The sequence below is a fragment of the Paraglaciecola sp. T6c genome, from assembly GCF_000014225.1.
Classification (GTDB): domain Bacteria; phylum Pseudomonadota; class Gammaproteobacteria; order Enterobacterales; family Alteromonadaceae; genus Paraglaciecola; species Paraglaciecola atlantica_A.
The window spans coordinates 1,614,801-1,730,143 of sequence record NC_008228.1 but is presented as its reverse complement, the minus strand read 5'-3'; the positions used below and the strand labels follow the sequence as shown (position 1 = coordinate 1,730,143).

Below are 115,343 nucleotides of genomic sequence, written 5' to 3'. Positions count from 1 at the left end.
TCACTCCCCAGGTATGCGGTGAAGGCTTTTTGCCCCCAAGGGCAGTTTACTGGGTTACTGATCGGGCTAAAGGCCGACATTGATGTATAACGTTCGGGGTTACGCATGGCGATAGTCAATGCCCCATGACCGCCCATTGAATGGCCGGCAATGGCGCGTTTGTCTGACACGGGAAATGTGGCTTCAATCAGCTGAGGCAGTTCATTCACGACATAGTCATACATATGATAATGCCGATCCCAAGGTGCTTGGGTCGCATTCACGTAAAAGCCCGCGCCCTTGCCCAAATCATAACCTTCATCATCGGCCACATCGTCACCCCTAGGGCTGGTGTCTGGTGCCACTATGGCGATGCCCAGCTGGGCTGCTATACGCTGTGCACCGGCTTTTTGCATAAAGTTTTCATCGGTGCAGGTCAATCCGGATAACCAATACAGAACCGGCACCTTAGTACCGTTTGCGGTTTGCGGCGGTAAATAAATCGCAAAGCGCATGGTGCAATCTAGGGTCTTAGATGGGTGACTATATTGTTTGTGCCAACCACCAAAGCTTTTATTGATGGATAAGTTTTCAATTGTCATAAGCGTGCCTAACACTCCGCTAGGAGCCTCTTGTTGTTTTGTAGAATTTCGTGTTGTTGCAACGTGATGTTGCTACGTGTTGTTGCTAAAAGCGCAAAATGCATGACTGCTCGCTCAAGAGCAAGCAGTCGCTTTCGCTTAGAAGTGAATGACGCTGCGAATACTTTCGCCTTTGTGCATCAAGTCGAAAGATTCATTGATGTCTTCAAGGCCCATTGTATGGGTGATGAAATCGCTCAGTTTGAACTCACCTTGCAAATAACGCTCTACATAATCTGGCAATTCAGAGCGCCCTTTCACGCCACCAAATGCAGAGCCGCGCCATACACGACCTGTCACTAACTGGAATGGGCGGGTTGCAATTTCTTGCCCAGCACCGGCCACACCGATGATCACAGACTCGCCCCAACCTTTGTGGCAGCACTCAAGTGCAGAGCGCATTAAATTGACGTTGCCGATACACTCGAACGAGTAGTCAACGCCCCCATCTGTTAGCTCAACAATCACGTCTTGTATGGGTTTGTCATAATCTTTTGGATTAATAAAATCAGTTGCCCCCAATTTCTTGGCTAATTCAAATTTACTTTCATTTATATCGATAGCAATGATACGACTGGCTTTAGCCATGGTTGCACCAATGACCGCTGACAAGCCAATGCCACCCAAACCGAAGATGGCCACTGTGGCGCCCTCTTCTACTTTTGCGGTGTTCATGACCGCACCCATGCCTGTAGTCACACCGCAGCCTAGCAAACAGACTTCTTCTAAGGGGGCATCTTTGTTCACTTTTGCCAATGAAATTTCAGGCAACACAGTGTACTCAGAAAACGTTGAACACCCCATGTAATGGAAGATAGGCTGGCCATCTTTATAAAAACGCGTGGTGCCGTCAGGCATCAGGCCTTTACCTTGGGTTTCCCGAATTTTTTGACAAAGATTCGTTTTACCAGACAAACAGAATTTACATTCACCGCACTCAGGGGTGTAAAGAGGAATAACATGATCGCCAACCGACACGCTGGTAACGCCCTCACCTACCTGCTCAACAATACCGCCACCTTCGTGGCCCAGAATAACCGGGAAAATTCCTTCTGGATCTTCACCAGACAAAGTGAACGCATCAGTGTGGCACACACCAGAAGCTATCACCTTAATCAGTACTTCGCCTTTGCGCGGAAGCATGACGTCAACTTCCTCAATCGACAATGGCTGCTTAGGGCCCCAAGCAATGGCGGCTTTAGATTTTATAAATTGATCTGACATAGTGATCCTCTCTTTGAGTTAATAAATTGCTTACGGAAATAATTCGCTTTCGTGAATAAAATTGCGTTAGTAAAAATAGTCGCCTTGGGTGCTGCGCTTCGTTCATTTAAACCACACCTTGAAAGCGTGAAAATGGGCTTGTACTTAATGGCTATGGCCTTGAGACAAATTGATCATCGCCACACCAACGGCGACAAATGCCATACCAACCCAAGTGGTTAAATCTAAATGTTGGCGGTAAATCACCGTCGACAACAAGGTCACAGTGACAATCGCTAGGCCAGCCCACAACGCGTGTACAATCCCTATAGGCATGCCTTTCATCGCTTGTCCTAAAAACATAAAAGCCGCGACGTGCCCCAATAACACCAATACGCTGGGTAAAGGTTTAGTAAAACCATCGGTTTCTTTTAACGCAACGTGTGACATTGCTTCTGCAACCACACCTAGCATTAGAAATACCCAACTCATCTTTGCTCCTTACGTAGTGTATTAGCGCCGCGCTGACAGAAATATTTCAGTTATGACCCGAATTAGTTAACGGATCTTGTTCGCTGCACTAGCGCTGAGTTTAAGCTTCTGCCAAAACGCCCATTGTTTTTTTTCACGCTCGTTTGCGAGTATCGGACGCATTATATTTATTTCTTCACAAATGATAATATACTGATTTAGTAAATTACTTTTACTCACAGGTAACAATGATGCAGTGGGAAGGGATCAACGAATTTGTTTATGTGGCCGAAGCCGAGAGTTTTACTCAAGCGTCAAAAAACTTAGCTATCTCTACCGCCCAAGTCAGCCGCCAGATCAGCGCGCTGGAAACGCGATTAAACGTGAAGCTGTTTTATCGCACCACGCGAAAAGTGTCACTAACTGACGAGGGGCGACTCTTCTACCAGCATTGTCGCAGCGTACTTGACGGACTCGATGCCGCTGAGCGCGCCATCACGAATTTACAATCGAAGCCCCAAGGCAAAATTCGCCTCACTGCGCCGGTGACCTATGGTGAGCAGCAAATACTGCCGTTAGTAAATGATTTTATGCTCCAGTACGCAGAGGTAGAAGTCACCGCCTATTTAAGTAATCAAAAAGTCGATTTAGTTGAACAAGGATATGATCTGGCCATTCGCCTCGGAAAATTAAGCGATTCATCCATGATGGCAAGAAAACTCGGGACTCGCACCAACTCTGTGTGCGCCTCCCCTGCCTATTTGGCAAAATTCGGCTTCCCGCACTCTTTATCTGAGCTGAGTAAACACAGCTGCTTGCTAGGCACCCTAGATTATTGGCACTTTCGTGTCGACGACAAAGAGCGAAATATCCGCGTGAAAGGCAGGCTAAGGTATAACAGTGGGTTTAGTTTAGTGGACGCTGCGCTCAAAGGCTTGGGCATAGTGCAACTGCCAGACTACTACGTGCAAGAACATCTTGAAAGTGGCGCCCTGGTCAGTTTATTAGATAATTATCGCGAATCCGAAGAAGGTATTTGGGCGATTTATCCGCGTAACAGGCATTTATCCCCCAAAATTCGCTCCTTAGTGGATTATCTAGCTGAGCATATAGGGTATACCAATTCCGTTAAATAATTGCTAAGTGGCCAATTATTTAATGGCGTTGGTATTAAGCCATCAGACTCGTCAACTCAAGACTGCCCTTTTCATGACTGCCTTTTGCGTGAACTGATCTTGAATGCTAGCGTTAGTGTACATAAAGCATGCTCGTCATTACGCAAATAGGTAGTCGTGCTTGCTAGCGATTGAGAACAAAGGGGAACAACATGGAACTGGGGGCTTTTTCAATTAGCTTAAGCGTTAAGGACATCGCTCTATCCAAAATCTTTTACGAGAAATTGGGCTTTGCGGCAGTAGGAGGTGACCAAAAAAAAGGTTGGTTAATCCTAAGAAATAGCGGTCAAACCATAGGTTTGTTTCAAGGTATGTTCGAAAAAAACACGCTGACGTTCAACCCAGGTTGGGACGTTCACGGCAATCCCACAGAAACCTTCACCGATGTGCGTAACATTCAGCAAGCATTGAAAAGCAAAGACATTGATTTTATGAGCGAAGTCACTGAAAACACGGTCGGCCCAGGCAGCTTTATGATGACTGACCCAGACGGAAATCCCATATTGGTCGATCAACACAGATAATTAATCCTCTGCGTTATTAAGACAATTGATTGAAAAATATGGAAACACAACCCATTGGACTTTACAGGTCTAACTGAACATATTTGAACAACCTAACTGAAATACGTGAACGAATTGAATAAATCTTTGGGTCTGATACGTATCGACTTTCTTAAAAACAAACAATAGTGAGCAACAATGGAAACAAAACTGATAAAAATTGCAATTTGGTCAGCTGTGGTCGTTCTACTCCTGAGCTTGTTGTGGCTCCCCGCGCTTTGGCTGTTCGTACTGCTGATCCCGATCGTGGCATTAGGTTATTACGATTATCACCAAACACGGCACAGCATTTTACGTAATTTTCCCGTTGTGGGTCACGGCCGCTGGATAATGGAGCGCATTCGCCCCTTCGTTCGTCAGTATTTTTTCGAATCAGAAACCGACGGCACACCGATTACCCGTATGTTCCGCTCATTGATTTACCAAAGAGCAAAAGGCAGTTTGGACTCCAACCCCTACGGCACAAAAATCGATACCCAGCGCGTGGGCTACGAATGGATAGGCCACTCAATGGCAGCAAAGCACCATGACAGCAAACGCCCTGCCCCGCGCATTACCGTTGGTGGCCCCGATTGCACCCAGCCTTACGAAGCCAGTTTTTTCAATATCTCCGCCATGAGTTTTGGCGCACTGAGCGATAACGCCATTCGAGCACTTAATAAAGGCGCGGCCATAGGCGGCTTTTACCACAACACGGGTGAAGGCAGCGTCAGTGATTACCACCTAGAAAACGGCGGTGATATTGTATGGCAAATTGGTACCGGTTATTTTGGTTGTCGAGATAAAGAAGGCAATTTTGCTCCTGAAGCATTTCAAAAAATTGCCCACAAAGATGTCATCAAGATGATTGAAATTAAACTCAGCCAAGGGGCAAAACCAGGCCATGGCGGCCTATTACCCGCTGATAAAAATACCAATGAAATTGCTAGAATTCGCCTTGTTGAGCCCGGCACGCAAGTGGACTCGCCGCCATCTCACAGCGCGTTTGAAACACCTATTGAAATGATGCACTTCGTTAAACAACTGCGGGAGTTATCTGGTGGAAAACCAGTGGGGTTTAAACTGTGTATTGGCCGGGCCAGCGAATTTGTTGCTGTGTGTAAAGCCATGGTTGAAACCGGTATCAAACCAGATTTCATCACAGTGGATGGCGGTGAAGGTGGCACTGGCGCCGCTCCACTTGAGTTCTCAAATTCCGTAGGCATGCCATTGCGTGAAGCCCTATCATTCGTATGTGACATTTTGGTTGGCTTCGATTTGAAAAAAGACATTCGCGTTATTGCCAGTGGTAAAACCTTCAGTGGCTTTCATTTGGTCAAAAACCTCGCCCTAGGTGCAGATATGTGCAACAGCGCCAGAGGTATGATGGTGGCGTTAGGCTGTGTACAGTCATTAGAATGCAACACCAACAAGTGTCCAACAGGCATAGCCACGCAAGACCCTAAATTAGCTAGAGGTTTAGTGGTGCCAGATAAAGCCGAGCGCGTGGCGCGTTATCACAAGGCCACGGTGAATTCGGCATTAGAAATTATTGCATCTGCAGGCTTACGTAACACAGAGGATCTCAATCGCTCACATATTTTCAGGCGTGTCAGTCAAACCGAAGTACGCCGCTTCGATGAAATATACCAAAGCCCAACCACAGGCAGTTTTTTTGATGAAGAAAAACCGAGCAAGTTTGCTCAGGCACTTAAAGAAGCCAGCCCAGATAGCTTTTATCCGAAACAATATTTAGCAGAGACGGACGAAGGGTTAAAAGAAGTGAGTTAACCCTGACATCTTTAAACCAACACTAGGCGCTTAGAATAAATAAATTCTACAGCGCCTTTTTTGTGGGCATGACGACGTTAGCGAATATGAGACCTGCAATCAGCGACATAAAAATTAAGAAGGTTTCCTGCCCTATATGCTCTGCTTGCACGAAGTCTTGGCCAGATACAAAGGAATTCAAACCTATGTAGGTTTTCGACCCTGGCACTAAAACAATCAAGCCTTGCATACTCACCAATGACGCTGGTGCGTGGGCAATTCGGGTGAATAAATTAGCGTATATACCAAGAGCAAATGCCCCCACAAAGGTGCTTAAGCCCTGCTCTAAATATGCTGAACTCCACACCGTCGCCCCATACGCAATAAAACCGGAAAGCAAGGTCCACGGAATATGTTTAACCCGTGTTCTGAAGATAACCACTAAGCCCAAGCACAACATTAATATGGCGAACCAGCGTGTCCATTCCGGTAAAGACGTAGCAACTGATGACTCATTTGGCCCAAAGAAACCAAAGCCGATGCTGATCCCCAGAAATGCCCCAAAGTAGAGTTTAAATAGTTGCATCACCGCATCCATGACGCGCGCGGTACCAGAAACTAAATTACGTGATGACAACTCAGCTAGCCCCATGGTTAAGGCTAAGCCCGGCACCAGGATGATCACGGACGAGAGCACCACCAGCGGTATGTTCATCCCGTGATCAAAGTAAAAGCTAATCGCACAAGCAATCAACCCAGCGGTCAAAGATGCCGCTGGCTCTAACATTAGCGTCACTCGGCGAGAAATTTGTGACCATAACACCAGAAAGTAAACCACTAAGCCGATCAATGACGTCCAGAGGATCTCTTGCCAGCTAGCCCCCATCAACATAGCAAATGCGCCCGGTGCAGCACAAAACCCTAGACCGGTTAAGATCTTGCCATAAGGGCTAGGCATCTCATTGATCACGTCAAGTTGGTGATCAGCTTCTTCTAAACCGACTTCACCAGCGAGCAGGCGCGTCGCCAGCTCATCAGTGCGGGATAACGCATTCATATCGTAATCACCAGGCTGTACACGGACAGAGTGGTTGTACTCATCTTCCCGCCTGTCGCTCCAAATCACAAACGTCAACGCCGTGGGCGTGGCAATAAAGGATGCGCGAACCCCCAAATAGGTCGCAAGCTCAGTTAGGTAAGCTTCTAAGCGAAACGCAGGTGTACCGTATTTGTGCAACATAATGCCCAATTTAACGATAAATTTTCGAATTTGAATAAACTCTGCAGTATTCACTTCACGCACCCTTTTTGATACCTAAATCGATTATTTTAAATCGCACATTTTTAACGACTTAACTTAAATTTTCGCGGATTCTAGTGACATTTACAGAGTTACACAACGCACATTTTTTACTCACATTGGATTATAAAAACTAATCCTTTAGAGCGAGAACAGCATCTCTATATTGGTTCCTGGTCGATAGACCAGGGTAGTTCCACTTACACGATTATCTACATCTCATCATTCAGTCACTTCGTCTATCTGGCTTGAATTTGATCAAAACACCATCAGCTCTAGTAGTAACACAAAAAAACATTAAATTTTACATCACTAGGAGAAAGTAACATGGCAAAAGAAAAAGTCGTATTAATTACCGGCGCATCCAGTGGTATCGGCGAGATGACAGCCAAAATATTGGTCCAAAATGGCCACAAAGTAGTGTTGACCGCTAGAAGACAAGAAAAGTTAGATGAATTAGTCGATTACCTCGGCGCTGACCATGCTATTGCAGTCGCCGCAGATGCCACCGATATTCACGAGCTTGAGAAAGTGGTAAAAGAAGGAATCAACAAATTTGGTCGACTGGATGTGGCGTTTGCCAATGCTGGCATGGGTGTGTCTACATCTGGCACAGAGAAAGGCGATCCCGACGAGTGGGATACCATGATCCAAATTAACATCAATGCTTTACTCTACACCGCTAAGCTCACGTTACCTCACCTAAGGGAGTCTGTAGGGCAGTTTATCATTACCAGCTCAGCGGCTGGCAGACGTCCCATTAAAGGTTCGATTTACGGTGCAACTAAATGGTTTGCCTATGGGTTTGGGCAAAATTTAGCAGAAGAAATGGCAGAATGGGGCGGCCGCTGCACAACTATTGCCCCAGGCATGGTTAATACACCATTTTTCGATGAAGAAAAGCCAGACAAACTCGCTCCTGCAGATGTAGCCGATGCCGTGCTATTTGCCGTGGAGGCTGATAAGCGAAATTGCGTTCGCGAGATATTCTTAATGCCAACAAACTAGACTAGGCTAAGCCATAGGCAAATCTATAGCCGCTTCATTGGGGTACGCTCAAGTCGGACTACACGGAATGTGGCGTCGTGGTTACAAGGTGAAGTAATTGCGACACGTTTTGGCTACGCGGCGTTGTGATTTAGTGGCGCCGTGGTTGTGTATTTTTCATTTAGGAGGAATTATGAAGCATCTAGCGAAAGCCATTTTTACCCTAGGATTAACCCCTGTACTGAGCCCAGGGTCTCTGTTTGCACAGTCTTTGCCAGATACATCTGGCAAAGACTTGGTTGAAGCCCATTGCAACGCCTGTCATACCAGCGAGCGTATTGTATCTAGCGCTGGCTACAACCAAACGGGTTGGCAACATTTGATTGCCACCATGGTCAATTTAGACGGCAATCCCAAGCGTGAAAAAATCACTGCCTATTTAGCCGAACACTTTCCTCCAACGTCACATCGCAACCCGCAACTAGTGGAGGGCGATACCTCTGTTACATTTGAAGAATGGGTGGTACCCACATTGGGCCAGCGTTCCCGAGACCCGATTGAAGCGCCAGATGGTTCGATTTGGTGGGCTGGCCAGTGGGGGAACCTCATTGGGAGCATAAATCCACAAACCGGTGAGATGCGTGAATACCCCTTGCCGGCTAACGCCATGCCACACACCGTCACCCACGACAGGAGAGGTAACATTTGGTACACAGGCAACAAGAACGGTACATTGGGTATGCTCAACCCGCAAACAGGTGAGATCACCGAATATAAAATGCCCGACTCGCACGCGAAAGACCCCCACTCAGCTATATTTGATGACAACGGCACACTGTGGTTTACCTTGCAGCACAGCAACATGATTGGCCGCTTGATACCCAGCACGGGGGAAATCAAATTAGTCACCATGCCCACCCAAGACGCTCGCCCTTACGGCATTAAAATTGATAGCAAGGGTACACCTTGGGTGGCGTGCAATGGTAGTAATTGCTTAGTCAAAGTAGACCCTTCAACCATGGCAATCAGTGAGTACCCACTGCCAAATGAAAACACCACCGTCAGACGCCTTGACATCGCAGATGATGGCATGATCTGGTACGTTAATTCAAGGCGTGGTCGCTTAGGTCGACTCAACCCTAACAATGGCGAAGTCAAAGAATGGCCATCCCCCAGCGGGCCAAACTCACACCCCTACGCTATCGCAGTCATTGGTGATGCCATTTGGTACAACGAATCAGGTAAACGCCCTGATGCCTTAGTTCGTTTTGACCGCAAAGCACAGACCTTTCAAAGTTGGCCCATTCCCACTGGAGAGGGAGACGCGCACATCTACGCCGGTATCGTGCGCCACATGCGCCCAACCCGTGACGGTAATCTGCTCATCCACCAAAGCGCGACTAATCGAATTATTCTGGTGAAGGCTGAGACCAAAAAGGACTAATTCCGTTATTTAGCGGTTCGTTCGAGCCGCTTATTCTTACCACATCTGAACCTGATCTATTCATACCTAGCCGCATCAATACGAGCCCCTCAGAATGCGTCCAGCGGCTTTTGAGTAAGGTGTCGCTGGGTAGTAATGCTTGTTCCCTTTCAAATAATGAGAATGCAGAGCAAAAGCCGCCGGGCATTTCTTTGAGCTCAGCTGTAACCAATGAGTAGCCGGTGCAAGCCAACCGGTTAAATCCAACTATTTCGCTCAAATTTTCCGCAGACTTTTGTCTTCATTTGTATAGAAGTGTCAGTGATTGCCAAGAAAGGTAAAGGTTATGTAAAGAGCCTCATAGCCAATGAACTTAACGTTTTATCCTTACGTCACAATGGCAATTAAACAAAGCCTTAGGTGAAATATGACCGCTTCTCACCTAAGAAAATAAACCTGGAGATACAATGAAGTTAAGCAAAACGACGTCGTCGATAATTCGCTCCCCTGCACTATATTTGGGAGTTGCGTTATTGTCTCTTACTGGCTGTGGTTCAAGTGACGATGACAACACTGGATACATCCGCTTTTACAACGCCTCATACAACGCTCCAGCAGTGTATCTCACCGTTGATGAAGATTTAGATGAAGATGACGACGACGAAATTGAAATTACCTATGGTGCAGTGACGTTCGGCAATGTAACTTCGAACAACGCCCTGGACAATGACACTTATTGGGTTGAGCTTGGTTGGCAAGACGAAGAAAGCAGCGATCGCAGCGATCTTGAAGTGATTTATCAAGAGCAGCATAAAATTCAAAACGAAGTGATTACTTTTGTTGCCCTTACTGACGATATTCGTTCGCCTAACGTACTCACATTTGATATCCCTGTGGTAGATGACGATGATGATGACGACGATGATTTGTTTAACGTGCGTTTTCTAAACCTAAACACTGATTATTCAACTGTGGATGTTTACATCTCTCAAGACAACGAAACGTTTAATGAAGCAGAGTTCGTATCAACCGTTGAACTCAACAGCCTTACTGACAATATTAAGATTGAACAAGACCAGTATATTTTCTACATCACTGAGCCAGGTGGCAGCGAGCCAATCTTTACCTCTGAAGATATTTCATATTCTGTTGTCAGCCAATATGTTGTGGTGTTACGTGACAACGTGGGTGTAGGCAGCTCACCCTTTACCATCGACAGTATCGGTGTAAACAGTGTTACTGAGCTAAACGATGTTGACGCTGAAGCCTCATTTGGTTTTTACAACGGCATCGCCACCAACCAATACATTCCTGATTACACAGGTGTAGTCGACTTAAATGTTGATTTAGATGACGAAAGCGAATTGATGGTCGATGATCTAGGCTACGGCCAATTCAGTGAAACGACGACGACCTCGAACGGTGACTATTCATTCGACATTCTAAATGCAGATAATGACGAATTGTTCATCCATGATGCCTTACTGAGCTTGCAAGAAAACGCTGACAATATTGTATTCTTATACTCAAAAACGGACGCGGTTGATGATGACGAAGACGATATTATCGATGAAAACGAAGACGGTATCGTTGATAACTACGAGTCCATCATCAAGTCTTTAACCATCACCAAGAGCAGCAGTTCAAGTATTTATAGCCATGGAATCAAAGTGGTCAACTTAAGTGATTCAGACGACTTCAGCCGTGTGAAATTCTACTTTGTTGAGAACGACGAAGTGATTTCTACCGCTGATAATACCCTGTCTGTTTTACAAGAAAGCAATAGCTCTATCACGCTTATCAATAACACTTACGATGTGTTCGCCATCGCTACTATCGAAGGCAGCGATATCATCATGGACAGCTTCCAACTGACATTAGACGAAGACAGTGTTGAGCAGTTCTTGATTTTTGCCCCAGATGACAGCGCATCAACCGGGTTCAGCATGACATTAGTGGATCAAAACCAAGTTAACTAATTGGTTTACCGCGTTCGCGCCATAGTAAAGGATTGCCTTGCTATGGCGCTGATTCACATATCAAGTGACGACCCAAGACTCACATTAGCCGACATCTGCATCATACGCTTTGAAAGCTTTTTGCTTTATCGCTGTTAGGCCCTTTATTGCCTAAAAATCAGTAAAGCATTGCACAAGCTAGATAAACAACCGCGCTAACAGAGTCGGACATTTCGTTTTGAGCAGAGCGCTTTTATAAAGGCGAGTAGTAAGCCGCAATAATCAAGCGATCACACGAGCAATGAAACAAGCGATGAAAAAAACAATGAAACAAACACGAATAGCAGCCTTTTTATCCAGCGCCTTTCTGTCTAGCGCCTTTTTGTCAGTTCCTGCTGCGTTCGGTGCTCAGTATCAAGTAGTTGAGCTACCCGTTGCAGAATTAGGCGTGGACTCATACCCAACTGCCATCAACAGCATCGGTGAGATCGCCGTTAACCTAGCGTCGCAGTTTAATCCCGTGATTGATGTTTCTTTGCTGGACTTTGATTCAGCGACGCTCATTGCCGGGTTAACCAACTTAGAAAACGCCCGATCAGGCGACTTCAATACTGCTGACTACGAATTTTTATATGCCTATATTACCGCCAATGCTGAAAGCCAGTTTTTCCAGCAAATCGCCAGTTTAAATAGCTATGTCGCCTCAGAAGACACCAGTATTTTGTTGCATGGTTTTGACACTATTGACAGCGACACCGACGAGTACCGTAACAGTGCCACCACAACAGTGCGTGGTATCAACGACTTTGGCTATACCGTTGGGAAAAGTTTCGACGGTTTTTACACACTGGAATATGTGACAGAAGACATTGAAGACGTCACTTATGTGTTAAATGATTTTTACTACCGTGGATTTGCGCAAATAGAAGATGACGTAATCGAGCTTACGCCGCCTGAAAGCACTTTGGGTGGGTACAGCGAAGCCTACGATATAAACGAACTAAACCAAGTGGTGGGCATAGGGAGCACTGAATTGGTGTCGACCACATTGCAAGACAGTATTGATGCGTGTGCCGATGAAGATGAGCGAGGTGATATCCCTGAAGCGTCGTGTTTGCGCAGTTTAAGTATCAGCACCAATGCCAGTCTCGGAAGCGTTTTTCAGCAACGAGGAGTGATTTGGCAATTAGACGATGGCGGTGTCGAAGATACCTACACCCTGCCCATGTTAATTGAGCCGGACGACGATGACACGACGGTTTACAGCAGCACGGCTGTCGCCATCAACGACTTTGGTATTGCCGTGGGTACGTCACCGGCGTTCTATCAAAATACTGACACCTTAACCTCAGCGGCGGTGATTTACGATAACGACAAAGCCTACACGATCAGCGAAGATAGCGACGAAGAGTACGATGTTTTTGCCAGCTACGCGGTTGACATCAATAACAATGATTTGGTGGTAGGTTACGCCACCAAAAGCGTACTGGGCTCAACGCCCAACAAGTTTTTCGTGTATGACTACGACTCAGGTATCATTGAATACCCAGATGATTTCTTCGACAGTGCCTCTACGGTTCCCACCGCAATCAATGATGACAACCTAGTCGTTGGTTTCACCGAGTTTGAAGAAACCAGTTCAGGCATTCGCCGGGTAGAAGGCTTTGTTTATGATTATCGTAACGATATCTTCTCAAGCCTAAACGACTTAATTGAATGCAACAGCCCTTACACCATTGCTCAAGCAAATGGCATTAACGAAAATGGCGAAATCATCGCAACGGCAACTGTGTCTAGCGTTAACAAAGACATCACAGGTGAAATTGAATTAGATGAGTACGATGCCCAATCTTCAAGCACCCACGTTGTCGCCATTAAGCTAGTGCCCATTCCAGGTGGTTCGATTGATAACTGTGACGTATACGAAGAAGAGTATGAGCGTGAAGGCGCCAGTGCTTTCTGGTTGTTGTTTGTCGGATTGTTTGGTTTAGCACGCTTTGTTCCTTCGCGAACGAACCTTGGTAACCGCTAGAACACGCGTAGACACAAGTTAACAAGCATCACTAAAGCATGATGTTCATGATAAAACCTAAACGAGCAGTTGTATTTTATTGAGTCGATACAACAGCTCGGTTTTAATCAAATCACCCTAGCTTTACGCTAACTCGGCTTAGTCAAAAAGCTGCGCTTAGGCACAGCGTTGGTTTTTAGCGCGTTGAGGGCTGGGCTATCAGAGCGATCCTTCAAAGCGACACCAGACAGATTTAAGCGCCGCGCTTCTTTGAGTAAATATAATGCTCGATGCGCGGCGTCATCATAACCCAAGCCTGCGGGTCGAATATTCGAAATACAATTTCGCCGCGCATCGGTCAAGCCTATTTCTGGTGCCCATGTGAAATACAAACCTAAGCTGTCGGGCGAGCTTAACCCCGGGCGCTCCCCAATTAGCATCAATACCGCTTTGGCGTTCAGGTACTCTCCTACTTCGTCCCCAACAGCCACTCGCCCCTGCTCTACCACCGTCAGCGGGGCAAGACGCCACGATTCCGACTCATGCTTTAGCAAAGTGATTAACTGCCTGAGCAAGGGTTGAACATTGTATTGCACCGCGATGGATGAAAGCCCATCCGCCACCACAATGGCCAAGTCATAGTCTGGCTGAGTAGTTCCTGCTTGTTGCGTCATGAATTTCAACAATAGATTGCGCGACACATCATTTAGTTTTCGGCCCAAGTCTGGGCGCTGCAAAAATGTCGTTCTATCAAACGCTTGGCTATGCAGCATCATAGGTGGGCAAGGCAACACTGACGAAAACTCGGTCAGTTTGTGTTGTAGCTCCTCGGTGTCTAACCGCAATTTTACTGCATCTCGGGCCTTGGCATGCGACAACTGGAATCCCAGCATTTCTGAGGTAGGTAAGCTTATCCCTGCTCTGCCTAGCCCGATCCGCGCATTTGTGTAACGACGTAACGTGCGCCATGGGTTATTAACGACTTCGCTGCTTGTCATGCTTGCATGACTATTCACCATATTGCTCACGTGACTGGACTCATCATTGTACTTTTTCATTATGAACGTCCCCTTAGTGCCTTTAACGAACGGGCAAAAACGTCTGGCACATGATCTGATAGTATGTACTGCCCATCATTTTTCATGATATTCATTTTCTCTAACCACATCTCAAACTCCGGTGCTGGTCGCGCGCCTATCACCCGACGCAAATACAAAGCATCGTGAAATGAGGTCGTTTGATAATTCAGCATAATGTCGTCTGAGCCCGGGATCCCCATAATAAATGAACAGCCTGCTACCCCGAGTAATGTCAGCAGGTTGTCCATGTCGTTTTGGTCGGCCTCGGCGTGATTGGTGTAACACACATCACAGCCCATCGGCAGACCAAGCAATTTGCCGCAAAAATGATCTTCGAGCCCAGCTCGGGTGATCTGTTTGCCATCGTATAAATATTCCGGGCCGATAAAACCCACCACCGTATTAACCAGCAAAGGATTAAACTTACGAGCCACAGCATAGGCTCTGGCTTCACATGTTTGTTGGTCTAACCCGTGGTGCCCATTGGCGGATAACGCACTCCCCTGACCCGTCTCAAAATACATCACGTTAGTGCCTGCAGTGCCTCTGCCTAGGCTCAGCGCTGCCGCATGCGCTTCTGCTAATGTCGATAAATCGAATCCAAAACTACTGTTAGTGGCTTGAGTGCCTCCAATAGACTGGAAAACCAGATCCACGGGCGCGTCTGCTTCTATGCACTCTATAGTGTTGGTCACGTGGGTAAGCACACAACTTTGTGTTGGAATTTGATATTGCTGAATGACGTCATCCATTAGATGCAGCAAATGTGTGGCCTGGGTAACATTATCAGTCGCTGGGTTAATCCCTATGACCGCATCACCATTTCCGTACAGCAATCCATCTAGCATACTGGCCGCGATCCCGTTTATGTCGTCTGTGGGATGATTTGGCTGTAATCGCGTTGAGAGCCGATTAGGTAGGCCAATCGTGCTGCGAAACGCTGTGGTAACTTGACACTTTTTGGCCACCAAAATCAGGTCTTGATTGCGCATTATTTTGCACACCGCCGCGGCCATTTCAGGGGTGATGCCGGCGCAAACACTGGCCAGCACTTCACTCGTGGCGAAATCGCTGAGCAGCCAGTTGCGAAAATCACCTATGGTTAAATGCGCTAGCGGTGCAAACGCCTCTTTATTGTGGTTATCCACTATTAACCGAGTGACTTCGTCGCTTTCGTATGGCACCAAAGCTTCATTTAAAAAGTCAGTCAGCGCAACGTCGGCTAAGGTAAATTGTGCAGCCACACGCTCTTGCTCAGTCTCAGCTGCCACCCCAGCAAGTATGTCTCCCGAGCGCAGCGGAGTGGCTTTGGCCATTAGCTGGGCCAAACTCGTGAATTGATATGTAGTACCGCCGACTGTGTGTCGATAACCTTGACTCATTCAACTATCCATAATGAAGTTGGTCAGTGTCAGCCGCATATTCACGTCATTATCCTTAAGATGAAGAGAAGACTTCAATTTAAGATCTACATGCATGAACGACTGACAGCCAGATTAGGGTGTTGCGCACGTTATGTTCTGTTCCTTTATTATTGTTTAAAAATGCAAATTTGCTCAGGGCGTGTTGAGCTTTTCTGTGCATTCTCACAGCGGTCAGTGCGCTGTTTGGGCAAGGTGAATGATTAAAGGTCTAGTGGTCTAAATCAAAACCATTCAACGCGCCCTATCAAAAAGCAAACCTGCCATGACGAGTTTCATTTTTCGCTTGCCTATATCAGAAGTTGCCAGAAACATGCCGCTGGACTAACTTTTTAGCTATTAATCTCAAGTGTTGTTTAATATATATTGATATCAATAACTTACATGTAAATGGTAAAATAAACTCTCAACACCGTCCATTGTCGCCATGCCGCGCCCAACAAAGTGAGCACCATTTTAGTTGCAATGCACCTTTTCAAAGCATCAATTAATGTTGGGTAAGCGCTGCCGGGGCCTTATTGGACGTATTTAGCTACAAGGCCTCTATAAAAAAGCTGTAAATGAAAAACCCAAGCACAGTGCTTGGGTTTCTAGGTAATGTTCGACTTATAGTCGCATTATTGAATTTTCATTATCAAGCCGTCTTATAAACTCTGCATATCAATGACGAAGCGATAACGCACGTCGTTACTTTTCATTCGTTCAAACGCGTCATTAATATCCTGCATATCAATTTTTTCGATTTCGGAGACCACATTATGCTCACCGCAAAAATCGAGCATTTCTTGGGTCTCTTTGATGCCACCAATAAGAGAACCAGCCAGCGCTTTACGACCACCAATCATAAATGCACCGTTAACTGCATCGAGTGGCTCAATGGCACCGACAAAACACATGGTGCTGTTGTATTTAAGCAAAGATAGATACGGGTTCACGTCATGCCCCACCGGAATGGTGTTAAGCAAGAAATCAAATTTACCTCGCCATTTTTTCATGGCGTCTTTGTCTTTAGTGACTAACACATCATCCGCGCCAAGCTTTTTGGCGTCATCGGCTTTATCTTTAGAAGTGGTTACCATTACCACATGGGCGCCCATGGCAGAAGCGAACTTAATGCCCATATGGCCCAAGCCACCCAAACCAATCACACCCACTGTCATGCCTTCTTTCACACCATGTTGATGCAACGGTGAGTAAGTGGTGATCCCCGCACACAGTAGTGGCGCGGCAGCGGCTTTATCTAAGTTCTCGGGCACTTTTAGTACGAATTTATCGTTAACCACAACTCGCTTAGAATAACCGCCCTGCGTGATGTCTTCTTCATCATCAGCAGCGTCTTTTAACTTACTGTTATAGGTCATGGTCGCGCCGTTCAAGCAGTGCTGCTCAAGGTGTTCCTCGCAAGCTGCACAAGTTTGACATGAGTCCACCATGCAACCCACACCCACGGTATCGCCTACTTTGAAGTTGCTTACTTTGCTGCCCACAGCGCTGACTTCACCGATGATTTCGTGGCCAGGCACTAGAGGGTAATTGGAGTTGCCCCAGTCGTTTTTAACCGCGTGCAAATCACTGTGGCACACCCCACAGAACTGAATATCAATTTGTACATCATGCTCGCCAGGCGCTCGGCGTTTAATGTCATGGGGTGCCATTTGGCCGTCTTCTGATTTTGCTGCATATGCTGAAATAGTCGTCATAATTTCTCTCTTGGTTATCGCGAAAAATATTGTGAGTAACCGTTAATTCAATACCCGCTTTCTCGCAGTTGTTAAACCGAGGCGCTAACTACTTTTGCACAAGTAGGCGCCACGTTAAGTGTTAGGTGCAAGCTTTGCGTTGCTTGCCTTACATTAAAACGATGTGAAGGTGAGACCTTACATAGCTGATTTAACGTGACTCAATGAAGGATAATCTACGTAGCCTTCACTGCCACCGCCGTAGAATGTCTCGTCATTTGGCTCGTTGTAAGGGCCATCTTTAGCGATGCGAGCGGGTAAATCTGGGTTAGCTAAAAATGAGCGCCCGAATGCCACTGCATCAGCGTCGTTGTTTTCAATCCACGTATCAGCCTCTTGTGGACTAAATTCACCGTTCGCGATAAACACCCCGCTAAAGGCTGCGCGCATATCTTTAAGCAGTTGGTTACCTTGCTCGATGCCTGAGCCATCGCCTGTGTGGTTATTCGGGCGAACCACATGTAGATAAACGGCACCTTTGCCAGATACTGCCTTAGCCGCGGCAACGTAAGTACCTTCTGGGTCGTCGTCATAACTGCCACCTGGTCCGCCGGTGGGCGATAAGCGCACGCCAATATTATTGCGCGGTATTTCCTGTGCGATAACGTCAATGACTTCTTCGAGTAAACGCAATCGATTTTCGACACTGCCACCATATTGATCGTCTCGTTTGTTCACCGATGAGCGAATGAATTGATCAAGTAAATAGCCGTTGGCAGCATGTAATTCGATACCATCGAACCCAGCTTCCTTGGCGCATTTCGCTGCGTGACGGTAGTCACGTTTAAGGTTGTCAATATCCTCAAGCGTCATCGCTTGCGCTGTAGGGTGCGGCACCGTTGGGCCATCAGGCAATAGATCCCCCACAAAGGCTTCGCCTTCAGGTTGAAATTCGCTTGATGAAAATGGCCGCGCATCATGTGGCTGGAACACTTGATGAGAAATTGCCCCAACATGCCATAGTTGACAGAAAATACGCCCCCCCGCGTTGTGCACTGCATCTGTGACCACTTGCCAGTGCTGAACTTGCTCGTCAGTGAAAATGCCCGGCGTCCACGCATAACCTTGGCCCTGAGGGCTGATTTGGGTGGCTTCAGAGATAACCAGGCCCGCAGAGGCCCGTTGTGCGTAATACAAGGCATGCAAAGGCGTTTGTAAATTTTCCCCTGGGGTTGAGCGCGAGCGTGTTAGCGGGGCCATGAACACACGATTGTTAAACTGTATGTTGCCCATATTGATTGGCGCAGATAAAGAAGGAAAGGCGCTTTTTTCGTTGCTTTTTTCACTGCTTTTCTCGCTGCTTAGCCCGTTATTTGTTTTGGGCTGAGATGACGTTGAATTATGAATATTTGGCAATGGTATTGTCCTCTTGCTGAGTTACGGCTGCGGCTGCACCTGACACCTTGTGCTTTGGTTGTCGCTTTAAAAGTGCATACCTGTTCGTAACGTTAAAATGATGTGACGTAGGCTAAGCAAGGGGTATTCCAATCGCTGGAAATTATATACGTTCGCGTGCTCATGCTAGAAGCGCTCTATTGTGTAGACATGTTTGGCTGTAACGGAATGATATTTTTAGAAGGTAAAAACCGGGGGAGTTAAGCGCTAACACAGTAATAATTGCAAAGTGAGTGGCAGTATTACTTGGTCGGTTGCGCAGTGACGAAGTGCTTTTAACGTTGCAGTCAACCACGTAATGAGCCGCGTTATTGCGTACAAAAATGAGAGTACTATGAAGACCCGTCAGCAATGTCAGCATTAATGAAGCGCGCTCGGCCCTCATTTTTTGCCACATAAAGTGCTTTATCCGCTCGATCGATTAATTGCGTCTTCTGCGTGTCTTTATCTACATGCGTACTTATCAGACCAATGGAACAGCTTACAAAGTCTTGTCCCTGACCTTTACCGTGTTGAATTTTTCTTCTTGCCCACTCTCGCAGCACTTCAGCAGCCAGCGCCTCAGAAGCCAGTGCGTTAATGCCCAGTGATATGACAATAAACTCTTCACCGCCATAGCGCGCAACCGTGTCTGTTTCACGATTAAACACTTGCCTTAATATTTCTGCTTGAATTCTTATCACCTCGTCACCGCGCAAATGCCCATAGCCATCGTTAAAGTCTTTAAAATTATCAAGGTCAATCATAAACACACTGATAGATGTGCCTATACGATTAGAAACCGATAGCATCAGATCAAACTGTTGCTCTAAAGCGCCACGATTATATAGCCCAGTTAATTGATCTATTTGATTTAAGTGCACTAGCTTTTCGTTAAGATGCTGAAAGCGCCCAAAGGCACTTTCAATTTGCTTTACGCCAATCAAGCTGATCAATAAACCAAGGGAGACAAAGCCAAGATTCACCATACCAAAGCCTGCGTAAACAGGGTATGAGCCTACAATTAGAGCAAATCCGAATATAGTAAACGATACAAAAATAATTGAAAATTTGAATGATAATCGCATGATAAACATACAAAAAAGTCCATAAAGCAGAGTCCCCTCATAGGAAAATGAAAACTCTGCTATTTGCCAGCATTGTACAATCAGCCAATAGTTGGCATAGCACACTAGAAGAAGACTGATACACAGCACTAAGTGATAAATTCGATGGTAATTCGGTAGGAAAGTCAGAGCGAAAAAGATACACAATATTGGCAACTGCATGCCTAAACGAGAGACAAGGTAGACCTGTTTAACCGCTTCGGGGATAACGCTTAAATCCGCAATGATAAAACTCATCATCAACACTGTACCTAATGCAATAATTTGCCTCAGTTTGCTCAAGCTAAGTAATACAGTGTTATCTGGTATATGACTCGTAATTGTGGCTATTCCAATAAGTAAACCGGTCTATGAACTTTATAGTGCCCAAACGCGCAGATCAACGAAAAGGATAAATGGTGTTAGTGCATGGCGTTACTATAGTGAGGTCTACTATGAAATACCATGTAGACGTCTTAATTTGTAACCGAGTGCCAATATAACCAACAGCATTAACCAAGACCCTAACACAACACCACCCCAATGGCCGCCTTGCCAGAATAGGTTTAAATAGATGCCTCCAGAACTGGCACCAAGATAATAAAAAGTCAGATACAAAGAAGACGCACTAGCTTTGCCCGTTTTAGCATTTAAGCTTACCCAACTGCTTGCAGTGGAATGCGTTAAAAAGAAACCAAAGGCATTAATCAGTAACCCTAGAATAATCGCATACAAAGACGGAATTAACGTCACGGCTGAACCCAGCATAATTATCACTGTACCCGCCATCATGCATACAGGTTGCGAATAACGCTTGCCCAACTTACCTGAAATAGCCGATGCGTAAGTGCCAGATAAATAAGTTAAAAATAGCAATCCAATATACTGCGCCGATAAAGCATACGGGCTGTCTTTGAGCACAAACGTAACAAAGCTATATTGGTTCACAAAGACAAAAAAGCTTAGCCCGCCAATCAGGTAACTCAACAGTAAGCGTTTGTTGGCAAGATGTGCTCCCAGCTGATTTAGCATGGGTATAGGCCGCAGCGCTTTAGCAGTAAAGCGTTTTGAGGGCGGTAAAAGCCAAGCAAACACCAATGTCAGGCTCAAACTTAATAATGCCATTATTTCAAATGTGCCCGTTAAACCAAAGTTTTCCCCTAAAAATCCCCCGAGTAAGCGCCCACCGATGCCACCGAGTGAATTACCACTGATATAGATACCTACGGCTATCATCAAAGCATCAGCGTTAAATTCATCACTCATGTAGGCCACCGCGATAGCGGGTAAACCTGCTAAAAAGAAACCCTGCGCGGCACGTAAAATCAGCAAATTGTAATAATCACCAGCGAATGCCAAGCAAGTAGTAGTAACCGTAATACCCACCATGGTGAACAACATGATCCCTTTGCGCCCAACGGCATCAGAGAGCGGCCCATAAAATAATAGAGAGATCCCCAGAGTAAAGGTAGTAATAGTAAAACTGACACTTGATTGCAGCGCGGACACCCCAAACTGCTCAGCTATCATAGGCAATAATGGCTGGGTAACATACAAGTTAGCAAACACCATGAAGGAGCCTAAACACAGTGCTAGGGTGGCGCGCCAAAACGCGGCAGTATGGGGGGCGATCATCCTTGCAGCTTATCCTTAATTACGAGCTCAACTTAGATTGAAAAATAGAATTTCGATACGCTGTGAAAGCAACTGATATAAAAAAGCGACCTTAGCAAAGGCTAAGGTCGCTTTCCAATCGCTTATCTAAATGACGCCGATTAAGTCAGCTTAGCCGATACTGGCGATATTCGGCGCCAACCCCGACAAGTGACTTAAGCTGTGCTCGTTAAGCGAGTTAGAAGCTGTCTTTAGGGATACGCACCCAGCCTTCCATCAATACACGCGCACTGCGACTCATGGACGCTTTTATCACTGACCATTGGCCATCCACTTGCTCGGCAGCCGCGCCGACTTTTAGGGTGCCTGACGGATGACCGAAACGCACATCGCTGCGCTCGTTACCGCCCGCGGCTAAATTTACCAGTGTGCCTGGTATGGCTGCAGCTGTACCAATGGCCACGGCTGCCGTGCCCATCATGGCGTGATGCAATTTACCCATCGACATGGCCCGCACCAATACATCGATGTCATCACGTTCAATGGCCTTGCCACTGGATGACACATAAGGCGTTGGCGGCGCTACAAACGCGACTTTCGGCGTATGCTGGCGTGACGCAGCTTCACTAATATCCTTGATTAACCCCATTTGCACAGCACCTTGAGCGCGAATGGTTTCAAACTTGGTCAGTGCAGCGGGATCGCCGTTTATCACCTCTTGCAATTCTGTGCCTGTATAACCAATGTCTTCCGCGTTTACAAAAATCGTTGGAATACCTGCATTGATTAACGTGGCTTTAAGGTTGTTTACCCCAACAGCCGCCAGCTCAGGTGAATCCAAGGTATCCACAATATTACCTGTGGGGAACATGCCACTTGGGCCTTCGGCAGCCGCATCGCCGTCATCCGCTGGGTGCATAAATTCTATCAACACTTCAGCTGCAGGAAATGTCACACCGTCTAACTCAAAATCACCGGTTTCTTGTACTTCGCCATCGGTGATGGGCACATGGGCGATGATGGTTTTCTGGATATTTTGCTGCCAAATACGCACCTCGGCAATGCCGTTTTGCGGAATACGGCTGGCGCTCACCAAACCATTGCTGATGGCAAACGAGCCCACAGCAGCCGTTAAGTTACCGCAGTTACCGCTCCAATCGACAAAGGCTTTATCGATAGCCACTTGGCCGAACAGATAATTCACATCGTGGCAGGCTCGATCGCTTTTCGACAGGATCACCGTTTTGCTGGTACTCGACGTTGCGCCGCCCATACCGTCGGTTTGCTTAGCGTAAGGATCAGGGCTGCCAATCACCCGCAGTAAGAGGTTGTCCCTTGCAGGGCCAGGCTTTTGCGCCACCTCTGGTAAGTCATTCAGAGCGAAGAACACCCCTTTACTGGTGCCTCCGCGCATATATGTCGCAGGGATTTTGATTTGTGGCTGATGTGTTTTAGATTCAGTAGCCATGCCTACTCCTTACCCTACTGTCGCTTCAAGAAAGTCTTGCGCGAAGCGTTGTAGCACACCGCCCGCTTCATAGATGGACGATTCCTCTTGGGTATCAATACGGCACTTGACCGGCACACTCACCTGCTCACCGTTTTTGCGGGTAATGTTCAGGGTCATTTGTGCACCTGGCTTGCGCTCACCTACTACATCATAGGTTTCACTGCCATCTATCTGATACGTGTGACGGTTATCTCCCGGCATAAACTCCAGCGGTAATACGCCCATACCAATCAAGTTAGTACGGTGAATACGCTCAAAACCTTCGGCAACAATCACTTCAACACCCGCTAAACGTACACCTTTGGCTGCCCAGTCACGGGATGAACCCTGACCATAATCCGCACCCGCCACAATAATCAGTGGCTGCTTGCGCTGCATGTAGGTTTCAATCGCTTCCCACATACGCATTTCTGTACCCTGTGGCTCTAAACGCGTTAGCGAGCCTTGTTTGACCTTACTTTTCCCGTCAGCACCGACTTCACGCACCATTTCATTAAACAGTTTAGGATTTGCAAACGTTGCGCGCTGCGCGGTTAAGTGGTCGCCCCTGTGGGTCGCGTAAGAGTTAAAGTCTTCTTCGGGCAACCCCATTTTGTGCAAATAGGCACCTGCCGCGCTGTTTAATTGAATAGCGTTTGAAGGCGATAAGTGATCCGTAGTGATGTTGTCGCCCAACACCGCCAATGGACGTAAGCCCTTCATGGCACGCTCGCCGGCTAAGGCCCCTTCCCAATAAGGAGGACGACGAATATAAGTACTTTGTGGGCGCCAATCGTACTGAGGGTTGATGTGCGCGCCATACTCCACTTTTAAATCAAACATGGGCTCGTACACTTTGCGGAACTGCTCAGGTTTAACGCTAGCTTTGACGACCGCATCAATCTCTTGATCGGTAGGCCAAATATCTTTTAGCGTGACTGGATTACCGTTTTTATCATGGCCTAAAATATCCCTTTCGATATCAAAACGAATAGTACCGGCAATAGCATACGCCACGACTAAAGGGGGGGACGCCAAAAACGCTTGCTGCGCATAAGGGTGAATACGCCCATCAAAGTTACGGTTACCCGACAACACAGCCGTTGTGTATAGGTCGCGATCAGTAATTTCCTGTTGGATCACCGGGTCAAGCGCACCGCTCATGCCGTTACATGATGTACAAGCAAATGCCACCACGCCAAACCCGAGTTGTTCTAGCTCAGGCAATAATTTGGCGTCTTCTAAATACAGCTGCACCGCTTTTGAGCCAGGTGCCAAAGAGCTTTTTACCCAAGGCTTACGCGTTAAGCCAAGCTTGTTGGCATTGCGAGCAATTAAGCCAGCCGCCACCATGTTGCGCGGGTTACTGGTGTTGGTACAACTGGTTATCGCCGCAATAATAACAGCGCCATCGGGCATTTTGCCTTCTTCGTTTTCTATCACCCCACTGATACCACGTTCGGCCAATTCAGAGGTGGGAACGCGACTATGAGGATTCGACGGCCCAGCAATATTGCGCCCAATAGTCGATAAATCAAATGTCAGTACACGCTCGTACTCAGCAGTTTCAAGGCTATCAGCCCACAAACCAGTGTGTTTTGCGTAGGTTTCAACCAATTTCACCTGCTCGTCATCACGGCCGGTGAGAGTCAAATAATCAATGGTTTGACGGTCGATGTAGAACATGGCTGCGGTGGCGCCGTATTCTGGGGTCATGTTTGAAATGGTTGCGCGGTCACCCAAGGTCAGGTGCTTAGTGCCTTCGCCGTAAAACTCTAGATACGACGACACCACTTTTTCTTTACGTAAAAATTCGGTCAATGCCAACACCACATCGGTGGCGGTGATCCCCGCTTGCGGCCGGCCTGTCAATTCCACACCGATAATATCTGGTAGGCGCATATAAGAAGCTCGCCCAAGCATAACGCTTTCTGCTTCAAGGCCACCGACACCAATCGACATCACGCCAAGGGCATCGACCATGGGTGTGTGGCTGTCGGTGCCCACTAACGTATCCGGAAAGGCCACGCCATTTAGCTTTTGCACCACTGGCGACATACGCTCAAGGTTAATTTGATGCAAAATGCCGTTACCTGAGGGAATAACATCGACGTTTTTAAACGAGGTTTTGGTCCATTGAATAAAATGAAAGCGGTCTTCGTTGCGTCTGTCCTCTACCGCGCGATTTTTCTCAAACGCGTCTTTATCAAAACCACCGTATTCAACGGCCAATGAGTGATCCACCACCAACTGGGTGGGCACTACTGGATTCACTTTTGACGGGTCACCGCCTTTTTCAGCGATGGCATCGCGCAATCCCGCTAAGTCAACCAGCGCCGTTTGCCCAAGAATATCGTGGCACACCACGCGTGCTGGAAACCAAGGAAAGTCCAAGTCACGTTTACGATCAATCAACTGCTTAAGCGAGTCGGTGAGTTGTTCAGGGGCACAGCGTCTTACCAAATTTTCAGCGAGCACCCGTGAGGTATAAGGTAATTTGGCATAAGCGCCAGGGGTAATGGCATCCACGGCTGCTTGAGTATCAAAATAGTCAAGCTGGGTGCCTGGAAGAGGTTTACGGTAATCAGTATTCATAGCGGTCCTTAAATACGAGAGTAACAACGCGCCAGTCATAACCTGTTTGATAATGAGAAATGCAAATACTGGCGAAAAAATGTAAGCGATGAGGCACAAGCGAATGCATACACATTCGCCCTGCTCGCCCGCTTAGCGCTGACTAATAGGTGACACTTTACGCGGCTCTGGCCCAACGTAATCCGCGCTTGGGCGAATAATACGATTGTTGCTGCGCTGCTCCATCACGTGTGCAGCCCAACCAGTTAGGCGTGAACACACAAAAATAGGCGTGAACAATTTAGTCGGAATACCCATAAAGTGATACGCAGACGCATGGAAGAAATCCGCATTACAGAACAGTTTTTTGCTGTCCCACATGAACTCTTCACAGGCCACTGAAATGTCATACAAGGATGTATCGCCATTTTCTTGCGCCAGTTTTTCTGACCATCGTTTGATGATCACGTTACGCGGGTCAGACTCGCGGTAAATCGCATGGCCAAAGCCCATGATTTTTTCTTTACGCTCAAGCATGCCAGCCATTTGAACTTTGGCATCCGCAGGGGAGCTGAACTTTTGGATCATGTCCATGGCGGCTTCGTTCGCCCCTCCATGTAATGGACCGCGCAACGAACCAATCGCACCGGTCACACAAGAGAACATGTCAGACAGCGTCGACGCACACACACGCGCAGTAAAGGTAGAAGCATTAAATTCATGTTCTGCGTACAAAATAAGCGATACATCCATCACTTTACGGTGCTGCTCTGATGGTGTTTTACCGTGAAGTAACGCCAAGAAATGTCCGCCTAACGAGTCTTCATCTGTGGTGCAATCAATCTCAACGCCATCATGGGTGAAGCGATACCAGTAACACATGATGGCAGGAAACGCCGCCAACAAACGATTCGCCGCTTTATGTTGCTGGGAAAAATCAGTTTCTGGCTCAATGTTGCCTAGAAATGAGCACCCTGTGCGCATTACATCCATTGGGTGCGCGTCTTTTGGAATAAGTTTCAGCACCTCTTTAAGTGCTTGGGGTAAATCACGCTGGGTCAGCAAAGATGCTTTGTATTCATCGAGTTGGGCTTGATTAGGCAGTTCACCGTTAAACAGTAAATAGGCTACCTCTTCAAACGTCGCGTTGTCCGCTAAATCCGAAACGTCATAACCTGAGTACGTTAAACCAGAACCGGACTTACCCACTGTACATAACGCCGTTTCACCTGCACTTTGACCACGTAAACCCGCACCACTTAATTTTTTGTCAACCATGATTTGCTCCTAAATATGTATTCGTTAACGTTTATTTGACGTGCTCGTTAAAACGTTAATCACTTTGATTTTTTTGCGCCGTGAAACTTCGGTTTACGCGACGCTATTTATGCGCTTACTTGTTTTTGCCTTGGGCAAAAAGACTGTCGAGCTTTTGTTCGTAATCGTGATAATTCAGGTAATCGTAAAGCTCCATGCGTGTTTGCATGGTATCGACCACAGAGGTTTGATCCCCCTGCTCTAAAATCGCGTTGTACACGTTTTCGGCCGCTTTGTTCATGGCGCGAAATGCACTTAATGGGTAAAGCACCATCGCTGCGCCCCATTCACCTAGCACTTTTTTGTTCCATAATTCGGTTTGGCCAAACTCAGTAATATTCGCCAAAATCGGCACATCTAAGGCCTCGGCGAAGGCGCGGTAGTGCTCTTCTGTTTTAATCGCTTCTGCGAATATACCGTCGGCACCGGCAGCAACATATGCTTTAGCGCGGGCAATGGCGGCGTCTAAACCTTCTTGCGCGAACGAGTCAGTGCGGGCCATGATGAAAAAGTCAGGGTCGGTGCGCGCATCAACCGCCGCTTTGATCCGGTCAACCATTTCCTCTAATGGTACAATTTCCTTGTTCGGGCGATGACCACAGCGCTTTTGGGCCACTTGGTCTTCCATATGTACCGCAGCAGCACCCGCCTTTTCCATATCGCGAATGGTTTTGGCAATATTAAATGCACCGCCCCACCCCGTGTCGATATCCACTAACAGCGGTAAGTCACAGGCCGAGGTAATACGCTGCACGTCGACAATCACGTCGTTTAGTGACGTCATGCCTAGATCCGGTAACCCGTAAGAAGCATTCGCCACACCGCCACCTGATAAGTAAATGGCTTTGTGGCCAATTTTCTTGGCCATCATGGCGGAATACGCGTTGATCGCCCCAACGATTTGCAGCGGTTTATTATCGGCTAAGGCTTGGCGGAATTTTTGACCTGGGCTCATATGACTTGCTCCTTAGAGTAGTTATTATGTGATGTGATGAGGTGAACATTCACCCCAATGCAACAATTAAAGGGTTATTTGATGACAACAAAATGACGCCACAGCTAGACCGGCTGTGGCGCTAATTTGCGCTGAATATTATTTTTCGAATATAAAATATGGCGGCGCATCAGCATCTCTGCTAACTCGCCGTCCCGATTCGAGATCGCTTGTACAATATGTTTATGCTCATCAAACGCTGTGCTTACGCGAGGGCCAGACATGCCCAACTGCACGCGATACATGCGCACCAAATGATAAATACCGTTGACTAGCATGGTGATAAGGTGGTTGTTTTTACTGCCTAAAATGATTCGGTAGTGAAAGTCCACGTCCCCTGCCTCTTGATAATAAGAGCCGTGATTTTTTACGTCTTGGGAGTGCACATTAAGTAAAGCATTTAAGTCGGCGATTTCGTCATTGGTCATATTTTGTGCCGCTAAACGCGCGGCCATGCCTTCAAGGGACTCACGTACTTGATACAAGTCCACCAGCCCTTCGGGAGACAAAGACACTACCCGCGCCCCCACATTGGCTTTGCGCTCGACAATATGACACGCCTCTAAGCGGTTTATCGCTTCTCGGATAACGGCGCGGCTCACGCCGTACTTTGTCGACAACTCCGTTTCACTAAGCTTTGAACCCGCCAGCACCACACCTTCAACGATGTCTTTACGCAACTGGAAAAAGGTTTTATCAGCAGCAGTAATAGGTTGTTCGGTTAGGTTTTGCATGAATTTAGCGTGTTCTCTTGAGTGATGGCGCCCGATGAAGACGACAGTTTTTACTGAAAATAAAGTGCGTCAGCGACTTAGATAAAGTGCGTCAGCGATTTAATGTTGTCGACAATATAGCAGAGTAATTGGTTTTTTCAAGAGGGAAATGCGGGGATTGTCGACAATGCGCTCTTTTTTCAATCTGGCGGTTGTTTATGCGCTGTGCTTACCTTATGAGCTTCGCTCACGGAGCACAGCTTCGCTGCCTATGAGCTGCGCTCACTTATGTGCTGCGCACACGTCATCCATGCCATTTTTCAAACGAAATCCATTTCGTTCAACTAACTTTTCTTCAACAGCTAAGAAAAGTAAGCAAAAGAAGCCGATCTCCAACCAATTTTTTGATCCATATTTTTATTCGCCTTCAATGTCAGAGCGGCGAAAGGAAACATCCCTGTAAAGCACTTCGCCTTGTCCAGACGTCCATGTCTGGACACCTGACAAGCCGAAGAAAAATATGGAAAATTGGAGTCGTGAAAAAGCCAAAGCATACGCTTCGCGCACTAAAATTACGCTGCGCTGAACCATAAGAATTAGTGATAAAGAGCACTACTTAAGACTGCTTTTTTGTACAGGTTTCTCGCTATTTCCGGTAAACAGCGAGATCTTGGACGTTTTCCGTGTTTCTACAAAAGCGTGTTTAAAAAACGAAAAAAATTTAACCTGTACAACAAGTTACGGTGTATGCTAAAAACGACATATAGGGAAAGATAGGGAAAGGCGGAAAAATGCCGTGATTGCATCCGCGTATTAAATACGGAACTTTTCCGGCTATTAATATTGTTAAGCACCATGGAAAGGTAGGAGTACCACTTGAATCTATTCATTGACACTAACGTATTTCTTTCATTTTATCACCTTTCAAATGATGACTTAGAGGAGATACATAAGTTAGTTGTTTTACTTGATAAAGGAGACATAAAGCTATGGCTCCCGCATCAAGTGAAAGATGAGTTTCAACGTAATAGGGAAAATAAGATAGCTGACGCTTTAAAAAAGCTAAAAGAACAGCAAAAGAAACCTCAGTTTCCACAAATTTGTAAAGATTACCCTGAGTACGAAGAAATACGAGAACATCAGAAGCAGTATGAAAGGAAGCTATCTTCTCTTATTAAAAAAGTTACTGATGATATAGCGGAAAAAAGCTTAAAGGCTGATGAGAAAATATCTGAATTGTTTGAAAAGGCGTCACTGATAAATCCCAACGCTGAACTTATTATGAAGGCAAAGCTTAGAATGGACGTCGGTAACCCTCCTGGTAAGGATGGTTCTTTAGGTGATGCTATAAATTGGGAAAGCCTTCTGCTTCATATTCCGATGGGCGAAGACTTACATCTAGTCGCTGACGATAAGGATTATTATTCGGTATTAGATGAAAATGCTCTTAAAGACTTCCTTATTGATGAATGGGCTTCTAGCAACAAGTCAGATGTAAAATTCTACAGAAGGCTTTCTCAGTTCTTCAAAGAGCATTATCCGGATATCAAATTGGCTGCGGAACTTGAAAAAGAGCTAGCTATAAAAGAGCTGGTTAATAGCAGTAACTTTGCCTCAACTCACTCTGCAATTTCTAAGCTTCAAAAATATGCAGAATTCAATAAGTCTCAATCAAATGAGCTTGCTCAGGTAGGTCTTTCAAATAGCCAGATAAACTGGATTTTCTGTGATGATGATGTTTTTGCATTTTACAAATCGCTTATAGATAATCACGGTCACGATATTGACGATGAATTAGTAGAGAAACTTCAGGCTGAAATAACCCATTGTGAGGCTAATGGAGAGGATGATGCTTAACAAACGCATTAAATTGCTCGCAAGCTCGCTGGGGCGCTACACATAAGGTACGCATGAGCGACTACCAAAAAATATACACTAGATTTGTCGCTACTTTGGATAAGTGCAAAAGTACTTCGTCGGAAAAGGCCGGTGTTCCTTCACCAACCTCGTCACACTATTATTCTTCTCTCATTTTTACGAAGCTTTGTACAAGTGCTGTATCACTTCTGTCTATATGTCCACCGGCTAAAAAGATAGGGAAAAATGCTCACTGGGATTGTGCTTCTGCTGCAACTCTTACTAGGGCTATCGTTGAAGCCTATTTAGTCTTCTATTACATATGTATTGAAGAGTGTGAAGAGAAGGAATGGCAGGCGCGATGGAGGCTTCTAAATTTACATGATCATATGTCTAGGCTGAAAATGTTCAAAGTAATGCAAGATTCTGATGATCAAGTTAAGGAGTTCGAAGAGTATACGCCTACGGTTCGGTCTGATCTTGAAAAGACAGAGTTTTTTAAAGAGCTTTCTGAAAAGCAGAGAAGCCATTACCTAAAGGGAAATAATGCATTTTTTAAAAGCCAGGATGAGTTAATCGAGTCCGCTGGTGGAAGCGTTGCAGAATTCAGATTCAGGTATCGTTTTTTATCAAACCATGCTCATTCATATCCAATGGGGTTTTATCGTATGGCAGAGAGCGGTCGTGGTTCTGGCGTAGAGTCTAAATCTGAAATTGGATACACTGGTTTGTGTTTAGAATGGGCAACAGAGTGTATGGAAAAGGCTCATTCTGAATTCATATCTAAATGGGGTGGCTGACGTGCAAAGAAGCATGTGTAATAAAGCCAACCACAATCGTGCAATGCATAAAACCGCATTGCACTGGACCTCGCTGTCGCTTGGCCTGTGTTGGCGACGTTAGTTTTCAAGGAGAATTTGGAGAATGGAAAGTCTTATCGCTGAATTAAGAATTAACAAGATAAAGAATTAACAAGACACCCATGTTAATTCATGTCAAATACACACTTAAAACACCGGATTATTAGTGTGCAAAGCACATGCTTTGTCTTTTTCACGACTCCAATTTTCCATCTTTTTAATTGGCTTGTCAGATGTCTAGACAAGGGTGAGCCCGTGGCTTTTAGAAGCAACGCTCCTATCGGGTGAACGATTCGCCATGGATGGTGAAGCTGAGGATAGATACGAAGACACCCATGATAATTCATTTCGAATCGGTGCTATACGAAACTGCTTTTTTTAGCGGTGTAGCCGTTACTTTTTGCGACTTAGTCGCTGCCTTTTCTACCGACTCAAGTCACCCCGAGCATCGAAGGCTAACGCTGGTCAGGTTGCAGGGATGACGTATCAAATCCGTGAAAATAGATACGAAGACACCCATGTTAAAAATGTTCCTTATTAAATTATCGGTGAATCAATCACTGGCGGTTTTTAAAAGAAGGGTAAGACAAGTCGCCGCTTTGAGCGGGAAAGTTTGAGTCACGAAAAGGCAAAAGTAGATACAGAGACACCCATGATAATTCATTTCGAATCGGCGCTTTACGAAACTGTTTTTTTAGCGGTGTAGCCGTTACTTTTGGCGACTTAGTCGCTGCTTTTTCTATCAACTCAAGTCACCCCGATCATCGAAGGCTAACGCTGGTCAGGTTGCAGGGATGACGTATCAAATCCGTGAATTAACAATTAACAAGACACCCATGTTAATTCATGTCAAATACACACTTAAAACACCGGATTATTAGTGTGCAAAGCACATGCTTTGTCTTTGTCACGACTCCAATTTTCCATCTTTTAAATTGGCTTGTCAGATGTCTAGACAAGCGTGAGCCCGTGGCTTTTAGGAGCAACGCTCCTATCGGGTGAACGATTAGCCATGGATGGTGAAGCTGGGTGAGACACCAAGGATGGGTTTAAACACAGTTTTGAATTATAAGTTTTCGAAGAGCTTAGTCAGCGAAGTGTTTTGCAAGGATGTTACCTTTCGCCGTTCTGGCATTGAAGACAATTAAAAAATATGGATCAAAAAATTGGTTGGAGATCGGCTTCTTTTGCTTACTTTTCTTAGCGGTTGAAGAAAAGTAAGTTGGACGAAATGGATTTCGTTTGAAAAAAGGCATGGATGCCGTGTGTGCAGCACATTTCTCGTAAAAATGAATTAACAAGCGCTGTTAGAACTCATTTATATTCCTCCTTGCCTACTATACGCGAACTGCGTACACTTTAATGATGAAGTGTATATTCGTAGAATCAAAAATATTTGAGAAATATCGAGATGACTACCTCAGTGATGAAGAGTTTAGGCTGTTTCAAGCTGAACTAATGTCAAACCCTAAACAGGGTGATGTTATTCAAGGTACAGCTGGTTTGCGCAAGCTTTGAGTTGCAAGTAAAGGTAAAGGTAAAGGTAAGCGTGGTGGTTCACGTGTCATTTATTACTTTTTTGATCAGAAACGACGCTTCTATTTACTCACTATTTATGTGAAAGGTGAAATGTCAGATTTAACCCCAGATCAAAAGAATCAATTAAAGACTTTTATGGAGGTATGGCGCAATGAGCAATCGTGATTTATTTACAGAATTAAGCTCGGCTCTTGGTGAAGCAAAAGAGCATTCAGAGGGGAAGCTTACCCTTAAAACACATCAAGTTAATGACTTAAATGAACTTGATATTTCACCTAGTGAAATTGTACATATTCGAGAAAAATTGAATATGTCTCGCGGTGTATTTGCTAGCTTGCTTCATACATCTTCCCGTACTTTGGAGAACTGGGAGCAAGGACGCAGTGCTCCAAATGGGCAAGCAATTACTCTTTTGAAATTAGTACAACGTCATCCTGAAACTCTCACGCACATAGCAGAGCTATAATCGGATAACCGGAGGCTTCAAACCTCCTGCCTCGCAGTCGTTGGTGATGGGTGACGCTTAATCGCATTTATCATTTGCTCGGTACCTAGCGCGTAGGAAGGTCATTTCAAACTCAATAAACATTGCCGTACATACGTGATTACTCCCCGCCCATCTGCGTTCTTCTCATAAATGTAAGAGCTGTTCGACGCTTACTGGCCACACCTTACGTTTGAGAAAAAAACTCACCTTTACAGTTAATTCCTCGATATGTAACAATCTGATATGTAAGTTAAAGTTGTTACTTTGCAAGTTAGTTAAAAGCACCATTGATCATCTAACGGTTTAATTTTATAGGAGGTTTTTTATATGGAAGGTATTTTAGGTAGTTTCGGGCTCGTAGGGATCATGGTGTATGTAGCATTCATCATATTGTGGCTCTTGGTTCCCATATTTATTTTTGTAATTACGAGGCGAGTCAAAGAAATACGTGACGTGGCCCGGGATTCACAATTAGAAATCATGGAGCTCAATGCGAACATTAAATTTATTAAAGAAAAATACAGTGAGAAAAATGAACAACTAGTGCAGCCAACGGAGTCTGAGTCACAGAATTTATAACAAATCACTAATCACTATGGTGACAGACAAAAAATGGCTTAACCACCTCACCTGATAGGCAGGTATAATCGCTGGCTTTTACGCGATAGTGATATATCTGGCGGTTCAGGAGGATGTGGTGGCTTTATCAACAGACGGGATTTCTCATCAGATCGTTTCGTCTCTAATGACCTATCGTAAAGACAAATTTGGTACCGTTAACGATTGCAAAGTGGTGCTCAATCACCTCATCAGAAAGTTCAGTGAGCCGCTTGCAAAGGAGGGTTTACAGCAATTTTATCGCTCCAAAAATATCACTGAAGCAGAAGACCAAGCGCTGAATGCCCATGGTTATCAGCGCAACATGCCCCAAGAATACTTTGATGCAAACCATTCCCTACATAATGATGCTTGGGCTAGGTATAAGTCCGCCGGTATCTACAGCAACATAGCAAGAAGTAAGTTCCCAGACGTCCCATGATTTTGTAAGTTCCATTTGCCACCTTCTATCTACTTACCCTGGCTGCTGATATTAGCTACCTCACATAAACATACCTAATTTTAGCTTTATCAGTACCTAAATTTAACCACTTGCTAGGCAAGATTAATTGCAATCTACAATAGTCGCTTTGCTTCTATTGGGCTTGTTTTTGCTGACTATTTTAATGCTGATGACGACTCATAATATTGACTATCTCCCTCGATCAGATACACAGTGATCGCTTTGACCTCGCTTCGCCTCTAACGTAATTGACTATACTCATTCTTGCATGGCTCAGCAGAACACTTGAGCGGATTAACCTTACGACTAATTGGGGAAATATATGAAAATACTGTCTGTAGCGCTGCTAGCAACAATATCTTTAGTAACCTTAAACGGGTGTACGGATAAAGCGGTTTCATTACCCTACTTAATTCACTCAGACGATATTGTTATTGCGGCCAATGACAGAACGTCTGCCATTGAAATCGCCAAAATATTGCAACTGACGTCATTAGAGCCCGTTCAGCATGATGAGCTCGATTGCGAAAAAGGGCCTAGTCACATTGCCATCAAAAAGAAAGGATCGTTACAAGACGCCTTTGACGATCTGGTGGATGAAGGCTGGGACTGTGTGCTCATATTGGACTAGTAGATACTCCAATTTGTCAGCCTTGATGGATATTCATTAAGCCGGCAACTATTCATTTTTTTCAAAAGGACAAGGAGAAAATAATGGCTAAAGTACAGGTAACATGGGATTTGATAGTAGAGGGGTTCAGCGAACTCGGTGAAGACGAAGTATCGCTGCAATTTGCAATGGTTTCTGCTTTTGGCCGGGACGTTCGATTAGACCCTTATACCACTGGTAATCTCTTTCCCTCTAGATTTCGTAGAGGGCTAATTTTGTCGCCAGACTCAACTGATGATGACGGTCGACGGATCCGGACGCAAGGCATGTTCGTTGTACCCGCGAATGTGCCTACCATCAGAAACCCCTTTCTCGGCTTTGTTGCACGCGCAGTCGAGCAAGACAGCTCAAGTGATGAAAATCGTGAGCAAGATAATGAGCGCTTCTACAGTGCTGTTGAATCTAGTGCTCAGCAAATTTTTTCTGCTGGAAATGTACCTTCAGCAACGGATCTTTGGTCAGCGGGAAATAGTGCGAATTTAACCGATAGTGGCTGGTTTATATTTGACCCAGATGACGACGATAAAGTAAGTACATCAGCAAGAGTATTTCCCACATTTGGAAGTCGATTGCGCGAAGCTTTGGTTGCTGAGCCTACTATTGGTTTGGGTGGACTTAGATTGCCGGGCCCTAACGAATCATTCAGTATTACGTTTGTTGGCTCTGGAAATGCTTCTGGAGCTTTGTATCAAGTAAATGTTTCGATTCATTTAGTGACTAACGGCGGACCTACATCTTCGCAGTCGTGGTACTAATGACGTCTATGTGCGTTCATGCTTCTTTGCTGACAGTTCGATACTGACTGTTCTTTACTGACTGTTCTTTACGGAGAACCCCTTACTGATAGCAGCCTAACTTTAGGTTTATGAAACGAAAGCATAAACACCAAGGCACTGAGTCAAATTGATTCCAATAACTCAGTGCCTTAGCCCTTTCTTTACTGCTATTTTTGCATTCCTTTATTCTGCAGCACTCATGACACTTGATACACCTTAATCACATACACGCTAACGCTGATTTTCATGAACTATTACAAGAAAGACAGCAAATCTTGATCAAGTTGCATGAGCGTTTTTGGATCTGCCATCATGGTTTTGGCCAGTGATTTTGTTCTGGGCAGTAAACGCTCAAAATAAAATTCAGCGGTTTTAATTTTGGCCCGGTAAAAATCTCGATTTTCCACGTCGGTCGCGAGCTTTTCATAAGCGGTTTGGGCCATCTGCGCCCAGAAATATGCCATCATGATATACCCTGAGTACATGAGGTAATCCACTGAGGCTGAGCCAACAATATCGCGATCTTTTTTCGCTTTTAACGCTAAGCGCATGGTGTATTGCTGCCAGTTCGCCACATTCTTGCTTAGTGCCCAAATAAATTTGTTCATTTGGCGCTTGTGAGGGTTTTTAGAAATCATGCTTTTGTCTTTACAGAAAAGCAGCACTTCTTTACTGAACGCATTTAATGACTTGCCACGGGTAAGCAGTATTTTACGGCCTAATAAATCGAGGGCTTGAATGCCGGTAGTGCCTTCATACAAAGTGGAGATACGCACATCACGGACGATTTGCTCCATGCCCCACTCTTTAATATAGCCATGGCCGCCAAATATTTGCATGCCTTGGCTAGTACTTTCACAGCCCATTTCCGTTAAAAACGCTTTAAGAATAGGAGTGATAAAGCCTAACCTGTCATCCGCTTTTTCTCGCTCAGCGTCAGTCTTAGCCATTTCTATTTCATCGACTATTTTGGCGGTGTAATAGATCATCGCGCGACCACCTTCAGAGATGGCTTTTTGGGTCATCAACATTTTGCGCACATCAGGGTGCACTATGATGGGATCGGCGACTTTATCTGGGCATTTTTTACCGGTTAGCGCTCGCATAGATAAACGGTCTTTGGCATACAATAAGGAATTTTGGTAAGCCAATTCAGACGCGCAAACACCTTGCAGCGCGGTGCCTACGCGAGCCGTATTCATAAAGGTAAACATGCATTCTAAGCCTTTATTTTCTGGCCCGATTAACACACCTTTTGCATTATCAAAATTCAGTACGGCGGTAGACGATGCTTTGATGCCCATTTTGTCTTCAATGGCACCGCACGTGACCTTGTTGCCTTCGCCTAAGTTGCCTTGTTGATCAACTTGTACTTTTGGCACAATAAACAGCGATATGCCGCGCGTGCCTTCAGGTGCACCGGGCAACCTAGCTAACACAATATGAATGATGTTTTCAGTTAGGTCGTGCTCACCTGCAGAAATAAATATCTTGGTGCCCACGATGTCATAGGTTCCGTCATCATTTGGTATGGCTTTGGTTTTAACTTGGCCCAAATCTGTGCCACATTGGGGCTCAGTCAAGCACATAGTGCCAGTCCATGTACCTTCGGTTAGGCGAGTAAGGTAAAGCTCTTTTTGTTCTTGTGTGCCGTGGCTTTGGATCGTATTCATGGCTCCGTGGCTCAGGCCCGGGTACATGGCCCAAGACCAGTTAGCCGTGCCCATCATTTCTTGTTTTGCCATGCCCAGCGAAGGAGGTAAGCCTTGTCCACCATGCTCAACCGGGTGAGATAAACTCTGCCATCCCCCTTCAACGTATTTGTTGTAGGCCGCTTTAAAGCCAGTTGGCGTGGTCACCACACCATTATCGAATTTACAGCCCTCTTTATCACCGCTTTGGTTTAGCGGCAGTAATTCGTTTTCACAGAATTTTGCGCATTCTTGCAGGATTGCATCCACTAAATCAGGGGTTGCTTCAGCGAACTCCGGGTATTTTTCATAATGTTGATAATATTTGAACACGTCTTCAACCAGAAACTTCATGTCCATTACGGGCGCTTTGTACTGCAACATAGTAGAACTCCAAAATTTTTTTTCTTATAGGCTTGAGATGACTATAACAGAAAAAAACAACTGGTCTAACCACTTAACTGAAAATACTTGATTCACTGAGTAATAAGCAATTATAAATAATGACAATAATCTCAAAGACACCATGTTGCGTTTTTTGTGTTATCAATAACTGACTCAGGATGGGTTGTATTAAAGTGCAACGGTTTACGCGCTGTGTTTTAGGTGCGTTCTTTTAAGTGTTTTTTTATAAGTGATGCGCTCAAAAAAATAGCAACCAATGTGACGTTAAGGATGAAGAAAAATGCCCTATAAAGTGAATTTTTTTGCTAGGCCAGTCAATTCCGACCAAAAACTACCTTGGGAAAGTTTACTCATCGAGTTTTCTTTGGGTGTGATATGCCTTGTTATGGCTATCTACGGCTGGGATACAGGAATGGCGTTAATGGCCTACCCTGCTGGTGCAGTTGCCGCAATTTGCTTGGCGCTCGTTGCTTATTCACTATTTGGCTTCTTTCGAGAAAAGTGGCGTGCCGAGAATCAGGCAAAAGATTAGCTGCGAACTCCGCTTTTATCATTAGATGAGTTGCATGGATGTAAGCAGCAAGAATAACCTTTTTATGGATCGCCCTTGGGATTGGTTACCGCCAGACCAAGTACAGAATAACAAAAATAACGAAGCGCCTGATGCTTGGCGCTTTACTAAGATAAGGAACGTAGATGAATAATTTTTTTTCAGTGGCTGGCAAGATTGCGGTCGTAACAGGTGGCTCTAGTGGAATAGGCGCTATGATCGCCCGTGGATTCGTGGAAAACGGCGTGAAAACCTATATCACTTCGCGCAAACTTGAACAGCTTGAACAGACCGCTTCTGAACTATCCTCCTTAGGTGAATGTATTGCCATTCAGTCTGACTTATCGACCATGGCAGGAGTTGAGGCATTCGCCGAGGAAATGCTTAAACGCGAATCAAAAATAGACATCCTCATCAACAATGCAGGTGCCGCCTGGGGAGCGCCGGTAGAAGACTTCCCTGAATCAGGTTGGGATAAAGTCATGGATTTAAACGTGAAGTCTATTTTCTTTTTGAGCCAACGCTTACTGCCCTCGCTTCGTTTAGCGGGCGACGCGAACGAGCCTTCACGGATAGTCAACATTGCCTCTGTTAACGGGCTCACTCACCCTCACATGAACAATTATTCGTATTCTGCGAGTAAGGCAGCGGTTATTCAATTGACGCGCCATATGGCGGCCGATATTCGCCCAACTAACGTCAATATTAATGGGATTGCGCCCGGGTTTTTCCCAAGCAAGATGACAAAACAATTACAGGGGCATGAGCAAGAGATTGCAGATAGCCTTCCTGCGCGCAAAGTGGGCGAGTTGGCTGATGTGGCTGGTACGGCAATTTACCTTTGCTCAAGGGCGAGTAATTACGTATGTGGTCACACGGTTGTGTTAGACGGTGGTCAAGTGGCTAATGCGGGTTAAGCTACTTTAAGGCCAAGCAATAACGCCTCATATTTGAATACATGGGCGTCGAGAAGCCAGCATTCTCTGCTGGCTTTTTTATCTGAAACGTGATTAGCATCCTTCTTTGCAGTATAGACTTGTGCATTTCTCGCCTACTGCCGTTCTTACTTATCAACGGTTGTATTGTGTATTTGGTCTCCCATTCCACGCTTTCATAGAGACAGTTAATAGCGCCTCATCATTTTTTACAATGGCTATTGTGCTTAAGAAAGACCACAAATATGTTCAACTAACCGTTACCTTATTCACACTTGGTTGGCTAGCTTTTGCTTTATGGATCGTTATTTAATTGAAGTTTAATCCAATGAATCAACGTTACATCAACCAAGGATACATTTACCACAGTATGTAGGAGTTCACTATGTCTCAATATGTAAACCGCGCGGTTGTATTAGCGAAAAGACCTGATGGCGAGCCACAAAATGATGATTTTAGAATTGAAGAGCAACCTCTAGCCCCACTTGCACAAGGTGAGATACTGGTTCGCACTGTCTGGTTATCCTTGGACCCCTACATGCGCCCGCGCATGAATGACATGAAATCATATGCAGCGCCTACCCCTATTGGCGGCACAATGACAGGTGAAGTGGTCGGTGAGGTAATGGAGTCGCGCTCAACTAAGTACGCTGTGGGCGATCATATCACCGCTTATGGCGGATGGCAGGAGTACTTCGTCAAACCGGATGACGCGCCCATGATGTACAAAATTCAAGATCTGAATATTCCTTTGCAATCTTACCTTGGTGCGGCGGGTATGACTGGTCGCACGGCGTATTTCGGGTTAACCGAAATCGGTAAACCGCAACCCGGCGACACCTTAGTGGTGTCTGCTGCCTCAGGCGCTGTTGGCGGCATTGTAGGCCAGTTAGGCAAGATGTACGGCTGTAAAGTCATTGGTATCGCAGGTGGCAGCGAAAAATGTCAGTTCGTAGTTGATGAGCTTGGCTTTGATGCCTGCGTAGATTACAAAGCAGGTGATCTTGAAAAAGACTTACAACAAGCCTGCCCCGATGGTATCGATATCTATTTTGAGAACGTAGGCGGTGATGTCACTCGCGCGGTGGCTAAGTTACTCAACCCAGGCGCTAGAGTGCCCATTTGTGGCTATGTCTCAAATTATAACGATACTGATCTAAGCAAGGTACAAACGCCGCAAGATATTTTGGCAACATCCCCTAACCCACCCACCGCTCGCTTTTTTGTGCAAACTGAATGGCAAGATCAACACCAACCAATCACCCAAAAATTGGCGCAGTGGGTCAAAGATGGCAAATTGGTGTATCGAGAGTCTATTGCTGAGGGCATTGAGCAATCGATACCTGCATTCCAAGGGATGCTCAAAGGCAAAAACTTCGGTAAACAGCTGGTCAGTATTAGCCCTGAATAATCACAAGTAACAGGGCTGATAGTGGCTGTCATAGTTGTTGTCATAGTTGTTGTAATAGTTGCTATATGCCTTTTATCGGTAACCATGGAGCGATGCTTTGACCGCGTTTCGCATTGCTCCTTTGTTTTCCCCCCTGCCTTTTGCCTTAGCAACTCACTTGAGCTACTGACTCTATTTGATCTAATTTCTGACTTGTTCGTCTCGTTATTCGTTTCTGAACATCACATCTAAAAATAGTCATCGCAGGTCGTAGCGCTTGCGCATGTTTATTGGGTGTCGAAAAGTCAGTTAGCGCTTTCAGCGGCTAGTAATCACTGCAACGGCAACTAACAATCTTGCCTGTGAGCAAAGCTTAGCGTTTATTGACGATAATACTTTACCAGCCACTTAACCCCAGCCGATGAATATGACTCTTTATAAAAATAAAGAACATGTGAAGCATCGTCTTGCTCTTACTCAATTGCGCGTTTCAAGTTTGCGCAAGGTTAGTCTTTCACTCCCACTTTAGTCTCTCAATAATTGACGAAAATATTATGCCGCTAATATCAAATCTAGTTAATGTTCGTCTCTAATCAACGACAGAACTAAACTCCAACTTCCATAAAGTGAATATTACTCGAGTAAAAACAATTACTTAAAATAATTAAGCAACTTGGAACGAATTTCGCTAACCTTACCCTGAAAGGGTAATTATTTTACCTTTTGTTTGGCGGTATTTTCCCTTGTACCGCTTGATGTATCGATGTGCAAAATGTGTTGAAAGAAACAGAACTTCAGTATTCACATTCTGCGTAAGGGCGATTAATACAACTAGATCAATAATTTATTTCAAGGAATTTTAATGAAACACGTGTTACGTACATCCACCAAAGACCGTTTAAAACGCACAAGCTTGCCTCTGGCTATCATGTTAGGAGTAGCAATTATGAGTGAGGCCGCTGTACCTCCTCTTAATGTCAGTGGGAATCAAATTGTGACAGATGGCGCCCCCGTGAGCTTTGCAGGTAACAGTCTATTTTGGAGTAATACCGGTTGGGGTGGCGAGAAATTCTATACTGCGCAAGCCGTTGCGAATGCAAAATCAGAGTTTGGTGCGAACATAATACGTGCCGCAATAGGCCATGGTGTAAATACGGCCGGTAGCTTAAATTTTGACTGGGACGGTAATATGAGTCGCTTGGACACGGTCGTAAACGCCGCTATTGAGCAAGATATGTATGTCATTATCGACTTTCATAGTCACGAGGCTCATACAGACCAGGCCACTGCAGTGAGGTTTTTCGAAGAAGTCGCCAATAAATATGGTACCTACGACAACGTTATTTATGAAATCTATAATGAGCCATTGCAGATTTCATGGGCCAATGACATTAAGCCTTATGCAGAAACGCTAATCGATAAAATACGTGCGATTGATCCAAATAGCCTGATTGTGGTTGGCACGCCGACCTGGTCTCAAGATGTTGATGTGGCCTCACAAGATCCCATTGATCGGGCGAATATTGCCTATACCCTTCACTTTTACGCTGGCACGCACGGTGCGTCATTGCGCAATAAGGCACAAACGGCTTTAAATAACGGCATCGCACTCTTCGCCACAGAGTGGGGAACTGTCAATGCTGATGGCAATGGCGGCGTAAATGCAAATGAAACCGATGCATGGATGGCTTTTTTCAAAGCAAATAATATTAGCCACGCTAATTGGGCGCTGAACGATAAAGACGAAGGTGCTTCCACTTTTACGCCCGGCGGAAGCTGGAATTCATTGACTGCCTCAGGCACAAAGGTGAAGTCGATTATTAAAGGGTGGAACTCGAGTGTCGTAAATTTAGACAGTGATGGTGATGGAGTAAGTGACAGTGATGATCAATGTGATAACACCCCCACAGGTACAACAGTCGATATTATTGGCTGTGCGATAGCCGATTCCGATGCTGACGGTGTAAGTGATATCACAGACCAGTGCCCCAACACACCACAAGGCACAAATGTAGATGCTACTGGTTGCCCGCAAACAACAGGCAGTGGCATCGATTGCAGTGCAATAAATAGCTACCCTAATTGGGTGCAAGCAGATTATCCCGGTGGCACGAATAACCACAACGACACAGGTGACCAGATGCAATACCAAGGCAATGCTTATGAAGCAAATTGGTACACTAATAGTTTACCAGGTAGCGATTCATCATGGGTATTGCTAGGTAGCTGTGGTTAAACCATGCTATTGCGCTTAACCGCTTCTGAATATCGTCGTTAGATATTGAGATACAAGAAACACGAATAGTGAACGGCAAAAGTACTACCACTATTCGTGTTTCTTTTCTTCGCCCCGTCACTAAATGATTAAAGCGGGCTTTTCCTCTGCATTGACGCGCGCTTTTTACACAAGGTGTTACCCAGAAATAGGATGTTTAATGCGCCACGTTTTGCATCTGTGATTTAGCGACTATTTATTAAGTCACCCACTGTGTTAAAATCTTATCGTCTTTTCGACAATCAAATTTTCACCACCTGTGCGCTGTGCGTGCATAGAGCGGCTTGTGTTAGCTCAAGGTTGTGATATCAACGAAATGAGGACGACCTCATCCCTCGCGCTTTTCTCTGGGACGACCCAGCTCAAAATGGGTAGGTATAAAAATGAACTGGATTATTTTGATCATCGCAGGGTTATTCGAAGTTGTGTGGGCAATTGGCCTAAAATACAGTGACGGTTTCAGCAAGCTGTGGCCTTCTATATTCACTCTTGTTGCCATGGCCATCAGTTTTGGTTTATTAAGCATAGCCATGAAATCACTCCCAGCGGGAACCGCGTATGCCGTTTGGGTTGTTATCGGCCTCATAGGCACGGCGATTGTTGGTATTGTTATGCTCAACGAGCCGCTTAATTTTTGGCGAGTGGTTAGTTTAATCACCATTACGGTTGGCGTCATTGGATTGAAACTAAGCAGTTAATATCTGACTATCCATTTTTTGTTACGCTTTGTCATATTGTTGAGACAGTTAACTAGTTACAATCAACGACTTAGTCGCACCTCAGGATTGTTAAGGACCATTATGCGCTTTTTGCACACCATGTTGCGTGTCGGTAATTTGGACCGCTCTATCACTTTTTACACTGAACTGCTTGGCATGAAACTGCTACGCAGCAGTGAGAACAAAGATTACCGCTATACGTTAGCGTTTATCGGTTATGGCGACGAAGACAACAACACCGTATTGGAATTAACCCATAACTGGGATGAAGATAGCTATGATATAGGCACCGCATATGGGCACATCGCCCTTGGGGTGAATGATATATACCAGGTGTGTGAGCAATTAAAAGCCCAAGGAGCCGATGTATATCGAGACGCTGGCCCAGTAAAAGGCGGCAGCACAGTAATTGCATTTGTGCGCGACCCGGACGGTTACGCCATTGAGCTTATTCAAACAACATAATTATCCGCGAAAGGAAACTGAGACATTGGAGTCAATATGAAGAAAACAATTTTGTCGTTGTCATTGCTTGCGCTGCTGGCGAGCCAAGCCGCTTGGGCTGAACCATTGGTCATTGCTCATCGTGGTGCTTCGGGGTATCTACCAGAACACACCATGGAGTCCACTACTCTCGCCTTCGCCCTTGGGGCAGACTTTATTGAGCAAGACGTAGTGATAAGCAAAGATGGCGTGCCAGTCGTACTGCATGATATTCACTTAGATACAGTGACAAACGTTGCTGATAAATACCCACAGCGAAAACGTGATGACGGGCGTTTCTATGCCCTTGATTTTACCTTAACAGAATTAAAGTCTTTAAAAGTGCATGAGCGCAGCACAACAGATGGCAAACAGATTTTCAAAAACCGCTATCAAGGCAACGCTGAATTTACCATTGCGACCTTTGAAGAACAGATTGAGCTGATTAATCAACTTAACCGGCAATTTGGCAAGAACATTGGTTTTTACCCTGAGATAAAATCCCCTGCTTGGCACCGGGAACAAGGCGTGGATATCAGCAAAATTGTTATGAAAACCCTGCGCAAACATAGCCTTGATGATGCTAGTAAAGCCATTTATGTGCAGTGTTTCGATTATGCTGAGCTGAAACGTTTGCGCCATGAATTGGGCGCAAAAGTAAAATTGATTCAGTTGCTAGGTGAAAATGATTGGGGGGAATCCCCCACTGATTATGATGCTCTGCGCACGTCTGAAAAACTCGAAGAGTTAGCCACAATCGCTCAAGGTATAGGCCCATGGATCCCTCAGTTGGTTGATATGCAGACCCTACAACCCACGGGATTGGTCAAACGCGCACATGATGCAGGGCTTGACGTGCACCCATATACGTTTAGGCAAGACGCGCTGCCAAAAGGCGTAACCAATAAACAAACGCTGGACTTATTGTTTAAACAGCTAAAAGTGGACGGCTTGTTTACTGATTTTACCGACACAGTCGTGACGTATTTAGACCAACAACCCCGCTAAGGATATATTGGTTAGCGCATTGGCGCGCAGCGACGCCATCACTTAGCCAATAGCAAAAAGCCGATTAATTGTATTAATCGGCTTTTTTGATGGCTCTGTCACATCCTGACGTTGTTTGGCAGAAAGCGATCCCGCTAAGGTTTCGCCATGCGGATCACCACACGTCGGTTTTTTGCACGGGACATTTCATTGGTATTCGGGGCAATGTGTCGTCGTTCGCCATGGCCTGTCACTTCGATTCGCTGAGGTGCTACGCCCATGTCGCTAAAGTAATTTTTTATCTCTACCGCACGACTCACCGACAAGGTTTTGTTCATGTCTCGACCGCCGTAGCTATCGCTGTAACCGTCGAGCAAAACTAATTCCATATCGCTATCTTCTTTGAGGTATTGACCAATCATATTCAAACGGCGCTGGGAGTACTTGGTCAATTCGGTGCTGTTTTTCTGGTAGGCGAGAATGGTGTAGGCAATATCATCAAAACTATAGGGCAGTAGGTTCGATACACATTGTGCGAAATTTTCATAAGGGGCAGCAAAATTGCTGGCATTTAAGCCAACTGAAATCCTGTCATTTTGATTGTACCAGTCTTGATAATATATGGTCGGCCAGAAACCCTTTTCTAGTTCCGAGAGCATAGTCCACGCAACTTGCTCTGGCAGATCGCCATTGTATTGCTTACGTATGGTCATATCTGCAATGGCGTGGTGCATTTGCCCCGGCATCCACCGAGGAGGAACAGAATAGACAGACGCCATACCAAACGTTTTAGGCAAACGCAGCATATCAAGCTCAAACTCCATATTCAGTTGCTTAGACGCCATGCTAGTAAACATTGCCTCACCATAGCCTGGTATTTTATGTGCCAAGGTACACTGCAAACGACTTTGCTGGCTTAACTGCCAGTCAGATGTCTCAATTTTTGCCGCGTATTGCCGTAGCCCAGCTGATAGAGAACCGCTTAACGTCAGGGACACTATAAATAAGATAGATTTCATAAGTCTTTTCGTTTGATTAATTCCGCTTCATGAGCAATCACTGCTCCTGTGCATTGGTTATCGACTCCCACGGTAAAAGCTTAACCCTGAATTCACCGCTTGCCCAGTCTACTAAAGATTATAGTTCGCTAGATTATTAAGTATATAGGGTAGCGACGTGTGCAGATAGTTGACATAATCACGCCTTATTTTTATCGCTATAGGTAGCTATGTCAGATCCCCAATTTCTCCTAAAAGACCGATTCAGAGGCTACTTTCCCGTTATCGTAGATGTTGAAACAGCGGGCTTTAATGCGCAAACCGACGCGTTGCTTGAAGTCGCTGCAATTACGACCCAAATGGACGCCGATGGCTTTTTAACCCCAGATAAAACGTTTCATTATCACGTGGTTCCCTTTGAAGGGGCTAACTTAGAAAAAGCGGCGTTAGAGTTCAACGGGATAGATCCTTGGTGCGCCCTGCGGGGAGCATTAGATGAAACAGAAGTCATGAAAGACTTGTGCAAGCAAATTCGCAAAGAGCAAAAGGACGCTGACTGCCAGCGCTCAGTAATGGTGGCGCACAACGCCGCATTCGATTTAGGTTTTATCAATGCCGCTATCGAACGCAGTAAAATTAAGCGTACGCCGTTTCACCCATTCGTATCATTCGATACCACCACGCTATCAGGTTTAGCGTTGGGGCAAACGGTATTAGTCAAAGCATGCCAAGCGGCCAATATTAGTTTCGATCAAAGCGAAGCACATTCAGCCTTATATGACACCCAGAAAACGGCTGAACTCTATTGTTATATTGTTAATAAATGGCAAAGCGCATGTGGTTGGCCTACCCCAGAGCATGACTAAGCCTTATTTCGCAGACACAAAAAAGCCGCTGTTCACATAAGATCACAGCGGCTTTTTTATCACTTCATCTATAACGCATCACGCTACAGAGTATTAAAGCGGATCAGCGTTGAATTAAAGCGAATCAGCGTTCTCTGAAAGATAGCTAGCAACACCTTCAGGGCTGTCTACCATACCTTTTTCACCAGCTTGCCAACCGGCTGGGCATACTTCACCATGTTCTTCATGGAAGTTAAGCGCATCAACCATGCGAAGCATGTCGTCAATGTTACGACCTAAAGGAAGATCGTTGACCACTTGGTGACGCACAACGCCTTCTTCGTCGATCAAGAATGAACCACGAAAAGCAACGCCAGCTTCTGGATGCTCAACATCGTATGCTTGACAAATTTCGTGCTTAACATCAGCAACCATAGCGTATTTCACTTTACCGATACCGCCGTCATTGATAGCAGTGTTACGCCATGCGTTATGGGTAAACTGAGAATCAATAGACACACCAATCACTTCTACGCCACGTTTTTTGAACTCATCGTAACGCTTATCAAAAGCGATCAATTCAGATGGGCAAACAAAAGTGAAATCAAGAGGGTAGAAAAACAATACTGCTTTTTGACCTTTGATTGCTTCGCTTAGGGTGAAGTTTTCAACGATATCGCCATTTCCTAATACGGCTGCGGCGGTAAAATCTGGGGCTGGGCGACTAACTAGTACACTCATTTTTGATCTCCATTCTTTGGGTTTAAAATATGCTGGCGCATAGTGTAACGACTATTAACGGGTTATCACACTCTTTTACGAACCAATAATGTAGGTATGGTTTGGCAAAAACCAAGTGGCGAGTCAGATTTTACGGCCTCTTCACCTCACACTATCAAGTAGAAATCAATCTAGACTATTTAATGTACAAATTGACAAAAGAAATACTTGAAAGTACTGCAAACAACAATTATTATCATTTACATCAATATTCAGTAAGGTTAATTATGTACGTTTGTTTGTGTCACGGCATTACCGACAAAGCTATTAAACAGGCCGTTCGCGAAGACGGTGTGGGCAATATGCGCCAGTTACGTGAAGCGCTTGGCGTGGGTGATCAGTGCGGCAAATGTGTGCGTATGGCGCAAAGCATCGTTGACAACACGATTATTGATGAATCTCTATTTAAAGAAGTGTGTTAACCCAACCTAGCGGAGTCAACACTCGCCAGGAACACCAAAAAATCAGTGCCTTTTTAGCGTTCATTAGTATTACGACGCAGGGAACAGGACACAAATAAAAAAAGAGTCCTACAGGACTCTTTTTTTATGGATGACTAACTGTTCTAAACGCAGCCAATCGACGTCGTTTAGAGCAACAGGCTTTGTTACTTATCAGCGCGTTTTTCAGCGCTTTCTTTAACGATTGTTTGCAATTCGCCCTGCTGAACCATTTCCATGATGATGTCACAACCACCAATAAGCTCACCGTCGATCCACAACTGTGGAAAAGTAGGCCAGTCAGCGTATTTTGGCAATTCTGAACGAATGTCAGGGTTTTGCAGAATATCAACGTAAGCAAACTCTTCGCCACAAGACATCAATGCCTGTGATGCCTGAGCTGAAAAGCCACAGTTAGGCAATTTAGGTGACCCTTTCATATAAAGAAGAATGGGGTTTTCACTGATTTGTTGCTGAATTTTTTCAACTGTTTCCATAAATATTCTCACTCAAAATTTTATTAACGCTAGTAATGCGGTCAAGTTTACCGTTTTCAAGGCAATATACCAATGCTGCCTTGTGATCTTTATTGGTTTCAAATTATTATCAAGCTTACCCCTTGTAATGTACCTTAAGCGCCCTAAGATCGGTGACTGGGTTTCAGGATAACTTTGGACAAACCGTTTTATATTCGTGTATAAAACATTAGCGTTTACACAAGGTTAGACACACGATTTTTGTTAACTTTAAATGGAGAATTATCATGGCTTTCGAACTACCAGCTCTTCCGTATGAAAAAAATGCTTTAGAACCACATATCTCAGCTGAAACGTTGGAATATCACTACGGCAAGCATCACGCGACTTATGTTACTAAGCTAAACGGCTTGGTTGAAGGTACTGATATGGCGAATAAAGATCTTGAAGAGATCGTTAAATCGTCAGAAGGCGGAGTTTTCAATAACGCTGCTCAAATCTGGAACCACACGTTCTACTGGAACAGCCTAAGCCCTAATGGCGGCGGCGAGCCAACTGGCGCTCTTGCTGATGCAATCAATGCTAAATGGGGTTCTTTCGCAGACTTCAAAGCCGCATTAAACGACAAAGCAGTTAACAACTTTGGTTCAAGCTGGACTTGGCTTGTAAAAACTGCTGATGGCAGCCTAGACATCGTTAACACTAGCAACGCAGGTACCCCGTTAACGGATGCAAGTGTTACCCCTCTACTAACAGTAGATTTGTGGGAACATGCTTACTACATCGATTATCGTAATGCTCGTCCTAAGTACCTTGAAGGTTTTTGGGCACTAGCAAACTGGGATTTCGCAGCGAGCAACTTCGCTTAAGCGGTTCTGGTCTGATTAACGTAATCAGAAGATGATTTAAAAGCCTCGATAAATCGAGGCTTTTTTGTATCTGCTGTCTTCCCGCTTGTGCCAATAATAGACGCCTGTTCATACTCCATTCAGTCTTGCCTACTTTGCGCTTCTTTTGCGCCAACTTCGTTAGTGCTTAAAAATCAGTTTTTAGCATTCTCTAGAAAATATTGTTCTAAATCTGAAACATACAAATGCCAATAAGGGTCTAATCTTACCAGTGAAGCCAGAAAATTTTCTATATGTGAGGTCGAGTTATGGGAATTTTAGAGCAATATCAGACACGGTACGAAGCCCGTAAAGAAGAAGAATTAACCATCGACGAATTCTTAGAAATCTGTAAAACAGATGATTCAGCATACGCCAATGCAGCAGAACGTCTTCTTAAAGCAATCGGTGAACCAGAAATGGTCGACACCGCCAAAGATGCCACCTTAAGCCGTATTTTTTCTAACCGAATCATCGCTCGTTACCCAGCGTTTGACGGATTTTATGGCATGGAAGAATCAATAGAACAAATCGTGTCTTACCTTCGGCATGCTTCTCAGGGGCTGGAAGAAAAGAAACAAGTGTTATACCTGCTTGGCCCTGTCGGTGGTGGCAAGTCTTCTTTAGCAGAGAAGCTAAAAGAACTGATGCAGCAACAGCCAATTTACGTACTCAAAGACTCCCCGGTGAACGACCACCCCCTTAGTTTGTTTGATTCGAATGAAGACGGCTCATTGCTGCTTAACGAGTATGGTATTCCACATCGCTACCTAAGAACCGTCATGTCACCATGGGCACGTAAACGCTTACATGAATACAACGGGGACATCCGAAAGTTTAAGGTGGTCAAGTTACACCCTTCAATACTCGATCAGATTGCGGTTGCTAAAACCGAGCCCGGTGATGAGAACAACCAAGACATCTCCGCCTTAGTCGGCAAAGTGGATATCAGGCGTTTAGAGCACTTTGCCCAGAATGACCCTGATGCCTACAGCTATTCAGGAGCATTGTGCCGCGCAAACCAGGGCCTAATGGAGTTTGTGGAGATGTTTAAGGCGCCTATAAAAGTGCTTCACCCCTTGTTAACCGCCACTCAGGAAGGTAATTACAATTCCACCGAAGGATTGTCTGCCCTGCCCTTTGAAGGCGTAATATTGGCCCACTCAAATGAGTCAGAGTGGCAAACCTTTCGCAATAACAAGAACAATGAAGCCTTTCTTGACCGTGTATTTATTGTCAATGTGCCATATTGCTTGCGCGTATCAGAAGAAATGCAGATCTATCGCAAACTCATCGATAACAGTGAACTATCCGGTGCCCCATGTGCCCCAGACACGCTAGAAACCCTAGCCCAGTTCAGTGTGTTATCTCGTTTGAAAGAGCCTGAAAACTCAAGCATTTATTCAAAAATGCGGGTGTACGACGGTGAAAGCTTGAAAGACACGGATCCTAAGGCCAAGTCCTATCAAGAGTACCGAGATTACGCAGGTGTGGACGAGGGCATGCAAGGTCTATCGACCCGCTTTGCATTCAAAATATTGTCTCGCGTCTTTAATTTTGATCCACAGGAATTGGCCGCCAACCCAGTGCATTTATTTTACGTACTCGAGCGCCAGATTGAACGTGAGCAATTCGCCAGCGAAATTGCTGATAAATACAAAGAACATTTAAAAGGTTATCTGATCCCCAAGTACGTGGAATTTATTGGTAAAGAGATCCAAACCGCGTATTTAGAATCCTATTCTGAATACGGTCAAAATCTGTTTGACCGATATGTCATTTATGCGGATTTCTGGATCCAAGATCAGGAATATCGAGATCCTGAAACCGGCCAGCTATTTGACAGAGAAGCGCTGAATACTGAGCTTGAGAAAATTGAGAAAACCGCAGGTATAAGCAACCCTAAAGATTTTCGCAATGAAATAGTCAATTTCGTGCTGCGCGCTAGAGCCAATAATAAAGGCAAGAACCCAAGCTGGACCAGCTACGAAAAATTACGCACTGTGATTGAAAAGAAAATGTTTTCCAACACTGAAGATCTATTACCCGTTATATCGTTTAACAAAAAAGGCTCTGCGGAAGACGAGAAAAAACACGATGATTTTGTCGCCCGTATGGCCGAAAAAGGCTACACCCAAAAGCAAGTCAGATTGTTATGCGAATGGTATTTACGGGTGAGGAAATCTTCTTAATGTGGCACTGGTAAACAACAGCGCTCCAATGGAATCCATTGAGGTAAAGTAGTATGGCCCATTTTATTGATCGACGGCTCAACGGCAAAGGAAAAAGTACAGTCAACCGCCAACGTTTCCTGCGCCGTTACAAGGAGCAAATTAAGAAGGCGGTGTCTGATTCAATCAACAAACGCAGTGTCACCGACGTGACCAGTGGTGAAAAAATCGGCATTTCCAGCCGAGATATATCTGAACCAATTTTTCATACAGGTAAAGGGGGTGCCAGAAGCATCGTGCATCCCGGCAATGATCAATTCACCGCGGGGGATAAGATCAAACGCCCCGATTCGGGTGCAGGACAAGGCGGGGATAGCAACGCCAGTGATAGCGGTGAGGGACAAGACGACTTTGTTTTTCAAATTTCAAAAGACGAATATCTAGATCTTCTTTTTGAAAATCTGATCCTGCCGAATCTCGAGAAAACACAGCAGGATAAACTGGTTGAATATGAAAGCTATCGAGCGGGATTTGTATCAGACGGTGTCCCGAGTAATTTAGATGTAGTGCGATCTTTAAAAGGGTCGGTAGCTCGACGCATCGCCCTCAGTGCCGGTAAAAAAGCGCAATTAAAGTTACTGCAAGCGCAGCTTGCTGAAGCCCTCGAATCTAGTCTGCCTGATCAACATATGCTGGCAAAGCTAAAAGAAGAGATAACGCAGTTGGAAAAGGCGATTGCTCGCGTGCCCTTCATCGATACCTTCGACCTGCGCTTTCGCAATTATCAAAAACGCCCCATACCTTCAAGCAAAGCCGTTATGTTTTGCCTAATGGATGTGTCGGGTTCAATGGACCAAGCCACCAAAGACAAAGCCAAACGATTCTATATCTTGCTGTATTTATTCTTAACACGCACCTACAAGGACGTCGAGGTCGTCTATATACATCACCACACTCAAGCCAAAGAGGTCGACGAACAAGAATTTTTTTATTCAACAGAAACCGGCGGCACGATTGTATCAAGTGCCTTAGTATTGATGAAGCAAATCATAGAGCAGCGTTTCTCTCGTCATGAGTGGAATATATACGCAGCACAGGCATCTGATGGAGATAACTGGACAGACGATTGCGCCAAGTGCACTGAATTACTCGAGAAGAGCTTGCTGCCTGCGGTGCGTTACTTCGCTTATATCGAAATTACTGCACGTCAACATCAAAAGCTCTGGCATGAATATGAAAAGCTCAGCGAAACCCATAATAATTTTGCCATTAAGCATATTGTTGATGTTGATGACATTTACCCAGTTTTCAGGGAGCTGTTCGACCAAGGCATAGAAAAACAATCAGGAGTGGCTTAGCTTATGAAAAATACTCAAGCAGATGTGCAGCACAAGCAAACTTCAGATGTGCTAAGCGATGGCCCCGACTGGACTTTCGAGCTTTTGACCGAATACGAACAAGAGATTGATCGCGTAGCGAAACATTATGGCTTAGACATTTATCCCAACCAGATAGAAATTATTACCGCTGAACACATGATGGATGCCTACGCGAGTATCGGTATGCCGGTTAATTACGCCCATTGGTCTTATGGCAAGAAATTTATTCAATCAGAGCAAAATTATCGCCGCGGCCAAATGGGATTGGCCTACGAAATCGTTATTAATTCAGACCCTTGCATCGCCTATCTAATGGAAGAGAACACCATGCCTATGCAAGCACTGGTAATAGCCCATGCTTGTTACGGCCATAACTCGTTTTTCAAAAACAACTATCTTTTCAAAGCATGGACAGACGCTAGCTCTATCATAAACTACTTATTATTTGCCAAAAATTATGTGGCTAAGTGCGAACAAAAATATGGTGTGAGTGAAGTCGAGAATGTGCTCGACTCTTGTCATGCGTTGATGAATTTCGGCGTTGACCGCTACAAACGGCCGCAGAAAATATCCATGCAGATCGAGCGGGAGCGCCAGCAAAATCGTGAGCAACATATCCAATCTCAAGTGAATGAATTATGGCGTACCTTGCCCAAGTCTGAAGCTAAAAGCAGTGAACCTAATCGAAGGTTCCCTTCTGAGCCACAAGAAAATGTGCTCTATTTTATCGAAAAGAACGCCCCCTTGTTGGAACCTTGGCAACGAGAATTAGTACGTATCGTGCGTAAAGTATCTCAGTATTTTTACCCACAAAAACAGACGCAGGTTATGAACGAGGGGTGGGCCTGCTTTTGGCATTACCATATACTTAACCATCTCTACGATGAGGGTAAACTCACAGATAAGTTTATGCTCGAGTTTTTACACAGCCATACCAATGTGGTGGCACAACCGGCATATAATCAACCGAATTATTCAGGCCTCAATCCATATGCACTCGGCTTCAATATGTTTATGGACATAAAGCGCATTTGCCAATCACCCACTGATGAAGACCGCCAATGGTTTCCTGAAATTGCAGGCAAAGATTGGTTGGAAACAGTCCACTTCGCTATGCAAAACTTTAAGGATGAAAGCTTTATCAGTCAGTTTATGTCACCAAAGCTAATGCGTGATTTTAAGTTTTTCGCCATTGAAGATGATGAACAAAACGCGTTTCTCGATGTTTCCGCCATTCATGACGAAGCCGGTTATCACGCCATCAGAGAGAAGCTATCCGCGCAATATAACTTGAGTAATCTTGAGCCAAATATACAAGTGTATGATGTAGACTCCCGAGGCGACCGCTCTTTAACCTTGTCATATTTACCACAAAACGGTGTTCCACTGGCTGACAGCCAACATAAAGTGTTAAAGCATCTACATCATTTGTGGGGATTTTCTGTTAAATTAGAGCAAATAGACGAACACGGTTCACGGCAAACACTTGCTACCTACCCGGATCAGCCGGTAGAGAATTCACAACCCCTAACAGGCATCATAATTTAGCGTACCTCCTGGTCCTAACGTCGCAGATTATATTGCCCAATATCAAACTATTTCAGATGTGACAGAATGACAGTTCAAAAAAACAATCCCTTGCACGGCTTAACCTTGCAACACATAGTGGAAACACTGGTCGAAAAGCTAGGTTGGGAGCGAATGCACGAGCAAGTAAAAATCAATTGTTTCAAAAGCGATCCAAGCGTTAAATCAAGCTTAAAGTTTTTACGCAAAACGCCTTGGGCTAGAGCCAAAGTCGAAGAGCTTTATTTGTATACCACTAGAAGCAAATCTTCATCCCCTAAGAAAACCGTTCAAGCGCCCGCTTCTACTGGTGAATTTGTTTGGCCTGAGCCTAAAAAGTAGAGTCATTAATATTTATACAATGAAGTACTTAGCTGCATACCCTGGACACCTGCAAGACAAAATAGAGCAGCTCCTTGAGCAAGATAAATTAAAAGACTATTTGCTCAAATGCTATCCCCATGCGCATGACGTGAGCAACGACAATGCATTACGGCAATATGTTATGGGCCTAAAGAACCGTTTTATGCGTAAGTCTGCACCGCTTAGTAAAATCGCATTTGATCCAAAAATACATGTGGTTAACCATGCGTTAGGTTTACACACGTATGTTTCACGGGTGCAGGGCGCGAAACTCAAAAGCAAGAATGAGCTTCGCGTGAGTACGCTATTCAAACGTGTTCCAGAGCCCTTCCTCAATATGATTGTAGTGCACGAATTAGCACACCTAAAAGAGAAAGATCACAACAAAGCATTCTATCAACTATGTTTACATATGCTGCCGGATTACCACCAATTGGAATTTGATCTGCGAGTTTACTTAACTCAGATCGAAGCCCGGGGCGACATTTTTTAACTCAATCTTTTTGGACACCTAATGGATTATCAATTTATTCGCAATGATCGCGCAGAGCCTGCCGCCATTTTTGAAATGGGAGCGGAAACGCTCGGCTTATGGTTCAGTGAAGAGCTCGGTCGAGATCGCCAGAAAATAAAGCACTTGTTGGATGTTATTCAGCAATTAGAACACAAAGACATTGAGCAATATGCGTTGCAAGGGCGTGAATTCAATATGGATTTAACGCGAGATGAGATAGAAGTTTACGCGGCCATAACCCGAGATGAAGGCGAAATTGATATTCCTGAAGACACCGAATTATACGATCAGGAATCTATCTGCGGTTGCGGCTTAGAAGACTTCAAAGAAGTCCTGTTATCATGGCAACAATTTGTAGGCAGAATGTAGCTCACCGGTCGGATTCTTAGCGTCAAAATTGAATTTTCACCACCGCATTTAATCTGTTTGAGCTCACCCATATGATGATATTCGAGACAGACCGGTTTCGAACGACTCTGACAGACGGCTATGAGCGAAAGCGGTCATTGGTTTTAACTTTTCAATAACGGGCGCAGGCACGTAGGGCATTATGGCGAAGCCGCCCTGCGTATATGCGCCCTGCGAACGAAGTGAGAGAGTTGAGTGAGTTGTTATACCGTTTTAAAACGTCCTTAAGTACCCTGCTTGAAATAGCAGTTGCGTATTTGAATAGTCTCCAGAACCAACAGATATACCGGGTTCAATATAAAATCCGCCCCACGAAAATGTTGCCGATGCACCTACGTAGGTCCATTCGTCGACAAAATCATTTGAGTCTTCTAAACGAGAATAGCCTGCGATTACCTGTGCGCTTGAAAAAGCGCCTTCACGCTCAATAAATCTGTAACCGAGTTCGACACCACTGTATGAGTCGCCCCAATATCCACCTGCCACTTGTATGGGAATGTCAGCTACTTCACCTTTGTAAACGAAGTTGACCAACTACTGAGGTAGATAGAAGTGAGATTGATAAAGCAAGTAAGCATTTTTTCATGATAATTCCTTTTACTTGGTTAAAATTAAAAACTGCTAAAAACAAGATGCGGTATAACGCTTCGAACTAACGAATCCCCTCATAATTATGAGCAGAAACAATAACATAGACACGCATAGCGCCATTTGATCTAATAAATTTCGCCAAAAACCAACTAGATAACAACACCATGCGTGATATTCATATCTTACACGATTTGCTTAAAAAACAATGCCCTAATCTACATGCCAAACGTCTTTCCTCTTTGATGGTTGCCACCCAATCTTTGCTAGATGGTCAGCAACTGTCGTTGACCGAATTAGGACGCAATATCTCAGGCTCCGTGGCCCCGAAACACAACATTAAACGCATCGACAGGCTGCTTGGTAATAACAACCTACATAATGAACGGCTCGACATCTATCGTTGGCACGCAAAGCTACTTTGCGGTGCTAACCCCATGCCCGTTGTCCTTGTGGATTGGTCTGATGTGCGTGAGCAGCTCAGGCATTTAACCTTACGTGCATCGGTCAGTGTTCAAGGACGCTCTGTCACGCTTTATGAGCGCGTATTTTCATTCGGTGAATACAATTCACCTGTTAGTCATAATCCGTTTTTACGGGAGTTGGCGAGTATCCTGCCGTCGGGTTGTTGCCCGTTGATTGTGACCGATGCAGGCTATCGTAACCCTTGGTTTCGTGAAGTCGAAAAGCATGGATGGTTCTGGCTAGGCCGAGTGCGCGGTGATGTGGGATTTAAGCGGGATGGGCAAGCATCATGGCAAAGTAATAAGTCGTTTTATCCCAGTGCAAATTCTCGGGCCAAATACCTTGGGTGTGGGCAATTAGGGCGTAAAAGCCCGCTTCATGCACACCTACATTTGTACAAAGCAAAGGCCAAACATCGAAAGGATAAACGCTCTTCAAAGGCAGGGCGAAACCACACCGCCCAGCAAAGCTATCGTGCGGGTAGCAAAGAGCCTTGGCTACTCGCCACTAACCTTCCCGAGAACGATAAACTTAACTCAAAACAGCTGGTTTCTCTTTACGCAAGACGAATGCAAATAGAAGAAACCTTCCGCGATATTAAAAGCCCTCAATACGGCATGGGACTGCGCCACAGCAACAGTCGCAGTACCAAACGATTCGACATATTACTGCTGATAGCGATGCTCGCAGAATGGCTATTACGGCTACTCGGTATCATCGCCGTGAAGCAAAACTGGGAAAGAGCATTTCAAGCTAACACCATCCGTCGTCGGCGCGTGTTATCTATTATTAGGCTAGGCAGAGAAGTCAGGAAAAGGGCAAAAGATTACAGGATGAACTCAGCCCAAATGACATGGGCTATCGCCCAATATATTACCTGGGTTCACAAAGAAGGAAGACCAATTCTATGAGGGGATCCCCCAGCGCTTCGAATATAAGGCGAGTTAGGCTTGCTAAAATTGGCGACGAGTGAGCTCGTCAAGACGTGACGAGTCCTTTCATAAATCGCTTGTTATATGTACTCTACCGTGAAAATAAAAGCGATTATAAATGCCACAAAAAATGCGACTAGTGTTGCTTTTATATTCGTATGATCAATTTGATATCTAACTACACTTAAGAAAGTTGGAACCATATCAATCGGAGGATCTTCTTTCTCTATAAGATCATTTGTCTGAATATCATAAGCGGAACAAATTGACATAACTGATTCAGGTGAAGCGACTCCTGATTTTTCGATGCGCTGAACTGTTCTTAAACTTATCCCTGCAACATCAGCGAGGTGTGATTGACTCCACGCCTTAGATTCTCTTAATTTCTTTAACTTTCTAACGTTTAATTGCATTTCCATAATTACTTCCTCAAAGATAAAATCTCAAGTTATTATCGTAAGAAAGCTCCTATATTGATACGTCATTTATATGACATACTTTGACAGATTAGCGCCACCAGCGTGCCAGTAAGTATAACGCCTCATTCTAACGAATCCCCTCATAATTATGAGCAGATACAATAACATAGACACGCATGGCGCTATTTAAGAATTTATATAGAGACACCCATGATAAAAATGGTCAATTTTCAGGGCTGAACTAGACTTGATTGGTGTTTCATTTTTGTCAGGTAAATGGACTATGCCTCAACCTCGAAAAAGCCAAATTAGTTTAATCGATACGCCCTATTACCATTGTGTTTCCCGGTGTGTGCGGCGTTCTTTCTTGTGTGGAATGGATAAATACTCTGGCCAGAGTTACGAGCATCGTCGGGCTTGGGTTGAAGAGCGTTTATTGTTTTTATCTACGGTATTCGCTATAGACATTTGTGCCTATGCGGTCATGAGTAATCACACGCATGTGGTGCTATGTGTGGATAAAGCCTTGGCTGATAATTGGGATAACGATGAAGTGTTGAGGCGTTATCACAAGCTGCACAGAGGTACATTGCTGACTCAGAAGTTCATGAATGGCGATACGCTGAGCCAAGGAGAGCTAATCACCTTTGATGAGACCGTTGAAACCTATCGGCAACGTTTGTACGACATAAGCTGGTTTATGCGTGACTTAAATGAGTATGTTGCTCGTGAAGCCAATAAAGAGGATGGCTGCACTGGCCGTTTCTGGGCGGGGCGATTTAAATCTCAGGCCTTATTAGATGAAAGTGCGGTGCTAGCATGCATGGCCTATGTAGATTTAAACCCCATTCGTGCAAAAATGGCAAAAACACCCGAAACGTCAAAGCACACCAGTATCGAAAAACGTGCGCAGGCGATTAAAAATAAACGAGAGCAACCGAGTGCTTTAATGCCGTTTGTAGGTAATCCTCGTGAAAAAATGCCTCGAGGTATGGCTTACTCACTCAAAGACTATTGTGAATTGGTAGACACGACAGGCCGATGCATTCGTGATGATAAGGCCGGTCATATTGATAATACTCACAGTCCTATTCTTCAAAGATTGGGATTAGACGCTGCTCAGTGGTTAACATTAACAACTGAGTTCGAAAAACACTTCTGCTACGCAGCTGGCGCGGAGCAAATGATGAATGCTTTTAAGCGCCACACCCATCATCAACGGCTGCGGGGAATGACTAAAGCAAAAGAATTGCTAATGCGCGGCTAAATCAATTCGAACAGTACATACCATGCATATCTTTTAGGCTACTCCCTTGCCCGAAAATTGACCTTGCGCTGGATTTTCTCCTTCCACGCTTAATATTCCAGTAGAAATCCCTAATCATTCAAATGAAAAGTACTTTAATGCTTGTTGAGGGGTATTCCCCCCTTCTAAGCAGAAGAGTTTTTGATACGATTCTAAAGATGGGTGTCTGTGTTAATAGTTCTTCTACAAAGATTAGGCTTAGATGCTGCTCAATGGCTAACCTTAACCACTGAGTTCGAAAAACACTTCTGCTACGCAGCCGGTGCGGAGCAAATGATGAATGCATTTAAACGCCATACCCATCATCAACGTCTGCGAGGAATGACCAAAGCGAGAGAGTTGTTAAGGCGCGCCTAAATCAATTTTGAACACTACATATCATGCATACCCTGTAGCCTACTCCCTTACCCGAAAATTGACCTTGCGCGCCGTTTCCTTCCTCTACGCTCACTTTTCCAGTAAAAATCCCCAATCATTCAAATGAAAAGTACTTTAATGCTTGTTGAGGGGTATTCCCCCCTTCTAAGCAGAAGAGTTTTTGATACGATTCTAAAGATGGGTGTCTATGTAATTATCTATGTAATTATGTACGCCTAAATCAATTTCGAACACTACATATCATGCTTATCTTGTAGCCTACTCCTTTGCCCGAAAATTGACCTTGCGCGCCGCTTACCTTACTCAACGCTCAATATTCTAGGAAAAATCCCCAATCATTCAAATGAAAAGTACTTTAATGCTTGTTGAGGGGTATTCCCCCTTCTACGCAGAAGAGTTTTTGATACGATTCTAAAGATGGGTGTCTTTGTTAATAAGAGAGTTGTTAAGGCGCGCCTAAATCAATTTCGAACACTACATATCATGCTTATCTTGTAGCCTACTCCCTTGCCCGAAAATTGACCTTGCGCGCCGCTTACCTTACTCAACGCTCAATATTCTAGGAAAAATCCTCAATCATTCAAATGAAAAGTACCTCAACGCTTCTTTAGAGGCATTTCCCCATTCTGAGCAGGTGTGCTTTTTAATGCGATTCTAAAGGTGGGTGTCTATGTAATTGTTCTCAATTGATTGCTCATTATGGTGAGGCTATTCAGCCTAAGTTATCTCAACTAAAACCAGATACCATGCAGGCTATGAGTGATTTAGTCGCAAGGCGAAATCAATTGCTCGTCATGCAAACAATGGAAAAGAACCGCCTGCAAATTCTACCAAAAGAACTCGCCATGACCATCAAACCTATTCTCACTGCCTTTAAAAATCAGATAACCAAAATCGAGAATAAAATTGTCGCGCTCATTGAATCTTGTCCTGATTATCAAGCGAAGAATTGCATCTTACAGAGCATGAAAGGAATAGGAAAAATAGCCTCCGCTTCCATCATCAGTAACCTGCCAGAGTTAGGTTACATGACTAACAAACAAGCCTCTGCGTTAGTCGGTGTGGCTCCCATGAATCGAGAAAGTGGGCGCTATAAAGGGTTGCGGAAAATCCAAGGTGGCAGACATCAAGTCAGAACCGTTTTGTACATGGCGATGATGTCAGCGATACAAAGTAACCCCGTATTTAAGGAAACATATCAACGATTAGTCGCAGCAGGAAAGCCTAAGAAAGTGGCTATTATTGCGTGCATTAGAAAGATGGTTGTTACCTTAAATTCAATGCTCAGAGACGGGGTCATGTGGGAAGCGCCAAAGGCTACAAATTAGCTATTGACGCCATAGTCTCTTGTTAGGTGCGTTCATAAACATACCTAAGTTCGCTGCTAAATAAAGGTTTGTAAACTGTGATTTTGATTTCTTGGTCCAACTGGCAATAGCTTTCACACCTCACCATAATGAATGTTCCGTCCTGAAGTTTCACCTTAGCTAAATCTATCTTACGGATACTTCTGTTACCACCTCCAAGTGGTCGTTGAGAAATAGAGTAAACTTTGCCTTCTAGAGTGCCACTTTCGATTCCTGTCACAACTGTAAACTGAAATAGAACAGCCAGAAGAATAAGTATTAGAGCTGGGATACCTAGAATAAAAATTGGTTTATTAGTGAGTAAATATGTAGGTTTTCCCATAAGCACCTAACGCCCCAAGCAGCGGAAAACACGAACGCTTTGGCGCAGCCAGTGAGTGGTTTTCCGATGACTTGGCTTGTTATACGGCACGTTTAAAGTAGCCAATGCTAAAATACAAACTTACAATAAATAAGCTAGTTAGATAGCTAAACGCTAGCCAAGGATAAGCAACATCCTCGAAACAATAACTGTATTGAATTGTTCTAGTTGCTTCGCCGCACTCAATGTTTGTAAAGACTGCTTTAGCTAAAAAAACACACGCTGAAGTAAATGCAACTAAACAAAAAAGATAAATTAAAAAATTTATCTGAGTTGCAAACCAGTAGATACCAAAAGCTATTCCAATAACTGGAACAGTATCAGCAAAAGCACCTTTGGCGTAGGCATAAACAGTTACAGCAGCAATAACTAGAATCAAACCAGCAAAGCCTATCCAAGTCCCTAAAAATTCAAACTTGGAATCCCCGTGGTTAGCTAACTTAATTTTTACTTTATAGCGCTGCATGTTTGTCTCGCCGTATAACGCTTAACATATGGGGATTTTAGGAGCGCTTTTCAGCGAGTAAAATTCCCACCATAATGTTTTTGTTAGGTATATTTTTCAAAGTTAACTTTTTGACTTTTGGTTTTTTTTAACTTCAAAGTAAGCATATACCCACGAAAAAACAATTAAAACCGGAATGAAAATAACACATGCGAGTAACAAGCCATCGGGTTTGAAAACGCCATATTTAGCATACTTAACGCTTACTCCTACGGCTGTAATAATAGAAATGGCAAGAAATATGATAATAAAAACAAACTTTGCTTCTTTTACAACAATCTGATCAGTCATTTTCATTTGTTATTTACCAATTACTTTCAATTTATTACTCGTCAAAACTCGCGCTATACCTAACGCCTCATTCAGAGGCTTAAAATTGATGGCTAAAATAGCGAGGCACGAGCAATAGCCAGCTGTTTTTAGTCCTTTGCAGTGATTTGTTATAAGCCATTTACTCATGACCTACAATACGTAAACCACGTTTAGTTTTTAGAATTTTAAAATGACCAATAGAATTAAGAATTTCTTCAATTTGTTGAATATTTTGCTCGAAGTTTAAAAATGCTACTTTGGGCTCAATTGGATCTTTAGCAATTATAGGGATCTCCAACCATTCAATTCTTCGATAGGCAAAAGGCCCAACAATTAGCCCCATATCACCAACAAACTTACCCATAAGAGCATCTGATTTGATAAATCTATCTTGGAATTCAGAATCTAAATCTACAAATTTCCAATAAGCTGATCTAATCTCTATAGGATCTAATGCCGTAAATAACTTGCGCCATTTTGCATTAGACATATGAGACACTTCAAATTTTAGTTTAATTAGCTTTTTGAGTTCTTCTTCAATTCTAGCGGGCAATGCAAATATCCTGACGGCTTATAACACCAAATTAAGCGGCGTTGCCCGCTCTTGGCAATGTCCGCTTGAATTTTTTTGTTATGTGCCACTGACTGTTACCTTAGGGGGTTCGTAACTTAAAATATTTACGCAGCCATTGGTCGTGACAATAAAGTATTCATGTAAAGCTGAGCCTTTACTGAGAGTTAATATTCCTTTTTGCATATCCTCTCCATCGAGCCATCCACCGTTAATTATTTTGAATAGATTATAAAAGCGAAAATTTTGATTGTCCCAATAGTACAAGAGGTCACCCTCGTCTAAATATCTAAAGCCGCTTATAGCATCAAATTCAATAGTGACATCTATTCTTTGGCTTTCTTCATTAACCGTGTCTACCAAGAACAAGTAACCATCGTTACCACATTCAATCTTATAAATATCACTTTCGTGATAGTTTGAGCAGGTTTTTGGCCCAATTGGCACTACTTCCATGAACACTCCCTGAGCACATAACGCTTCAATAATACGTGTAGCTAGTTTGGCGGTTTTATTGTGTTGTTTGCAATAGAAAATGACAAACAAGTGGAATCGTATTTATTGACTTGTTCTCTGGCAGACAGACCTTAGTCGTTTTGGCTGCGAAGATTGGGAAATTCGCAAAAATGGTACTTGAGAGGGAGTTCATTACCTTAAGCTTAGTTAGAGGTCTGTATGGAAATTAACGCGTATTTCAACAGCCTCATAACTAAGCTTAAGGGTTGAAGAACAGTATAGTCCCGTCAAGTCTCCTTGCTAGATTTTATTGTCCTTAAAACAGCGTCAAATATACTGTTTATTTATACAGTAAAATGTTCTATATGGACTATAATATCTAGGTTTACCTCTTCCCAATTCCAAGAGAACAATTTAATAAGGCGCAACTTGCGCGTTTTTCTACCGAGCTACCGCTCGTTTTTATCAATACTGCCATGATTATCAAGTTTATAAAAGTCACCGCAGGCGATGGCTGCAAGTTAATAAAGCGAGTTAATTTTACGACGCAAACGCGCGATTGGGTCGTTTGCTTGAATATGGGGGAAAGGCTGCTTTAACTGCATATTTATACAAGTAAAGTGAAGGTCATGAAAACAAAGTCTCCCTTCCTAAATCACATTACTGAGTTCATATTGCTAAGACAGTATTCTCCAAGGACTGTGTCACCTTATTTGAAGTGGATCTCTACTTTTATTATCTTTCACGGGAAACGTCACCCTCCATCAATGGGAGATAATGGAGTGGAACAATACCTTGAACATTTGGCGCTGAATGCCAATGTGTCACCGCGCACTCAAGCTACTGCATTAAATTTACTATCGTTTCTTTATAAGCACATTATCAAGAATGAGCTGTCTCTTAATTTGAATTTTGCCAGAAGTAAACGCCAACCCAAACTGCCCATTGTTATGACGCAGGATGAAGTGAAGCTGTGCAACTTCGCGTGCAAGATATCGACTTCGATTATAAGTGTTTAAGGGCCTACAATGGTAAAGGCAAAAAACACCGAGTCGTTACTTTGGCAACGGAGCTTATTCCATTACTTAGAAATCAAATAGTGCAGGTTGATGAACACCTGAGACTTGATATTCAGAATGAGCAATACGCCGGCGTTTGGATGCCTCATGCGCTAGCCAAACGTCCCCTTCAGCGAATAAGTCGCTCCCGTGGCAGGTCTTGTTTCCCTCTCATAAACTTAGCGCAGATCCAGAAACAGGTGAGATAAGAAGGCATCATTTTCATCCTTCTTGCGTTCGCAACCGGTCAAACAAGCTGTATTGGTGTCGGGGTTAACTAAACCGATCACGCCTCATACTTTGAGGCACTCATTGGCAACCCATTTACCACAATCTGGCGCAGATATCCGAACGGTTCAGGTCAAGCCTGCTTTCTCACCTAAGCAATTTTCTGATGTTTGCTCTTCCCCCAGTTTTGTTTTTTAAAAAAGTCGTCGTCACAATTTGTTCATTTTATTGTCGTTAAAGAGTCACATGGCCACTCTAAGTTGTTGGGCTGCGTTTACCCAAGACAATTAAAAAAAAGGAACAAGCAGTGCAACCACTCAATAAAGTGTTAAAACTTAGTATGTTAACTATGGCGGTCGTTTTTGGCCTTTCAGGCTGTGCCCTTGACGGTGATGACGGGCAAGATGGCGCCGCAGGTGTTGACGGCGCAAATGGCACTGACGGAGCCGATGGCCAAAGCCTGCCCCGTGACGTAAACATTGAAGTGGTGGGCCGCTTTACCGCCGGGGGCATAGAGGTGTTTGGTAAGAGTGCTGCTGAAATCGTTCAGTTTCACCACGCTTCGACTACCGCATTCGCGATTAACTCTGCCGTTAATCAAATTGAAGTGATTGATTTATCGGGTTTAACCACCGCTGCTGTGGCTAACCCGTTTTCTGATGCCAGTTTACAATCTAGCGCGTTTACATTTGCTGATAGCGTAACGGTAAAAGATGAGGCAAATGCAGATCAAACCATCACCTTAGGAGCAGCCAACTCCATTGCCATTAATGGTGACATGCTGGCGATTGCGGTCGAGGCCAGTGTGAAAACCAGTCAAGGTGCCGTATTGTTTTACCGTTTAGATGCTACTGGCCAAGGTACCTTTATCAAGGCGGTTGCCGCAGATGCTCTGCCGGATATGGTGGCGTTCAACCCTGATGGCAGCAACGTATTAGTCGCTAATGAAGGTGAGCCAGACACAAATTACGCAGTTGACCCACAAGGCAGTGTGTCCATGATCACCATCGAAGATGGTGTTCCAGCTGACACAGCAGAAACGATTAATTTCACCACAGATATGACGTTTTCAAGTGACACACTTGATGATGAAGATTTTGACACGGATGCAAAGCGCAAGGCGTTGCTGCAAGCGTCAGGGGTTAAATTTGCTGGCCCAGCGGGCATGACAGTCGCGCAAGAATTAGAGCCTGAGTACATTACCTACGCAGCAAACGGTAAAACTGCCTATGTATCACTTCAAGAAAGTAACGCTATTGGCATTCTCGATTTAGAAGACATGACGATTGAAGTGCGTGCCCTTGGCTTTAAAGATTGGAATGATTTTGAATTAGATTTCACTAATAAAGATGAACTCCCTAATTTTAGCAATGTAGACGGCCTGTACGGCATGTATCAGCCAGATACAATCACGTCATACCAATACAATGGCGCGACCTTTATTTTATCAGCCAATGAAGGGGATTCTCGTGATTATGACGCCTACTCGGAAGAAGTCAGAGTCGCGGATATTATTGATGAAGATGAACTGAATATGACACTCTCCCCTAGCTTACAAGCCACATATGATCTAAGTGGTGGCGATGATGGTCTGGGGCGTTTAAAAGTCACCACAGCATTGGGAGATGCAGATCAAAACGGCGAGTTTGAAGCCTTGTACGCTTACGGCGCGCGCTCGTTTTCTATCTGGGACCAAAACATTAATCTTGTGTACGATTCTGGCGATGACTTCGGTAAGATTTCAGCCGCTATTTTAGGCAATGACTTTAATAGCGCCCACACCGAAAACAAAGGCGACAACCGCTCTGATGATAAAGGTGGCGAGCCTGAGGCCATTACCGTAGGGGAGATAGAAGGTCGAACTTACGCATTTATTGCCCAAGAGCGATCTGGTGATCTGTTCACTTACGATGTCACAAATCCATTTAATGTTGCTTATGTGGCCCATTACAACAATCGGGATTTCAGCACAGACTTCGAGTTAGACGATGATTTAAACAATCCTTGCGATGAAGCCGAAGGCATGGACTGCAGCGAAGTTGCCATATCGGGTGACCTGGGGCCCGAAAGCATTCAATTTGTCGCCCCAAGTGACAGCCCAAATGGTAATGCACTATTGATTATCGGCAACGAAGTAAGCGGTACAGTGACTATTTATCAAGTGACTGAGAAATAAAAAATATTGCATAAAACCTTGGTCAAATGCTTTGACCAAGGTTACATCTTCTTATACCTGCTTGAGTAATAACCCGATGCCACTGTGATGTTCTGGCGAGAAGTTTTCGCGTTTGGCAAAATCACTGAGTATAAAAGCCGCATCTTGCTCTTGCTGGGATTCGAGTAAACTCGAGAACCCCATAGTCCAGTCACCAAACTCACGTATACCAGTGCTTTTCGTCATCACCAAGCGAACATTTTTATGCCGAGGATCCTGCTTTATTTTGGCATACAGCTGATTAACCTTCACTTCATCACCTTCAATCACCTGAAAAAAGTGGCGAGACACCGTAATCAGCTTACCGCTTATCCCCTGCTCACTATTGATTGCTCTGGCTGAGATAAGGATGTCTTGCAAATCGTTTTCATCGAGCGATTTTGCAAAATCGCTTACGTAAATCAATTGAAACATAACACCTAACCTTCTTACTCAATAGGGAATGAATAAACGTCTAGCTTACTCGGTAAATCAACTGAGTAAGCTAGACGTTAGTCTAATGACTTATTCACCTTTTCTGGCCTGAAAGATCAAGTATCAAACGCACAGGTGAGCAAGATGCCTAATTGTTAGACTCAGCAGCGGCAATACTCTTCTTAATCAAAGGAGCAATGGTTAAGCCTTGTACCACGATGGAAAAAATAACCACTATGTAGGTCACGATGACCATTAAATTATGCAAATTATGACCATTGCCTAACATAGTGTCATTAGGAATAGACGCCGCCATCGCGAGCGCTAAACCACCTCGTAAACCACCCCAAGTCAGAATACGTACCGAGTTTAAGTCGTAGCGCCTAAACTGCCTAAAGACTAAGTAAGGAGTGCCAACACTTATGAAGCGCGCGAATAACACGGCGGGGATCATACAAAGACCAATCAAGATCTCGTCTAATGATAGGGTCATACTGACAATCAGCATGCCGATCAGCAAGAACAACAAAGCATTTAGGAAGGTATCTGTGGCATGCCAGAAGTTCTTGATAAAGCGGATACTAGAAATTCGTGCTAAAGGCGCACCTTTTGAGCGGGTGACATTGCCGATGAAAATTCCGCACATCACCATCGCCAGCGCACCTGATACATGCAATGCGATCGCAAGCGCATACCCCGCAGACGGAATGGCCAAGGTGACTAATAAGCGAACGTTAATATCTGGACTTTTTATGATCAAGTAATGGGCAATCACCGCCAGCACTAAACCAAAAATAATTCCCCCTACCGCTTCTGTTAAGAACAGCTCAGCAACGCTGCTAACTGTTGGCTCAACACCGCTAAATGCAACAGCAAACAGAGTAGAAAAAATAACCAAGCCTACCCCGTCATTGAACAAGGATTCTCCTTCGACTTGAATCGAAATGTTTTTAGGCGCCTGCATTTGTTTAATGATCGCGAGCACAGCGATGGGATCTGTGGGGCTGATAAGCGCACCGAACAACAAACAATATATAAACGGCACATCCCAACCAAATTGCGCTAAAACAAAGGCGCTTAAATACCCGACTATGATGGTAGAAACAAGGGTAGAAAACAGCACGAGTATGGTGATTTCCCATCGCTGGCGACGCAAAGCGCGTAAATCAATCTCCATAGCCCCTGCAAATAATAAAAAGCCCAACATGCCATTAAGCAGAATCTGGTTAAAGTTTAGTCTGCTGACCACATTGATAAGCGACTGGGCAGAGTCATCCCCCAGCAGTTTAACTGCTAAAATCAATAACAGAGAAATCACCACAGAGCCCGTCGTAATAGCGATAGTCGTTTGCAGTTTAAGCACGAATTGATTGGTGAAAGCGATAAGGACAGCCAGTGCCCCTAAAAAACAGATTAGATTCCAAGCGTCCATGGACGTTCCTATAGATTAATTGGCTTGTGTGTTGTTGTCGACGTCATGGCAGAAGCGCCAAGGAGAAAACCGAAGCGCACTGGTTTCAGCTGCACAGGTTCGACATAACAATTAGGTATTAATTTGACGCGGGGATAATACCCCATGCCGTTTAACACGCCTGTTAACATTGATGCGCAAAGTGTTATGGAATGTAACGCTGATGCGTTTTGAGCCTTAAGCCATAAAAAACGTTACCTATGATCACCATTTCGTTTTGAACGACCTATTGCACGCAATAACGACACAACTTCAATTACCCTCATTGCCATACAATCATGCAAGCACCTGATCATATTGGAAAATATTGCTATTTAACTAACTAAACTTGCTATTTTCCCCCAGACAGTTAGTATTTTAGACGTCTAAACGTCCATGGTACAATTATGCAACCTCCTTCACCTTCGTTAAATCCTTATTCGACTAGCGCTAAACTCGCGCTATTGCCACTGCTCACCTTCTTGGTGCTGTTTTTGGGTGTCGGCTTTTATTATCAGGCGCAAGGCGTGGAGTATGCTTTTTATCAGTTGCCCTCCCCGTCAGCATTGCTGCCTGCGGTGATACTCGCTGTATTGCTGTCAAAGGAACCCCTTACCCAAACCATGGCGCGATACGTCGAAGGAGCGGGTCACAGCAATATTATCACCATGTGTTTTATCTATTTATTAGCGGGTGCGTTTTCCGCCGTGGCTAAAGCCACTGGGGGAGTAGACGCAACGGTAAGCGTAGGGCTGAGTATTATTCCTGCCCAATTTATCTTGCCTGGGTTGTTTTTAATCGCGGGCTTTATTGCCACCGCTATGGGCACATCTATGGGCACACTTGCAGCCCTTGGCCCAGTGGGGTTGGGCGTGGCCCAAGCCACTGGTATCGAGCCCGCTTTGGTGGCAGGCGTATTGGTCAGCGGCGCGATATTTGGCGATAACCTATCAATCATTTCTGATACCACTATCGCCGCAACACGCACACAAGGCTGTGAAATGCGCGATAAATTCAAGGCTAATTTACATCTCGCTTTACCGGCTGCCCTGATTGTCATCGTGCTACTGGTCATATTAGGCGAAACTGGCGAAGCAAATATCCCCCAAGGCACCAACGGCTGGCTAGCCCTGCCCTATGTACTGATTTTAGTGTTGGCGGTTGCCGGGGTAAATGTGTTCGCAGTGCTGGTGATTGGTATCTTGTCTAGCGCAATTATTGGTATGAGTATCACTGATTACCAACTGGTTTCTGTGGGGCAAGATGTATATGCCGGTTTTGGCCAAATGCAGGAGATTATGATCTTGTCGCTGATGCTCGGCGGATTATCCGAACTCATGCGCCAACAAGGGGGGATCGATTTCTTGCTAGCGTCCATCAGCAAGCTTATTCGCGCTTTATCGTTACCCATTAAAATTGGCAACTCGTTAGGTATCGCGGTACTTATCAGCGCCTTAAATGTCTGTATTGCCAATAATACCGTATCGATTATTGTCGCCGGTAGCACGGCGAAAGCACTCGCAGAACAAGGCGGTATTGAGCCCAAGCGCAGTGCCAGCCTGCTTGATATTTTTGCTTGTGTCGTACAAGGGCTAATCCCTTACGGCGGGCAGTTATTGATTATTGGCGCAACGTTTTCACTGTCGCCAGTAGACGTCATCCCCTATTCGTTTTACTGCTTTATTCTTGCTGGTGTCACCTTACTAAGCTTTATTTGGCGCGCTAAAAAAGCACGCTAAACCATATAAAAAGGCTTACGCGCAGAGGTTAATGCATCGCTTATGCAATAACATCTGCGGCTTTTGCTGGTAAAAATAAAGTCGTTTTCATTTATTTGGCTTGGTACAAAGCGAAGCTCAGTGCAGGTACGGTCACTTTAATCACACCATCGCTTAAGTTGAACTTAGTCGCTTCGACCAGCCCTTCATAATGTGTAGATTGCGCAGGCAACGTCAAGCTAGCGGCTTCAGTACCGGCATTAAACACCGCTAAATACTCTTTGCCTTGTGGTAATTTACGAGCAAATGCAAACATCATCGAGTCCTCATTAAAATACCGGCTCTCATATTGCCCTCGGCGCAATGCCTCATGTTGATGCCTTAGTTGCGCTAAGTCACCCAGCGCCAGATAAATCGGGTGCAGAGGGTCAAAGTTGTTATCCGCGGTGCTCGCGCTGCTTCCCAGCAACGGATCGTCGTTGTCGCTGGCCACCAAAGAAGGGAACATATCTTGTCTGGCGTTTACGTCATTACCGTCACCGGTAAACCCCTGCTCGTCTGCGTAATACACAACAGGTATACCGCGAGATAAATACATAAACGCATGAGATAAAATACTGCGTTGCAGTTTTTCTTCGTTGCTAGCATCAGGTACCCCTTGCTCGATAAAATAACCGGTGCGGCCCATATCGTGATTACCTAAAAAAGTCATTAATAAATCCGCTTGGCTGTCTTCATCTGTATATAAATCATCCTGAGCGAACAAGGCATCAATAGTTTGGGGGTTACGTTTGCGATAGAACACGTCAGCAGCGGCTTGTTGAAAACCGAAATCCAGCACGGATGGCAACTTACCTTGTGTGGTAAAGCGGCTTAATTGCGCTGGGTCTGGGTCATACACTTCACCGAAAATATGAAAATTAGGGATGCCCTGCTCTTGCGCATAAGCCATTATCGAAGGACTGAACGTCTGCCAAAATGGCATGCGCACATGGCGCACTGTATCAATTCTGAAACCATCGGGTTTAAATTCTTTGATCAAATCTTTGTAGATTTCGATCATGCCCTGCAACACCTTGGGGTTTTCTGTATCTAAATCATCGAGTCCACTGAAATCACCGTTTAACGAGCTCTCCCCAGTAAAGGTGGTATCCCCCTGGTTGTGGTAAAATTGCGGATCGTTTAGCCAAGCGGGTACTTTGACCGTTTGCTCCCTAAGCGGCACGAAAGGCGTGTAATCGTCACCCTCAGCAAGCTGCTGTAAAGATTTATACAAGCAGTGGTTCTCTGCCTTAAAATCACCGTTGGCATGATGGCACTCTTCATACTTCACCACGTCGGCAGTGTGATTAGTGATGATATCGAAAAACACTTTAATGCCTTTTTCATGTGCTGTGGCAATTAGGCTTTTAAGGTCATCGTTCGAGCCAAAATGCGGATCGATCTCTGTGAAATCCACTATCCAGTAACCATGGTGGGCAACGCCATCCCTTTGAACCGCTTTATTGCGCAATATGGGCGTCATCCAAATGGCGGTGATCCCCATGCCTTGCAGGTAATCAAGTTTCTGCTCAATGCCCTGCATATCACCACCATGAAAGCCTCGGTTTGACGTTGCATCGAAGCCACCAGCAGAAATACCGCCCTCTACAGCCCCATTATCATTGCTTGAGTCACCATTGTTAAACCTATCCGGCATCACGAAATAAAACACATCGTCGCGCACATCACGCAACAAATAGTTAGCGTTTGGCAGTTTGTTGTTCGCGGTATCGATGCCAGCGACCTTGCTCTCGCTTTTTACTGTGTGCTGCTTATCCTGATTTTCGGCGGTGCCACAACCAGTAATAACCACAGCAAAAAAAATAAGTGATAATGCTCTGCTCAATATCATGCTGCAGTGTCCTTCATCTTAGTTTTTACAGTAAAACCGCAATCTTCAATTGCTGCTATTCCTAAGGCTTCATCTTCTAATTCGCTTAAACCGCTCACGCCGACTGCCCCCACACTTTGTATCAACAAATACTGGCACACCACCTGCGATCCCAGTAAATTTAGCATCATTCCAATATCCCATGTCTTTATGGGTTTCTTGCGCCCACGTGGCAAGTTGGCGCGTAGTTTGTCGCTCTCGTGCTGCAGTATATGCCTTGGTTTGCGCCAAGACACCCGCTTGCAAGCTGGCGTCATCCATACGACTGAAGCACAACAGTTCACCGTGACCATCGGTGACACAAATCGCGATGTGTTGATTATTTGCACGCGCCGATGTTATGGCTGCTTGCATCATGTTTGTTGCTGTATTTAAATTCATCAATGCGCTCTTTTGATTTTATTTGCTGTTAATTGCGGCTGCTAGCTATTACTAAGTGGCAACTGATAATAAGTAAGTACACCCTCATTACGGTAACTCGTGGCCTTTAGCACTTTCATACAAGGCGTACCAATGTTCGCGACTGAGCTGAATATTCATGGCTTGGCAAGACGCCGCGATCCGCGCACAGTCTGTGGTACCAATAACGGGTTGTAGCTGCGCAGGGTGCCGCATTAACCAAGCGAGCACTATCGCTTCAGAGCTTGTGTTATAGATACCAGCTAGGGTTGCGACCAATTGACTAGTGCGTTGTACGGCATCCGATTGCTCCTTTACATCGCGCCCTGAATACACGCCCTGGGCTAAGCTCCCCCAACTTTGTAGTTGTATGTTTTGACGGCGACAGTATTCCAACGTACCCGACGTAAAATTGATGTCGCGCCCTTCACTGTTCCCCGCATAAACACCTTCATCGATCCAGTCTTGCTTAAGTAAACTGGCTTCAATTTGATTGGCCACTAACGGTTCATCCAATGCGCGTTGCAAGAAGGCGATTTGATGATGCTGCATATTGGACACGGCAAAATGATGTACCTTGCCTTCACGCTTTAAGGCCTCAAACACCCGAGCAATTTCTTCAGGTTGCATCAGAGGGTCCGGTCTGTGCAGCATAAGTACATCTAAATAGTCTGTGTTTAAACGTTGTAAGCTGCTCTCAACCGAGGCTTCGATCCAATCTGCTGACAGGTCATACCGTTTTGGGCCATTGGCATCCGCAAACCGGATCCCACATTTCGATTGAATATAAATTTGTTTACGTAACTGCGGGCGCTCACTAAGTACCTTGCCAAATACCTGCTCGGCTTTACCAAGCGTGTAGATATCTGCGTGGTCAAAAAAATTGATCCCTGATTCCAAAGCGGTATTCACGCAATCATTAGCCTGTTCGACATGCGCGTCAGTGATGGGTGAATCATCCCAATTGCCACCAAGGCCCATGCAGCCATAGGCAATTGAACTGACATTGGGTAAATAGTGAGCTAGGGGAAAATACGAACTTGTCATGACGGTCTCTTAAAGGAATATAGTGGTTGAGCACAGTGTAGTGAGTTAACAGCAAAGCAAAAGAGAGAGTTAATGAAAACATTGTTTGATATAGCGAACAATGGGGCGCTAGAATATCGATATTATTTTCCAGTGTGAACGTTTGCCATGAGCCGTGAACATAAAAAGTTTGAACGCTTAATTTTATTCAGTGAAGTAGCAAAGCAATTAAGCTTCACCCGCGCAGCACAAGTGCTTTCAATATCCCGTGGGTATTTGTCAGAACAAATTCGTAAGCTTGAACAAGACATGGATAAACATTTATTTATTCGCTCTACACGTCATGTATCGCTCACCGAGGAAGGGGCGCAATTATTGGCTGGCATGAATCAAATAAAGCGCTCACTACTGGCCCTAGAGCGTGAAATTCGCCACGACAATGATGCCCTCGAGGGCGAGCTACGCATCACTGCACCCAACCAATTTGCTCAGCGCTATATTCTGGATTTATGTGCTGAATTTCAAGCGTGCTATCCCGCCATTTCGGTCAGTGTTGATTGCAGCTACACCACTTATGACCTTTCTCAGAATGATTTTGATTTAGCCTTTAGAGCGACCAAAGCGCCCCCACAAAACATGGTTGCTAAGAAACTATTTAATTATCGTCATACCTGTTGTGCCAGTCCTGAGTATTTAGCTAAACACGGCGAACCCAAGCGCATTGAGGACTTAGGGGCGCATATTTGCTTATGTCAGTCGCCTAAGACCCACTGGCAATTTGCTGAGCACAAGGTGAATATTAATAGCCAGCTAGCGGTTAACGACAATTTTATTCTTAAGAAGCATGCCGTGGCTGGAAAGGGTATTATTTTAGTGCCCGAATATGTTGTCGAGGAAGAGGTTAGCTCAGGTGAGCTGGTTCCTTTGTTGGGCAGCGCATTAAGCCCAGACTTTGCCATGTATCTTATTCATCCCCAATTGATCCATCAATCGGCTAGGTTAAAGGCATTTATTGCCTTTACTCGAGAGTACTTTGATAACAGAGGTTGAGGATTGCTGAATAGGAGCTGCCATAAAAAATCCCCATTACCGGCAATCAGTAATGGGGATGTCACGTTTGCTCATGCGCGCAGTGTTAGTATGCGTTTACAATGCAGCCGCTAAACGAGTACCTTGATCGATTGCGCGTTTCGCATCAAGCTCCGCAGCGACATCAGCACCACCGATTAGATGATAAGGCTTGGTTAAACCTTCCACTAATTCTCGCAGTGGCTCTTGGCCGGCACAAATAATAACGTTATCTACGTCCAGCACTTGCACCTCTTCATTCACTTTAATATGAATACCTTGGTCATCAATTTTCAAGTATTCACAACCGGCAACCATGCTCACGCCTTTACTCAGCAAACCAACACGATGTGCCCACCCCGTGGTTTTACCCAGACCTGCGCCTACTTTGGTGGTTTTACGCTGTAGTAAGAAAATTTCTCGTGGCGAAGGTGTTGGTTGGGGTTTAACACCTTCAATACCGCCACGAGAAGAAAAGGTCATATCAATGCCCCACTCTTTCATAAAGGCAGAAATATTCAAGCTAGTTGACTCGCCCGAGTGGGATAAAAACTCAGATACGTCAAAACCAATACCACCAGCGCCGATCACAGCCACTTTTTTGCCTACCGGTTTGTGCTCTTTAATGACTTCAATGTAGGTCATGACTTTCGCATGGTCGATACCTTCAATCGGTGGTGTGCGTGGCTCAATACCCGTAGCCACAATCACGTCATCAAAATCGCTATCGTTTAAGTCACTTGCGCTGACGCGTGTATTGAGCTTAACGGTCACATTGTGTAATTCGAGCTGACGTTTAAAGTACCGAATGGTCTCATAAAACTCTTCTTTGCCCGGCACTTGCTTAGCAATATTGAATTGCCCACCTAGCTCATCGGCAGAATCAAACAAGGTCACCGAATGACCTCGCTCAGCTGCGGTTTTAGCCGCTGCAAGCCCTGCAGGGCCAGCGCCAATAACGGCAATTTTCTTGGCCGCTTGTGTGGGGAGTATATTTAACTCTGTTTCATGGCAGGCTCTAGGGTTAACCAAACAACTGGTCATCTTGCCTTCAAACACGTGATCCAAGCAGGCCTGGTTACAACCGATACAGGTATTGATTTCATCAGAGCGGTTTTCGATAGCCTTAATAACAAAATCAGGGTCGGCTAAAAACGGGCGCGCCATAGACACCATATCAGCATCGCCTCGGGCAAGCACTTGCTCAGCCACTTCAGGGGTGTTAATACGATTCGACGTGATAACCGGAATAGACAATGATTCGCGGAATTTTGCTGTCACCCAAGTAAATGCAGCACGTGGGACTTTGGTTGCTATGGTAGGAATTCGTGCTTCGTGCCAGCCAATACCCGTATTAATGATGGTTGCACCGGCTTTTTCAATCAACTTACCTAGCTCAACCACTTCTTTATAGGTGGAACCACCTTCCACCAAATCAAGCATTGATAAGCGGTAAATAATAATGAATTTCTCACCTACGGCTTCACGTACACGGCGCACGACTTCAAGGGGTAATTTAATGCGGTTTTCGTAACTACCACCCCACTCGTCGTCACGTTGGTTAGTACGAGCAGCAATGAATTGGTTTAAAAAATATCCTTCAGAACCCATGATTTCAACACCATCATAACCGGCTTTTTGCGCCTGAGTTGAGGTGAAAATGAAATCTTCTATCTGTTTTTCGATCCCATCGTCATCTAAAGCCTTAGGCTTAAATGGATTAATAGGCGCTTGCACCGCCGAAGGCGCAACCAAATTCGGGTTGTAAGCGTAACGACCGGTGTGCAGAATTTGCATACAGATTTTGCCGCCTTCGTTGTGCACCGCATCCGTGATGACTTTATGGTGAGCCACTTCTTTATCGTTGCTCAAGCGTTTGGTATTTTGGTGTGTTGCGCCCTCATCGTTGGGGCCGATGCCACCAGTCACGATTAGGCCCACACCACCTCTGGCACGTTCAGCGAAAAACTTCGCCATGCGTTCATGGCCGTTAGGCGCTTCTTCGAGGCCAGTATGCATTGAGCCCATCAATACACGGTTTCTTAATTTCGTGAAGCCTAAATCCAGTGGCTTAAGAAGATTTGGATATACACTAGCGCCTGCTAGATTTGCTGTTGATGTCGTCATTTTTTGGTCCTGTTTTATTCTGAATCAGCGCTTACTTATTACGCTGCATACCACTGATATTCTTATGTAATTCTTCGTAAACGGGTTTGCGCTGCTCTTTCGCCGCGCTCATGGCCTCTTGTATATCCGGCATTTGGAACATACCTGTTTGCCATGTAGCCATGTAGTTCAATGCATCTGCTACGGTATGGTCACGGGTGTAGTTAATCATCTCTTTACAACCCGCTACGGCGAGAGGCGAATTACTGGCAATTTTGGCCGCTATTTTCATAACGCCTGCGAGTAAACTTTCTTGATCAGCAAATACTTGATTCACTAAACCAGACTCTTTGGCTTCTTTAGCGCCCATGTTACGGCCGGTATAAGCCAGTTCGCGCACCAAGCCCTGAGGAATAAGATGCGGTAAACGCTGTAGTGTGCCCACATCTGCGGTCATGCCAATTTCAGTTTCTTTAATGGTGAAGTAGGTATCTTCGGTGCAATAACGACTGTCTGCTGCGCAAACCATGTCAACTGCACCACCAATGACTCCGCCCTGCATCGCCACTAATACAGGCATGCGAACGGATTCTAGGGCATTAAAACTGTCTTGCAGTTCGAGCACCATGCGACGCATTCGCTCACCTCGACGAGCAGGCTCACCCACAAAGTCCTTACCCATTTGAGTAAAAACTGACAGGTCCATGCCTGCACTAAAATGTTTGCCCTGCGAGGAAATAACAATGACACGCGCAGCTGACTGTTCATCAATTTTGCGCACAGTGGCCGGCAGTTCATGCCAAAAGATGGGGATCATACTGTTCAATGCTTCGGGGCGAGACAACTGAATATGAGCGATATGTTGGTCAATACTGACGCTCAAGGTTTCCAGCTTTGAAAAATCTAAATCAGACACGTTATTCTCCATTTTACGGATTTTAGGTTGCTAATTAGCGCGTTTTCTCGTGAAAAACGATGTCACGCCCATCAGCCAGTTAAACTAGACAACGTCAAGATAAAGTCTTATTTTGACGCTGTCAAGATGTGTGGTAAATTATCATTATGCAAAATACATCATCTAAAAAAGCTTCCGCCAAAGGCAGCTATCATCACGGCGACCTTCGCTCTAGTTTGCTTGAAGCAGCGAAAGCCATGCTTAGCGAATCGGGCATTGAAGGCCTTTCTTTGCGCAAATTGGCGGACCGGGTGGGTGTTTCGCGCACGGCGCCCTACCATCACTTTAAAGATAAAAATGAGCTGCTGTGCGCCATCGCTCAAGAAGGTTTTGATCATTGGCATAGCAATGCTGAGCGTATTTTGACGCAAACCGACATCAGTAATCGAGAAAAGTATCACCAGTTTTTTCAAAGCTACATTGGCTACGCCGCTGAAAACCCTGAAATGTACGACCTGATGTTTGGCCGCACAATTTGGAAGCAGAACAGCGCGACTAAAGATCTGCGCGCCATTGCTTACCCTAGCTTTCAGCGCCAAGTTGAAATGACCAAAAAATGGCAAGAGCAGGGTCTAATGTCGCCACAAGAAGATACCCTTCGTCTTGCCCAGGTCACCTGGGGCACGATGCACGGCATCGCACGCTTATTAATAGACGGCATATACGCTGATCGCAGTCATATCGAAGAAATGTGCACTTGCGCAGTCAATTTATTTATTCGCGAGCCTGATTAAACATACGCTGCTCGTAAGCGTTGTTTAAATATTTTGCCGCTGTCTTCTCTTGGCAACTGATCATGTAGCTCTAGTTTTTTAGGCCATTTGAAACGCGCGATACGCCCGTCCAAAAACTCACACACTTGCGCTATGTCTAAATGTTGGTCTGGCTGACATTGAGCCGCCAGCACTATCATCTCGCCAAATTCACTGTCAGGAATACCGAAGATTGCGCAATCGGCTATTTGCGGCATATGAATGAGAACGGCCTCTATTTCGGCGGGGAATATATTTGCGCCGCCTGAGATGATCATGTCTTTCTTACGATCGTTGATGAACAAGTATCCGTCGGCATCTAAATAGCCCATATCACCGAGTGTGGTGTAATTTTGGTAATGCAGGCCATCGAGCGTCCCCTGCGTATTGGTGTATTTAAACGGTCCAAACATGGGTAGATGTACGTAAATAGAACCTGATTCTCCCGTGGGCACTGGCTGCATAGCATCATCCAGTATAATTATCGAACCGCCTGCTATGGCTTTGCCTACTGAGCCGGGTTTCGCCAGCGACTCTTGAGATGAAATTAACGTCATAAAACCTAATTCACTGGCACCATAGGACTCAAAAAATATCGGCCCGAACCAGTCAATCATGCCTTGTTTAACATCAACAGGCCAAGCCGAGCCCGTGGATAATGCGTAGCGTAAACTCGACATATCGTATTTTTCACGTACCTCTTGTGGCAGCTTTAACAAGCGGATCATCATAGTAGGCACTATGTAGGTATGGGTTATTTTATGCTGCTGCACATCGGCTAGAAAGCGCTCTGGATCAAATTTAGGCTCGATAAATACAGTTACGTTTCCTGCCGCCAGGCAGCATAGTGTTAATGCATGTGGAGCACTGTGGTAAAGCGGCGCTGCTATATAGAAGCGATCACCGCTGTCTAATTGCATAAGCGCCTTTGCTAGGCCAGCAAAGACAGTGTAAGGATCGGGTCTTTGTTCATCGTATTCGCGTTTAATGCCTTTTGGCTTCCCTGTACTGCCAGACGTATATGAAAACATGCCTCTAAAGCGCTCAGGCTGACTTTCTATTTCAGGGGTATCACTAAGCACTGCGGCCAATCGTTCCCCATGGTTAGCAGCGCTGAGCCTATCGTCGGTCGAATTTTTTGCTGTGGGAACTACATCGGACGGTGCGTAGCGGTGATTGATAACGTCTGGCGTATCAACCACTAAAACGGCTAAATCAGGGGGTAGCGGTTGCGTAAATTGATCCAGTAGATTGCTGTGGCCGACTAATACTTTCGCGCCACTATCACTAAGGATGGGCATTAATTCCGCTTGGGTGCCATGCCAATTCAAAGTGACATAATACGCCCCAACATAGCGACATGCCTCTACGACCTCGTAAAGCGTAGTATCGTTACGCAGTAAAATGGCAATTACGTCACCTGTTGACACCCCTTTGTTTTGCAGTATTTGAGCAATTTTTCTCGCTCGGGATAACATGTCTTCACGCTTTACTTGTTCACCCGCTAAATGAAAATGGCCTGACATTCGCTTCTCCTATCCTTGGTATAGCGTCCCCTTCATTGCTTTAAGCAATTTTATCAACACCCAAGGTTTGATTAATAAATCGACAGTATCAGCAGGATAACCCAAGCAAGGCTTTGGTTTGCATCAGCATTTTAAATGGGAGTGTATATCTAAAGTGAATGGCCAGTATGCACTGCGCTGCTGCGACATAGTAGAGCACTGGGTCCGGTAAAAAAGCGCTGCTGCAAAAACCTCGTGCTCTTAGCGAAAGGAATGCCAAGTGAACTTAGGCCTGAAAGGCAATGTTTATTGCGCGGAGCCTTGACCCTCACTCAGTGTTTTTTAATACCCTCGGGCAGCGCTGCGAAATCAATTGCCGCTTCATTTGAGAAGTTTACGCAGCCTTTACCGGTTTTTTGTTTAGGGTAAAGCATTTTGTACGCCGTAATGTGTTGAGCTTGGCAAGTATAAACCGACAAATGATGTTTTTAATTAGCGGCGGCTATCCAGCCATACTCTGTTCTGCATGCGGGCATCTTATAATCCATAGGAAGACTAGCAAGAGGCGAACACAGTTCAATGCAGTTCATGGCTTTTATCAGCCGCTCGCGCTTGTCTACTTGGTATTAAAAATATATTCCTTTTCCGGCGCATTGCCGTTAATGACAAATTCACCAAGTGATGTGGATAATGTTTATTGTTAGGTAAACAAACGCATAAACCAGCCTTTCTCTAACTCTTTGCGGCAGCCCTTAAGTTGAGTTGCGTAACGCAACGAACGCGCCTTGACGGTTTTGGCGACCTTTTGTAACCAGCGTTTTTTACGATAGCTTTTACGTTTATAACCGCCCCATCCTTCATGATAATTCAGATATTGCAGCTCAGCATCCCATTTTGAAACGCGGTTAATTTTGTTGGTTTTACTGATAAACCACCCCATGAAATCCATGGCGTCGTCAAAATCTTCTCGGCTCGCCCAGCCATTTCCTGTCTCGCGCGTGTAATCAGCCCACGTTGGAGTTTTAGCTTGGGAGTAACCATAAGCGCTGCTCACCCGCCCCCAAGGGATTAAACCGAAAAACACATAGTCTTTTGGCGGCAAAGCATCTGCCCGGAACGAACTTTCCTGATACATCATTGCCATAGGCACATGCATAGGCACGCCCCACTTTTCCGTCATGTCGTCAGCGGCATCAAACCAATCGCGTTTTTCGAAAAATATTTCACAAATATTACTGATGTTCTTCGGTGGCGTTGTGGTGCAACTTGACAGACAAAAGATGGAAGCAGCCAGCAGTAAAATTTGACCGAGCTTAATTTGACCGGACTTTGGATGAAGGTACACATTACGAGACATACGTCACTCTCGTCAAAAGTTACAGGAGAAGCACAAGTGTTAATTCATTCGTACCCAATGAATGCCTATACTAACCCGATCGACATGACGATGGTAAGTAGGAGCAGTAAATCTGGCTAGATTATAAACAGATAACAAAAATTAAACTCACAATTGAACTATTCATGCGTGGCCGACTCTTACCTGTGTGTGTTTTAGTTTATGTGTGTTTCCAAAAATTTTTAGCCCGACATTTTGTTGGGCTTTTTTTTGCCCTTTTTTCGTTTTTCTTTTTGTACTTACACGCACAAAACTTTGCTCAGATGACATTCGAGCCTACATGCTTACTTCGTAAGCCCTGCTTTGAATGGGACCAACTGTCACTAAACGAACGGTTAGTAAAGAGCACAAGTGGTAAGTGGTAAACGGCACCAGAAGCCAACACGTTATAATGTTGAATGGACGAAGCTTAGCTTTTGCTCAAACCAAAATGTTTAATTGAAAACACGCCTTGAGACGCGCTGTACGCCTTGCCGACTACCTTTTATGATTTTTTGTATATTTGTTTGAACTAACTGGCAGCACCTAGGGTCATAATTAGCGTGTGTTTTAGTTTATGTGTGTTTCCAAAAATTTTTAGCCCAACGTCTAGTTGGGCTTTTTTTTGCCTACTGTTATGCATAATAACTAGGTTCAATTGTTGTTCATGACCAAATACAAGTTAAGTTGGTTCTTGGTTCTTGCGAAGCAAGTATTCTAAATCTGTCTCTCACAAAGTGCATTCAGCAGAGCACTCACTAAAGACACAGGGCTTTCTAGTGTTTCTTGTGTTCAGTAGCCCGTCGTTCAAAATCAAGGTAACCCAACTCATCCGGCTACATTAGGACTCCAGCCCAAGTATTTCAGTTTTTTAGTATATTTGTTTGAACTAACTGGCAGTACCTAGGGTCATAATTAGCGTGTGTTTTAGTTTATGTGTGTTTCCAAAAATTTTTAGCCCAACGTCTAGTTGGGCTTTTTTTTGCCTGTGATTTATATTTTACGTTGGTTCTCGCGCAAACTCTTTTTCGTTTCCTACCCTTTGTTACTGCTTTTTGACCTAACCTAATACGCCTGCTGGATTCTTAGGCGATCAAAAACCACTGTCATTAAAGTACCTCTGAGTAACCAAGGTGAGCAAAGACAAGCAGCTGCAGTATTCAGCGTTAGCTGAACTCATTGCGTATTACGTCACGATATCGGTTTATTAACGAGCTCAAGTAAACCTACGTATGATGATAAAAACAGCCCGTAGGCCGCTAAATTAGTACTATCGACCAAAAAATTTAATTTTTGTTATTTTTTTGGGAACTATTTTTCGATATTTACGGTCATATTTAGCGTGTGTTTTAGTTTATGTGTGTTTTCCGAGTAAACTATTTGGCCCGACTTTTAGTCGGGCTTTTTTTTGACCTAAATAAAATTAGAAAAATGCCCATCACACTGAAAAATTTACCGCTAGCATCTACCTGCAATAATGTCTCCGATGGGCTTATTTCGCATTAAATTTGCGCCAATTTCATACCAATCGATAAATAATTATTTTTTAACTCTTTTTAATGAACTAACTAAAGGATAGGTTGGTCATACTCGGTGTGTGTTTTAGTTTATGTGTGTTTCCTGAATAAACTATTTAGCCCAGCTCTTTAGCTGGGCTTTTTTTTAACCATAATGAAATCACCTAGCGAACCAAATTGTTGTTTATCTAAACCCTGTCTAAACTGACTGCGCTATTCGTTTAATGCTTTCAGCATAATAGATGGATTTTTACTGCCTGAACTCCCTAATCAATTTTTTTCATCTTTTTGTGAACTAAAGACGGAACACGCTAGTCATATGTAGCGTGTGTTTTAGTTTATGTGTGTTCCCGATTAAACTAATTTAGCCCAGCTCTTTAGCTGGGCTTTTTTTTGACCTGAAATCACGTCACTTTTCCAGACATCAAACGAATCAAGCGCTAGCCGCTAGTCCTCCCATCTTGAGATAAACACCAGAAGGGATTGATTTAGTACCGATAGTTACGGAATTTATCTTTTTATATTTTTGTTGAACTAAATAGTGATATGCCAATCATATCTAGTGTGTGTTTTAGTTTATGTGTGTTCCCGATTAAACTATTTTAGCCCGGCTCTTTAGCCGGGCTTTTTTTTGACCGATGAAAAGTCCCTACGGCAAGGAAGAGTCACGTAAATTAGATAGGAAAGAACAGATAATATCGACGCCTCCCTAGTGGGTAAACTTACTCACCTCACTACCAATTTAGTACCGATAGTTAACTAATTTATTTTTTGCATTTTTGTTTGAACTAAATTGAGAGTATATGGGTCATACTTAGTGTGTGTTTTAGTTTATGTGTGTTCCCTTATTAAACTATTTAGCCCGGCTTCTAGCTGGGCTTTTTTTTATCCTAAAAAGGTCAAATAAGAACACGTTTTTCAGCCCCCATGGTTATCCGTTTTGTGATTTTTTCCTCAATTATTCTCAAAGTGCGTTCTACACCGCCAAAATGACACCTATTAAAAAAAAATTTTATTTTCGTGAACTAACACCATTTGCTTCGGTCATAAGTTATGTGTGTTTTAGTTTATGTGTGTTCCTAAAATTTTTAAGCTCAGCTTCTTAGCTGGGCTTTTTTTTTGCACTGACCAACAGTTTAGCAAGTAGTAACAGGCATAAAAAAACCCGGCGTAAGCCGGGCTTATCTAATATAACTGCTACCAAGCTAATTAAACTGATAGGTAAAATAGTCACTTAAGAATTGATCAAAGCTCACCGTGTCAGACTTCTCGATATGATGCTGAGCATCCAACGAGCTCACAGCATGCTGACTAAGCTTTTCTGCGTCGAAGAAGTGATACTCAGCTTCATTTAGGCTCTGCTTGTACGCTGAGGCCAATTCTACCCCTAGCGTGCCATTATCTTTGTTCTTACCTAGTAATATTGCTAATACCTTGGCAGAAGGTGTTAACGCTGGATCAACAATTTTTTGCCACTCTTGTTCTACCGCTTGACTGTATTCTGCCACGGCATGGTTACTGTCCAGTACTTTGGCCACTTCTCTCATGCCTGCAAACAATTCAGCGGCCCATTGGGTCATTGGTACAGATTTACCCTCTTTCGAGAGCATCAGTTCAGGGTCGCGACCATGATCAACCACGGCACGTAAGTTAGTTTCTGTTTCACGGTACGAGTCTGGCGTCATATCCGGGCTCGGCATCACCACACAATACACAAGAAAAACATCTAAGAAGAAAAACTGATTACGCTCGATGCCAATATCACTAAACGGATCCACATCCAATGCGCGTACTTCTATGTACTCAACCCCTCGAGCTTGCAAAGCGTCTGTCGGCTTCTCTAACGGTTTTGTGGGTTGTTTCGGACGGATGGGTGAGTACAGCTCATTTTCTATCTGTAACATGTTGCTGTTAAGTTGCTGGTATTGTCCGTCTTTCTTGCCCGCGTATTTCTCGAATATTTCTGAGGGCGTACTAATGGCTTTGCGTAACGAGGCTATATAACTGTCGACTTGGTTGTAACATGTCATCAACCCCGACTGAGCACTGTTAGTGTAGCCAAGATCACTCATACGTAATGACGTTGCATAAGGTAGATAGAGCGACCCTTTACCGATGGTTTTAAAAGGTAAAGTGGTGTTTTTACCTTTGATAAATGAACTGCATAATGCAGGTGACGCGCCATATAAATAGGGAATTAACCAGCAGAAACGCCGATAGTTTCTGATTAACGCGAAATAAGCTGCTGACTTCGTTTCTTTATTATTTTCGCTACTTTCGACTTTATCTAGCCAAAGATCCCAAAAACTGTCTGGCAATGAAAAATTAAAATGCACTCCCGCAATCGCTTGCATCATACTGCCATATCGATTCTTTAGGCCTTCCCGATAAAGGCTTTTCATTTTACCCACATTAGATTTGCCGAACTGCGCAATGGGGATCTCATTTTGATCATCTATGTAGCAAGGCATACTCATAGGCCACAAACATTCATCACCAATATTGGCGAGTGCAAATTTATGCACGTCACGAAGCTGGCCCAATGTTTTATCAACATTTTGCTCAGGTGGTGTAATAAACTCCAAAAGGGACTCAGAGAAATCAGTCGTAATGTAATCGTGGGTTAAAGCGGCCCCCAATTTTTCATTGTGGGGCGTTTGCGCTAACTTACCATTAGGTTGAATGCGCAGCGCTTCACGCTCTATTCCATGGCTTATGCCCGCTAATGTAGAAGCAAGGTCTTCTTTCGCTAGGATGGCTAAACGCTCGCTAAAATCTTTATCTAATGTTTGCAAAGTAAATTCCAATAGTGTCAGCAACCCACAGTAAATGGGGAGCGTAAAAGTTATTTCAAGGAATATAGACCCTCGCTAAGCAATTATTCGCTCAGCTCAGGCATTAATATTCAACGGTCAGGTCAACCACTTCCCTTCCAAGCGTTGCCAACTGAGCGCGGATGACACTTGCATCTCCAACGACTACAACTTGCATTGAGTTGGGATCAAGCACCTTTGCAGCAAGTGCATTCAGTTCATCTTTACCAATATTATGAATAATCTTGTTTTGCGTCCCGCGGTACGATTTGTCCAAGCCGTAGGTCAGCAGGTGACGCAGGAATCCCGCTTTGCTGGACGGTGTCTCATATTCTAATGCATCTCCTTGGGTAAAGGCATTGCGCATCAGCTCTAACTCAGTTTGCGTCATCCCTTTCTCATGATACTCAGTTATTTCACTGAGCATTTCACGAATACCATCAACGGTGTTGTCTTGCTTGAGGTCAGCGCTAGCGTTAAACCAACCTAGCGTTTTGCCACCAATAAAATTGGTTGAAGCGCCATAGGTATAGCCTTTATCTTCGCGCAAATTCAGGTTGATACGACTACTGAATACGCCACCAAGAGCGAAATTCATCAGCTTACTTCTAAATTGCTCGCCTGTGGCATCGTATGGCAAGTAAGGTTTAAAGATAGATACAACCGATTGCTTTGCCCCTGGTTTATCCACCAGATAAATAACCGGCTTACCCATCTTAGGAAATTCAGCATAATCCTTAATCTGATAAGGCTTTGCTGGCCAATTTGTTAAAAAGTCTAAAGATGTCTGCAAAGATTGCGTATTTACGTCTCCCACTACGACTACGTTTGCTTTCGAAGGTGAATAATATTGCTGATAGTAAGCTTTCACATCATCTAGTGAAATATTTTGAATCGTGTTCAGGGTGCCAGAATCTGGCAGGCTGACACGGTTATCCTTGCCAAACAGTAACTCGCTGACCGCTCGACTTGCCAAAACAGACGGGTTTTTAACTTGCTGTTGAAGTGACTGAGCAGAACGTTGTTTTAATCGCTGGAAATCACTTTGTAAAAACGCGGGGCTGAACATCTTCTTTTTAAATAACGCCAAGGTTGCATCTAAGTTACGTGACAAACTATTAATACGCACCGTGGTAAAGCGGCCATTTGCATCGAAACGAATGCTGCTACCTAATAACGCTAATTGATTGGCCATTTCTTCATTGGTGAAGCCTTTGGTCGTTTCATTCATCATTTGCGCAGTAAAAGACGCTAAACCAGCCTTGTCGATAGGGTCAAGTAAAGGCCCGCCTTCCATGTTGAAGCTAATCGACACCGTGGGCGTTTCATCCGTTGTTAAGCTGACAAGGGTTAACCCGTTCTCAAAACGCTGCTCGTCAAAATCAGGCACGCTCACCACAGGTGAAGGCCCCGCTGGGGGCTGAACACTGCGATCGAAGGTATCAACAATCGTGGCTTGTTCGATGTGCGCTTGCACTGTTTTGATATTATCTAGTTGACGCTTAGGGACCGTGAAATTAGCCGGCTTGGCAGCTAAATCCACTTGGCCATTAGGCACGATACTTAACACCACACTCGGTTTATCTTTTATGTAACGCTGGTAAACACGCATCACGTCTTGTGCTGTGACAGCATTGTAGCGGTCCAAATCGTACTGCACCATGTCAGGCTCACCGTCAAAGGTTTGATTTGAGGCGAGCGTTGATACCTTACCGGACACACTTTGCAAACCGAAGATCGTTGAAGATTCAATACCCACTTTAGTGCGGTTTAAGTCGTCTTCGCTCACACCGCGCTCTTCAAACTCAGCCAACGTTTGCTCGAAACGTGCATAAAGCTCAGACAAGTTGGTGCTATTTTGCGGGTTAGCAAGTGCTATCAATTGAAATTCACAGGCCAGCTCTCGGCAGGGGTGAGAAACCATTGCTTGGACTGCGTAGCCATCTTTGACCAGATTCTTATAAAACAATGACGTTTTACCCGCCCCTAGAATATTGGATAACACATCAAGCGGCGCCTCGTCTTCATGGCGCACATAAACAGTAGGAAACGTCACCTGCAATAAGGGCAAGTGTATTTCATCTTCTAAAGTAACAAAGCGCGCTTCATCTAGGGTGACAAGTTCTTTCTCAGCGTTTTTCACACTTGGGCCAGCAGGAATAGAACCGAAGTATTTGTTTGCCCATCCAAGCACTTGCTCTGGCTCGATGTCACCGCCAATAGTCAACACCGCATTATTAGGGCCATACCAGCGTTTGAAGAACGCTTTTAGGTCATCTACGTTAACGCGATTCAAATCCTCAATATATCCAATGGTTGACCACGAATAAGGGTGCCCTGCCGGATACAAGGCTTCAGAATTACGCTCACTACGCAGGCCATAAGGCTGGTTGTCGTAACTCTGACCACGCTCGTTTTTGACCGTTTCGCGCTGTATCTCAAACTTTTCTTGAGTCACTGAGCCGAGCAAGAAACCCATGCGATCGGCTTCAAGCCACATCATTTTTTCAAGTTGATTAGCCGGAACCGTTTCATAATAGTTAGTGCGGTCAGAATTGGTGGTGCCATTCATATTACCACCAGCCTCAGTCACTATTTTTATATGTTCGTCATCTGCAACGTTTTTCGAGCCTTGGAACATCATGTGTTCAAAAAAATGAGCAAAGCCTGACTTACCCACTTCTTCTCGAGCTGAGCCCACGTGGTAGGTCACATCAACATGTACAAGAGGATCGGAATGGTCTTCGTGTAAGACTAGGGTTAATCCATTGGCAAGACGATACTTTTTATAAGGGATCCTGACTTGGTCGTCACTTGCACCCTGCTCAGCGACTAAGGTTACCCCAGTGGGTAAATTTGTAGTCGTAGGTTGTGTCACAGAGTTGGTAGGTTGACATGCGGATAAAATGCCAGCAAATGTCGATAATATAACGATTTTTTTTACCACGAGAAACTTGCCCATTGATTTACACTAGTTGAATAGTCTACCCTTTCATTCATAATAAAGTCACCCAGCTTATCTGGTTGGCAACGCGCGATGTTACCGCCCGCTCAAAGGATCCTGTACATGAATCAAGAACCCGTAATTTTCGACGTAGACTTTGCACTGCGCCAGTTTAGCGGCAATCAGAGCCTATTGGTTAAAATGCTTGGTAAATTTAACGAGCAATATTCTGATGCTGAAAACACGCTTGTCAGTGATATTCGCTTACAAAATTTAGACTCGGTTCGACAACTGGTTCACACCATAAAGGGCGTTAGTGGTAATTTGGGCATGTCGGCGCTGCATCAGGCGAGCCGTGATTTTGAAGCTCAAATCAAGAATGAGGAAGATCAAGCCTTAGATTGCACCACATACAATACAGTGCTTCGTGAAACATTAACGTGTATCAATGAATACGTAGCCGCATCGCAGGACGCAGCGGGCACTGCATCAGTAGAAACCTCAGGTGTGGTCAATGCCCAAGGTAAGCAAGACTTATTAACAGCGCTCAATAGAAACGAATTTATTACCCCCAGCAAACTCGATCAATATATTCGCGATTGCGCTTTAGATGCCGCAGGTCAGGTTGCACTGCGAGATGCCATTGATGATCTTGATTACCCCGCGGCGATTGCCTTACTTGAATAGCTCCCCTGCCACGTCTATTCGTGTTGTTTTAGATCACCCTGATTTTTTTGTTATCGACAAGCCCCATGGAATAAGCGTTCAAAATGAATTGGACGCCCAAGGTATCCTGCCTGTGGTTTGCGCTCAGCAAGCAGTCGACAAACTCTGGCTGGTACACCGCTTAGACAAAGTGACGTCAGGTTTACTGATTTTGGCCAAGCATGCTCAAGCAGCAAGCACACTGGGCAAACTGTTCGAAACACGTGCAATTGAAAAGTATTACCTCGCCTTAGGTGGCTCAAAACCCAAAAAAAAGCAGGGCACCATCAGCGGTGCTATGAAGAAAATTCGCGATGGGAAGTGGGCGTTCAGTCAAGACGGTGCTGGGATAGCGACCACACAGTTTTTCAGTAAAAGCGCTTCAGCGGGTATTCGTCTCTTCTTGCTAAAACCGTTAACGGGCAAAACCCACCAGTTGCGTGTCATGCTAAAAAGCTTAGGCTGCCCCATTTTAGGTGATGCTTTATATAAGGGCACTGAGCAAGATAGGACCTACCTACATGCTTATTGCTTGCGCTTCGAATACCAAGGGCAACTGATACAGCTTACCTGCCTCCCCTCCAGCGGCGAGCTTTTTACCAACGAAGACTGCCAAGTGGCTATGCAAGAGTATATTGAGCCATGGTTACTATCTTGGCCGAAAACAAAACCAACTGCCGCCAGTAAATGAAATAGAGGAACCTATCAATGAAAGTGGCGATTTTGGGTAATGGCGCTATCGGTAATTTACTGATGCTTAAATGTTATCAAATACAGCAAGATGTTGGTGTCTTCATGCGCTCCCAGCAGCACTTTACACTTACCGCAACCGACATTGAGCATCGGGTCCATCAAATTAACATCGACTCATTTGCACGCTCCAGCCTGAACGAATTTAATCTGCTGATTATTCCGGTAAAGGCCTATCAGGTAGAGGATGCGCTCAAGCAGTTGCAAGCAGATTTAACACCTGTGCAAACGATTGTGTTGCTGCACAATGGTATGGGGGTGATTGAGAGTGCAAAAGCACTGCTGCCTTATAATCCAATTATCGCAGCAACCACTAGTCACGCTGCCTATAAGCCAGATGCGCAGAGTGTGACTGAAACGGGGTTGGGAGTTTGTCATTTAGGCTATCTACAACATTCAGAAGCGACTGACTCTGAAAAAATCCACAACATATTAAACCGTCTTTTAGGCCCATGCACCTGGCACCAAAGCATCGAACAAGCCCTGTGGGACAAGCTTGCGATTAATGCAGCAATCAACCCATTGACTGCCATTCACAGGGTCAAAAATGGTCAGTTAACCGAGTTGAAATACCGCGCTGATATTGAAAGAATTTGTGCTGAAACAGTAAGCGTGATGACAGCAAGTGGATTTCATGCAGATGAAAGTGAACTGGTTGAAAAGGTGCTTGATGTGGCTAACGCCACCGCTGAAAACTACTCATCTATGTATCAAGATATTGCTCATCATCGTCTAAGCGAAATTGCTTTTATCAACGGGTACATATGCCAGGAAGCCCAAAAACAGGGATTAGACGCGCCATTTAATACTGAGTTGGTTAACAAAATAAACGCCTTAGCATAGAGCCTTTGCGCTCAAACGGTAAGATTAAGTATTAGCTATAAAGGAGCCCAGTGTTTTAAAAGAGCGAGAGCTACTTTAGCGCAGCATTTCTTCAGTCCCCAAAGACAAAAAGAGCGCTTAAAAGCGCTCTTTTTTATTCTGAACTTATTGGCTGATTATTCAGCCTTGTCGCCACTGACTTCTGGTTTCATGTGCGGAAACAAGATCACGTCTTTAATCGTCGGGCTGTCAGTGAATAACATCACCAAACGGTCGATACCAATGCCCTCGCCCGCTGTTGGCGGTAAACCATATTCAAGAGCACGAATATAGTCGTCATCGAAGTGCATGGCTTCATCATCGCCTGCATCTTTCTCAGCTACTTGTTTACGGAAACGCGCTTCTTGATCTTCAGAGTCATTCAACTCAGAGAAACCATTGGCTAATTCACGGCCGCCTACGAAGAACTCAAAACGGTCAGTTACGAAATGATTGTCATCGTTACGACGCGCTAAAGGCGACACTTCCCAAGGATAAGCAGTAATGAAAGTAGGCTGATCAAGTTGTTCTTCTGCGGTTGCTTCAAAAATTTCACATAAGTACTTACCAGCACCCCAAATGCCATCCACTTCTGGCTCTTTAATGTGCAGCTGTTTCGCCATGGCTTTTAGCTCATCGAGGTGCGCTTCAGGATCGTTGATAGCAGCTACATTTGCTTCAGGCCAGTATTTAATGACCGCTTCACTCATGGTTAAACGTTGGAAAGGCTGGCCAAAGTCATAAGTTTTCTCTTCGACTACGTTACCTTCAGTATCTTTGATGGTGTTCTTAACGATGGCGGTACCTAATACATCTTGTGCAACGGTACGCAGCATTTCTTCTGTGAGGTTCATCAAGTCTTGATAGTCAGCATAAGCTTGGTAGAACTCAAGCATAGTGAACTCAGGGTTATGACGTGTTGATAAGCCTTCGTTACGGAAGTTACGGTTTATTTCAAACACACGCTCAAACCCACCTACCACTAAGCGCTTTAAGTAAAGCTCAGGGGCGATACGCAAGTACATGTCAATGTCTAAAGCATTGTGATGCGTGTTGAACGGTTTTGCCGTGGCGCCACCTGGGATCACTTGTAGCATAGGCGTTTCGACTTCCATGAACTTACGCTCACTTAGGAAATTGCGAATACCGGTGACAATTTTGCTACGGATCATAAAGGTCTCGCGGGTTTGTTGATTAGTGATCAAATCAACATAACGCTGGCGATACTTTGTTTCTTGGTCAGCAAGGCCATGGAACTTTTCAGGCAACGGACGCAGTGACTTCGTCAACAATTGATATTCGTTCATGTTGACGTACAAGTCGCCTTTACCCGACTTGTGTAGCTCACCTTTAACACCAATGATGTCACCAATATCTAAACTGGTGTAACGTGCTTTAATGTCTTTTTGCGTGTCTTTTGAGGCGTACGCTTGAATACGACCCGTCATGTCTTGTAACAACAGAAATGGACCACGTTTAGCAAGAATACGCCCAGCAATGCTGACCACTTTACCGAGTTCTTCTAGGGCTGCCTTCTCGTGCTCACCAAATTCAGCTTGAAGATCTTCGCTGTAAAATTCACGGCGGAAGGTATTAGGGAAGCCGTTCGATTTACAATTTTCACGGATCTGTGAAAGTTTAGCCCGGCGCTCAGCTATGAGCTTGTTTTCATCTTGTTGCTGTTCAGTCATCGACTTTCCTGATTTCTAGTAGCTGTATATTAATGTGGGTTACTTACAGACCAGACTTTAAGCTGGCTTGTATAAATTTGTCTAAATCGCCGTCTAATACGGCTTGGGTATTGCGTGTTTCAACACCGGTACGTAAGTCTTTAATCCGTGAATCGTCCAGCACGTAGGAACGAATTTGGCTACCCCAACCGATATCAGACTTACTGTCTTCCATGGTTTGCTTCTCTTCGTTCTGCTTTTGCATCTCGAATTCATACAGCTTGGCTTTTAGCTGTTTCATGGCTTGGGCTTTGTTTTTATGTTGTGAACGGTCATTTTGACACTGCACCACAATATTCGTCGGTTCGTGAGTAATACGTACCGCAGAATCGGTTCTGTTTACGTGCTGACCACCTGCACCAGAGGCGCGATACGTATCAATACGCAAATCAGACGGGTCGATGTCTATCTCAATATCATCATCAATTTCTGGGTAAGCAAACACAGAAGCAAATGAGGTATGGCGACGACTCCCCGAATCAAATGGGGACTTTCGTACCAAACGATGTACACCCGTTTCGGTGCGCAGCCAACCGAAAGCATATTCACCTTCAAAGCGAATGGTTGCACTTTTAATACCGGCAACATCCCCATCAGAAACTTCAATCAACTCAGTCTTAAAGCCATGCGCTTCACCCCAGCGAAGATACATGCGCAGCAACATACTGGCCCAATCTTGCGCTTCTGTGCCGCCCGAGCCTGACTGGATGTCAATATAGCCATCATTAGCGTCATTCGGGCCGCTAAACATACGACGAAACTCTAAGGTTTCAAGTCTAGATACCAACTCGGCTAAGTCTTTTTCAGCTTCGTCTAGGGTTTCTTGATCGCTTTCCTCTACCGCCAGTTCAAGTAGCTCTTCAACCTCAACACAACCCTGCTCAAGAAAAACAATGGTTTCTACCACTTGCTCTAAGGCAACTTTTTCCTTACCAAGGGCCTGAGCACGTTCCGGCTCATTCCATACATCAGGGCTTTCTAATTCGCGGTTAACTTCTTCAAGGCGTTCATTCTTTTGATCATAGTCAAAGGTACCCCCGAAGCGATGCACTGCGCTGCTTTACGTCACTGATAGTATTTAATATTGGATTGATTTCGAACATAAACCTTAACATTATCATAGCGATTGAATGGCGGCGGATTTTACCGGATTTTCTGTATTAATGACAGACGTCAAGGGCGATGAACTAAAAATCAATGTCCGCCAGCCATGACTGCCGCCATCACCACAAACAAAAACACCCGCTAAAAAGCGGGTGTTTGCATTTTAATGCCGTTAAAGCGACTGTGTTACATGCGCTCCATCGTATCGATACCCAGCAAACTTAACCCCGATTGCAAGGTTTTAGCCGTTAAGGCCGCAAGTGTCATTCGACTATCGCGCACGTCTTGTTCAATGCCGTCTTTTAACATCGGGCAGGCTTCGTAAAAGCTCATAAACAAGCTAGCAAGCTCGTACAGGTACGTACACAAGACATGAGGGGTGCCCTCTGCAATGACCTGATTGATGGCCTCAACATATTGTAATTGCTTTACTGCAAGGATTTTTTCTTGAGGGGCATCGAGTGAAATCGGTGCATTTAAGGTTTGGTGATCAACTCCTGCCTTACGGAAAATACTCATCACGCGAGTATACGCGTACTGCAAATATGGCGCTGTATTGCCTTCAAAACTAAGCATGCTGTCCCAGCTAAACATGTAATCAGTAGTGCGGTTTTTACTTAAATCAGCATACTTCACCGCACCAATACCAATCTTATTGGCCAGTACTTTTAGCTCATCACTGGATAAATCAGTCTCACGTTTACTCAATAACGTTTCAGCACGCTCAACCGCTTCATCTAGCAGTTCAACCAGTTTCACCGTTCCGCCTGTACGTGTTTTAAACGGACGACCGTCATTGCCTAGCATCATCCCAAATGGGCAGTGCTCATAGGTTTGCTCTGGCTCAATAAAGCCTGCTTTACGGGCAACCAATTCGGTTTGTTTGAAGTGCAATGCTTGGCGCGCGTCGGTCAAGATCAGCGTGCGATCTGCGTGTAACTGCTTGTTACGGTGGCGGATAGCGGCCAAATCTGTAGTGGCGTACAAGTATCCGCCACCAGATTTTTGCACGATATAGGCAGCAGGGTTGCCTTCCTTATCGGCTAATTCAGGTAAAAACACCACTTGTGCGCCTTGGCTTTCAACCGCTAAGCCTTTGGCTTGCAGTTCGCTTACTACGTTGGCCAAGTCGTGGTTGTAGGCACTTTCACCCATAATGTCGTCACGGGTTAAGCTCACATTGAGCTTGTGGTAAACCTCTTCACTGTGGGTAATCGACACATCAATAAAGTTTTGCCAAAGTGCTAGGCAATGACTGTCGCCGCCTTGAAGTTTAACCACGTACTCGCGGGCGCGATCAGCAAATCCCTCTTCCTCATCAAAACGTACTTTTGCTTCACGATAGAAGTCTTCTAAATCTGAAAGTGCTGTTTCAGCGACCTGATTCGATTCAAGCTTATCGTTTAGATGCGCCAGCAACATACCAAATTGCGTGCCCCAATCCCCCATGTGATTTTGGCGAATAACCTTGTGACCCATAAATTCGAGCGCTTTGACGACGGCATCACCAATGATGGTGGTACGTAAATGGCCTACGTGCATCTCTTTAGCTAAATTAGGCGAAGAGTAATCCACGACCACCGTTTTAGTCGGTTGGGATTCAATGTTTAAGCGCGGGTCTGCCGCGGCGTGTGACAGCTGCGCGGCGAGCCATTCTTTGCTCAAGTAAATATTAATAAAACCTGGGCCAGCAACTTCTAGTTTTTCCGCAATGCCATCAAGCTCAACGGCTTCTACTATTTTTTCCGCAATATCCCGAGGCTTTTGCTTAAGTACTTTGGCTAACGCCATAGCGCCGTTAAATTGATAATCGCCGAAGCCGACTTTGGTCGCACGGCTAAGAGGTGCAGGTGAGTTTTCAGGCGCACCGATAGCAACTAACGCTGTGCGAAATTTATTCAATAAAAGTGTGTGTAAATTCATAATGTAAAGCCAGTAATCGTATTTGTTAAACACATAGAAGATGTGCAAATTGGCGGGGCGAATTGCCCCGAACCATTAATGCTCGCGAGTTTGATGGAACTCAATCTCTGGGTACCGCTCTTGGGCTAACGACAAGTTGACCATAGTCGGAGCGATGTAAGTTAGATTGTCACCACCATCGAGGGCTAAATTGGCTTCAGCTTTACGCCTAAACTCATCCACTTTTCGCTCGTCTTTGCCATAAATCCAGCGAGCTGTCGCCACATTAATATGCTCATACATAGCATCAACATTGTATTCGCCTTTAAGTCGTGCAACCACCACATCGAACTGCAACACACCTACGGCGCCCACAATCAAATCGTTGTTTTGCAATGGTCTAAATACTTGCACCGCACCTTCTTCAGATAACTGGATCAAGCCCTTAAGTAATTGCTTTTGCTTAAGCGGATCGCGCAGACGAATTCGCTTGAATAACTCTGGAGCGAAATTAGGGATGCCGGCAAAACGGAACTTGTCACCTGAAGTAAAGGTATCGCCAATTTGAATAGAGCCATGATTATGTAAACCAATGATATCGCCCGCGTATGCTTCTTCAAGAAGCTCTCGGTCGCCCGCTAAAAACGTTAAGGCATCAGAAATACGCACATCTTTACCGATACGGCTTTGATGCATTTTCATACCCTTTTGATATTTACCTGACACGATCCGGCAAAACGCAATACGATCTCGATGCTTGGGATCCATATTGGCCTGTATTTTAAACACGAAACCACTGAATTTTTCGTCTTTTGCTTCCACTTTACCTTGGTCAGTTTCACGTCCTTGCGGAGAAGGAGCCCAATCAACCAGACCATCTAGCATGTGATCCACACCAAAATTACCCATCGCTGTACCAAAGAATACAGGGGTTAATTCACCGGCAATAAATTCTTCATGATTGAACTCGTGAGATGCACCTTTAACCAAATCCAGCATATCACGCAACTCTTCTGCGTAATCGCCTATGGCAGTATCAAGTTCTGGGTTATCTAACCCTTTGATAACGCGTTTTTCCTGAATGGTATGGCCTTGCCCCGTACTGTACAGAATGGTTTCATCACGCAACAAATGGTACACACCTTTAAATTCTTTACCCATTCCAATAGGCCAAGTGATGGGAGCGCATTTGATATTCAGTACGCTTTCCACTTCGTCCAATAAGTCGATAGGATCACGCGTATCGCGGTCGAGCTTGTTCATAAAGGTGATGATCGGCGTATCGCGCAAGCGAGTGACTTCCATCAACTTAATCGTACGTGCCTCTACCCCTTTAGCAGCATCAATTACCATCAAGCAGGAATCAACAGCGGTTAGTGTACGGTAGGTATCTTCTGAGAAATCTTCGTGACCTGGGGTGTCAAGCAAATTCACCAAGCAATCAGAATAAGGAAATTGCATCACGGACGTAGTGACAGAGATGCCCCTTTCTTTTTCCATCTCCATCCAGTCAGACTTAGCATGCTGTCCAGACTTCTTACCTTTAACGGTACCGGCACGTTGTAAGGCATTTCCGAACAATAATACTTTTTCTGTAATGGTGGTTTTACCCGCATCCGGGTGAGAAATAATAGCAAAAGTACGTCTGCGTGAGACTTCTTGCGGGACTAAAGCGTTCGACATCTAATAAAATCTTCTCGTGTTTTCACGGTTTTGCATGCACAGGTAGAAGCCATCGATAGCGCTTCAATCGTCAAATCCGTCTTGTTAATCGTCATTGCGCGCTATTTTCGCTGATATTAGGCACATAAACAATCAATGCTTGTGGATCAGCTTGGATTTATACTTTTAAAACGACTAATAGTGTTTTCTCACCAGTTCTGCTGAATGTGAATGACACATCGTAAGATTGGGTAAGGCATCATTTGAAAGGCTAAAAGTGAAAACCCAATAACAGAAAAAAGAGAAATAAAAAAGGGGCCGAATTGGCCCCAAAACTAGCGCATCGCGCTAGTAACGCAGTATGTACTCAACTTTATTCAATATCGATAACGACTTTACCTAGCCCTTGACCACTGGCTAAACGATCGTGCGCTTTGCTCACGTCTTCGAGGCTGAATGTCAGATCATCTAGTATCGGCCGTAAATGACCTGCTTCAATGATATCTGCTAATTCTGTTAAAATTTGTCCGTGCACTTCACGTTTGTGGTCGTGCAGCATCGGAATAAGCATAAACACCACGTGTAATGATAACCCTTTGAAATGCGCGCCTGATAGGTCAAGTTCAAGCAACGATACTGTTGTGGCAATTTGTCCATTTAACGCAGCCGCTTCAAAAGAGTTCAGTAGGTTTTCGCCACCGACTGAATCAAAGATGACGTCAAAACCAGTACCTTGGGTGTGCTTTTGTACATAATCAGCAACCGTTTCTGTTTTGTAATTAATGCTGGTCGCGCCCAATTCTTCAATCAGTGCAGTTTGCGCATCTCCGCCCCCCGTTGAAAAAACGTTAGCACCGAAGTAACGGGCCAGTTGCAATGCGATGTGACCCACACCGCCAGAACCACCATGAACCAAGACGTTTTGACCTTCTTTAACCTGTGCGCGTTTTAGGCCTTCGTAGGCAGTGATGGCAACTAAAGGCAATGCAGCGGCTTCACGAATCGATAAATTTTTAGGCTTAGTCGCGATTAGTTTTGCGTCAGCAAGCATGTATTCGGCAAGAGTACCCTGTAAATCGGCTAGCCCACCAGCGCAGCCGTATACTTCATCACCCACGGTGAAATCCGTGACTCCTTCGCCTACTGCTTCGATGGTACCCGCGAAATCCATGCCTAATATGGCTGGAGCAGGTGGCGACAATGGCAAGTCTGGGCCCATCTGCCTAATCATCATGTCAACTGTATTAACGCTGCTGGCGGCAACACGCACTAGCACGTGGTCAGGCTTAATTTCAGGCTTGGCTATCTCGGTTGGCGTAAAAACACTGGAATCACCAAATTCATTTACAATCATCGCTTTCATCACAAGGGCCTTTTTATTGATTAATAATGTGCATTGTAACCACTTCACTTTGTAGTGATAATCGGGCAATGGATACAATCAGTTTTTAGATTTAGTTGATAATAGAATGAATATTGAACACCTCAAGCTTTTCGTGCGTATCGCCAGAACCTGCAACATCAGTGCAGCGGGCCAAGAACAGGACTTATCACCTGCCGTAGCAAGCGCTTATATAAGCAAACTTGAAGATAACTTAGGTGTTCGCCTTGTACATCGAACCACCCGCAAGGTGTCATTAACTGAAGAAGGTGAAGCGTTTTTACCTCATGCAGAAGAAATACTCACGAATATAGAAACCGCGCGGGCTTCTGTGGGAGATGGAGAGCACAACCCAAAAGGTGTGTTGAGAGTCACGGCTCCGGCCTCTTTCGGGCGGATGCATATTGTTCCCGCATTGGATGAATTTTTAGCGCGCTATCCAGATTTATCAGTGGATTTTCGCTTTAACGACTCGATAGTCGATTTAGTTGAAGGTGGCTTTGATATTGCGATACGTGATGCTGCTTTAAAAGACTCAAATTTGTTTGCACGCAAACTCGCGCCAGATCGCCGTATTATTTGCGCTTCGCCAAAGTACATAAAAAGCCATGGCGCCCCTAAAATCCCTCAAGATATAGACGCACATCAGTGCGTTAATCTAATGGGGTTAGACACTTGGGATTTTGAAACAGATAAAGGCTCGGTGAGTATTAAAGCAACGGGTAGAATCCGTATTGATAATGGTGAGGCAGTACGAGACGCTGCCATTGAAGGCTCAGGCCTTGTTATGTCATCTATCTGGTGTGTCTATCAGGCTTTGCAATCTGGGCAATTAGTTCAAGTGTTAGAAGATTACCCCATGGTATCCAAAACGGCGATTTGGGCAGTTTACCCGAGTAATCGCCAGTTAGCGCCAAAGGTGCGCGCTTTCATTGATTTCTTCTTGGCATATTATGGGCAAACCCCTTATTGGGAGCGAGCGTTGCAAAAGTAGTAACTCACAATGTTCACAGCAATAGCATTTGCAGTGCGCGATAGTTATTTCCTGTGCCAATGATTGACAAACGGCCCTATCGTCCCTATGTCTTTTGGTGGTGGCGTTAACAGTTTGATTGAACACGCTTCGCGTTGAAATGTTACCAGCGTCGATTGAAATTCAATGCTGATTGTATATGTCAGTTTATTCATAAAATAAGGAGTCAATATGTTAGGCGAAAATCACTCACTTAATAGCGATTTCCCTGAGTACAGAGAAGTCATCTCAGCACTCAATAAAAATGATGCCAAATTTGCTGAGAAGGCAAAGCAGTACGACGAATTAGATAAAGAAATACGCGTGTTAGAACTTAAAGACGCTCCTATCGATGACGAGGCAATGCACCAGATGAAGCACGATCGCGCAATGTTGAAAGACCTACTCTATCAGCGGATACTCGAGGAAAGTAAATAAGAGGCTTATCGAGCACGCTAATTAGGAAGTACCTGTTTCAGGTACTTCTTGTATCCCCCCTGTTTAATTCCGTTTGACTAAACACATATCACTAAACGTTTTAATTGCTAAGCGCTTACCTGAGAAACCATTTATCTGAAACCAGATCAGTATAACAATCTATTACGCTTAAAAGACTAGCCCGCCTTAGGGGTTCATGAATACTGTGGCTGGCCCTGCAAATGCACTTTTTAACGGTGCACACATGTTACTGAAAACTCTCACTCGGGTAATATCCACTGCAGCCGTACATAATGGACAATCTGAACACGGGCAATTTGATCATAGCCAATTTGATAATAGGCAGCATGGTTAAGTCGCTGCCACATAGAGTTAATTCGATGAAGACTCCTTTACTTAGAGGTAATACGCTGAATAATGTCATCCATGGCGGCCACTATTTTTTGCGTTTTTTGCTCATCTAGGGCGTCACGATGTGGTTGAGCGAATTGCTCAATATCATTGTCATAATATTGACCAGAGGCCTGTGAAAACTCTTCAGATAACGCACCGCGACATAAAATATCTGCACCTACACGCAAATCACTGCCCGCCATGCCATAGGCATCTTTTACCATCTTGCTGCCGAGCAGGGATTTGGGGTTTACTGCAACAATCACTGGTCCTTCCTGCGCGAACGATAATCCTAACTGACGCGACCACATGGTTAGCGCAAGTTTACTTTGGGCGTAGGCTTGCGAGTCGCTTATCGATTGATTGCCCGCTAATGCCGCCAGACTCACAGGCGCTTGAGCTGCCGAAGACACATTCACCACACGAGCGTTTTTAGCGAGAATAGGAAGCAATGCCTTCGTTAGTACATAAGGGGCTATCGTATTAACCACAAACCGCACGTCGAGTTCATCAGCCGTTATGACAGATGGTACTTTAAATACACCTGCATTATTAATTAGCGCATCAAGCACCTTGTGCTTTTCTTTAATTGCATCGGCCAATTGGATAACTTGGCTAACGTCGGACAAATCGGCCAAATAACATTCTGTTTTATCACTGCCTGTTGCAGAGGTTAATGCGGCCTGTGCATCTTGCAACTTACGATTATTGCGACCGTGTAATAGCACTGTATGACCAGCAGATAACAACATTTTTGCCGTTTCAAAGCCAATTCCGTCTGTTGCGCCTGTTACTAAAACTGTTTTACTCATGCTCGTCTCTCCAAGTGATAAAATAAAGTAATCTAACGTTAGCTGAACGTTGTCAACGCGCGGTAACAATATTTCTAGCGAGGCATCATTCAGCCAAAATAAATGCCAGCACTTATTGCCTTATGGGAAGCATCAACGCTTCAATGTATAAACGTTTCGATTTCAAACACCAGTAGATTAGCACTCAAGCATTTACCTGATAATGACTAGGAAAACGGAATCAGTTTATAGAATCGATTGATAATGGTGATAACCGACTGCATTGAGTTGCGCCGATTTGGGAGCAATTTCCCGTTTTAGTACTGTATTTCACCTCTGAAAACCCGCTTATTGCTTAAACGACTCGCCAAAGTGCGGGCATCTTCGATTAACGCTTGCAATATACACTGTGTTTATGACCTCCAGCCCCTAGAATTCGCCTAAGTTTAAGAATCTTATACAAAATTTAATTATCGATTGATTAAAAATGTTTGTTAAAAGTCATTTACAAGTTACTAGCATTGCCTTATATTCGAACAAAGAAGGGTAACTTTTTAGCCCTAAAACCACTAAATGTACGATTAAATCATGTTTAGGAAGGAAGCCAACTTACTATGTCACGTAGAAAGAAGTTCAGCGGTGTACAACTCAAATCACTTCGCAAAGAAGCTGGATACACGCAAGGCGAACTCGCGTTACGAGTCGGTATAAGTCGGGAAACTGTGTCGGCCATCGAAAACGAAAAGCCTGAAACCATGAATAGCATAGGTGTTGAGGTAATTAGTAAGTGGTGGGCAGTGTGCAGGCAAAAAGCATCAGAGCAAACCCGTGAATCTTTCTTTTCTACTGTTATGGATTATTTCGGTTTCAATCATACCTAATGCTATTGCGCGCGTACTTACCTAAACTAATTACGGCCCTCTTTGGAGGGCTTTTTATCGCCGCAGGTATTTTAACGTTTAATGACGCAGTTTTATTTGATCTTCTATTTATAGGAGTTTTGGTATTCACTGCGTTAATTTGTCGCAAAGATATAAATGTGCTCGGTGTGATCACAATTATTTTTTTACTACGTGCACTCGACGAAGCAGTCTGGTTTTTTATAAACGGCAATATTGAGACTAAACTCTTACTCTATTCATTTAGTCTAGGGATATCGTATTACTTGAGGCATGATTGGGCTGCAAAATTACTACTAATTGTTACCCTGATAATATCAACTACTGAGATTTACTGGTTTGCTTCTTCATACCCCCCACCAGAAATTTACTGGAATATAGCACTAATAATCGTCACTCTAATTGCTAGAAATTTGATATTTTCAAGAGTTAGTATTACCGAGAACTGGTTTAATTTACGTTCTAAGTCAATAAATTTAGATTGGACAATATTTCGCTTATACGGGTTATCTCTTATTTTACAGGTAGCCGTTGTTTTAGAATATTTAATTCGGCACCTAACTAACTCCCCCCACGTGCTCGTTTTTTATTCCGTAACCCCCTATATAATGCAGGTAATTTCAATATTAGCGATATGGGTAACTTTCCAAGAAAGTTATAAACTCCTGCTACCAAGATTATTGAAAGCCTAAAACTCCACATCTGCTAAGAAAAACGACATAATCTTATTCGCGAATATTCGCTTTAATTAAGACAAGTCGAGGAAGTTCAGATGAAAAAAATTATTTTGGCCGTTGGTTTTTCACTTTTTTCAGTTGTTGCTAATAGCTCTTTTGATAATAAAAATGAATACATTAACTATAATCCCCAAATACCAATTAATACCGTTCGTAACTTTTCATTAATTCTAGATGAGTTAGCAAACAACTCACCTATAAATGCTATGATCAGCGTTAAAATGAAATCACCTGTCGTTGCTATGGTGAGCGGTAAAATGAAACCACCAGTTATCGCCATGACCAGCAGCAAAATGAAGCCACCTGTCGTTGCTATGGTGAGCGATAAAATGAAACCACCAGTTATCGCCATGACCAGCAGCAAAATGAAGCCACCTGTCGTTGCTATGGTGAGCGGTAAAATGAAACCACCAGTTATCGCCATGACCAGCAGCAAAATGAAGCCACCTGTCGTTGCTATGGTGAGCGGTAAAATGAAACCACCAGTTATCGCCATGACCAGCAGCAAAATGAAGCCACCTGTCGTTGCTATGGTGAGCGGTAAAATGAAACCACCAGTTATCGCCATGACCAGCAGCAAAATGAAGCCACTTGTCGTTGCTATGGTGAGCGGTAAAATGAAACCGCCTGTCATTGCTATGGTGAGCGGTAAAATGAAACCACCAGTCATTGCTATGGTGAGCGGTAAAATGAAACCACCTGTCATTGCTATGGTGAGCGGTAAAATGAAACCGCCTGTCGTCGCCATGACCAGCAGTAAAATGAAGCCGCCCGTTATTGCTATGAATACAGGTAAAAGTAAGCCGCCTGTTCTTGCCTAACACTTAGCCAAATAAAACAAAGATATAAGCTAAGCAAACTAACGACATATCAGTTTATCAAGTAGATTAAGCCTCACTCTGTGAGGCTTAACTTTCCACACGCGTGTATAAATCGCTGGTAACGATTCTGCCCATAGCCCCCTCAAATAATGTGAAATTAATTCACCTTGTGGAATCCAATCCACATTTGTTGGCATACACTGCGCCTGACAATAGAAAAACAGAGTTTTTTTATATGCTGTTTTAGCTCTGTTGTAGTTTCAATAAAATTATGAGGAATAAAAGCATGTATATCACAGGTGCAGATCTAAGAAAAATGAGACAAGACGCTGGCTTAACCACGGTTAAAATGGCAAAGCTTGCTAACGTTAAAACACGTAAAACCTATGAAAACTGGGAAAAAGAAATTGGTAGCCCTAGCATGAATCAGTTCATTGCCATGTGCGTAGGTTGTAACTACAACTCATCTAAGTTTGTTAAGCTAGCGATCGAACGTCAAGATCCTACTCAACAGTTAAACATTTCTTCAGCTCGTAGATAATGTTTTCGATGTGAAGCCCGCAAGGGCTTCATCGATTATCAATGTCGTTTAGCTTTAGTCACCCAGTACTAACTTCATCATCAACGCGTCTTCTCGTCCATCCTGCGTTTCATAATAGTCTTTACGACACTCAATTTGCTCGAAACCATATGCTTGATATAAGCCTATTGCGGCAACATTAGATGCCCTAACTTCTAACCAAACGCAATGCATGTGTTTATTTACGCACAATGCTAAAAAATGTGACATCAACACCTTACTTAGCCCTCGACCGCGAAACGCTTCACCAACAGCTATATCCATCAAAGTGGCTTCATCAACCACAAATAATCCAACATACAAGCCTGCATACATGTCGTCTTGCAGTAACGCATAGGCTTGATAATTATCGGTCAAGCAATCAGCAAACACAGGTTCAGACCAAGGGTGAGTGTGCCCTTGGCAATGGATGGCATAGGCACATCGGTAGTTATCTTGATTGAGCTGAATTAAATCAGTCATTATTGTGCTTGAAACCAGATAACGTCGCCCACAGCTGTTTTTTAGTAGAAGATGAGAAACCGTTTCCGTATGCAGGGGTTGTTAGTAATCTCCCCTCTAACATCACGTCATCACCAACCTGCCACGCGAATGGATACCCGTCGTACTGAGTACACTGAGCATCCGCTATCTGCTCGTAATTTTCTTTTGAAATACCAATGCTAGATAAAATATCATTCAAGAATTTTTCAGGCAATTCGGCTAGTCCCACACCTAGAACGAAACTGTTCGGCACTATTTTTTTATCTAATGTCGATGCTGTTGCTGAAGTTGCGCCGGATTGAGTTTTAAGGCGCTTTATCGCATCAGGTACTGGGCTGGTCTTTTTGCTGTCATTAGTTTTTGCAGGGTCGATATCTGAACGAATTGAATCTTGCGAGCTTAGCTGGCTAGTTTTAGGCTCTGAGCCCTGAGGGTACCAGGCAACAATGCCCATCTCGCCAAGAACAGCTTGTTGATACAAAGTCAGTGTATGTGTTGTTTTAGTATTCATGGGCATAGATTATCACGATATCTTAAAAGAAGGCGGGCGCCAGTCGTTAATTAGTAGCAATTTATCAAATCCCATTGTACTTCTCATCTCTCAGCGGGATAAATCCATAAGTCTAGGTCGTTTGAGATGTGGCTAACAATAAGGTGTAGGAAATTTGTCAGACGCTATAGGGCTTCTCACTCTGGAATAGAGCAAATAGGGTATTCTAAATACATGGGGGATATGACTGAAGAGTGGATCTGAAAAATTGGCAGGGGTGGAGGGATGTACTCACGTACTTCCCTGTACCTGACCGTAAACGGCGCTGCGCGGTACAAATTGTTCCTGACAATTTGTCAAACCCCATGGGGCTTCTCACCCTCCAATCGGGTAAAAAGTTATTTTTAATTCATGGGGAATATGACTGAAGAGTGAAGCTGAAAAATTGGCAGGGGTGGAGGGATTCGAACCCCCAGCCATCGGTTTTGGAGACCGCTGTTCTACCAATTGGAACTACACCCCTACTGAGGGGCTGAATTATACGTAACAAGGGTAAAAGGTAAAGTGCTTTTATAGCTAAAATATCAGGTTTAGGTTCAACCGCTTATTTTATCGGCAGTATGACATTGTGAAGCGGTTATTTTCTTTGCTACAGCGTACCAAAGGCGACTAGTTAGATTAACTAACGGAAGCATTTCAGTGGTCTTTTGTAATACTAACGGCAGTGGTAACTGCGTATTTTGTGCATATCTTGATAGCAAATAAGTTTGAACCTCAAAATTGAGATTATTGACTTCGATGCAAGCCGCTAAGTCAAAGTAACGATTTGATAACGCGCAATATTCCCAATCGAATATCAGGTTAGATTGTTCTGTTGTGACATGCTGAAACGACAAATCATTATGGCAAAAAACTAAATCATGGGGCGGTGTAGCAGACCAAATGCTCGCTAACCCCTGCGCTTCCTCGTGCTCTTTCCAATATTGTTGCTGCGGCAATTGTGATAGATAGCCTGCCCACTGTGCAGGTAAATTCAGTCTATGCCCTTCAATATCTAAGCTATGAATGCGATGCAATGCATCAGCCAACTGACACGCTTTAATGTCTTCGCTCAGAGTGCTGTTTTCCAAAGTATGACTTTGTACCCAAGCATCTAATTGAAAACCAGCGGCCGTTGACAGGTAGACCGGCTCACAGGCCATCCCTTTCTGCCAGACCGCTTTTTGAATATCGAATAGCTGTTGACGATCAAGTTGATTTACCTGATCAGATTCGAACATTTTCATAAAAAATCGACCAGAAGGAGTGGTTAAACAATAACTTGTATTAACCGCCCCGGCCTTTTGAACTGGCTTTACGCTAAATCCATCTCGGCAGAGCGCTAGACTTGTTAGCTCAGCCAATACAGCTGAGTTAAGCTGATGCCGATGGGGCATAAGGCCTACCTACATGCTGTTGGCGCCAATTGATATAACCATATACCGCAAATAACACATAAAAAATAAAGAGTGCCCCCGTTAGATACATCTCTTTCGCGAAATACAAGTAACAGGCAAAGCTATTGATCACAATCCAATAAAGCCAGTTTTCTAACACTTTGTGCGCGACCATCATAGTGGTGTAAACACTGAATACTGTGATAAAAGCATCTAGGTAAAGGTATTGAGAGTCCAACCACATACTAGCAAAAACGGTCAGACCAAACGCGATACACGTTAATAACACTAATCGCACCAGGTGCTTTTGAATAGACCAGCTTTGAATGGGGATCTCGTCATCTTCACGCTGCTTCCATTGTTGCCAACCATATACCGCCATTAACAAGTAATAGGCGTTCAGTAAGGTATGAAACAGCAACGAAACTTCCCAAAATAACCAAGTATAAATGCCAGTGCTTACCAGTGCACAAGGCCAGCACCAGATATTTTCTCTCGCTGCTAGCCACACATAAGCAACAGCGAGTATTACCGCCGTTGCTTCTAACCAAGCCGTTGCTTCTAGCCAAGGTAGTGCAACAAACTGCTGAGCAATATTATTGAACAGCTCGATTAAGCCTTGCATTACACATCGCTGCTCATTTTGTCACCATTTAAGAACTTGCATACAAATATTGCCTGCCCGACTTCCTGATGACTGCGCTGCATTTCTTTAGCGAGTACTTGCATGGTTGCCAAATAGTCCCCGCTCACTAAAGTACTGGTAGCACTGGTGACTACCTTCAAGTGACCGTATTCATTCAAGCGGTCGATAAAAGTTTGGATCGGCTCAAGGTACTGTTCGTTTAACGGGTACATTGAAATCTCTGCGACTAATTTCATTATTAGCTCCTCTTGCTAAAAGTTGTATTGAGCACTGATGCCCACTTGACGGCCATCTCCCAGTTGATAATAAGGCTCCGGAGTGGCGTAACCTTCTCGTGGGTCATTGTTGAATCCACCAAAACCACGGACGTAGTAAGTTCGGTCAAACACATTTTTTACCCACACAGAACACGACCAGTCTTGTACATCAAAACGCATCGCGGTATTGACCAACACATAAGATGGTGACTTTTCGTCGTGACCGTCAGAAAAGCGGTATTCGTCCTTACCATCTGCGTCTATCGTCCAACTGACTTGCTCAGACAACTGCACATTGGCGCCAATATTGAAGGTGTAGTTTGGTGCTTGGGCTTGGTCTTGCTTATCAACAACCGAGCCATCGGCTAGGGTATAATCTTCAAAAGTGGCATCAAGCCAACCGAAATTAGCGTGCAAATATACACTGTCGTTTACTTGCCAGCCTGACTCTAATTCATAACCCCAGTTAGTGCCTGTATCAGCATTACCTATGATGTCAATGAATGTGGCGCTACCGTCTTCACGAGTTTGTACATCATAATCACTGACTTGGGTGTCTTCACGGTCCATGTAGAAAACTGCCATGCGAATAAAGGCGTCGTAATTGATAAAGTTGCCCTTTACCCCAATTTCGTAGTTCCAATTGTACTCAGGTTGATAAATACGCTTGTCCGAGCTGACCCGCTCATCTGGATTAAAGCCAGCGGCTTTGTAGCCCCTTGATACGCTGGCATAAACAGAGGCGCTATCGATACTATAATCAAGCACGGCTTTACCGCCGATCAACGTTTTATCATTGCTTTGGGTGAAACCGCTTATATCGCTGTAGTCTATTTCAAAACGATCGGCGCGAAGGCCCAAGCGTAAACTAAGGGTGTCAGACAGTTCGGTATCGACTTGCGAATATACGGCGAGGTTGTCTTGTTGATAACGACTTGTAAAGTCACCGTCTGCATAGGTGTATTGGCGCAGTAAACTCTCATCCATGGATTTCGAATACAGGCCAAATAACCATTGAGTTGAGCCATTGAATAAAGTTGAGTTGTCGTTTGATAAAAAGCGTATGTCAACGTTATCTGTATCGCGCTCTCTGAAATAGCTGTCTACGGAAGAATACTCGTCAGGATGAAAGCCGACGTATGTCCAATCTTCATCGTAGCTGTAGCCCATATCTGAATCTGATTGACTCAAAATAACAAAAACATCCGTAAGCTCGGTGTTTATTTCCGTTTTTAGGCCTAGGGCATGAGTTTTTTGGCGGTCGAAACCCGGTTCATCAGCACGTGATTCTCGAGTATTTTCCAGAGAAAACGCGTCATAACCGTTATCTATATCGAAATATTGATAATTAAGGTCGAAGGTCAACCAATCTGCAGGCAGATATTTCAGTTTTACTCTTGAGGTAAATTCATCTAGGTTATCGGTGTCGTCACGATTTAAAAAAGTATTCTGTACAAAACCATCACTCTTAAACTGTTGAACCGCCACACGATAGAATAGATTATCCGTTATGGCATTGCCGTAAGCGCCGCCTACACTCCATGTATTTTGCTCGGCAAGTGAAAATGATAATTTACCGCTTTGATCCGGTCCGGCATCAACGGTTTTAACCTTAATAACCCCGGCCATGGCACTTGCCCCAAACTCGGTCGCTTGTGGGCCGCGCAAAATTTCAACTTGTTCCACATCAAACAAGGTGCCCACACCTGCAATACCAGAGAAGTCAAAGTCATCCACTAGAAATCCAACAGATGGGTTACTTGGCTCTGAAAATTGGCTGCGCTCACCGATACCGCGAATTTGAATGAATCGCCCGCGAGATGCACCACTGGCAAAGTTGATATTGGCGCCAACATTTAAAATATCTTCAAGGTGTTGCGCTTGGCGAGCTTCAATTTGTGAATCGCTTAATATGGTTGCGCTTGCAGGGATGAACATTAACGCTTGCTGGCGAAAATCTGAGCTAACAGTAATACGTTCAATGTCTTTGGACTCATCAGCGTGGCTGGCGAAACTTGATGCTATGGATAGAGCAAGTAAGGTAGAACAAAACTTCATTGGGATCTCTTCAGTAAAGGTTGAAAAGATCCGGCTTTGCGGCAGATAAATGGGAGATGTTTACATTTTTGAAATGCGAACGAAATAACCATTCCTACGCCGGTATTATCCGGATCAGGTGTAAGGGTCATATCTCTTAAGAGACAAATCTCAGCCTTTCGGCACCCCTTGGTAGTTAACAAAATGAATCTCGACAGTGTTAACGGCGACAGTGTAGCAATACTGTCATCCAGCGCAAGCGCTGATTATTCGCATAAACATGACGTTAGGTCGCTTTATGACTCGCTAGTTTTAACTTAACTAATTTACTACTGCTAAAAATTGAAGATTCTTGAGTAAACCAAATTTGCCCAGATGGATGAGCGCACACACCTTCTACCTGCCCGTACCCTGGTAACGGTATGGTTTCAATTAATGTGAAATTTTTATCTAGTAGCACTATAAATGGATCACCAAAGCCTACGCGTTTCGAAGGATAACCAACCAAGACATACCGCTCGTTCATTTTGTCGTAATCCGCACCGGTGATCACACCTGGAATGCCTTTTACTGAGATGTGAGCGCTGAGTTTTTGTTTACTTTCATTTTTATCTACCAGATACACGTTGAGAACATCGGTACGCCAGCTTTTTGAAAATAAGACTAAGTCATCACCCACAGCGACTAACGCCTCTGCATCAAAGTCATGATTAAGCGACTCGTTTGCTTTGTGATTATTCCCTTCGTAAGACACACTAAGTTTTTTGGTTTTCGCTTTATCCATTTCATTTCGGGGTAACTTGTATATAAATACATTTTTCCGTGTCCCTCGATTGTTGCCTATATCACCCACATAGAAAAATTTGTCATCTGCAGTCAGGGCTTCCCAATCTTTATTTTTGACATTGTCTGGGCTGCGCAGAGACAAAATATCGCCGTCATCACTTAGTTGAAAAATAATAGGCGCATTGCCGGAATCATTAATACTGTAAATTTGATCTTTACCGGCACAATACAATGCCGAGCTTTCTTCTAATTCACTCGGTAAAGAATGACTTTCAATAATTGAATAATCTGATTGCCCCGCTACGGCACAACTATTTATCGAGATAAAACTTATAGCAAACGCAAGCCAAATTTTTCCGGTAAATCGCGGAAGCTCGGCAACACGATAGAAAGAACCTAAATCCATTAAGTCAGTCCCTTCATTTCTAACCTTGCTCGTTCTTGCAGCTCATCAAACGTTTTACCGTGGGCGACGGGTAAGCGCGTTTCACGATCAACACGAACAAATACAATGTCGTCTGCTAAGCAGATCGTTTTCTTTGTTTCTTTATTTCTCACCAAGCAAGTAACCGTAATTGAAGTACGGCCCACCTTCTTGGTTTCTAGCCCAAACTCCACTACGTCACCTTGTAACGCTGGTGATTCAAAGCTGATTTCACCAATGTGTTTAGTGACTAATTGATTCGTTTCTAGCTGACAAATTGCGTATATCGCAGACTCTTCATCTATCCACTCCAGTGCCCTGCCCCCGAACAATGAGTTGGCATAATTAAGATCATTGGGCATCACTAATCGTCTTGATAAAAAGCGCATTCGTATTCCTTGGTAACATTGCTTAAACTGGCGATAATTTCGAGTTTATTGTACAGATAATATCAGCGTGGATTTACACTTTAAAATAGAAGATTGGGTTAAACAGCGGAAAAGCCATGTTTTTCACCGCCAATTGGTGATTGTGAGCGGTGCTAAAGAGTGGGCTGAAAAGCAGGCTGAAAACTTACTTATTAATGTCGAGTCTCTTGCGAGTAAGCATCTGTGGGTAGGTGATGCCCCTAGTACTTATCAAGAGGTTAATAGCGTAGATTATCGTCAACACTTAGGCAGAGAATATAACACTCTTATCTATAACTGTTACTCGGGGTTAAGTGCAAATGCACTTATGGCCTATAGCGGCACTATCAAAGCGAATGGGTTAATGATTTTAATTTGCCCTGAGCTGAAAAGCTGGTCTCAATATACCGATCCCCTTTCCAAAAAACGTTACTCATACGGCTATGCTCAATACTTGGAGCCAAGTCGGTTTATCAACCGTTTGATATCGATAATTGAAAAAGATCAGAACACGGTTGTTATTACCCCATCTTCGTTTCGTGGACACAATGCAGTCATTGCGCCAGAGCACCTTAATCGACAACTAGATAGCGCGACTTTAGAGCAAGATAAGGTTGTTAGTAGCATTATCAAAGCTGCGTCTGGACACAGAAATCGCCCCTTGGTGGTCACTGCAGATAGAGGTCGAGGCAAGTCCTCGGCGCTTGGTCGGGCTGCACGAGCTTTAATGTTAGAGCAAGAAAAAAGGATCCTTATTACTGCCCCGATTAAGCATAATGTCGAACAAGTATTTGCATTTGCCACCGCGCCAGAACGAAGCACCTCGAATAAGAATGGGAGTTTAGAATTTGTAGCACCTGACGCATTGGTGTCGGGGTGTTACCACGCAGACCTACTATTTGTTGATGAAGCTGCTGCAATCCCCCCCCCTATTTTAAAAACACTTTTAGATACATATCCTAGGGTTGTTTTAAGCTCAACTGTCCATGGATACGAGGGCGCAGGTAGAGGATTTGAATTACGTTTCAAGCCATACTTAGAAACTGCGCACAAAGGTTGGAAAAGCCTAACTCTTAGCACGCCGATACGTTGGTATGTAAATGACTGTTTAGAGCATTTTTGGTTTACTGTTTTTATCATGCAAGACTCCAATTCAAGTTCACACGCCCAGCCACAAAGCAAAGTTACTGGGCAGAATAAGATACCTGAAAACCGGGAAACCTCCCCCATGAGGTTAAACGAATTTAAGTGCCAAGAAGTATCTAAGAAGCGACTGGTTGACTCCCCAGAACTATTGTCAAAAATATTCTCTTTGCTTATCAGCGCGCATTATCAAACGAGTCCTGATGACTTATTCAGATTACTCGACGCCCCTGAACAACGAGTGTATGTTTGTACACTCAACGAGGATGTCATCGGCGTTGCGTTAATTTGTTTAGAGGGAGGAAGCGCCCTAGCAGATATATCACAAGAAATACGGCTAGGTCATAGAAGGGTAAATGGTCATTTAGTCTCCCAAAACTTGGCCTTACATACCGCAGATGACAAATTCGTAACGTATGAGCAATGGCGGATTGTACGAATAGCGGTTAGCCAAGACTATAGACGCACAAGCATCGCAAGCACATTGTTAAAGTTCGTCGAATCATCCGCGATTGAACATGACATACCGTTAATCACAAGTTCATTTGGAGCAACCACAAATTTACTAAAATTCTGGGGGCATAGTGACTACGTTCCTTTAAAGCTTGGCTTTAAGAGAGACGCTTCAAGCGGCGAAGTTAGTCTGATTGTGGGTAAATCCTTAAGTCCGACTACTTCTACCCTATTAAATAAACTATCACTGCAATTTGGTGAAGAACTTATTTACCACGCTTCCCGTTATCACAGAAGCATGGATACATCTTTGCTCGCGAACCTGTTAACGTACTGCCAGCCAGAAGAGAGCTGTACGCGTACTCGGTATCGGGTTGGGCAATTTATTGCATCTAGCTCTCCTTACATGCCTTTCTCTCAGTTATTAGCAAAATACGTTTTGAACAAACTAACTAAAGTAAATAGCGCTAATACCCTTACCAAGGAAACTGAAATCCTTGTAGCTGCCTTAATACAATTTAAATCGACTCAAGATTTAGTCATAGAATTTAATTTAAACGGCAAAAAAGAACTGAATACATATATAAGAAACGCGATAGCCAGTATTTAGCATCCCTACACCTAGCATAGAGCTCAAACCTGACACTTTGTCGCGGGGAATGCTTCATCATGGACGTGTCTATACCGTATTTGATACTTCCCTGGAGGTTTATTGCTGATTCGCTTTGCGCGAAGCGCATATACGAAAAAGCCCTGACCGTTTTTTGGTCAGGGCTTTTCGTGTAATGGGCGTCTGGCGGTGTGCTACTCTCGCATGGGGGTGAAGTCGGAGGCTTTTGCGAAGCGCAGCTTTGCCCGACTGAACGACACGCCATGGATGGCCTGGTGGCTGGTGCGCAACACCAGGGATGGGTTGTTCTTCAGCTCTCATGCAAAGCACTAGAGTCGAATGCCCTTGATGGATTTGGTTTCTCTATGCGGGGTGGCTTTGCGCGACAGCGCTTAGGAAAAGGGCTATCCGTTGATGCCGTATCAACCTTGCAATAATATTTCTTACACATGCAAAAAAGGGCTAACCTTACGGATAGCCCTTTTTCTAAATGGGAGTCTGGCGGTGTCTTCCGCCAACCGCGTTGTCTCGCATGGGGGTGAAGGCGGAGGCTTTTGCGAAGCGCAGCTTTGCCCGACTGAACGACACGCCATGGATGGCGTGGCTGGTGCGCAACACCAGGGATGGGTTGTTCTTCAGCTTTCATGCAAAGCACTAGAGTCGAATGCCCTTGATGGGTGAAAACGGGGCTCTCTGGAGCACCGCTCCAGCCGTTTGAACGACCGACATGGATGTCGGGCTGGGCTGAGCTACAGGGAAGTATGACACCTAGGCGTCTAGTTCGTTAACAAGCTTTAAAATGCGATTTCGACTACAGTTGATTTTTCTACAGCGCAGAAACGAAAAAAGCCACCCGATATAGGTGGCTTCATTCTAAA

103 protein-coding genes, 1 tRNA gene, 1 pseudogene and 1 riboswitch (1 of these 106 only partly in view) are annotated in these 115,343 nt (G+C 44.5%); of the genes and pseudogenes, 53 read left to right on the top strand and 52 right to left on the bottom strand.

All coding sequences use genetic code 11. The annotated features are described in order from the left end of the window. From fghA to PATL_RS07360, 3 genes are all read right to left on the bottom strand, one after another. On the bottom strand, positions 1-581 hold the 5' portion of the coding sequence (gene fghA, locus PATL_RS07370) for an S-formylglutathione hydrolase (protein ID WP_041713496.1). 262 nt of this gene lie to the left of the window's left edge; 581 of the gene's 843 nt are visible here — the first part of the coding sequence; the start codon lies at positions 579-581; the stop codon falls past the left edge of the window. Positions 582-719: 138 nt separating this feature from the next. Next, the gene (locus tag PATL_RS07365) at positions 720-1,844 is read right to left on the bottom strand and encodes an S-(hydroxymethyl)glutathione dehydrogenase/class III alcohol dehydrogenase (RefSeq protein WP_011574277.1); all 1,125 of its coding nucleotides are present in this window, start codon (positions 1,842-1,844) and stop codon (positions 720-722) included. A gap of 144 nt (positions 1,845-1,988) precedes the next feature. Then, positions 1,989-2,315 carry a DMT family transporter gene (locus tag PATL_RS07360; RefSeq protein WP_011574276.1) on the bottom strand — a complete coding sequence of 109 codons (327 nt, stop codon included), beginning with the start codon at positions 2,313-2,315 and terminating at the stop codon, positions 1,989-1,991. A gap of 230 nt (positions 2,316-2,545) precedes the next feature. On the opposite strand from PATL_RS07360, the gene PATL_RS07355 reads away from it, so the two are divergent. The 3 genes from PATL_RS07355 (at position 2,546) to PATL_RS07345 (ending at position 5,802) form a co-directional block, all read left to right on the top strand. Next, the gene (locus PATL_RS07355; RefSeq protein WP_041713494.1) at positions 2,546-3,430 is read left to right on the top strand and encodes a LysR substrate-binding domain-containing protein; all 885 of its coding nucleotides are present in this window, start codon (positions 2,546-2,548) and stop codon (positions 3,428-3,430) included. 191 nt (positions 3,431-3,621) lie between these two features. Further along, positions 3,622-3,993 carry a VOC family protein gene (locus PATL_RS07350; RefSeq protein ID WP_011574274.1) on the top strand — a complete coding sequence of 124 codons (372 nt, stop codon included), beginning with the start codon at positions 3,622-3,624 and terminating at the stop codon, positions 3,991-3,993. 177 nt (positions 3,994-4,170) lie between these two features. Further along, positions 4,171-5,802: an FMN-binding glutamate synthase family protein gene (locus tag PATL_RS07345; RefSeq protein ID WP_011574273.1), complete on the top strand. Its 1,632-nt coding sequence runs from the start codon at positions 4,171-4,173 to the stop codon at positions 5,800-5,802. A gap of 46 nt (positions 5,803-5,848) precedes the next feature. Here the strand turns inward: PATL_RS07345 and PATL_RS07340 are convergent, their stop codons facing one another. Next, a complete protein-coding gene (locus PATL_RS07340; RefSeq protein WP_041714314.1) occupies positions 5,849-7,075 on the bottom strand; it encodes a threonine/serine ThrE exporter family protein in 1,227 nt (408 codons plus the stop codon). Positions 7,076-7,408: 333 nt separating this feature from the next. Here PATL_RS07340 and PATL_RS07335 point away from each other — a divergent pair, with 333 nt between their 5' ends. The 4 genes from PATL_RS07335 to PATL_RS07320 all read left to right on the top strand — a co-directional run bounded on the left by PATL_RS07335 (position 7,409) and on the right by PATL_RS07320 (position 13,481). After that, positions 7,409-8,089: an SDR family oxidoreductase gene (locus PATL_RS07335; RefSeq protein ID WP_011574271.1), complete on the top strand. Its 681-nt coding sequence runs from the start codon at positions 7,409-7,411 to the stop codon at positions 8,087-8,089. A 172-nt stretch (positions 8,090-8,261) separates the two neighbouring features. Next, positions 8,262-9,512 carry a Vgb family protein gene (locus PATL_RS07330; protein WP_011574270.1) on the top strand — a complete coding sequence of 417 codons (1,251 nt, stop codon included), beginning with the start codon at positions 8,262-8,264 and terminating at the stop codon, positions 9,510-9,512. A 446-nt stretch (positions 9,513-9,958) separates the two neighbouring features. Next, positions 9,959-11,470: a hypothetical protein gene (locus tag PATL_RS07325; protein ID WP_011574269.1), complete on the top strand. Its 1,512-nt coding sequence runs from the start codon at positions 9,959-9,961 to the stop codon at positions 11,468-11,470. Between the two features lie 304 nt (positions 11,471-11,774). Continuing rightward, entirely contained in the window at positions 11,775-13,481 is a 1,707-nt protein-coding gene (locus PATL_RS07320) for a DUF3466 family protein (protein ID WP_041714312.1), read from the top strand. A 128-nt stretch (positions 13,482-13,609) separates the two neighbouring features. Here the strand turns inward: PATL_RS07320 and eutC are convergent, their stop codons facing one another. The 11 genes from eutC to PATL_RS07265 all read right to left on the bottom strand — a co-directional run bounded on the left by eutC (position 13,610) and on the right by PATL_RS07265 (position 28,901). Then, positions 13,610-14,518: an ethanolamine ammonia-lyase subunit EutC gene (gene eutC / locus PATL_RS07315; protein ID WP_011574267.1), complete on the bottom strand. Its 909-nt coding sequence runs from the start codon at positions 14,516-14,518 to the stop codon at positions 13,610-13,612. Continuing rightward, the gene (locus tag PATL_RS07310; RefSeq protein WP_011574266.1) at positions 14,518-15,921 is read right to left on the bottom strand and encodes an ethanolamine ammonia-lyase subunit EutB; all 1,404 of its coding nucleotides are present in this window, start codon (positions 15,919-15,921) and stop codon (positions 14,518-14,520) included. The genes eutC and PATL_RS07310 overlap by 1 nt, the downstream gene beginning before the upstream one ends. Positions 15,922-16,604: 683 nt before the next feature. Next, positions 16,605-17,660 carry an NAD(P)-dependent alcohol dehydrogenase gene (locus PATL_RS07305; RefSeq protein WP_011574265.1) on the bottom strand — a complete coding sequence of 352 codons (1,056 nt, stop codon included), beginning with the start codon at positions 17,658-17,660 and terminating at the stop codon, positions 16,605-16,607. A 177-nt stretch (positions 17,661-17,837) separates the two neighbouring features. Next, positions 17,838-19,055, bottom strand: coding sequence for an alkene reductase (locus PATL_RS07300; RefSeq protein ID WP_049765861.1), 1,218 nt, complete (start codon positions 19,053-19,055; stop codon positions 17,838-17,840). 371 nt (positions 19,056-19,426) lie between these two features. Further along, positions 19,427-20,440 carry a GGDEF domain-containing protein gene (locus tag PATL_RS07295; protein WP_011574263.1) on the bottom strand — a complete coding sequence of 338 codons (1,014 nt, stop codon included), beginning with the start codon at positions 20,438-20,440 and terminating at the stop codon, positions 19,427-19,429. A 192-nt stretch (positions 20,441-20,632) separates the two neighbouring features. Further along, positions 20,633-21,814 (bottom strand): MFS transporter, encoded by a 1,182-nt coding sequence (locus PATL_RS07290; RefSeq protein ID WP_011574262.1) that lies wholly within the window; start codon positions 21,812-21,814, stop codon positions 20,633-20,635. 217 nt (positions 21,815-22,031) lie between these two features. Beyond that, entirely contained in the window at positions 22,032-23,261 is a 1,230-nt protein-coding gene (gene prpF / locus PATL_RS07285) for a 2-methylaconitate cis-trans isomerase PrpF (protein ID WP_011574261.1), read from the bottom strand. A 9-nt stretch (positions 23,262-23,270) separates the two neighbouring features. Next, the gene (gene acnD / locus PATL_RS07280; protein ID WP_011574260.1) at positions 23,271-25,877 is read right to left on the bottom strand and encodes a Fe/S-dependent 2-methylisocitrate dehydratase AcnD; all 2,607 of its coding nucleotides are present in this window, start codon (positions 25,875-25,877) and stop codon (positions 23,271-23,273) included. 132 nt (positions 25,878-26,009) lie between these two features. After that, on the bottom strand, positions 26,010-27,134 hold the full coding sequence (gene prpC / locus PATL_RS07275) for a bifunctional 2-methylcitrate synthase/citrate synthase (RefSeq protein ID WP_011574259.1): 1,125 nt from the start codon (positions 27,132-27,134) through the stop codon (positions 26,010-26,012). A 115-nt stretch (positions 27,135-27,249) separates the two neighbouring features. After that, positions 27,250-28,128 (bottom strand): methylisocitrate lyase, encoded by an 879-nt coding sequence (gene prpB, locus PATL_RS07270; RefSeq protein WP_011574258.1) that lies wholly within the window; start codon positions 28,126-28,128, stop codon positions 27,250-27,252. Between the two features lie 104 nt (positions 28,129-28,232). After that, the gene (locus PATL_RS07265) at positions 28,233-28,901 is read right to left on the bottom strand and encodes a GntR family transcriptional regulator (protein WP_011574257.1); all 669 of its coding nucleotides are present in this window, start codon (positions 28,899-28,901) and stop codon (positions 28,233-28,235) included. A gap of 855 nt (positions 28,902-29,756) precedes the next feature. Here PATL_RS07265 and PATL_RS07260 point away from each other — a divergent pair. From PATL_RS07260 to PATL_RS07225, 8 genes are all read left to right on the top strand, one after another. After that, on the top strand, positions 29,757-30,737 hold the full coding sequence (locus PATL_RS07260; protein ID WP_011574256.1) for a PIN domain-containing protein: 981 nt from the start codon (positions 29,757-29,759) through the stop codon (positions 30,735-30,737). Between the two features lie 53 nt (positions 30,738-30,790). Next, positions 30,791-31,537 (top strand): DUF5677 domain-containing protein, encoded by a 747-nt coding sequence (locus tag PATL_RS07255; protein ID WP_011574255.1) that lies wholly within the window; start codon positions 30,791-30,793, stop codon positions 31,535-31,537. Between the two features lie 1,422 nt (positions 31,538-32,959). Continuing rightward, the gene (locus PATL_RS22885; RefSeq protein ID WP_232283298.1) at positions 32,960-33,115 is read left to right on the top strand and encodes a hypothetical protein; all 156 of its coding nucleotides are present in this window, start codon (positions 32,960-32,962) and stop codon (positions 33,113-33,115) included. A 172-nt stretch (positions 33,116-33,287) separates the two neighbouring features. Then, complete coding sequence (locus tag PATL_RS07245; RefSeq protein ID WP_011574254.1) at positions 33,288-33,602, top strand: helix-turn-helix domain-containing protein; 315 nt, start codon at positions 33,288-33,290, stop codon at positions 33,600-33,602. A gap of 348 nt (positions 33,603-33,950) precedes the next feature. Then, positions 33,951-34,202 (top strand): hypothetical protein, encoded by a 252-nt coding sequence (locus PATL_RS07240; RefSeq protein WP_011574253.1) that lies wholly within the window; start codon positions 33,951-33,953, stop codon positions 34,200-34,202. 118 nt (positions 34,203-34,320) lie between these two features. After that, the gene (locus tag PATL_RS07235) at positions 34,321-34,662 is read left to right on the top strand and encodes a hypothetical protein (RefSeq protein WP_041713489.1); all 342 of its coding nucleotides are present in this window, start codon (positions 34,321-34,323) and stop codon (positions 34,660-34,662) included. A gap of 343 nt (positions 34,663-35,005) precedes the next feature. Beyond that, entirely contained in the window at positions 35,006-35,314 is a 309-nt protein-coding gene (locus PATL_RS07230; protein ID WP_011574251.1) for a hypothetical protein, read from the top strand. A gap of 83 nt (positions 35,315-35,397) precedes the next feature. After that, positions 35,398-36,108 (top strand): hypothetical protein, encoded by a 711-nt coding sequence (locus PATL_RS07225; RefSeq protein WP_011574250.1) that lies wholly within the window; start codon positions 35,398-35,400, stop codon positions 36,106-36,108. A 275-nt stretch (positions 36,109-36,383) separates the two neighbouring features. Here the strand turns inward: PATL_RS07225 and PATL_RS07220 are convergent, their stop codons facing one another. Continuing rightward, complete coding sequence (locus PATL_RS07220; protein WP_011574249.1) at positions 36,384-38,204, bottom strand: acyl-CoA dehydrogenase C-terminal domain-containing protein; 1,821 nt, start codon at positions 38,202-38,204, stop codon at positions 36,384-36,386. A 301-nt stretch (positions 38,205-38,505) separates the two neighbouring features. Here PATL_RS07220 and PATL_RS07215 point away from each other — a divergent pair, with 301 nt between their 5' ends. From PATL_RS07215 to glpQ, 8 genes are all read left to right on the top strand, one after another. Beyond that, entirely contained in the window at positions 38,506-38,757 is a 252-nt protein-coding gene (locus tag PATL_RS07215; protein ID WP_011574248.1) for a hypothetical protein, read from the top strand. Positions 38,758-38,791: 34 nt separating this feature from the next. After that, on the top strand, positions 38,792-38,929 hold the full coding sequence (locus tag PATL_RS22655; RefSeq protein ID WP_157043401.1) for a hypothetical protein: 138 nt from the start codon (positions 38,792-38,794) through the stop codon (positions 38,927-38,929). Beyond that, positions 38,922-39,692 (top strand): SDR family NAD(P)-dependent oxidoreductase, encoded by a 771-nt coding sequence (locus PATL_RS07210; RefSeq protein ID WP_011574247.1) that lies wholly within the window; start codon positions 38,922-38,924, stop codon positions 39,690-39,692. The genes PATL_RS22655 and PATL_RS07210 overlap by 8 nt, the downstream gene beginning before the upstream one ends. A 403-nt stretch (positions 39,693-40,095) precedes the next feature. Further along, the gene (locus PATL_RS07205; RefSeq protein WP_011574246.1) at positions 40,096-41,121 is read left to right on the top strand and encodes an NADP-dependent oxidoreductase; all 1,026 of its coding nucleotides are present in this window, start codon (positions 40,096-40,098) and stop codon (positions 41,119-41,121) included. 841 nt (positions 41,122-41,962) lie between these two features. Beyond that, on the top strand, positions 41,963-43,336 hold the full coding sequence (locus tag PATL_RS07200) for a cellulase family glycosylhydrolase (protein WP_011574245.1): 1,374 nt from the start codon (positions 41,963-41,965) through the stop codon (positions 43,334-43,336). Between the two features lie 422 nt (positions 43,337-43,758). Then, positions 43,759-44,073, top strand: coding sequence for a quaternary ammonium compound efflux SMR transporter SugE (gene sugE / locus PATL_RS07195; RefSeq protein ID WP_011574244.1), 315 nt, complete (start codon positions 43,759-43,761; stop codon positions 44,071-44,073). Positions 44,074-44,175: 102 nt separating this feature from the next. Next, positions 44,176-44,559, top strand: coding sequence for a lactoylglutathione lyase (gloA, locus tag PATL_RS07190; protein ID WP_011574243.1), 384 nt, complete (start codon positions 44,176-44,178; stop codon positions 44,557-44,559). Between the two features lie 36 nt (positions 44,560-44,595). Then, positions 44,596-45,585: a glycerophosphodiester phosphodiesterase gene (gene glpQ / locus PATL_RS07185; RefSeq protein WP_011574242.1), complete on the top strand. Its 990-nt coding sequence runs from the start codon at positions 44,596-44,598 to the stop codon at positions 45,583-45,585. A 134-nt stretch (positions 45,586-45,719) separates the two neighbouring features. On the opposite strand, the gene PATL_RS07180 is transcribed toward glpQ, so the two are convergent. Next, on the bottom strand, positions 45,720-46,583 hold the full coding sequence (locus tag PATL_RS07180) for a flagellar protein MotY (RefSeq protein ID WP_011574241.1): 864 nt from the start codon (positions 46,581-46,583) through the stop codon (positions 45,720-45,722). A 209-nt stretch (positions 46,584-46,792) separates the two neighbouring features. On the opposite strand from PATL_RS07180, the gene rnt reads away from it, so the two are divergent. Beyond that, positions 46,793-47,428, top strand: coding sequence for a ribonuclease T (gene rnt, locus PATL_RS07175; RefSeq protein ID WP_011574240.1), 636 nt, complete (start codon positions 46,793-46,795; stop codon positions 47,426-47,428). Between the two features lie 114 nt (positions 47,429-47,542). On the opposite strand, the gene PATL_RS07170 is transcribed toward rnt, so the two are convergent. Then, positions 47,543-48,148: a peroxiredoxin gene (locus tag PATL_RS07170; RefSeq protein WP_006993420.1), complete on the bottom strand. Its 606-nt coding sequence runs from the start codon at positions 48,146-48,148 to the stop codon at positions 47,543-47,545. A gap of 266 nt (positions 48,149-48,414) precedes the next feature. Between PATL_RS07170 and PATL_RS07165 the strand changes: the two genes are divergently transcribed. Continuing rightward, entirely contained in the window at positions 48,415-48,609 is a 195-nt protein-coding gene (locus PATL_RS07165) for a bacterioferritin-associated ferredoxin (protein WP_006993419.1), read from the top strand. Between the two features lie 185 nt (positions 48,610-48,794). Here the strand turns inward: PATL_RS07165 and PATL_RS07160 are convergent, their stop codons facing one another. Then, positions 48,795-49,124 carry a Grx4 family monothiol glutaredoxin gene (locus tag PATL_RS07160; RefSeq protein ID WP_011574239.1) on the bottom strand — a complete coding sequence of 110 codons (330 nt, stop codon included), beginning with the start codon at positions 49,122-49,124 and terminating at the stop codon, positions 48,795-48,797. Between the two features lie 266 nt (positions 49,125-49,390). On the opposite strand from PATL_RS07160, the gene sodB reads away from it, so the two are divergent. The 7 genes from sodB to PATL_RS07125 all read left to right on the top strand — a co-directional run bounded on the left by sodB (position 49,391) and on the right by PATL_RS07125 (position 56,352). Then, entirely contained in the window at positions 49,391-49,972 is a 582-nt protein-coding gene (gene sodB / locus PATL_RS07155; protein ID WP_011574238.1) for a superoxide dismutase [Fe], read from the top strand. Between the two features lie 287 nt (positions 49,973-50,259). After that, the gene (locus tag PATL_RS07150) at positions 50,260-52,182 is read left to right on the top strand and encodes a PrkA family serine protein kinase (protein ID WP_011574237.1); all 1,923 of its coding nucleotides are present in this window, start codon (positions 50,260-50,262) and stop codon (positions 52,180-52,182) included. 53 nt (positions 52,183-52,235) lie between these two features. Further along, on the top strand, positions 52,236-53,519 hold the full coding sequence (locus PATL_RS07145) for a YeaH/YhbH family protein (protein WP_011574236.1): 1,284 nt from the start codon (positions 52,236-52,238) through the stop codon (positions 53,517-53,519). A 3-nt stretch (positions 53,520-53,522) separates the two neighbouring features. Beyond that, on the top strand, positions 53,523-55,088 hold the full coding sequence (locus PATL_RS07140; protein ID WP_011574235.1) for a SpoVR family protein: 1,566 nt from the start codon (positions 53,523-53,525) through the stop codon (positions 55,086-55,088). Positions 55,089-55,154: 66 nt separating this feature from the next. After that, positions 55,155-55,448, top strand: a complete 294-nt coding sequence (locus PATL_RS07135; protein WP_011574234.1) for a VF530 family DNA-binding protein — start codon at positions 55,155-55,157, stop codon at positions 55,446-55,448. Between the two features lie 19 nt (positions 55,449-55,467). Continuing rightward, positions 55,468-55,962 carry a M48 family metallopeptidase gene (locus PATL_RS07130; protein WP_011574233.1) on the top strand — a complete coding sequence of 165 codons (495 nt, stop codon included), beginning with the start codon at positions 55,468-55,470 and terminating at the stop codon, positions 55,960-55,962. A 21-nt stretch (positions 55,963-55,983) separates the two neighbouring features. Further along, complete coding sequence (locus PATL_RS07125) at positions 55,984-56,352, top strand: YacL family protein (RefSeq protein ID WP_011574232.1); 369 nt, start codon at positions 55,984-55,986, stop codon at positions 56,350-56,352. 252 nt (positions 56,353-56,604) lie between these two features. On the opposite strand, the gene PATL_RS07120 is transcribed toward PATL_RS07125, so the two are convergent. Further along, positions 56,605-56,925, bottom strand: coding sequence for a hypothetical protein (locus PATL_RS07120; RefSeq protein WP_011574231.1), 321 nt, complete (start codon positions 56,923-56,925; stop codon positions 56,605-56,607). Positions 56,926-57,146: 221 nt separating this feature from the next. Here PATL_RS07120 and PATL_RS07115 point away from each other — a divergent pair, with 221 nt between their 5' ends. Next, entirely contained in the window at positions 57,147-58,355 is a 1,209-nt protein-coding gene (locus PATL_RS07115) for an IS4-like element ISPat1 family transposase (protein WP_011573751.1), read from the top strand. A gap of 101 nt (positions 58,356-58,456) precedes the next feature. Here the strand turns inward: PATL_RS07115 and PATL_RS07110 are convergent, their stop codons facing one another. Next, positions 58,457-58,795, bottom strand: a complete 339-nt coding sequence (locus PATL_RS07110) for a helix-turn-helix domain-containing protein (RefSeq protein ID WP_011574230.1) — start codon at positions 58,793-58,795, stop codon at positions 58,457-58,459. A gap of 283 nt (positions 58,796-59,078) precedes the next feature. Between PATL_RS07110 and PATL_RS07105 the strand changes: the two genes are divergently transcribed. From PATL_RS07105 to PATL_RS07095, 3 genes and pseudogenes are all read left to right on the top strand, one after another. Next, positions 59,079-60,062 (top strand): hypothetical protein, encoded by a 984-nt coding sequence (locus PATL_RS07105; RefSeq protein ID WP_011574229.1) that lies wholly within the window; start codon positions 59,079-59,081, stop codon positions 60,060-60,062. Positions 60,063-60,269: 207 nt separating this feature from the next. After that, positions 60,270-60,458 (top strand): hypothetical protein, encoded by a 189-nt coding sequence (locus PATL_RS07100; protein ID WP_041713485.1) that lies wholly within the window; start codon positions 60,270-60,272, stop codon positions 60,456-60,458. A 701-nt stretch (positions 60,459-61,159) separates the two neighbouring features. Next, a pseudogene (locus tag PATL_RS07095) lies at positions 61,160-61,807 on the top strand (IS110 family transposase); the annotation flags it as partial. A gap of 22 nt (positions 61,808-61,829) precedes the next feature. Here the strand turns inward: PATL_RS07095 and PATL_RS07090 are convergent. The 5 genes from PATL_RS07090 to PATL_RS07070 all read right to left on the bottom strand — a co-directional run bounded on the left by PATL_RS07090 (position 61,830) and on the right by PATL_RS07070 (position 64,051). After that, positions 61,830-62,168: a hypothetical protein gene (locus PATL_RS07090; protein ID WP_041713484.1), complete on the bottom strand. Its 339-nt coding sequence runs from the start codon at positions 62,166-62,168 to the stop codon at positions 61,830-61,832. 79 nt (positions 62,169-62,247) lie between these two features. Beyond that, positions 62,248-62,673, bottom strand: a complete 426-nt coding sequence (locus tag PATL_RS07085; protein ID WP_011574227.1) for a hypothetical protein — start codon at positions 62,671-62,673, stop codon at positions 62,248-62,250. Positions 62,674-62,775: 102 nt separating this feature from the next. Further along, positions 62,776-63,009 (bottom strand): hypothetical protein, encoded by a 234-nt coding sequence (locus PATL_RS07080; RefSeq protein WP_041713481.1) that lies wholly within the window; start codon positions 63,007-63,009, stop codon positions 62,776-62,778. A gap of 154 nt (positions 63,010-63,163) precedes the next feature. Continuing rightward, complete coding sequence (locus tag PATL_RS07075) at positions 63,164-63,577, bottom strand: DUF6678 family protein (RefSeq protein ID WP_011574226.1); 414 nt, start codon at positions 63,575-63,577, stop codon at positions 63,164-63,166. Positions 63,578-63,655: 78 nt separating this feature from the next. After that, complete coding sequence (locus PATL_RS07070; protein ID WP_011574225.1) at positions 63,656-64,051, bottom strand: hypothetical protein; 396 nt, start codon at positions 64,049-64,051, stop codon at positions 63,656-63,658. A 629-nt stretch (positions 64,052-64,680) separates the two neighbouring features. Between PATL_RS07070 and PATL_RS22880 the strand changes: the two genes are divergently transcribed. The 4 genes from PATL_RS22880 to PATL_RS07060 all read left to right on the top strand — a co-directional run bounded on the left by PATL_RS22880 (position 64,681) and on the right by PATL_RS07060 (position 67,513). Beyond that, positions 64,681-65,070, top strand: coding sequence for a phage integrase N-terminal SAM-like domain-containing protein (locus PATL_RS22880; RefSeq protein ID WP_049765859.1), 390 nt, complete (start codon positions 64,681-64,683; stop codon positions 65,068-65,070). Next, positions 65,025-65,318, top strand: coding sequence for a hypothetical protein (locus PATL_RS22875; RefSeq protein WP_367643728.1), 294 nt, complete (start codon positions 65,025-65,027; stop codon positions 65,316-65,318). Before PATL_RS22880 ends, PATL_RS22875 begins: the two co-directional genes overlap by 46 nt. A 55-nt stretch (positions 65,319-65,373) precedes the next feature. Continuing rightward, positions 65,374-65,535, top strand: a complete 162-nt coding sequence (locus tag PATL_RS22870; RefSeq protein ID WP_232283297.1) for a tyrosine-type recombinase/integrase — start codon at positions 65,374-65,376, stop codon at positions 65,533-65,535. A 109-nt stretch (positions 65,536-65,644) separates the two neighbouring features. Further along, positions 65,645-67,513, top strand: a complete 1,869-nt coding sequence (locus PATL_RS07060; protein WP_011574224.1) for a choice-of-anchor I family protein — start codon at positions 65,645-65,647, stop codon at positions 67,511-67,513. Positions 67,514-67,564: 51 nt separating this feature from the next. On the opposite strand, the gene PATL_RS07055 is transcribed toward PATL_RS07060, so the two are convergent. After that, positions 67,565-67,966 (bottom strand): BLUF domain-containing protein, encoded by a 402-nt coding sequence (locus PATL_RS07055; protein ID WP_011574223.1) that lies wholly within the window; start codon positions 67,964-67,966, stop codon positions 67,565-67,567. Positions 67,967-68,114: 148 nt separating this feature from the next. After that, entirely contained in the window at positions 68,115-69,398 is a 1,284-nt protein-coding gene (locus tag PATL_RS07050; RefSeq protein WP_011574222.1) for a cation:proton antiporter, read from the bottom strand. Positions 69,399-69,823: 425 nt separating this feature from the next. Here PATL_RS07050 and PATL_RS07045 point away from each other — a divergent pair, with 425 nt between their 5' ends. Continuing rightward, the gene (locus PATL_RS07045; RefSeq protein WP_011574221.1) at positions 69,824-71,155 is read left to right on the top strand and encodes a Na+/H+ antiporter NhaC family protein; all 1,332 of its coding nucleotides are present in this window, start codon (positions 69,824-69,826) and stop codon (positions 71,153-71,155) included. A gap of 91 nt (positions 71,156-71,246) precedes the next feature. On the opposite strand, the gene PATL_RS07040 is transcribed toward PATL_RS07045, so the two are convergent. From PATL_RS07040 to PATL_RS07030, 3 genes are all read right to left on the bottom strand, one after another. Then, the gene (locus tag PATL_RS07040; protein ID WP_011574220.1) at positions 71,247-73,028 is read right to left on the bottom strand and encodes an alpha-amylase family glycosyl hydrolase; all 1,782 of its coding nucleotides are present in this window, start codon (positions 73,026-73,028) and stop codon (positions 71,247-71,249) included. A gap of 69 nt (positions 73,029-73,097) precedes the next feature. Next, positions 73,098-73,448 carry a GlcG/HbpS family heme-binding protein gene (locus PATL_RS07035; protein ID WP_011574219.1) on the bottom strand — a complete coding sequence of 117 codons (351 nt, stop codon included), beginning with the start codon at positions 73,446-73,448 and terminating at the stop codon, positions 73,098-73,100. An 87-nt stretch (positions 73,449-73,535) separates the two neighbouring features. Further along, a complete protein-coding gene (locus tag PATL_RS07030; protein ID WP_011574218.1) occupies positions 73,536-74,513 on the bottom strand; it encodes an aldo/keto reductase in 978 nt (325 codons plus the stop codon). 147 nt (positions 74,514-74,660) lie between these two features. On the opposite strand from PATL_RS07030, the gene PATL_RS07025 reads away from it, so the two are divergent. Next, positions 74,661-75,542 carry a LysR substrate-binding domain-containing protein gene (locus PATL_RS07025; protein WP_011574217.1) on the top strand — a complete coding sequence of 294 codons (882 nt, stop codon included), beginning with the start codon at positions 74,661-74,663 and terminating at the stop codon, positions 75,540-75,542. Between the two features lie 96 nt (positions 75,543-75,638). On the opposite strand, the gene PATL_RS07020 is transcribed toward PATL_RS07025, so the two are convergent. Continuing rightward, positions 75,639-77,687 (bottom strand): NADPH-dependent 2,4-dienoyl-CoA reductase, encoded by a 2,049-nt coding sequence (locus PATL_RS07020; RefSeq protein WP_011574216.1) that lies wholly within the window; start codon positions 77,685-77,687, stop codon positions 75,639-75,641. Between the two features lie 31 nt (positions 77,688-77,718). Continuing rightward, positions 77,719-78,582 (bottom strand): crotonase/enoyl-CoA hydratase family protein, encoded by an 864-nt coding sequence (locus PATL_RS07015; protein ID WP_041713479.1) that lies wholly within the window; start codon positions 78,580-78,582, stop codon positions 77,719-77,721. A gap of 146 nt (positions 78,583-78,728) precedes the next feature. On the opposite strand from PATL_RS07015, the gene PATL_RS07010 reads away from it, so the two are divergent. Beyond that, entirely contained in the window at positions 78,729-79,355 is a 627-nt protein-coding gene (locus tag PATL_RS07010) for a TetR/AcrR family transcriptional regulator (protein WP_011574214.1), read from the top strand. On the opposite strand, the gene PATL_RS07005 is transcribed toward PATL_RS07010, so the two are convergent. The 4 genes from PATL_RS07005 to PATL_RS06985 form a co-directional block, all read right to left on the bottom strand. Continuing rightward, positions 79,352-80,899 carry an AMP-binding protein gene (locus tag PATL_RS07005; protein ID WP_011574213.1) on the bottom strand — a complete coding sequence of 516 codons (1,548 nt, stop codon included), beginning with the start codon at positions 80,897-80,899 and terminating at the stop codon, positions 79,352-79,354. The two genes, PATL_RS07010 and PATL_RS07005, sit on opposite strands and share 4 nt — an antisense overlap. Before the next feature lie 679 nt (positions 80,900-81,578). After that, positions 81,579-82,235: a hypothetical protein gene (locus PATL_RS06995; protein WP_011574212.1), complete on the bottom strand. Its 657-nt coding sequence runs from the start codon at positions 82,233-82,235 to the stop codon at positions 81,579-81,581. Between the two features lie 2,740 nt (positions 82,236-84,975). Continuing rightward, on the bottom strand, positions 84,976-86,565 hold the full coding sequence (gene gshA, locus PATL_RS06990) for a glutamate--cysteine ligase (protein ID WP_041713477.1): 1,590 nt from the start codon (positions 86,563-86,565) through the stop codon (positions 84,976-84,978). A gap of 103 nt (positions 86,566-86,668) precedes the next feature. After that, positions 86,669-89,545 (bottom strand): M16 family metallopeptidase, encoded by a 2,877-nt coding sequence (locus PATL_RS06985; protein ID WP_011574210.1) that lies wholly within the window; start codon positions 89,543-89,545, stop codon positions 86,669-86,671. Positions 89,546-89,650: 105 nt separating this feature from the next. Here PATL_RS06985 and PATL_RS06980 point away from each other — a divergent pair, with 105 nt between their 5' ends. The 3 genes from PATL_RS06980 to PATL_RS06970 are packed head-to-tail and all read left to right on the top strand — an operon-like array spanning position 89,651 to position 91,825. Beyond that, on the top strand, positions 89,651-90,214 hold the full coding sequence (locus PATL_RS06980) for an Hpt domain-containing protein (RefSeq protein WP_011574209.1): 564 nt from the start codon (positions 89,651-89,653) through the stop codon (positions 90,212-90,214). Beyond that, positions 90,207-90,923: a TIGR01621 family pseudouridine synthase gene (locus PATL_RS06975; protein WP_011574208.1), complete on the top strand. Its 717-nt coding sequence runs from the start codon at positions 90,207-90,209 to the stop codon at positions 90,921-90,923. The genes PATL_RS06980 and PATL_RS06975 overlap by 8 nt, the downstream gene beginning before the upstream one ends. Before the next feature lie 17 nt (positions 90,924-90,940). Beyond that, entirely contained in the window at positions 90,941-91,825 is an 885-nt protein-coding gene (locus tag PATL_RS06970) for a ketopantoate reductase family protein (RefSeq protein ID WP_011574207.1), read from the top strand. A gap of 155 nt (positions 91,826-91,980) precedes the next feature. On the opposite strand, the gene lysS is transcribed toward PATL_RS06970, so the two are convergent. From lysS to PATL_RS06945, 5 genes are all read right to left on the bottom strand, one after another. Continuing rightward, positions 91,981-93,534 (bottom strand): lysine--tRNA ligase, encoded by a 1,554-nt coding sequence (gene lysS / locus PATL_RS06965; RefSeq protein ID WP_011574206.1) that lies wholly within the window; start codon positions 93,532-93,534, stop codon positions 91,981-91,983. 43 nt (positions 93,535-93,577) lie between these two features. Further along, positions 93,578-94,676, bottom strand: a protein-coding gene (gene prfB / locus PATL_RS06960; protein WP_157043400.1) for a peptide chain release factor 2 whose coding sequence is annotated in 2 segments (ribosomal slippage) — positions 93,578-94,600 and positions 94,602-94,676 — 1,098 coding nt in all. Because the reading frame shifts where the segments join, the coding sequence is not laid out codon by codon here. 187 nt (positions 94,677-94,863) lie between these two features. Then, entirely contained in the window at positions 94,864-96,600 is a 1,737-nt protein-coding gene (argS, locus tag PATL_RS06955; RefSeq protein ID WP_011574204.1) for an arginine--tRNA ligase, read from the bottom strand. A 75-nt stretch (positions 96,601-96,675) separates the two neighbouring features. Beyond that, a complete protein-coding gene (gene prfC / locus PATL_RS06950; protein ID WP_011574203.1) occupies positions 96,676-98,262 on the bottom strand; it encodes a peptide chain release factor 3 in 1,587 nt (528 codons plus the stop codon). Positions 98,263-98,614: 352 nt separating this feature from the next. After that, positions 98,615-99,604 (bottom strand): zinc-dependent alcohol dehydrogenase family protein, encoded by a 990-nt coding sequence (locus PATL_RS06945; protein ID WP_041713475.1) that lies wholly within the window; start codon positions 99,602-99,604, stop codon positions 98,615-98,617. Between the two features lie 106 nt (positions 99,605-99,710). Between PATL_RS06945 and PATL_RS06940 the strand changes: the two genes are divergently transcribed. Both PATL_RS06940 and PATL_RS06935 read left to right on the top strand, forming a co-directional pair. Continuing rightward, the gene (locus tag PATL_RS06940; protein WP_011574201.1) at positions 99,711-100,616 is read left to right on the top strand and encodes a LysR family transcriptional regulator; all 906 of its coding nucleotides are present in this window, start codon (positions 99,711-99,713) and stop codon (positions 100,614-100,616) included. A gap of 210 nt (positions 100,617-100,826) precedes the next feature. Further along, positions 100,827-101,072, top strand: coding sequence for a YdcH family protein (locus PATL_RS06935; protein WP_011574200.1), 246 nt, complete (start codon positions 100,827-100,829; stop codon positions 101,070-101,072). 392 nt (positions 101,073-101,464) lie between these two features. Here PATL_RS06935 and PATL_RS06930 read toward each other — a convergent pair whose 3' ends face one another. After that, a complete protein-coding gene (locus tag PATL_RS06930) occupies positions 101,465-102,277 on the bottom strand; it encodes an SDR family NAD(P)-dependent oxidoreductase (RefSeq protein ID WP_011574199.1) in 813 nt (270 codons plus the stop codon). Positions 102,278-102,870: 593 nt separating this feature from the next. Between PATL_RS06930 and PATL_RS06925 the strand changes: the two genes are divergently transcribed. The 3 genes from PATL_RS06925 (at position 102,871) to PATL_RS06910 (ending at position 105,254) form a co-directional block, all read left to right on the top strand. Continuing rightward, positions 102,871-103,137 (top strand): helix-turn-helix transcriptional regulator, encoded by a 267-nt coding sequence (locus PATL_RS06925; protein WP_006992269.1) that lies wholly within the window; start codon positions 102,871-102,873, stop codon positions 103,135-103,137. Between the two features lie 790 nt (positions 103,138-103,927). Continuing rightward, positions 103,928-104,713 (top strand): hypothetical protein, encoded by a 786-nt coding sequence (locus PATL_RS06915; RefSeq protein ID WP_011574197.1) that lies wholly within the window; start codon positions 103,928-103,930, stop codon positions 104,711-104,713. Between the two features lie 286 nt (positions 104,714-104,999). Further along, the gene (locus PATL_RS06910; RefSeq protein WP_006993853.1) at positions 105,000-105,254 is read left to right on the top strand and encodes a helix-turn-helix domain-containing protein; all 255 of its coding nucleotides are present in this window, start codon (positions 105,000-105,002) and stop codon (positions 105,252-105,254) included. 54 nt (positions 105,255-105,308) lie between these two features. Here the strand turns inward: PATL_RS06910 and rimI are convergent, their stop codons facing one another. From rimI to PATL_RS06865, 9 genes are all read right to left on the bottom strand, one after another. Continuing rightward, the gene (rimI, locus tag PATL_RS06905) at positions 105,309-105,755 is read right to left on the bottom strand and encodes a ribosomal protein S18-alanine N-acetyltransferase (protein WP_011574196.1); all 447 of its coding nucleotides are present in this window, start codon (positions 105,753-105,755) and stop codon (positions 105,309-105,311) included. Next, positions 105,748-106,287 (bottom strand): hypothetical protein, encoded by a 540-nt coding sequence (locus PATL_RS06900; RefSeq protein WP_041714297.1) that lies wholly within the window; start codon positions 106,285-106,287, stop codon positions 105,748-105,750. The genes rimI and PATL_RS06900 overlap by 8 nt, the downstream gene beginning before the upstream one ends. Positions 106,288-106,712: 425 nt before the next feature. Continuing rightward, positions 106,713-106,789: transfer RNA gene (locus PATL_RS06895), tRNA-Trp, on the bottom strand. A 73-nt stretch (positions 106,790-106,862) separates the two neighbouring features. Then, positions 106,863-107,702, bottom strand: coding sequence for a choline/ethanolamine kinase family protein (locus PATL_RS06890; protein ID WP_011574194.1), 840 nt, complete (start codon positions 107,700-107,702; stop codon positions 106,863-106,865). After that, positions 107,680-108,327, bottom strand: coding sequence for a nicotinamide riboside transporter PnuC (gene pnuC / locus PATL_RS06885; RefSeq protein ID WP_011574193.1), 648 nt, complete (start codon positions 108,325-108,327; stop codon positions 107,680-107,682). The genes PATL_RS06890 and pnuC overlap by 23 nt, the downstream gene beginning before the upstream one ends. Then, positions 108,327-108,584, bottom strand: a complete 258-nt coding sequence (locus tag PATL_RS06880) for a hypothetical protein (RefSeq protein ID WP_011574192.1) — start codon at positions 108,582-108,584, stop codon at positions 108,327-108,329. Before PATL_RS06880 ends, pnuC begins: the two co-directional genes overlap by 1 nt. A gap of 15 nt (positions 108,585-108,599) precedes the next feature. Further along, complete coding sequence (locus tag PATL_RS06875) at positions 108,600-110,663, bottom strand: TonB-dependent receptor (protein WP_011574191.1); 2,064 nt, start codon at positions 110,661-110,663, stop codon at positions 108,600-108,602. Between the two features lie 74 nt (positions 110,664-110,737). Beyond that, positions 110,738-110,842, bottom strand: a riboswitch (TPP riboswitch). An 86-nt stretch (positions 110,843-110,928) separates the two neighbouring features. Further along, positions 110,929-111,834, bottom strand: a complete 906-nt coding sequence (locus PATL_RS06870; RefSeq protein ID WP_011574190.1) for a hypothetical protein — start codon at positions 111,832-111,834, stop codon at positions 110,929-110,931. Then, complete coding sequence (locus tag PATL_RS06865; protein ID WP_011574189.1) at positions 111,834-112,241, bottom strand: acyl-CoA thioesterase; 408 nt, start codon at positions 112,239-112,241, stop codon at positions 111,834-111,836. The genes PATL_RS06870 and PATL_RS06865 overlap by 1 nt, the downstream gene beginning before the upstream one ends. A 67-nt stretch (positions 112,242-112,308) precedes the next feature. Here PATL_RS06865 and PATL_RS06860 point away from each other — a divergent pair, with 67 nt between their 5' ends. Together PATL_RS06860 and PATL_RS22650 are read left to right on the top strand one after the other, a co-directional pair. Continuing rightward, on the top strand, positions 112,309-114,465 hold the full coding sequence (locus PATL_RS06860) for a tRNA(Met) cytidine acetyltransferase TmcA (RefSeq protein ID WP_011574188.1): 2,157 nt from the start codon (positions 112,309-112,311) through the stop codon (positions 114,463-114,465). A gap of 191 nt (positions 114,466-114,656) precedes the next feature. Continuing rightward, on the top strand, positions 114,657-114,902 hold the full coding sequence (locus PATL_RS22650; protein ID WP_157043399.1) for a hypothetical protein: 246 nt from the start codon (positions 114,657-114,659) through the stop codon (positions 114,900-114,902). Positions 114,903-115,343 lie beyond the last annotated feature (441 nt).

Coding starts and splice junctions, on each gene's coding strand:
- PATL_RS06970 (WP_011574207.1), top strand. CDS start 90,941: ATGAAAGTGGCGATTTTGGGTAATGGCGCTATCGGTAATTTACTGATG.
- PATL_RS07115 (WP_011573751.1), top strand. CDS start 57,147: ATGCGTGATATTCATATCTTACACGATTTGCTTAAAAAACAATGCCCT.
- PATL_RS07035 (WP_011574219.1), bottom strand. CDS start 73,448: ATGAATTTAAATACAGCAACAAACATGATGCAAGCAGCCATAACATCG.
- PATL_RS07230 (WP_011574251.1), top strand. CDS start 35,006: ATGAAAATACTGTCTGTAGCGCTGCTAGCAACAATATCTTTAGTAACC.
- argS (WP_011574204.1), bottom strand. CDS start 96,600: ATGAATTTACACACACTTTTATTGAATAAATTTCGCACAGCGTTAGTT.
- PATL_RS07160 (WP_011574239.1), bottom strand. CDS start 49,124: ATGGAAACAGTTGAAAAAATTCAGCAACAAATCAGTGAAAACCCCATT.
- PATL_RS22880 (WP_049765859.1), top strand. CDS start 64,681: ATGAAAACAAAGTCTCCCTTCCTAAATCACATTACTGAGTTCATATTG.
- PATL_RS07180 (WP_011574241.1), bottom strand. CDS start 46,583: ATGAAATCTATCTTATTTATAGTGTCCCTGACGTTAAGCGGTTCTCTA.
- PATL_RS07350 (WP_011574274.1), top strand. CDS start 3,622: ATGGAACTGGGGGCTTTTTCAATTAGCTTAAGCGTTAAGGACATCGCT.
- sugE (WP_011574244.1), top strand. CDS start 43,759: ATGAACTGGATTATTTTGATCATCGCAGGGTTATTCGAAGTTGTGTGG.
- PATL_RS06930 (WP_011574199.1), bottom strand. CDS start 102,277: ATGAGTAAAACAGTTTTAGTAACAGGCGCAACAGACGGAATTGGCTTT.
- PATL_RS07305 (WP_011574265.1), bottom strand. CDS start 17,660: ATGACGACTATTTCAGCATATGCAGCAAAATCAGAAGACGGCCAAATG.
- PATL_RS06865 (WP_011574189.1), bottom strand. CDS start 112,241: ATGCGCTTTTTATCAAGACGATTAGTGATGCCCAATGATCTTAATTAT.
- PATL_RS07220 (WP_011574249.1), bottom strand. CDS start 38,204: ATGTTGCAGTACAAAGCGCCCGTAATGGACATGAAGTTTCTGGTTGAA.
- PATL_RS22655 (WP_157043401.1), top strand. CDS start 38,792: ATGGATGTAAGCAGCAAGAATAACCTTTTTATGGATCGCCCTTGGGAT.
- PATL_RS07025 (WP_011574217.1), top strand. CDS start 74,661: ATGAGCCGTGAACATAAAAAGTTTGAACGCTTAATTTTATTCAGTGAA.
- PATL_RS07335 (WP_011574271.1), top strand. CDS start 7,409: ATGGCAAAAGAAAAAGTCGTATTAATTACCGGCGCATCCAGTGGTATC.
- PATL_RS07210 (WP_011574247.1), top strand. CDS start 38,922: ATGAATAATTTTTTTTCAGTGGCTGGCAAGATTGCGGTCGTAACAGGT.
- PATL_RS06995 (WP_011574212.1), bottom strand. CDS start 82,235: ATGTCTCGTAATGTGTACCTTCATCCAAAGTCCGGTCAAATTAAGCTC.
- lysS (WP_011574206.1), bottom strand. CDS start 93,534: ATGACTGAACAGCAACAAGATGAAAACAAGCTCATAGCTGAGCGCCGG.
- acnD (WP_011574260.1), bottom strand. CDS start 25,877: ATGAATACTGATTACCGTAAACCTCTTCCAGGCACCCAGCTTGACTAT.
- PATL_RS07150 (WP_011574237.1), top strand. CDS start 50,260: ATGGGAATTTTAGAGCAATATCAGACACGGTACGAAGCCCGTAAAGAA.
- PATL_RS07020 (WP_011574216.1), bottom strand. CDS start 77,687: ATGACGACATCAACAGCAAATCTAGCAGGCGCTAGTGTATATCCAAAT.
- PATL_RS06945 (WP_041713475.1), bottom strand. CDS start 99,604: ATGAAAGCGATGATTGTAAATGAATTTGGTGATTCCAGTGTTTTTACG.
- PATL_RS07050 (WP_011574222.1), bottom strand. CDS start 69,398: ATGGACGCTTGGAATCTAATCTGTTTTTTAGGGGCACTGGCTGTCCTT.
- PATL_RS07355 (WP_041713494.1), top strand. CDS start 2,546: ATGCAGTGGGAAGGGATCAACGAATTTGTTTATGTGGCCGAAGCCGAG.
- PATL_RS06910 (WP_006993853.1), top strand. CDS start 105,000: ATGTATATCACAGGTGCAGATCTAAGAAAAATGAGACAAGACGCTGGC.
- PATL_RS07245 (WP_011574254.1), top strand. CDS start 33,288: ATGAGCAATCGTGATTTATTTACAGAATTAAGCTCGGCTCTTGGTGAA.
- PATL_RS07170 (WP_006993420.1), bottom strand. CDS start 48,148: ATGAGTGTACTAGTTAGTCGCCCAGCCCCAGATTTTACCGCCGCAGCC.
- PATL_RS07145 (WP_011574236.1), top strand. CDS start 52,236: ATGGCCCATTTTATTGATCGACGGCTCAACGGCAAAGGAAAAAGTACA.
- PATL_RS07135 (WP_011574234.1), top strand. CDS start 55,155: ATGACAGTTCAAAAAAACAATCCCTTGCACGGCTTAACCTTGCAACAC.
- PATL_RS07325 (WP_011574269.1), top strand. CDS start 9,959: ATGAAGTTAAGCAAAACGACGTCGTCGATAATTCGCTCCCCTGCACTA.
- PATL_RS07010 (WP_011574214.1), top strand. CDS start 78,729: ATGCAAAATACATCATCTAAAAAAGCTTCCGCCAAAGGCAGCTATCAT.
- glpQ (WP_011574242.1), top strand. CDS start 44,596: ATGAAGAAAACAATTTTGTCGTTGTCATTGCTTGCGCTGCTGGCGAGC.
- PATL_RS07320 (WP_041714312.1), top strand. CDS start 11,775: ATGAAACAAACACGAATAGCAGCCTTTTTATCCAGCGCCTTTCTGTCT.
- PATL_RS06935 (WP_011574200.1), top strand. CDS start 100,827: ATGTTAGGCGAAAATCACTCACTTAATAGCGATTTCCCTGAGTACAGA.
- PATL_RS06900 (WP_041714297.1), bottom strand. CDS start 106,287: ATGAATACTAAAACAACACATACACTGACTTTGTATCAACAAGCTGTT.
- PATL_RS07040 (WP_011574220.1), bottom strand. CDS start 73,028: ATGATATTGAGCAGAGCATTATCACTTATTTTTTTTGCTGTGGTTATT.
- PATL_RS22885 (WP_232283298.1), top strand. CDS start 32,960: ATGATGAAGTGTATATTCGTAGAATCAAAAATATTTGAGAAATATCGA.
- rnt (WP_011574240.1), top strand. CDS start 46,793: ATGTCAGATCCCCAATTTCTCCTAAAAGACCGATTCAGAGGCTACTTT.
- PATL_RS06980 (WP_011574209.1), top strand. CDS start 89,651: ATGAATCAAGAACCCGTAATTTTCGACGTAGACTTTGCACTGCGCCAG.
- PATL_RS07365 (WP_011574277.1), bottom strand. CDS start 1,844: ATGTCAGATCAATTTATAAAATCTAAAGCCGCCATTGCTTGGGGCCCT.
- PATL_RS06940 (WP_011574201.1), top strand. CDS start 99,711: ATGAATATTGAACACCTCAAGCTTTTCGTGCGTATCGCCAGAACCTGC.
- PATL_RS07215 (WP_011574248.1), top strand. CDS start 38,506: ATGCCCTATAAAGTGAATTTTTTTGCTAGGCCAGTCAATTCCGACCAA.
- PATL_RS07345 (WP_011574273.1), top strand. CDS start 4,171: ATGGAAACAAAACTGATAAAAATTGCAATTTGGTCAGCTGTGGTCGTT.
- PATL_RS07070 (WP_011574225.1), bottom strand. CDS start 64,051: ATGGAAGTAGTGCCAATTGGGCCAAAAACCTGCTCAAACTATCACGAA.
- gloA (WP_011574243.1), top strand. CDS start 44,176: ATGCGCTTTTTGCACACCATGTTGCGTGTCGGTAATTTGGACCGCTCT.
- PATL_RS07030 (WP_011574218.1), bottom strand. CDS start 74,513: ATGACAAGTTCGTATTTTCCCCTAGCTCACTATTTACCCAATGTCAGT.
- PATL_RS07295 (WP_011574263.1), bottom strand. CDS start 20,440: ATGATGAGTTTTATCATTGCGGATTTAAGCGTTATCCCCGAAGCGGTT.
- PATL_RS06985 (WP_011574210.1), bottom strand. CDS start 89,545: ATGGGCAAGTTTCTCGTGGTAAAAAAAATCGTTATATTATCGACATTT.
- PATL_RS07200 (WP_011574245.1), top strand. CDS start 41,963: ATGAAACACGTGTTACGTACATCCACCAAAGACCGTTTAAAACGCACA.
- PATL_RS07105 (WP_011574229.1), top strand. CDS start 59,079: ATGCCTCAACCTCGAAAAAGCCAAATTAGTTTAATCGATACGCCCTAT.
- PATL_RS07165 (WP_006993419.1), top strand. CDS start 48,415: ATGTACGTTTGTTTGTGTCACGGCATTACCGACAAAGCTATTAAACAG.
- sodB (WP_011574238.1), top strand. CDS start 49,391: ATGGCTTTCGAACTACCAGCTCTTCCGTATGAAAAAAATGCTTTAGAA.
- PATL_RS07240 (WP_011574253.1), top strand. CDS start 33,951: ATGGAAGGTATTTTAGGTAGTTTCGGGCTCGTAGGGATCATGGTGTAT.
- PATL_RS07360 (WP_011574276.1), bottom strand. CDS start 2,315: ATGAGTTGGGTATTTCTAATGCTAGGTGTGGTTGCAGAAGCAATGTCA.
- PATL_RS07140 (WP_011574235.1), top strand. CDS start 53,523: ATGAAAAATACTCAAGCAGATGTGCAGCACAAGCAAACTTCAGATGTG.
- prfC (WP_011574203.1), bottom strand. CDS start 98,262: ATGTCGAACGCTTTAGTCCCGCAAGAAGTCTCACGCAGACGTACTTTT.
- PATL_RS07045 (WP_011574221.1), top strand. CDS start 69,824: ATGCAACCTCCTTCACCTTCGTTAAATCCTTATTCGACTAGCGCTAAA.
- PATL_RS07205 (WP_011574246.1), top strand. CDS start 40,096: ATGTCTCAATATGTAAACCGCGCGGTTGTATTAGCGAAAAGACCTGAT.
- PATL_RS07055 (WP_011574223.1), bottom strand. CDS start 67,966: ATGTTTCAATTGATTTACGTAAGCGATTTTGCAAAATCGCTCGATGAA.
- PATL_RS07130 (WP_011574233.1), top strand. CDS start 55,468: ATGAAGTACTTAGCTGCATACCCTGGACACCTGCAAGACAAAATAGAG.
- PATL_RS07265 (WP_011574257.1), bottom strand. CDS start 28,901: ATGCAAAACCTAACCGAACAACCTATTACTGCTGCTGATAAAACCTTT.
- PATL_RS06915 (WP_011574197.1), top strand. CDS start 103,928: ATGAAAAAAATTATTTTGGCCGTTGGTTTTTCACTTTTTTCAGTTGTT.
- prpF (WP_011574261.1), bottom strand. CDS start 23,261: ATGGCTACTGAATCTAAAACACATCAGCCACAAATCAAAATCCCTGCG.
- PATL_RS06925 (WP_006992269.1), top strand. CDS start 102,871: ATGTCACGTAGAAAGAAGTTCAGCGGTGTACAACTCAAATCACTTCGC.
- PATL_RS07110 (WP_011574230.1), bottom strand. CDS start 58,795: ATGGAAATGCAATTAAACGTTAGAAAGTTAAAGAAATTAAGAGAATCT.
- PATL_RS07125 (WP_011574232.1), top strand. CDS start 55,984: ATGGATTATCAATTTATTCGCAATGATCGCGCAGAGCCTGCCGCCATT.
- eutC (WP_011574267.1), bottom strand. CDS start 14,518: ATGAAAAAGTACAATGATGAGTCCAGTCACGTGAGCAATATGGTGAAT.
- PATL_RS07290 (WP_011574262.1), bottom strand. CDS start 21,814: ATGATCGCCCCCCATACTGCCGCGTTTTGGCGCGCCACCCTAGCACTG.
- PATL_RS06890 (WP_011574194.1), bottom strand. CDS start 107,702: ATGCCCCATCGGCATCAGCTTAACTCAGCTGTATTGGCTGAGCTAACA.
- PATL_RS07310 (WP_011574266.1), bottom strand. CDS start 15,921: ATGAGTCAAGGTTATCGACACACAGTCGGCGGTACTACATATCAATTC.
- pnuC (WP_011574193.1), bottom strand. CDS start 108,327: ATGCAAGGCTTAATCGAGCTGTTCAATAATATTGCTCAGCAGTTTGTT.
- prpB (WP_011574258.1), bottom strand. CDS start 28,128: ATGAGCCCAGGTCAAAAATTCCGCCAAGCCTTAGCCGATAATAAACCG.
- prpC (WP_011574259.1), bottom strand. CDS start 27,134: ATGGTTGACAAAAAATTAAGTGGTGCGGGTTTACGTGGTCAAAGTGCA.
- PATL_RS07090 (WP_041713484.1), bottom strand. CDS start 62,168: ATGGGAAAACCTACATATTTACTCACTAATAAACCAATTTTTATTCTA.
- PATL_RS07330 (WP_011574270.1), top strand. CDS start 8,262: ATGAAGCATCTAGCGAAAGCCATTTTTACCCTAGGATTAACCCCTGTA.
- PATL_RS06875 (WP_011574191.1), bottom strand. CDS start 110,663: ATGAAGTTTTGTTCTACCTTACTTGCTCTATCCATAGCATCAAGTTTC.
- PATL_RS06870 (WP_011574190.1), bottom strand. CDS start 111,834: ATGGATTTAGGTTCTTTCTATCGTGTTGCCGAGCTTCCGCGATTTACC.
- PATL_RS07225 (WP_011574250.1), top strand. CDS start 35,398: ATGGCTAAAGTACAGGTAACATGGGATTTGATAGTAGAGGGGTTCAGC.
- PATL_RS07080 (WP_041713481.1), bottom strand. CDS start 63,009: ATGAAAATGACTGATCAGATTGTTGTAAAAGAAGCAAAGTTTGTTTTT.
- PATL_RS07005 (WP_011574213.1), bottom strand. CDS start 80,899: ATGTCAGGCCATTTTCATTTAGCGGGTGAACAAGTAAAGCGTGAAGAC.
- PATL_RS07085 (WP_011574227.1), bottom strand. CDS start 62,673: ATGCAGCGCTATAAAGTAAAAATTAAGTTAGCTAACCACGGGGATTCC.
- PATL_RS07255 (WP_011574255.1), top strand. CDS start 30,791: ATGAGCGACTACCAAAAAATATACACTAGATTTGTCGCTACTTTGGAT.
- rimI (WP_011574196.1), bottom strand. CDS start 105,755: ATGACTGATTTAATTCAGCTCAATCAAGATAACTACCGATGTGCCTAT.
- PATL_RS06880 (WP_011574192.1), bottom strand. CDS start 108,584: ATGAAATTAGTCGCAGAGATTTCAATGTACCCGTTAAACGAACAGTAC.